The sequence below is a fragment of the Streptomyces sp. NPDC048278 genome, from assembly GCF_040652195.1.
Classification (GTDB): Bacteria; Actinomycetota; Actinomycetes; order Streptomycetales; family Streptomycetaceae; genus Streptomyces.
The window spans coordinates 56,087-171,429 of the sequence record NZ_JBEZLP010000016.1 but is presented as its reverse complement, the minus strand read 5'-3'; the positions used below and the strand labels follow the sequence as shown (position 1 = coordinate 171,429).

The 115,343-nt window shown below is 72.2% G+C and carries 89 protein-coding genes and 1 riboswitch (1 of these 90 cut by a window edge); of the genes, 31 read left to right on the top strand and 58 right to left on the bottom strand.

What is annotated here, in order from left to right:
* Nucleotides 1–199: 199 nt before the first annotated feature.
* Nucleotides 200–1,429: a transposase gene (locus tag AB0D74_RS27110; protein ID WP_362592281.1), complete on the bottom strand. Its 1,230-nt coding sequence runs from the start codon at nt 1,427–1,429 to the stop codon at nt 200–202.
* A 255-nt stretch (nt 1,430–1,684) separates the two neighbouring features.
* Here AB0D74_RS27110 and AB0D74_RS27105 point away from each other — a divergent pair, with 255 nt between their 5' ends.
* The gene (locus AB0D74_RS27105; RefSeq protein WP_362592278.1) at nt 1,685–2,512 is read left to right on the top strand and encodes a DMT family transporter; all 828 of its coding nucleotides are present in this window, start codon (nt 1,685–1,687) and stop codon (nt 2,510–2,512) included.
* Between the two features lie 196 nt (nt 2,513–2,708).
* On the opposite strand, the gene AB0D74_RS27100 is transcribed toward AB0D74_RS27105, so the two are convergent.
* On the bottom strand, nt 2,709–3,224 hold the full coding sequence (locus tag AB0D74_RS27100) for a CGNR zinc finger domain-containing protein (protein WP_362592167.1): 516 nt from the start codon (nt 3,222–3,224) through the stop codon (nt 2,709–2,711).
* Nucleotides 3,225–3,371: 147 nt separating this feature from the next.
* Between AB0D74_RS27100 and AB0D74_RS27095 the strand changes: the two genes are divergently transcribed.
* Nucleotides 3,372–4,241 carry an alpha/beta hydrolase gene (locus AB0D74_RS27095; RefSeq protein ID WP_362592164.1) on the top strand — a complete coding sequence of 290 codons (870 nt, stop codon included), beginning with the start codon at nt 3,372–3,374 and terminating at the stop codon, nt 4,239–4,241.
* 19 nt (nt 4,242–4,260) lie between these two features.
* Here the strand turns inward: AB0D74_RS27095 and AB0D74_RS27090 are convergent, their stop codons facing one another.
* Entirely contained in the window at nt 4,261–4,986 is a 726-nt protein-coding gene (locus AB0D74_RS27090) for a DUF3050 domain-containing protein (RefSeq protein ID WP_362592162.1), read from the bottom strand.
* Between the two features lie 272 nt (nt 4,987–5,258).
* On the opposite strand from AB0D74_RS27090, the gene AB0D74_RS27085 reads away from it, so the two are divergent.
* The 6 genes from AB0D74_RS27085 to AB0D74_RS27060 are packed head-to-tail and all read left to right on the top strand — an operon-like array spanning nt 5,259 to nt 13,275.
* Nucleotides 5,259–5,846 (top strand): antibiotic biosynthesis monooxygenase, encoded by a 588-nt coding sequence (locus AB0D74_RS27085; protein ID WP_362592159.1) that lies wholly within the window; start codon nt 5,259–5,261, stop codon nt 5,844–5,846.
* 30 nt (nt 5,847–5,876) lie between these two features.
* Nucleotides 5,877–8,036: an aminodeoxychorismate synthase component I gene (gene pabB / locus AB0D74_RS27080; RefSeq protein ID WP_362592156.1), complete on the top strand. Its 2,160-nt coding sequence runs from the start codon at nt 5,877–5,879 to the stop codon at nt 8,034–8,036.
* A complete protein-coding gene (locus AB0D74_RS27075) occupies nt 8,033–9,724 on the top strand; it encodes an AMP-binding protein (protein ID WP_362592153.1) in 1,692 nt (563 codons plus the stop codon). Before pabB ends, AB0D74_RS27075 begins: the two co-directional genes overlap by 4 nt.
* A 2-nt stretch (nt 9,725–9,726) precedes the next feature.
* Nucleotides 9,727–11,298, top strand: a complete 1,572-nt coding sequence (locus tag AB0D74_RS27070; RefSeq protein ID WP_362592150.1) for an AMP-binding protein — start codon at nt 9,727–9,729, stop codon at nt 11,296–11,298.
* Entirely contained in the window at nt 11,295–12,464 is a 1,170-nt protein-coding gene (locus AB0D74_RS27065; protein WP_362592148.1) for an FAD-dependent monooxygenase, read from the top strand. Before AB0D74_RS27070 ends, AB0D74_RS27065 begins: the two co-directional genes overlap by 4 nt.
* A gap of 19 nt (nt 12,465–12,483) precedes the next feature.
* The gene (locus AB0D74_RS27060) at nt 12,484–13,275 is read left to right on the top strand and encodes an aminotransferase class IV (RefSeq protein ID WP_362592145.1); all 792 of its coding nucleotides are present in this window, start codon (nt 12,484–12,486) and stop codon (nt 13,273–13,275) included.
* 105 nt (nt 13,276–13,380) lie between these two features.
* On the opposite strand, the gene AB0D74_RS27055 is transcribed toward AB0D74_RS27060, so the two are convergent.
* Both AB0D74_RS27055 and AB0D74_RS27050 read right to left on the bottom strand, forming a co-directional pair.
* Entirely contained in the window at nt 13,381–13,866 is a 486-nt protein-coding gene (locus AB0D74_RS27055) for a carboxymuconolactone decarboxylase family protein (RefSeq protein WP_362592143.1), read from the bottom strand.
* Nucleotides 13,867–13,918: 52 nt separating this feature from the next.
* On the bottom strand, nt 13,919–15,337 hold the full coding sequence (locus AB0D74_RS27050) for a PLP-dependent aminotransferase family protein (RefSeq protein ID WP_362592140.1): 1,419 nt from the start codon (nt 15,335–15,337) through the stop codon (nt 13,919–13,921).
* Between the two features lie 46 nt (nt 15,338–15,383).
* On the opposite strand from AB0D74_RS27050, the gene AB0D74_RS27045 reads away from it, so the two are divergent.
* Complete coding sequence (locus AB0D74_RS27045) at nt 15,384–15,881, top strand: carboxymuconolactone decarboxylase family protein (protein ID WP_362592137.1); 498 nt, start codon at nt 15,384–15,386, stop codon at nt 15,879–15,881.
* Nucleotides 15,882–15,990: 109 nt separating this feature from the next.
* Here the strand turns inward: AB0D74_RS27045 and AB0D74_RS27040 are convergent, their stop codons facing one another.
* From AB0D74_RS27040 to AB0D74_RS27030, 3 genes are all read right to left on the bottom strand, one after another.
* Nucleotides 15,991–16,632 carry a chaplin gene (locus AB0D74_RS27040; RefSeq protein ID WP_362592135.1) on the bottom strand — a complete coding sequence of 214 codons (642 nt, stop codon included), beginning with the start codon at nt 16,630–16,632 and terminating at the stop codon, nt 15,991–15,993.
* Nucleotides 16,633–16,801: 169 nt separating this feature from the next.
* Nucleotides 16,802–17,080, bottom strand: coding sequence for a hypothetical protein (locus tag AB0D74_RS27035; protein WP_362592132.1), 279 nt, complete (start codon nt 17,078–17,080; stop codon nt 16,802–16,804).
* A 74-nt stretch (nt 17,081–17,154) separates the two neighbouring features.
* The gene (locus AB0D74_RS27030) at nt 17,155–17,949 is read right to left on the bottom strand and encodes a hypothetical protein (protein ID WP_362592130.1); all 795 of its coding nucleotides are present in this window, start codon (nt 17,947–17,949) and stop codon (nt 17,155–17,157) included.
* A gap of 465 nt (nt 17,950–18,414) precedes the next feature.
* Between AB0D74_RS27030 and AB0D74_RS27025 the strand changes: the two genes are divergently transcribed.
* From AB0D74_RS27025 to AB0D74_RS27015, 3 genes are all read left to right on the top strand, one after another.
* A complete protein-coding gene (locus AB0D74_RS27025) occupies nt 18,415–18,891 on the top strand; it encodes a hypothetical protein (RefSeq protein WP_362592127.1) in 477 nt (158 codons plus the stop codon).
* A 206-nt stretch (nt 18,892–19,097) separates the two neighbouring features.
* On the top strand, nt 19,098–19,382 hold the full coding sequence (locus tag AB0D74_RS27020) for a hypothetical protein (protein WP_362592125.1): 285 nt from the start codon (nt 19,098–19,100) through the stop codon (nt 19,380–19,382).
* Nucleotides 19,383–19,589: 207 nt separating this feature from the next.
* A complete protein-coding gene (locus AB0D74_RS27015; RefSeq protein ID WP_362592122.1) occupies nt 19,590–19,880 on the top strand; it encodes a hypothetical protein in 291 nt (96 codons plus the stop codon).
* Nucleotides 19,881–19,948: 68 nt separating this feature from the next.
* Here AB0D74_RS27015 and AB0D74_RS27010 read toward each other — a convergent pair whose 3' ends face one another.
* The 13 genes from AB0D74_RS27010 to AB0D74_RS26950 form a co-directional block, all read right to left on the bottom strand.
* Complete coding sequence (locus AB0D74_RS27010) at nt 19,949–20,296, bottom strand: hypothetical protein (RefSeq protein WP_362592119.1); 348 nt, start codon at nt 20,294–20,296, stop codon at nt 19,949–19,951.
* Nucleotides 20,297–20,484: 188 nt separating this feature from the next.
* Entirely contained in the window at nt 20,485–20,805 is a 321-nt protein-coding gene (locus AB0D74_RS27005) for a hypothetical protein (RefSeq protein ID WP_362592116.1), read from the bottom strand.
* A 131-nt stretch (nt 20,806–20,936) separates the two neighbouring features.
* The gene (locus tag AB0D74_RS27000) at nt 20,937–21,329 is read right to left on the bottom strand and encodes a hypothetical protein (RefSeq protein WP_362592113.1); all 393 of its coding nucleotides are present in this window, start codon (nt 21,327–21,329) and stop codon (nt 20,937–20,939) included.
* 35 nt (nt 21,330–21,364) lie between these two features.
* Nucleotides 21,365–21,610, bottom strand: a complete 246-nt coding sequence (locus tag AB0D74_RS26995) for a hypothetical protein (protein ID WP_362592110.1) — start codon at nt 21,608–21,610, stop codon at nt 21,365–21,367.
* A gap of 152 nt (nt 21,611–21,762) precedes the next feature.
* Complete coding sequence (locus AB0D74_RS26990) at nt 21,763–23,175, bottom strand: condensation domain-containing protein (RefSeq protein ID WP_362592107.1); 1,413 nt, start codon at nt 23,173–23,175, stop codon at nt 21,763–21,765.
* Nucleotides 23,176–23,300: 125 nt separating this feature from the next.
* Nucleotides 23,301–24,167 (bottom strand): tyrosinase family protein, encoded by an 867-nt coding sequence (locus AB0D74_RS26985; RefSeq protein WP_362592104.1) that lies wholly within the window; start codon nt 24,165–24,167, stop codon nt 23,301–23,303.
* 105 nt (nt 24,168–24,272) lie between these two features.
* Entirely contained in the window at nt 24,273–25,223 is a 951-nt protein-coding gene (locus AB0D74_RS26980) for an ABC transporter substrate-binding protein (protein ID WP_362592102.1), read from the bottom strand.
* 2 nt (nt 25,224–25,225) lie between these two features.
* The gene (locus AB0D74_RS26975; protein WP_362592099.1) at nt 25,226–27,160 is read right to left on the bottom strand and encodes an ABC transporter permease subunit; all 1,935 of its coding nucleotides are present in this window, start codon (nt 27,158–27,160) and stop codon (nt 25,226–25,228) included.
* Nucleotides 27,160–28,410, bottom strand: a complete 1,251-nt coding sequence (locus AB0D74_RS26970; RefSeq protein WP_362592097.1) for a glycine betaine/L-proline ABC transporter ATP-binding protein — start codon at nt 28,408–28,410, stop codon at nt 27,160–27,162. Before AB0D74_RS26970 ends, AB0D74_RS26975 begins: the two co-directional genes overlap by 1 nt.
* Complete coding sequence (locus AB0D74_RS26965) at nt 28,410–29,939, bottom strand: GMC oxidoreductase (protein ID WP_362592094.1); 1,530 nt, start codon at nt 29,937–29,939, stop codon at nt 28,410–28,412. The genes AB0D74_RS26970 and AB0D74_RS26965 overlap by 1 nt, the downstream gene beginning before the upstream one ends.
* A 108-nt stretch (nt 29,940–30,047) precedes the next feature.
* The gene (locus AB0D74_RS26960) at nt 30,048–31,559 is read right to left on the bottom strand and encodes an aldehyde dehydrogenase family protein (RefSeq protein WP_362592091.1); all 1,512 of its coding nucleotides are present in this window, start codon (nt 31,557–31,559) and stop codon (nt 30,048–30,050) included.
* Between the two features lie 164 nt (nt 31,560–31,723).
* Entirely contained in the window at nt 31,724–32,452 is a 729-nt protein-coding gene (locus AB0D74_RS26955) for a DUF2637 domain-containing protein (protein ID WP_362592088.1), read from the bottom strand.
* Nucleotides 32,453–32,792: 340 nt separating this feature from the next.
* On the bottom strand, nt 32,793–33,734 hold the full coding sequence (locus AB0D74_RS26950; protein WP_362592086.1) for a LysR family transcriptional regulator: 942 nt from the start codon (nt 33,732–33,734) through the stop codon (nt 32,793–32,795).
* Between the two features lie 103 nt (nt 33,735–33,837).
* Here AB0D74_RS26950 and AB0D74_RS26945 point away from each other — a divergent pair, with 103 nt between their 5' ends.
* Nucleotides 33,838–35,241, top strand: coding sequence for an MFS transporter (locus AB0D74_RS26945; protein WP_362592083.1), 1,404 nt, complete (start codon nt 33,838–33,840; stop codon nt 35,239–35,241).
* A 38-nt stretch (nt 35,242–35,279) separates the two neighbouring features.
* On the top strand, nt 35,280–35,966 hold the full coding sequence (locus AB0D74_RS26940; RefSeq protein ID WP_362592080.1) for a siderophore-interacting protein: 687 nt from the start codon (nt 35,280–35,282) through the stop codon (nt 35,964–35,966).
* Between the two features lie 69 nt (nt 35,967–36,035).
* On the opposite strand, the gene AB0D74_RS26935 is transcribed toward AB0D74_RS26940, so the two are convergent.
* The 5 genes from AB0D74_RS26935 to AB0D74_RS26915 all read right to left on the bottom strand — a co-directional run bounded on the left by AB0D74_RS26935 (nt 36,036) and on the right by AB0D74_RS26915 (nt 40,849).
* Nucleotides 36,036–37,025 carry a malate dehydrogenase gene (locus AB0D74_RS26935; protein WP_362592077.1) on the bottom strand — a complete coding sequence of 330 codons (990 nt, stop codon included), beginning with the start codon at nt 37,023–37,025 and terminating at the stop codon, nt 36,036–36,038.
* A 399-nt stretch (nt 37,026–37,424) separates the two neighbouring features.
* A complete protein-coding gene (locus AB0D74_RS26930; protein ID WP_362592074.1) occupies nt 37,425–38,501 on the bottom strand; it encodes a DUF2690 domain-containing protein in 1,077 nt (358 codons plus the stop codon).
* Between the two features lie 343 nt (nt 38,502–38,844).
* Nucleotides 38,845–39,321 (bottom strand): helix-turn-helix transcriptional regulator, encoded by a 477-nt coding sequence (locus tag AB0D74_RS26925; RefSeq protein ID WP_362592071.1) that lies wholly within the window; start codon nt 39,319–39,321, stop codon nt 38,845–38,847.
* Nucleotides 39,322–39,576: 255 nt separating this feature from the next.
* Entirely contained in the window at nt 39,577–40,005 is a 429-nt protein-coding gene (locus AB0D74_RS26920; protein WP_362592068.1) for a DUF3017 domain-containing protein, read from the bottom strand.
* Complete coding sequence (locus tag AB0D74_RS26915; protein WP_362592065.1) at nt 39,995–40,849, bottom strand: bifunctional methylenetetrahydrofolate dehydrogenase/methenyltetrahydrofolate cyclohydrolase; 855 nt, start codon at nt 40,847–40,849, stop codon at nt 39,995–39,997. Before AB0D74_RS26915 ends, AB0D74_RS26920 begins: the two co-directional genes overlap by 11 nt.
* A 229-nt stretch (nt 40,850–41,078) precedes the next feature.
* On the opposite strand from AB0D74_RS26915, the gene AB0D74_RS26910 reads away from it, so the two are divergent.
* Entirely contained in the window at nt 41,079–41,681 is a 603-nt protein-coding gene (locus AB0D74_RS26910; protein WP_362592062.1) for an RDD family protein, read from the top strand.
* Nucleotides 41,682–41,774: 93 nt separating this feature from the next.
* On the opposite strand, the gene purH is transcribed toward AB0D74_RS26910, so the two are convergent.
* Both purH and purN read right to left on the bottom strand, forming a co-directional pair.
* Nucleotides 41,775–43,358, bottom strand: coding sequence for a bifunctional phosphoribosylaminoimidazolecarboxamide formyltransferase/IMP cyclohydrolase (purH, locus tag AB0D74_RS26905; protein WP_362592059.1), 1,584 nt, complete (start codon nt 43,356–43,358; stop codon nt 41,775–41,777).
* Nucleotides 43,355–43,984 carry a phosphoribosylglycinamide formyltransferase gene (purN, locus tag AB0D74_RS26900; protein ID WP_362592056.1) on the bottom strand — a complete coding sequence of 210 codons (630 nt, stop codon included), beginning with the start codon at nt 43,982–43,984 and terminating at the stop codon, nt 43,355–43,357. The genes purH and purN overlap by 4 nt, the downstream gene beginning before the upstream one ends.
* 393 nt (nt 43,985–44,377) lie before the next feature.
* On the opposite strand from purN, the gene AB0D74_RS26895 reads away from it, so the two are divergent.
* Nucleotides 44,378–45,121: a hypothetical protein gene (locus AB0D74_RS26895; RefSeq protein ID WP_362592053.1), complete on the top strand. Its 744-nt coding sequence runs from the start codon at nt 44,378–44,380 to the stop codon at nt 45,119–45,121.
* Between the two features lie 9 nt (nt 45,122–45,130).
* On the opposite strand, the gene AB0D74_RS26890 is transcribed toward AB0D74_RS26895, so the two are convergent.
* Nucleotides 45,131–46,873, bottom strand: a complete 1,743-nt coding sequence (locus AB0D74_RS26890; protein ID WP_362592050.1) for a DUF6350 family protein — start codon at nt 46,871–46,873, stop codon at nt 45,131–45,133.
* A gap of 57 nt (nt 46,874–46,930) precedes the next feature.
* On the opposite strand from AB0D74_RS26890, the gene AB0D74_RS26885 reads away from it, so the two are divergent.
* Entirely contained in the window at nt 46,931–47,779 is an 849-nt protein-coding gene (locus AB0D74_RS26885) for a sigma factor-like helix-turn-helix DNA-binding protein (protein WP_362592275.1), read from the top strand.
* Between the two features lie 207 nt (nt 47,780–47,986).
* Here AB0D74_RS26885 and sucD read toward each other — a convergent pair whose 3' ends face one another.
* From sucD to AB0D74_RS26850, 7 genes are all read right to left on the bottom strand, one after another.
* Nucleotides 47,987–48,871 carry a succinate--CoA ligase subunit alpha gene (gene sucD / locus AB0D74_RS26880; protein WP_362592047.1) on the bottom strand — a complete coding sequence of 295 codons (885 nt, stop codon included), beginning with the start codon at nt 48,869–48,871 and terminating at the stop codon, nt 47,987–47,989.
* A 27-nt stretch (nt 48,872–48,898) separates the two neighbouring features.
* A complete protein-coding gene (gene sucC, locus AB0D74_RS26875; RefSeq protein ID WP_362592044.1) occupies nt 48,899–50,080 on the bottom strand; it encodes an ADP-forming succinate--CoA ligase subunit beta in 1,182 nt (393 codons plus the stop codon).
* Nucleotides 50,081–50,584: 504 nt separating this feature from the next.
* Nucleotides 50,585–50,938, bottom strand: coding sequence for a hypothetical protein (locus AB0D74_RS26870; RefSeq protein ID WP_362592041.1), 354 nt, complete (start codon nt 50,936–50,938; stop codon nt 50,585–50,587).
* 230 nt (nt 50,939–51,168) lie between these two features.
* A complete protein-coding gene (locus AB0D74_RS26865) occupies nt 51,169–52,074 on the bottom strand; it encodes a hypothetical protein (protein ID WP_362592039.1) in 906 nt (301 codons plus the stop codon).
* A gap of 204 nt (nt 52,075–52,278) precedes the next feature.
* A complete protein-coding gene (locus AB0D74_RS26860) occupies nt 52,279–53,520 on the bottom strand; it encodes a VWA domain-containing protein (protein WP_362592036.1) in 1,242 nt (413 codons plus the stop codon).
* The gene (locus AB0D74_RS26855; protein ID WP_362592033.1) at nt 53,517–55,970 is read right to left on the bottom strand and encodes a DUF5682 family protein; all 2,454 of its coding nucleotides are present in this window, start codon (nt 55,968–55,970) and stop codon (nt 53,517–53,519) included. Before AB0D74_RS26855 ends, AB0D74_RS26860 begins: the two co-directional genes overlap by 4 nt.
* Nucleotides 55,967–57,085, bottom strand: coding sequence for an AAA family ATPase (locus AB0D74_RS26850; RefSeq protein WP_362592030.1), 1,119 nt, complete (start codon nt 57,083–57,085; stop codon nt 55,967–55,969). The genes AB0D74_RS26855 and AB0D74_RS26850 overlap by 4 nt, the downstream gene beginning before the upstream one ends.
* 132 nt (nt 57,086–57,217) lie before the next feature.
* Between AB0D74_RS26850 and AB0D74_RS26845 the strand changes: the two genes are divergently transcribed.
* Both AB0D74_RS26845 and AB0D74_RS26840 read left to right on the top strand, forming a co-directional pair.
* Entirely contained in the window at nt 57,218–58,573 is a 1,356-nt protein-coding gene (locus AB0D74_RS26845) for an SWIM zinc finger family protein (protein ID WP_362592027.1), read from the top strand.
* Nucleotides 58,574–58,676: 103 nt separating this feature from the next.
* Nucleotides 58,677–60,269 (top strand): DUF5691 domain-containing protein, encoded by a 1,593-nt coding sequence (locus AB0D74_RS26840; protein ID WP_362592024.1) that lies wholly within the window; start codon nt 58,677–58,679, stop codon nt 60,267–60,269.
* Between the two features lie 99 nt (nt 60,270–60,368).
* Here AB0D74_RS26840 and AB0D74_RS26835 read toward each other — a convergent pair whose 3' ends face one another.
* On the bottom strand, nt 60,369–60,785 hold the full coding sequence (locus tag AB0D74_RS26835) for a cobalamin B12-binding domain-containing protein (RefSeq protein WP_362592021.1): 417 nt from the start codon (nt 60,783–60,785) through the stop codon (nt 60,369–60,371).
* A 324-nt stretch (nt 60,786–61,109) separates the two neighbouring features.
* Here AB0D74_RS26835 and AB0D74_RS26830 point away from each other — a divergent pair, with 324 nt between their 5' ends.
* Together AB0D74_RS26830 and AB0D74_RS26825 are read left to right on the top strand one after the other, a co-directional pair.
* On the top strand, nt 61,110–61,976 hold the full coding sequence (locus AB0D74_RS26830) for an alpha/beta fold hydrolase (protein ID WP_362592018.1): 867 nt from the start codon (nt 61,110–61,112) through the stop codon (nt 61,974–61,976).
* Between the two features lie 253 nt (nt 61,977–62,229).
* Complete coding sequence (locus AB0D74_RS26825; protein ID WP_362592015.1) at nt 62,230–63,705, top strand: peptidoglycan DD-metalloendopeptidase family protein; 1,476 nt, start codon at nt 62,230–62,232, stop codon at nt 63,703–63,705.
* Between the two features lie 64 nt (nt 63,706–63,769).
* Here AB0D74_RS26825 and pcrA read toward each other — a convergent pair whose 3' ends face one another.
* Nucleotides 63,770–66,229 (bottom strand): DNA helicase PcrA, encoded by a 2,460-nt coding sequence (pcrA, locus tag AB0D74_RS26820; RefSeq protein WP_362592012.1) that lies wholly within the window; start codon nt 66,227–66,229, stop codon nt 63,770–63,772.
* 312 nt (nt 66,230–66,541) lie between these two features.
* A riboswitch (cyclic di-AMP (ydaO/yuaA leader) is annotated at nt 66,542–66,716 on the top strand.
* Between the two features lie 7 nt (nt 66,717–66,723).
* Here pcrA and AB0D74_RS26815 point away from each other — a divergent pair.
* Both AB0D74_RS26815 and AB0D74_RS26810 read left to right on the top strand, forming a co-directional pair.
* Complete coding sequence (locus tag AB0D74_RS26815; RefSeq protein ID WP_362592010.1) at nt 66,724–67,881, top strand: NlpC/P60 family protein; 1,158 nt, start codon at nt 66,724–66,726, stop codon at nt 67,879–67,881.
* 182 nt (nt 67,882–68,063) lie between these two features.
* Nucleotides 68,064–69,038 (top strand): tellurite resistance/C4-dicarboxylate transporter family protein, encoded by a 975-nt coding sequence (locus tag AB0D74_RS26810; protein ID WP_362592007.1) that lies wholly within the window; start codon nt 68,064–68,066, stop codon nt 69,036–69,038.
* Here the strand turns inward: AB0D74_RS26810 and AB0D74_RS26805 are convergent.
* Nucleotides 69,016–69,369 (bottom strand): hypothetical protein, encoded by a 354-nt coding sequence (locus AB0D74_RS26805; RefSeq protein ID WP_362592005.1) that lies wholly within the window; start codon nt 69,367–69,369, stop codon nt 69,016–69,018. The two genes, AB0D74_RS26810 and AB0D74_RS26805, sit on opposite strands and share 23 nt — an antisense overlap.
* A gap of 425 nt (nt 69,370–69,794) precedes the next feature.
* Between AB0D74_RS26805 and AB0D74_RS26800 the strand changes: the two genes are divergently transcribed.
* Nucleotides 69,795–70,853: an NlpC/P60 family protein gene (locus AB0D74_RS26800; protein ID WP_362592002.1), complete on the top strand. Its 1,059-nt coding sequence runs from the start codon at nt 69,795–69,797 to the stop codon at nt 70,851–70,853.
* A 6-nt stretch (nt 70,854–70,859) separates the two neighbouring features.
* On the opposite strand, the gene AB0D74_RS26795 is transcribed toward AB0D74_RS26800, so the two are convergent.
* Both AB0D74_RS26795 and AB0D74_RS26790 read right to left on the bottom strand, forming a co-directional pair.
* Entirely contained in the window at nt 70,860–71,585 is a 726-nt protein-coding gene (locus AB0D74_RS26795) for a response regulator transcription factor (RefSeq protein ID WP_362591999.1), read from the bottom strand.
* The gene (locus AB0D74_RS26790) at nt 71,582–72,874 is read right to left on the bottom strand and encodes a PspC domain-containing protein (protein ID WP_362591996.1); all 1,293 of its coding nucleotides are present in this window, start codon (nt 72,872–72,874) and stop codon (nt 71,582–71,584) included. Before AB0D74_RS26790 ends, AB0D74_RS26795 begins: the two co-directional genes overlap by 4 nt.
* A gap of 198 nt (nt 72,875–73,072) precedes the next feature.
* On the opposite strand from AB0D74_RS26790, the gene AB0D74_RS26785 reads away from it, so the two are divergent.
* Nucleotides 73,073–74,506: a PspC domain-containing protein gene (locus AB0D74_RS26785; protein ID WP_362591993.1), complete on the top strand. Its 1,434-nt coding sequence runs from the start codon at nt 73,073–73,075 to the stop codon at nt 74,504–74,506.
* Entirely contained in the window at nt 74,493–74,702 is a 210-nt protein-coding gene (locus tag AB0D74_RS26780) for a hypothetical protein (protein ID WP_362591990.1), read from the top strand. Before AB0D74_RS26785 ends, AB0D74_RS26780 begins: the two co-directional genes overlap by 14 nt.
* A gap of 16 nt (nt 74,703–74,718) precedes the next feature.
* Here AB0D74_RS26780 and AB0D74_RS26775 read toward each other — a convergent pair whose 3' ends face one another.
* Both AB0D74_RS26775 and AB0D74_RS26770 read right to left on the bottom strand, forming a co-directional pair.
* Nucleotides 74,719–75,258, bottom strand: a complete 540-nt coding sequence (locus AB0D74_RS26775) for a DoxX family protein (protein ID WP_362591987.1) — start codon at nt 75,256–75,258, stop codon at nt 74,719–74,721.
* 175 nt (nt 75,259–75,433) lie between these two features.
* Nucleotides 75,434–76,711 (bottom strand): hypothetical protein, encoded by a 1,278-nt coding sequence (locus AB0D74_RS26770; protein ID WP_362591984.1) that lies wholly within the window; start codon nt 76,709–76,711, stop codon nt 75,434–75,436.
* 188 nt (nt 76,712–76,899) lie between these two features.
* Here AB0D74_RS26770 and AB0D74_RS26765 point away from each other — a divergent pair, with 188 nt between their 5' ends.
* On the top strand, nt 76,900–77,787 hold the full coding sequence (locus AB0D74_RS26765; protein WP_362591981.1) for a DUF4429 domain-containing protein: 888 nt from the start codon (nt 76,900–76,902) through the stop codon (nt 77,785–77,787).
* A 117-nt stretch (nt 77,788–77,904) separates the two neighbouring features.
* Here the strand turns inward: AB0D74_RS26765 and AB0D74_RS26760 are convergent, their stop codons facing one another.
* Both AB0D74_RS26760 and guaA read right to left on the bottom strand, forming a co-directional pair.
* Entirely contained in the window at nt 77,905–78,699 is a 795-nt protein-coding gene (locus AB0D74_RS26760) for a class II aldolase/adducin family protein (RefSeq protein WP_362591978.1), read from the bottom strand.
* Nucleotides 78,700–78,893: 194 nt separating this feature from the next.
* Entirely contained in the window at nt 78,894–80,474 is a 1,581-nt protein-coding gene (gene guaA, locus AB0D74_RS26755; protein ID WP_362591975.1) for a glutamine-hydrolyzing GMP synthase, read from the bottom strand.
* 283 nt (nt 80,475–80,757) lie between these two features.
* Here guaA and AB0D74_RS26750 point away from each other — a divergent pair, with 283 nt between their 5' ends.
* Entirely contained in the window at nt 80,758–81,039 is a 282-nt protein-coding gene (locus tag AB0D74_RS26750; protein WP_362591972.1) for a chorismate mutase, read from the top strand.
* A 654-nt stretch (nt 81,040–81,693) separates the two neighbouring features.
* On the opposite strand, the gene AB0D74_RS26745 is transcribed toward AB0D74_RS26750, so the two are convergent.
* Nucleotides 81,694–82,872, bottom strand: coding sequence for a hypothetical protein (locus AB0D74_RS26745; protein ID WP_362591969.1), 1,179 nt, complete (start codon nt 82,870–82,872; stop codon nt 81,694–81,696).
* 210 nt (nt 82,873–83,082) lie between these two features.
* Between AB0D74_RS26745 and AB0D74_RS26740 the strand changes: the two genes are divergently transcribed.
* A complete protein-coding gene (locus tag AB0D74_RS26740) occupies nt 83,083–84,120 on the top strand; it encodes a cell wall protein (protein ID WP_362591966.1) in 1,038 nt (345 codons plus the stop codon).
* Nucleotides 84,121–84,214: 94 nt separating this feature from the next.
* Here the strand turns inward: AB0D74_RS26740 and AB0D74_RS26735 are convergent, their stop codons facing one another.
* The 11 genes from AB0D74_RS26735 to AB0D74_RS26685 all read right to left on the bottom strand — a co-directional run bounded on the left by AB0D74_RS26735 (nt 84,215) and on the right by AB0D74_RS26685 (nt 110,882).
* Entirely contained in the window at nt 84,215–85,990 is a 1,776-nt protein-coding gene (locus AB0D74_RS26735) for a GMC family oxidoreductase (RefSeq protein WP_362591963.1), read from the bottom strand.
* A gap of 109 nt (nt 85,991–86,099) precedes the next feature.
* Nucleotides 86,100–87,725, bottom strand: coding sequence for a succinic semialdehyde dehydrogenase (locus AB0D74_RS26730; protein WP_362591960.1), 1,626 nt, complete (start codon nt 87,723–87,725; stop codon nt 86,100–86,102).
* Nucleotides 87,726–87,851: 126 nt separating this feature from the next.
* Nucleotides 87,852–88,739 carry a serine/threonine-protein kinase gene (locus AB0D74_RS26725; RefSeq protein ID WP_362591957.1) on the bottom strand — a complete coding sequence of 296 codons (888 nt, stop codon included), beginning with the start codon at nt 88,737–88,739 and terminating at the stop codon, nt 87,852–87,854.
* A 195-nt stretch (nt 88,740–88,934) separates the two neighbouring features.
* Nucleotides 88,935–89,204, bottom strand: a complete 270-nt coding sequence (locus AB0D74_RS26720; protein ID WP_362591954.1) for a hypothetical protein — start codon at nt 89,202–89,204, stop codon at nt 88,935–88,937.
* A gap of 5 nt (nt 89,205–89,209) precedes the next feature.
* Nucleotides 89,210–96,106, bottom strand: a complete 6,897-nt coding sequence (locus tag AB0D74_RS26715) for an HYD1 signature containing ADP-ribosyltransferase family protein (protein ID WP_362591951.1) — start codon at nt 96,104–96,106, stop codon at nt 89,210–89,212.
* 82 nt (nt 96,107–96,188) lie between these two features.
* Entirely contained in the window at nt 96,189–99,863 is a 3,675-nt protein-coding gene (locus AB0D74_RS26710; protein WP_362591947.1) for a LamG-like jellyroll fold domain-containing protein, read from the bottom strand.
* Nucleotides 99,860–101,416: a VCBS repeat-containing protein gene (locus AB0D74_RS26705; RefSeq protein WP_362591944.1), complete on the bottom strand. Its 1,557-nt coding sequence runs from the start codon at nt 101,414–101,416 to the stop codon at nt 99,860–99,862. Before AB0D74_RS26705 ends, AB0D74_RS26710 begins: the two co-directional genes overlap by 4 nt.
* Nucleotides 101,417–101,972: 556 nt before the next feature.
* Nucleotides 101,973–103,601, bottom strand: a complete 1,629-nt coding sequence (locus AB0D74_RS26700) for a serine/threonine-protein kinase (RefSeq protein WP_362591942.1) — start codon at nt 103,599–103,601, stop codon at nt 101,973–101,975.
* A gap of 109 nt (nt 103,602–103,710) precedes the next feature.
* Entirely contained in the window at nt 103,711–105,510 is a 1,800-nt protein-coding gene (locus AB0D74_RS26695; protein ID WP_362591939.1) for a serine/threonine-protein kinase, read from the bottom strand.
* 222 nt (nt 105,511–105,732) lie between these two features.
* On the bottom strand, nt 105,733–108,621 hold the full coding sequence (locus AB0D74_RS26690) for a protein kinase (RefSeq protein WP_362591936.1): 2,889 nt from the start codon (nt 108,619–108,621) through the stop codon (nt 105,733–105,735).
* Between the two features lie 137 nt (nt 108,622–108,758).
* Nucleotides 108,759–110,882 (bottom strand): serine/threonine-protein kinase, encoded by a 2,124-nt coding sequence (locus AB0D74_RS26685; protein WP_362591932.1) that lies wholly within the window; start codon nt 110,880–110,882, stop codon nt 108,759–108,761.
* Nucleotides 110,883–111,051: 169 nt separating this feature from the next.
* On the opposite strand from AB0D74_RS26685, the gene AB0D74_RS26680 reads away from it, so the two are divergent.
* Entirely contained in the window at nt 111,052–112,092 is a 1,041-nt protein-coding gene (locus AB0D74_RS26680; RefSeq protein WP_362591929.1) for a serine hydrolase domain-containing protein, read from the top strand.
* 217 nt (nt 112,093–112,309) lie between these two features.
* On the opposite strand, the gene AB0D74_RS26675 is transcribed toward AB0D74_RS26680, so the two are convergent.
* Nucleotides 112,310–114,016, bottom strand: coding sequence for a glycerol-3-phosphate dehydrogenase/oxidase (locus AB0D74_RS26675; RefSeq protein ID WP_362591926.1), 1,707 nt, complete (start codon nt 114,014–114,016; stop codon nt 112,310–112,312).
* A 335-nt stretch (nt 114,017–114,351) separates the two neighbouring features.
* On the opposite strand from AB0D74_RS26675, the gene AB0D74_RS26670 reads away from it, so the two are divergent.
* Nucleotides 114,352–115,343 carry the 5' portion of a nucleotide sugar dehydrogenase gene (locus AB0D74_RS26670; protein WP_362591923.1) on the top strand. 217 nt of this gene lie beyond the right edge of the window, so 992 of the gene's 1,209 nt are visible here — the first part of the coding sequence; the start codon lies at nt 114,352–114,354; its stop codon lies off the right edge, out of view.

The following is a 115,343-nucleotide window of genomic DNA, read 5'->3' as shown; positions in this document are numbered from 1 at the left end:
AGCCTAGACGAGCGGTTTCGGCCAGGTCCGCCCTGTCACGCACGGCAGGAAACGGACCGTGCCCGGCATGGCACCGACGCTTCGGATCGAGGAATGGCACCGCACCCGGCTCGACCGCCGGTGAGCCAATCCCACTCGCGAGTTGCCTCCCTCCGACGAGGCGAACTGGACCGGCGACTACAGCGTCAACTACCGGCCGCTAGAGCGGCGGGCTTGCACACCGGGCATCACTGGCGGTGATACGGCGGTTGCGTCCAGCCCCACCACGCTGATGCGGTGGTGAGGCAGGGGCCGTGGACGGGGCCCCGCGTCGCCACAACTCCCACGCTCTGGCGCGGATGTTGCGGGAGCTGTTCCGGTCTGCATGATCAACGAATCCGCAGGACCGGCACGCGAACCAAGCCTGACTCACCCGGTTCGCCTTATCAAGGTGCCCGCACTCCGCGCACATGCGCGAGGTGTTCGCCGGATCGACATACACCACCGGCACACCCGAACGACGGGCCTTGTACACGATGAACTGCCCTAGCTGGGCGAAGGACCAGCTGGAGTGGGTGGCCCGTTGGGGCCTTGCAAGCCGTACCCGTTCACGGATGCCCGTCAGCTCCTCCAGGGCGATCCCGCGACCGGTGCGTTCCGCCTCGGCCACCACATGTTTCGCAATCTTGTGATTGACATCTCGCGCCCGCCGCGCCTCCTTGCGACGCCGTTTCTTCAAGCGGCGCTTGGCCGACGGGGTTTTCTTGCTCTGGAGCTTGACGCGCAGCATCCGCTCCCGCAGTCGGATGCGGTTGAGCTCGCGTCCGGCCATGATCTCGCCGTCGCTGGTGGTGGCAATGTTCACGATGCCCAGGTCGATACCGAGAAAGTCCACCGGGTCATCGTTCACCGAGGCTTCGGGGACCTCACATGTGGCCATCAGAAACCACATGCCGTCCCGGCACAACAGGTCCGATTCCCCCTTGCGGTACTGAACGAGTGTCGCAACATGCTCGGAACTCGCCGTGAACGCCACGCCCTTGATCCGCCCGGCCGTCGTCCAAATCGACACTCGACGCTCGGTGATCTGCCAGGACAGCATCCGGTCGTCATACGGCTGCGCGCTGTGTGCCCGGAAGGCGACCGGCTTCCCAGCAGCCTTCCGATACCGCTTCGAGCCAGGCCTGCCCAGGTTCCCAGCCCTCAGATTGGCTTTGAGCGTGGCGTACGCGTCGCAGGTCTTCTTGATGACGTGCTGGGCGGCTTGCGCGCCCAGACCCCACCGCTCCTTCATCTCGCGGTAAGTGTGCTCGCGCAGTGCGAAGTTCCGCTGCACGCCTTTCTCGAATGCCACACCGCTGGCCCAGGTGGCCGCTTCGTTGCACGCCTGCAGAGTCGCCTCAAGCGCCGACGCCTGCGCAGGCGTCGGCAGCAGCCTGACCTGAACCATCAGCTTCACAACTGCCGAACCTACACACACGTACGATCTCCCACCGTACGTCCACCCTTCGCCACCCCTTCGAGTGACACCTTCGCCGTGTGCACGCTCCATTGGCTCGCTGGACACAGCACCCGCCCGATTCATAGCCGACCCTGCGGTGGCGATACCGCGATGCCCCGCTCCACAACGGCCAGGATGCAATTCCTGCCTTCCTCTCGGTCACCGCACACCCCCCTCCCCTACAGTCCCTCTGTGCTCTTCGGAATGGTGTGTGCCCTGGCGGCCGCGATCTGCTTCGGTACGGCGACGGTCCTGCAGGCGATGGCCGCCCGGGCGGCCGGTGACGGTGCCGGCGGCGAGGCCGCGCTGCTGCTGCGCGCGGTGCGGCAGTGGCGGTACGTCGTCGGGCTCGGGCTGGACGGGCTCGGGTTCGTGTTCCAGATCCTGGCGCTGCGCTCGCTCCCGATCTACGCGGTGAGCGCGGCCCTCGCCTCCTCGCTCGCGGTGACCGCGGTGGTCGCGGCGCGGCTGCTGCGGGTGCGGTTGAGCGGGGTGGAGTGGGCCGCGGTGGGGGTGGTGTGCGCCGGGCTCGCGATGCTGGGGCTGGCGTCGGGGCCGGAGGGGGAGCGGGCCGGGACGTCGGCACTGAAGTGGACGATGCTGGGGATCGCCGTGGCGGTGCTGCTGCTCGGCCTGGCCGGCGGGCGGCTGACCGGGCGGGGGCGGGCGCTGGTCCTGGGCCTCGGGGCGGGGTTCGGGTTCGGGGTGGTCGAGGTGTCGGTCCGGCTGATCGACACCCTGCGGCCGGCCGAACTGCTCGCCAATCCCGCGACCTACGCGCTGCTGGTCGGGGGCGGTGGCGCCTTCATGCTGCTGACCTCGGCCCTGCAACGCGGCTCGGTGACCACCGCGACGGCCGGCATGGTCATCGGCGAGACGATCGGCCCGGCCGCGGTGGGCGTCGTATGGCTCGGCGACCGCACCCGCGAGGGACTCGCCTGGCTCGCGGTCCTCGGCTTCGCGGTGGCCGTGGCGGGCGCGCTGGCCCTGGCCCGGTTCGGAGAGGCACCGGCCACGACCGAGGAGACCTGACCCTCCCACCCTCCCGACCACAGACACAGGGCATCCACCGGCCCGCCCGCACGCACCAGGCCGCTCGGTCACACGCGTACGCGCGGGCACCGGTCGATCACACTCACAGGCGCCGAGCACCGCACCCACCGGACACCGGCCGGCCACACCCCGCACGTATCAGGCGACCGCCGGCCCCGCCCGCACGCGCCTGTCCTCAGTCGGTCAGTGCGTCGCGGGTGCGCTGGTAGTGGCGGCGGGCCTTCATGCGGTTGCCGCAGACGGCCATCGAGCACCAGCGGGCCTTGTTGGTTCTGCTGCGGTCGATGAGGAACAGCCGGCACTCCGGGTTGGCACACGGTCGCAGGCGGCCGGGCAGGGTCTGGTGCACGGTGCTCCAGGCCAGGACCGCGTCCGCCGCCATCCGGCGTTCCGCGGGGGCGTCCAGCTGCCACGACACTCCCTCGGGCGAGAGGCGGGGGCGGGAGGTGACGTCCTCCAGGAGCGGGGCCAGTGAGGTGGCGGGGCGGGTGCCGCGCACCACCTCCTGGAGGGCGTCGCGAGCCGCGACGAGGCCGCGGAGTTCGGCCGCGGTTCCGCTGCCGCCGTGCGCCCGCTGCCAGGACCGCGCCGCCTCGGGGTCCGCCAGCAGGTCCTGGGCGACCCCGTTGACCACCGGCGTGCTGTTGAGGAGCTCCAGCAGGAGCGCCTCCTGCTGTTCCGGGTCGGCCACCGCACACCCCTCCTAACCGAATCGACGCATCGTCAGGTTACACGAACAGGCGCGTTCACCTAACCGCTTCACTCACCTTGACAGGTTAGATGCCCCATGCTCGACTGGGATGCGTAACCACTGAAGAACGGCAGAAGGGTTAGGAAGATGGCACCCGCAGTCCACCACCGCACCGCCACCGTCGACGGCCTCGAGGTCTTCTACCGGGAGGCCGGCGACCCGGAGGCCCCCACGGTCGTCCTGCTGCACGGCTTCCCGACCAGCTCGCACATGTTCCGCAACCTCGTCCCGGCGCTCGCGGACCGGTATCGCGTGATCGCCCCCGACCACATCGGGTTCGGCCAGTCCGCGATGCCCGCGCCCGGGGACTTCCCCTACACCTTCGACGCCCTCACCGACGTCACCGCGGGCCTGCTGCGGCAGCTGGGGGTCGCCCGGTTCGCGATGTACGTCCAGGACTACGGCGCCCCCATCGGCTGGCGGCTCGCCCTCCGGGACCCGGACCGGGTCGCCGCGATCGTCACCCAGAACGGCAACGCCTACGAGGAGGGCTTCGTCAAGCCGTTCTGGGACGGCGTCTTCGCGTACGCCGGCAACCCGGGCCCGGACACGGAGGCCCCGATGCGGGGCGCGCTGACCCTGGAGAGCACCCGCTGGCAGTACCTCAACGGGGTCGCCGACCCGAGCCTGGTCAGCCCCGACAACTGGGTCCACGACCAGGCACTCCTGGACCGGCCGGGCAACGACGAGATCCAGCTCGGGCTCTTCCGCGACTACCCCACCAACGTGGACCTCTACCCGAAGGTCCACGAGTACTTCCGCGACTCGCAGGTCCCGCTGCTCGCGGTCTGGGGCAAGGGCGACGAGATCTTCGGCCCCGCGGGCGCGGAGGCCTTCCGCCAGGACCTGCCCGACGCCGAGATCCACCTGCTCGACAGCGGCCACTTCGCCCTGGAGAGCCACCTCGGCGTCATCACCGAGCACATCCGCGGCTTCCTCGGCCGCACCTTCGCCTGACGCGCCTCACCCGACGCGCTCACCCCATCGCGGCCGTGATCCCGTCCCACAGCCGGGACCTGGCCTCCAGGGCGACGAGAACGGTCTCGGTGGCCTCGCGCCACCGGGTGTCGTCCGTGCCGCACAGGTCGGCGACCATCTGGAGGGCCATGGGGGTGTGCTCCTCGCCGTCGACCTCGATGTGCCGGGCGAGGTAGTCCCGGAAGAGCGGGAAGCGGTCGGTGCCCTCCTCCCGGATGACCTGGTCGAACATGTCCGGGATCAGGTCCTCGCGGGAGAAGGCGAAGGCGGCGGCCCGGCAGTGCAGCGGGCGGTCGGCGATGATGCCGAAGGTGGTGCGCACGAACTCGGCGGCCGGCGCGGGCACCTGGGCCACGCGCAGGGCCGCCGGCACGTCGTGGCCCTCGGTGAGGAGCGCGACGAAGGTGTCGACGGGGGCGGTGTCGGCGTCCGCCTCCGTCATGGCGGCGCGGTAGAGCTCGAAGTGGCTGGTGAAGCCGCCGTTCAGGGCGTCGCTCTCCTCGACCAGCACGATGTCGTTGACGAGCCTGCGGGCGACCGCGGAGCCGCGGGGCACCCAGGGGACGTCGATACAGGTCAGCTCCTGCTGGAGCGACTTGAGCAGGGACATGAAGTCCCAGACGGCGAACACGTGGTGGGCCATGAACGTGGCCAGGTGTTCCCGGTCCGATATTCGCTGGTAAAGCGGGTGCGCGGTCACTTCTTTTCGCGCCGGTTCGATCACGGAACGCGCCTGATCGATTGCCTGTCGACCCTCTTCGGTCAAATTCCAGACGTACCTCGACATGGCGGCCTCCTTCGTTCTGGGACGGCGATCGTGCAACTTTCACGACCGACCCGGCAAGCACTTTCCGGAATCAGTGAGAGTTGCCTCATGCAGCCGGCGGCAGAACACAGCAAGCACACAGAAAGCGCTATAAAAAGTCACGATCCGGACAGCCAGAAAAACTCGTTGAAACTTTGAACGCGAGTTGTGTCCATTGCGTAAAGGACACCGTGACCAGTAATCCCGTCACCGTCACCGTGGCCTATCACGTGATGCCGGGTCGCGAGGCCGACTTCCACTCGTGGGGGTGGGCCATGCTGGGCGCGAGCGCCCGCCGGCCGGGGTTCCTCGGCGGTGGCGTCCTAGTCGACCAGGAGACGGAATGGCATGTCGTGTATCGCTTTGCCACCGAGGACTCGGCGCTGGCCTGGGAGAACTCCCCAGACCGCGGCGAGTGGGAGACCCGCGCGGACGGCATCGCCCGGCCCACCGGGCGCCGTAGCGTACGCGGGTCGAAGGAGTGGTTCGACTCGCTGGCCGGGCCGCCGCCCGTGCCACCGCCGCCCACCCCACCGGCGAAATGGAAACTGTGGTTCATCAACATGAGCGCGGTGTTTCCGCCGGTCCTGCTCTTCAACATCATCGTGATTCCGCATCTCGGCGGCCTCAATCCGCTCATCCGCACTCTGCTGCTCTGCCTCTGCGTGACAGCGCTTGTCACGTGGATTCTCATGCCGCGACTTCAGCGTTTCTTCAAGAAATGGCTGTACCCCCCGCTCCAGGCGCTGCGTGGGCGGCACAAACGACGGGCCGCATAGGCCCGGGAACGACCCGAGGGAGGTGGGCGGGTGAAGACCCTGCTCATCGACAATTACGACTCGTACACCTACAACCTGTTCCAGCTGATCGCCGAGGTCAACGGCGAGGAACCGGTGGTGATCCGCAATGACGAGCCGGCACCGCCCGCTCTCGCGGAGTTCGACAACGTGGTGGTGTCGCCGGGGCCCGGGCACCCGGGCGACGGCCGCGACTTCGGCATCAGCGCCCGGGTGATCGCCGAGGCCACGGTCCCCGTGCTCGGGGTGTGCCTGGGCCACCAGGGCATCGCGCTCGGGGAGCGGGCCCGGGTGGCACCCGCCCCGCAGCCGCGGCACGGGCACCTGACCCGGGTGCGGCACGACGGGCAGGACCTCTTCGAGGGGCTGACCCAGGGCTTCACCGCCGTCCGCTACCACTCCCTCGCGGTGCACGAGCCGCTGCCCGCCACGCTGGAGGCCACCGCCTGGGCCGAGGACGGCGTCCTGATGGGGCTGCGCCACCGCGAACGGCCGCTGTGGGGCGTGCAGTTCCATCCCGAGTCGGTACTCACCGAGTACGGCCACCGCATGCTGGTGAACTTCCGCAACCTCACCGCCCGCCGGGCCCGCAGAGCGCGCACCAAGAACACCGCGGTCCCGCCGGCCGAGGCCGCGATCCCCCGGCCGAGGACCCCGGCGAGCACGGCCGTCGTCCCCCGCCCCCGCCACGCCGACGTGCCCGCGTACCGCCTGCACACCCGGCAGATCGCCGGCGCCGTCGACACGGAGGCCGCCTTCACCCGCCTCTTCGCCGCCTCGCCGCGCGCGTTCTGGCTGGACAGCTCGCTCGTCGAGGAGGGCCGCTCGCGCTTCTCCTTCCTGGGCGACGACAGCGGCCCGCTCGCCGAGTTCGTGCGGTACGACGTCACGGCCGGCCGGTGCGAGGTCGAGCGGGCCGGACGGCCGCCGCGCAAGGTGTCCGCGAGCGTCTTCGACTACCTGAAGCGGCAGTTGGACAGCCGCCGGGTGGACGCCGACGGGCTGCCCTTCGACTTCACCGGCGGTTACGTCGGCTACTTCGGCTACGAGACCAAGGCCGACTGCGGCTCCCCGAACCGGCACCGGGCCGACACCCCGGACGCCTGCTGGCTGTTCGCGGACCGGCTGATCGCCGTGGACCACGAGGCGGACGTCACCTACGCGGTCTGCCTGGCCGAGAACTCCCCGCAGGCGGCACGGGCCGCCGCCGAGTGGCTGACGGACACGCTGGCCCAGCTCAGCTTCCTGGCCCCGGCCGGGCCCCGGCAGGCGCCGCCCGCCGCCGCGGAGCCGGACCTGGCAGCCGCCGAGCCCTGGCTGGTGCGCGACCGGGCCACCTACCTCGCCGACATCGAGGCCTGCCGACGGGAGTTGCGGGCCGGCACCAGCTACGAGATCTGCCTGACCGAAGCGGCCCGGCTGCCCGCCCCGGCCGACCCGTACGCCTTCTACCGTGAGCTGCGCCGCGTCAACCCGGCGCCGTACGCGGCCTTCCTGCGCTTCGGCGACCTGGACGTGGCCGGTTCCTCGCCGGAGCGGTTCCTGCGGATCACCCGGGACGGGGTGGCCGAGGCGAAGCCCATCAAGGGGACCGCGCCGCGCGGGGCGACCCCGTTCGAGGACGCGCGGCTGCGGGACGCGCTGGCGGCGGACGCCAAGACCCGCGCCGAGAACCTGATGATCGTCGACCTGCTCCGCAACGACCTGGGCAAGGTCTGCCGTACCGGAACGGTCCGGGTCCCCCGCCTCATGGCCACCGAGTCGTACGCGACCGTGCACCAGCTGGTCTCCACCGTGACCGGACGGCTGCGGGCCGGGACGGACGCCGTGGACTGCGTGCGCGCCTGCTTCCCGGGCGGTTCGATGACCGGCGCCCCGAAGCTGCGCACGATGGAGATCATCGACGGTCTGGAGACCGAGGCCCGGGGCGTGTACTCGGGGGCGCTCGGCTACCTCGGGTGCAGCGGCGGCGCCGACCTGAACATCGTCATCCGGACGGCCGTGATGACGGGCGGCCGGATGCAGCTGGGCGCGGGCGGGGCGATCGTCCTGGACTCCGACCCGGCCGCCGAGTACGACGAGATGCTGCTGAAGACGGCCGCGCAGATGCGGGCGCTGCGGGAGCACACGGCGTCGCCCGCGGCCGACCCCGTGGAGGAGGCCACCCGATGACCCAGGCCCCCGCCCCCGCCAACGCCTCGACCGACGCCTCCACCGACGCCTCGGTCCCCGCCGACGCCTCCTCCTCCGACGGCTCCGTCCCCGCCGACGCGTCAGCCCTCACCGGCGGCTCCGCACCCGCCTCCGCACCGGGCGACACGGCCACCGCCGCCACCAGCACCGACACCGCCGACACAAGCGCCACCGCCGACACCGGCACCGCCAACCTCGCCGCCCGTCTCGCGGAGCTCGCCGAGCGGCGTGGCTGGTGCGACCGGGCCGCCTTCCACCAGGGGCATCGCACCTGGACCCACGGCGAGGTGCACGACCTCGGGGCACGGGCCGCGACCGTGCTCGCCGGGCAGGGCGTGGGCCCCGGCGACCGGGTGGTGCTCGCGCTGCCGGACGGGATCGCCTGGGCGGTGGCCTTCCTCGCGATCGCCCGGCTCGGCGCGGTGGCCGTCCCGGTCAACCCGGAACTCCCCACGGCCGACCACGCGTTCATGGCCGCCGACACGGAGGCCGTGCTGTGCCTGACGGGCCCCGGTCTCGAGGACCGTTTCGCCAGACGGGTCCGCCTCGGCGCCGACCAGCTGCTCGCGCTGGCCCCCGCCGCCGCACCGGCCCCCGCCCACCCGGTCGGCGCGGACAGCCCGCTGTACGTCCAGTACACGTCCGGGACGACGGGCAGGCCCAAGGGCGTCGTCCACACCCACGCCCACCCGGCCGCGTACCACGACCTGATCGGGCGGCGGCTGCTCGGGATCACCGAGGACGACGTGACCCTGTCGGTGTCCGGGCTGTACTTCGCGTACGGCTTCGGGAACGCCTTCGTCTTCCCGCTCTTCTCGGGGTCCAGCGCCGTCCTCGCGGACCGGCGTCCGAACCCGGCCACCGTGGACGAACTGATCGCCCGGCACCGGGTCACCCTGCTGTACTCGGTGCCGTCCGCCTACGCGGCGCTCGTCGCCGACCGGGGCACCGGGCACCAGGGCTGCTTCGCCTCGGTACGGGCCGCGGTGTCGGCCGGCGAAGGGCTGCCGGACGGGCTCGGCGACCGGGTCACGGAGCTGCTGGGCGCCCCGGTCCTGGAACAGATCGGCTCCACCGAGGCCGGGCATGCCTTCTGCGCCAACGGCCTGTCCCACAACCACCCCGGCACCGTCGGCCGCCCCGTCCCCGGCTTCGAGGTGGAGCTGCGCGACCGCGACGGGCGGCCGGTGCCGGACGGCCACGAGGGCGAGCTGTGGGTGCGCGGGCCGACGGTGACGCCCGGCTACCTGAACCGGCCCGAGGACACCGCGCGCACCCTCGTCGACGGCTGGCTGGCCACCCACGACCGGGCGGTCCGCGAATCCGACGGCGCCTACCGGCACCTGGGCCGCAGCGACGACATGGAGATGGTCGGCGGGATCACCGTCTCCCCGCTGGAGGTGGAGGCCGTGCTGCGCACCCATCCCGGGGTGCGCGAGGTCGCGGTGGCCGCCGTACCGGACGGGACCGGCACGGGACGGCTGCGTGCCTTCGTCGTCCCCGCCGTCGTCCCGGCGCCGGACGGGCTGCCGGACGAACTGCTGACGCTGGCCCGGCAGCGGCTGGCCGCCTTCAAGGTCCCGCGCAGCGTCAGCCTGCTGCCCTCCCTGCCCCGCACGTCGTCGGGGAAGCTCCGCCGCCATCTGGTCCGCCGGGGCGCGTGGTGACCATGACTGAAAGGACCGTCTCCATGCAGGAGTCCCTGATCGGCGACCGCGGCTTCTACCTCGGCCCGCTCTTCCGCCGGGCCGCCGACCGGCACGGCGGGGTGTTCGTCACCCTGGACCGGCCCCTGGACACCCACCCGGACCTCGGCGTCCGGCTGAGCTACCCGGAACTGGCCGACGCCGTCGAGGAGTTGTCGGCACGGCTGTGGGCGGCCGGGGTGCGGCCGGCCGAACAGGTCGTCGTGCACAAGACCGACAACGTCGACATCGTGCTGCTGACCTGTGCCGCCTCCCGGATCGGCGCGGTGCCCGTGCTGCTCTCCCCCGCGCTGGCCGGCGAGACGGTCGGCAAGCTGCTCGCCCGGCTCCGGCAGCCGTGGCTGGTCACGGACGCGGCGAAGCTGGCCGGCCTGGAGGTCAAGGGCCTGGTCCGGCAGACGCTCACCGTCGACAGCGTGCCCGGTGTGGTGTCCCTGGCGGAGCACACCGGTGCCGAGGTGCCGTCCGCGGTCCGGCTGCACCCGCGCGAACCCGCCCTGATCACCCACAGCTCCGGTACCACCGGCGTCCCCAAGCTCGCCGTGCACTGCCCGCAGACCATGTGGAACCGCCTGGTCCCGCAGCAGGCGATGGGCTGGCCCACCCGCGGCGAGGTCGCGGCCCTGCACATGTCCTTCGTGCACTCCCGCTTCTACCACCTGCTCGGCGTCCTGCTGCACTACGGCAGCCCGCTGCTGCTGATCACCGACCCGGACCCGGCGAAGGTCGGCCCGATGCTGGCCCGGCACCGCCCCGGCATCGTCGAGACCCACCCCAACACCTTCGTCCTGTGGGAGGAACTCGCCGACGCGCCCGGCGCCCCGCTGTCGCGCGTGAAGTCGTACGGCTCGACGTTCGACGCCATCCACCCGCGCACGGTACGACGGCTGCTCGACGCCTCGAAGCGGCGCAGCCCGTGGCTGCTCCAGCTGTACGGGCAGAGCGAGACCGGGCCGGTCGCCTTCCAGTGGTTCACGCGTCGGAGCGTGGCCCGCGCCGACGGGCGGCGGGTCGGGATCGGGATCCCCGGCTTCACCAGCGTCCGCGTCACCGGCCCCGACGGACAGCCCGCCGCGCCCGGCACCCCCGGCCGGATCGAGGCCCGTACCCGGGGCCGCATCCTCACCTACCTCGGCGCCCGCGAGCAGTACGAGCGCCAACTGGACGGCGAGTGGTGGCAGATGGGCGACATGGGCTACCGGAACCGGCTGGGCGCGCTGTACCTGATCGACCGGGAGATCGACCGGATCGACTCCGTGCACAGCAACCTGGAGGTCGAGGACACCCTCATGGACCGCCTCGACGAGTTGCGCGAGGTGGTCATCGTGCCGGGCGCGGACCGGGAGCCGGTGCCGGTGGTGTGCGTGCGCGGGGAACGGCCGCTGGACCCGGAGCGCTGGAAGGCGGCGACCGCCGACCTGCCGGCGATGGCGGAGCCGCGGCAGTGGCGGTTCGAGGAGCTGCCGATGACGGCGACCTGGAAGGTGAAGCGGGTGGAGATCACCCGGATGCTCGCGGCGGGTGTCCGCGCGTGACCCCCGTCGTCGTGGTCGGCGCCGGCCCGGTGGGTCTGTCGGCGGCGCTCGCGCTCCGCGCGCACGGGCTGCCGGTCATGCTCCTGGAGGCGGACCCCGAGGACCGCGAACGGCCGGGCAGCCGAGCCCTGTTCGTGCACCGCGAGACCCTCGCGCTGCTCGACGGGATGCGGCCGGGGCTGGCCGAGGAGATCACCTCGTACGGACGGACCTGGCACACCCGACGGACCCTGTACCGGGGGCGGGAGGTGTACTCCCGCACCTTCCCGCCCCCGTCCGGCCGGCCGCCCTTCACCAGCCTGCGTCAGGTGGACACCGAACGGTTCCTGCGGGAGGCGTGCGCGGCGGCGGGCGTGGAGTTCGTGTGGAAGGCCCGGGTGATCGGCGCCCGCACCACCGCCTCGGGTGCCGCCCTGAGCTGCGCGGACGGCCGGGAGCTGAGCTGCGAGTACGTGATCGCGGCGGACGGCGCGCGCTCCGCCGTCCGGGCCGGGCTCGGCATCCCCATGGAGGGCACGCACGGCGAGGGCTTCCACGTGGTCGTCGACGTCGCGGACCGGCCGGACGCCGAACTGCCCCTGGAACGCGTCTTCCACTACGAGCACCCCGGTGTCGGGGGCCGCAGTGTGATGCGAGTGCCGTTCACCGGAGGCTTCCAGGTCGACCTCCAGTGCCACGCCCACGACCGGGCGGAGGAGTACGGCACCGAGGAGGCCGTCCGCCGCTGGCTGCCCGGGGTGGTCGGCGACGGCTACGCGGACCGGATCCTGTGGGTGTCGACGTACCGCTTCCTGCGCAAGGTCGCGGCCTCCTTCACCGACCCGCACCGGCGGGTGCTGCTCGCCGGGGAGGCCGCCCATCTCTTCCCGCCGTTCGGGGCGCGGGGCATGAACAGCGGGATCGCGGACGCGGCAGCCGCGGCGGAGGCCGTCGCGAACGGCACGGTGGCGGAGTTCGCGGCGGTACGGCGGGCCGCCGCGATCTTCAACAGCGAGGCGGCCGGGGCCGCCCTGGACCAGCTGCGGCCCCGGCGCCGGATGGTCCGGCTGCGGCAGCGCGCGGCGGCGGCGCTGGCGCCGGTCGTGCCGTCCTGCGGATCCTGGCTGGAGCACGCCCCGTACGGCCCGCGGGGCGGGGCGGCGGCGCTGTCGGGCCGCAGATACTGAGCGCGGCGAAGGAGGAGCCATGACACAACCTGCGGTGGCGGAAGGCGTGTTCGCGTGGTCACCGGTCGCCGGACTGCGGCCGGTCGCGGACGCGGACGAACCGCTGCTGGTCGCGGACTCCTGGCTGGTGCGGGACGGCAGGGTGCGCGCCCTCGACCGGCACCGGGACCGCTTCGTACGGTCCTGCGCCGAGTGCGAGGGGCCGCCGGAGTACCGGCTGCTGGAGTTCTGGCGGGCCATGACGGCCGCGCTGCCCCGCACCGGCACCTGGTTTCCCCGCGTCGAACTCACCCCCCACCACGTACGGCTGCGACTGCGGCCCGCCCCGCCGCTCGGCACCACGGTCGAGGTCTGGGCGGCCGGCCAGCCGGACCCGCGCACCGTGCCCCGCCGCAAGGGCCCCGACCTCGGCGCCCTGGCCCGCCTCCGCGCCCGGGCGGCCGAGGCGGGCGCCCAGGAGGCGGTGCTGGTGACCCCGTCCGGGGTGGTCCTGGAGGCGGCCACCACCACCGTCCTGTGGTGGGAGGACGACACCCTGTGCCTCCCACCGCCCCGCCTCCCGGTACTCCCCGGCGTCACCCTCGCCCTGATCCAGGAGCGCGCCGGACACACCGGCATCCGCGTCGCCCACCACGAGCGGACCCTGGCCGAGCTGACAGACCGCGAGGTGTGGCTGGTGAACGCCCTGCACGGAATCAGACCGGTGACGAGGTGGGTGGGCGGCCCGATCGAGGCCGGTACGGCAGCACGGGCACCCGGGTGGCAGAAATGGCTCGACGAAGAAGCACCGACGCCATTGGCGCCCCTTTAGGGGCGCGGGGAACTGCGCGACCAGCCCCCACGCACCCGCAGCCGAAACACACAAAAAAACCGGTCCGGCGATAATCCACCGGACCGGATATTAAGCTGCTTTTTATTAGGCTCGCTTCGGCTGATAAGCCCCCGGCACCATGCGCGTGGCGATGGCCGTGCGGTTGTAGGCGTTGATGACGACGGCCACCCAGATGAGCGCCGCGACCTGCGCCTCGTCGAAGGCCCCGGCCGCCTCGGCGTACACCGCATCCGGCACATGGCCGTCCGCGACGAACGTCACGGCCTCGGTCAACGCCAGTGCGGCCCGCTCCCGTTCACTGTAGAACGGCGTCTCCCGCCACGCGTCCAGCGCATAGATCCGCTGCTCGGTCTCGCCCTGCGCGCGAGCGTCCTTCGTGTGCATGTCGAGGCAGAACGCGCAGCCGTTCAGCTGGGAGGCGCGGATTCTGACCAGTTCGAGGATTTCCGGTTCGACCTTGGCATCCTGGGCCGCGGTGACGGCCGCGGCATGCAGGGAACCCATCGCCGAGGAGACGTCCGGGGTGATTTTCTTGAGGGCCACACGGGAAATCTGTTCGCCATTGCTCATGAGACAGACTCTAGCCTCCGTAATTCAATTACGGGGCCCGTTGTCCGGGAATTCAGGCGACGCCGGTCACAGTCGGGTCGGACAGCACCGTGCACAGGATCTCCAGCGCACCCGACCAGGCGTGGTCGGGCGGGGTGCCGTAGCCGAGGACGAGGGCGTCCGGGGCCTCGACGGCGGCCCCGGGATGGCGGTGGCGCGGGACGAGACCCTCGACGGCGAGGCCGCGTTCGGCGGCGGCCCGGACCACGCGGTGCCGGGTGCCGGGCGGCAGCCGCAGCACGACGTGCAGGCCCGCCGCGATACCGGTGACCAGGATCGCGGGGGCACGCTCGGCGAGGGCCCTGACCAGGTCGTCCCGGCGCCGCCGGTAGCGGGAGCGGGCCGCCCGGACGTGGCGGTCGTAGGCGCCGGAGGTGAGGAACTCGGCCAGCGTCAGCTGGTCCGGCGCCCCGCAGGTGTCCACGCCGCCCTTGACCGCCGTCACCTCCCGGGCCATGGCCGGCGGCAGCACCATCCAGGCCAGCCGCAGCCCGGGCGCCAGGGACTTGCTGGCGGTGCCCAGGTAGACCACCTCGTCGGGGGCGAGGCCCTGGAGGGCGCCGACGGGCCGGCGGTCGTAGCGGAACTCGCCGTCGTAGTCGTCCTCCAGGACCAGGCCGCCGGTGCGCCGGGCCCAGTCCACGACGGCCGCCCGCCGGTCGTGGTGCAGGGCCATGCCCATCGGGAACTGGTGGGAGGGGGTCAGCAGGACGGCGGCCGGGCCCGGGGCCAGCTGCGTGGTGTCCGTGCCGAGTCCGTCGAAGGGCAGCGGGACCTGGCGGAGACCGGCCGCCGTGAGCAGCTGCCAGTGCTCGTCCAGACCGTACGACTCCACGGCGACGCTGTCCGCCCCGCGGGCCCGCAGTACCCGGCCGAGCAGGCTCAGGCCGTGCGAGAACCCGGCGCAGACCACGATCCGTTCGGGGTCGGCGCGCACGCCCCGGGCACGGGCGAGGTAGGCGGCGAGCGCGGTGCGCAGTTCGGGACGGCCCCGTGGGTCGCCGTAGCCGAAGGCCTCGTTGGGGGCGGCGGTGAGGGCGCGGCGGGCGGCCTTCAGCCACTCGGTGCGCGGGAAGGCGGAGACGTCGGGGAAACCGGCGCGCAGGTCGTAGGCGGGCCGGTGGGCGGCCGGGTCCGCGGGGGTCTCCGCGTGCCGCACCGGCGTCACGCCGGCCGCGACCCGGGTGCCGGAGCCCTGCCGGGCGGTGAGCCAGCCCTCGGCGACCAGGTCGGCGTAGGCGTCGGCGACGGTGTTGCGGGCGATGGCCAGGTCGGCGGCGAGGGAGCGGGAGGAGGGCAGCCGGGTGCCGGGGACCAGCCGGCCGCTGCGCACGGCCTCGCGCAGCGCGTCGGTCAGGCCCCGGCGCAGGCCCGGGCCGGCCGCCGGTTCCAGGTGGAGGTCGATCCCGAGAGTGGCCCATGCTTTCTCCATGGAAATGGACCATACCTCTGGGCTGCCTTCTCCCTAGGCTGGCGTCATGACCACTGAGGAAACGACTCACTACGTCCCCGAACACACCCCCCGCCTCGCCTGGGCCCAGCACGCGCCCGAGGTCTACAAGGCGATGGTCCGCCTGGACGGAGCCGCCCGTAAGGGCCTGGACGCCAAGCTGTTCGAGCTGGTGAAGATCCGTGCCTCGCAGCTCAACCACTGCGCGTACTGCCTCGACATGCACACCAAGGACGCGCTGGCGGCGGGCGAGAGCGTCGAGCGGATCGTCCAGCTCAGCGCGTGGGAGGAGTCGAAGCACTTCTACACCGCGCAGGAGCTCGCCGCGATCGAGCTGACCGAGGCGATCACCGTACTGACCGACGGTTTCGTGCCGGACGAGGTCTACGAGCGGGCCGCGAAGCACTTCGACGAGGTGCAGCTGACGCAGCTGATCGCGTCGATCATCGTGATCAACTCCTGGAACCGGTTCGCCGTGACGACCCGCATGGTCCCCGGGCACTACACGCCGGGACAGCACGGGTGAGACGGCGAAGGCCCCTCGCCCGCCGGGCTCGGCGGACCAGGGGCCATCGCGTCGCGTTCGGACCGGGCCCGCTGCGGCGGGCCCTGCGGTCACCGGACGCGCTCGCGCACTAGACGTACGACGCGCTGCCCGTCCCGGGGCGGAAGCGGCGGTACAGCACCGCGCCGGCCGCCAGCGAGGCGAGGCTCACGGCGGCCGGTGCCCAGGGGCTGGCCGCTCCGGTCTGGGCGAGCGTCTCGTTCGTCCGCTGCCGCACGACGGTGGTCCGCGGGTGCGACGGGGCCGGGTGCTGCGGCTCGTGGTGCACCCGCGGCGTGGTCGGTGCGGGCGCGTCGGGATGGTCGTCCGAGCCGTAGGACGACTCGTTGCCGAAGACCGGGTTGAGGACGCCCACCAGGTTCGCGCTGTTGCCGCTGAGGTTCACGGGCACATCGAGCGGGATCTGGACGAGGTCGCCGGAGAGAACTCCCGGCGAGTCGTGGGCGGTTCCGTCGGCCGTGGCCCGGCCCGACGTCGTGGAGCCCGTCTTCCCCGGCGCCTTGTGCCCCTCGTTGGCGCACTTGTTGCCCATCGCGGGGTTCAGCAGCCCGACCACGTCCACGGTGTTCCCGCACACGTTGACCGGGATGTCCACCGGCAACTGGATGGTGTTGCCGGACGCCACTCCGGGCGAGCCGCTCGCGGTGCCCTCCGCCGCGGAGTCGGCGTGGGCCGTCCCCGCGACGGCCATCGCGCCAGAGGCGACGGCCATGGCGATCACACTGTTCCGGGTAACCCTTTTCATGGGGTACCTGCCCTTCCAGACGCGTCGCGGGCAGTCACCCGGACTCGGTGAAACGTTGGGAGATGGGGTCAGGAGAGAAAAAGAGGAGAAGCGAGGAGAAGCGAGGAGAACGGAAGGGACGGGGCGGCCTGTCAGGTCAGAGCGCCTGGTTGTTGCAGCCCATGTCCGAGCCGAGGTGGCTCTGCTGCGCACCCGGGTTCCCCTCGCCGTTCAGCAGGTTGCCCGCCAGGCCGGTGAGGGCGCTGATGTTGCCGAGCACCTCGATGTTCATGTCGTGCGAGCGGCACTCGGTGCCCTGGGTGACGTCGATGTCGTGGCCCGGCTCACCGTGGGCGAAGGCGGTGCCGCCGCCGAACGAGCCGACGCTGCCGAGCACGGCGGCGCCGACGAGGACCGCCTTGTGGAACTTGCGCATGGATTCTCCGTTGGTCGAGCGGACGGTGATCCGCTGCGGGTCGATGGGAAGGTGCGGACGGCGGCGGGAGCGCGTCAGCCGAGGCGGGGAAGACCCAGCTGGCCGACGGGCGGTGCCGCGACCTGGCCGAGGCCGACCGGCGCGAGGCCGGGCACGCCCGGCGCCCCGAGGACGGGGTTGATGAGCGGGTTCACCTGCGGGTTCACCTGGGGGTTCACCTGCGGGGTGACGCGCGTCGGGCCTTCCGGGGCGTAGCCCTGCGGGACCGCCAGCTGCGGGGCGACCTGCGGCATGACCTGGGGCATGACCTGCGGGACGACCTGCGGCGGCGCGGGCTGCGGCTGGGGCTGGGCGTACTGCGGCTGCGGGGCGTACTGCGGCTGCGGCTGCGCGTACACGGGAGCGGGCTGCGGCTGGGCGTACTGCTGGGGCGGCGGCGCCTGCTGGTACTGCGGCTGGGGGGCGGCCTGCTGCTGCGGGTACACGGGAGCCGCGGTGGCCTGCGCCGAGCCCTGCGACGAGGCCGAGGCGGCGGCGTAACCGGTCTGCTGGGGGTACTGCTGGGGCGGCGGCGCCTGCTGGTACTGCGGGGGCGGCGGGGCCTGCTGCTGGTACTGCGGCGGCGCGGCCTGCTGCTGCGGGTAGGCGGGCACGGTGGCCTGGGCCGAGCCCTGGGTCTGGCCTGCGGCGTACGGGGCCTGCGGGGCGGGCGCCGGGGGCGGGGCCTGGGGATACGGCTGGTCCGGAGCCGGCGCCGGAGCGGGACCGCCGTATCCGACGGGAGCGTCGGCATAGCTGACGCCGGCGCCGATGGCGGACAGACCGCCGGCCGCCGCCAGAACGAGCGCGGCCTTGTGAAGCTTGCGCATGAAACCCTCGGCCCTTCGATACCTGGAGATGAGAAAGTCCATTGCGTTCAGTGCGGTCGCGCGTGCAGACGGTGCGGCAATGACACTGCACTTTCAGCAGCGGTACTCCTGAGCAGCACGCGAACTTCGCATCGGAGCCGGCACCGATTCGCCTCGTCTCCTCAGGTCCTCGGCCGCCGCCCTCTCCTCACCGGAACGAGGAATGTCCGGCGATGGTCACGGGAATTCCGAGCCGCGTCACCCAATTGCCGTCACCGATACGGACGTTGCCGCTCATATGCCTTTCGGCAAACGGGTGACACGGCAGCGCGCCCGTATCCGGGTCCGCACGCCTCTCGTTCCCCACGGGGTGAGGGCGAAGGGGTATCCCAGGCGCCCGGGGCGGCGACCGAGCGATAACCGCGCTGCCGCATCAGTCATTTCATCAGGTTCCGTGCACAGATCAAATGAAGAGCCGAGGATTCCATGCGCAAGTTTCGGCAAGTCGCGCTCATCGTCGCAGCAGCCGGCGGTCTGACCGCTGTCGGTGCCGGCCCCAGCTCCGCCGCCCCCGTCTCCTACGGGACCGGACCGACCCCCATGTCGCAGCCGGACGCCCAGGCCGCCGCGGCCACCTCCGCCCAGGCGACCGCGCAGACGTACGGCGCGCCGGCGCCACAACAGGCGCCGCAGCGCGGCACGGAGGTCGCCCCGCAGCTCAACCCCCAGCTGAATCCGCAGATCAGCCCCCAGATCTCGCCCCAGGCCGCTCCGCAACAGGCGCAGGGCGGGCCGGTGGAGCAGAACAACCTGTTCCGTCCGTACCAGGAGTGCAGCCCGCAGTCCCTGCTCGACGCGAACATCCCCGTCGCCCTGCTCGCGGCCTCGCAGACCCGGGGCATCGACTGCACCCAGGCCAACAGCCAGTCGAACGCGCTCGCCAGCGCGCAGCGCCAGGGCTGACCACCGGAAGTCGCAGCCCGGCACCGGCCTTTCGGGACCCACGACCGACAGGCCCGGCCATGGGCATACGACTTTTCGGGTGTTTCTTCAACATGCCGAGGAGAACAGCGCGTCGCTCCCAAATTTGGCGAATTACGTACTAATCTCCCGTAACTGTAAAAAGTCGATCTTCCACAGATCGCAACCCCCCACTCCACGGAGATGACATGCGCAAGGTTCGCAACGTTGCCGTCCTGGTCGCCGCGCTCAGCAGCATCGGCCTCGTCAGCGGCACGGCCTACGCCGGCGGCGAAGGCCACGGGCACGGCGGCGACAAGTTCAACATCACCCAGAGCTCGCACTGCAAGTCGCACGACCTGAACCTCGACGTCCTCGGCGAGGTCGGCCTGCTCAACGGCCTGCTGGGCAGCGCCCTGAACGGTGAGGGCAACCCGGGCGCCCAGGCCACCAACCTCGGTTCGACGATGGGCTGCAACAACAGCGCGTTCTGAGGCTCCGTCCGACGCCGCGGCGCCGGACAGTGAATGGTCCCGGCGCCCGGCGCCGGGACCATTCGTGTGTGTCGGGGTGCCTCCAAGGCACCCAAATACAAAGGTATTCGGCGCGTCGCACGGATATCTCGGGTATTTCGTATCAGCCTTTATGACACAGATCGCGATTTCCCGCAGATCGCATCCACCTCGTTCATCGGAGATGACATGCACAAGCTCCGCACCGCCGCCGTTCTCGTCACCGCATTCGGAAGCTTCGGCCTCCTCGGCGCCGGCGCCGCCCATGCCGACCAGGGCTGGGGCAAGAAGGGCGACGAATTCAACATCCAGCAGAGCAGCAGCTGCAAGTCGCACGACCTGAACCTCGACATCCTCGGCGAGGTCGGCATCCTCAACGGCCTGGGCGGCAACCTGCTGAACGGTGAGGGCAACTCGGGTGCCCAGCAGTCGTCCCTGGGATCGACGATGGGCTGCAGCAACAGCGCGTTCGGCAAGTAGGACCAAACGAAAGTCCCCGGTTTCCCGGCCAACGGCCGGGAAACCGGGGACTTTCGTTTCTGCGGCCCTCAGAACTCGATGTGCGGCCTCTTGAACCCCTTGGGCAGCTCCGCCTTGTTGGAGCAGTCCACGACCTCTCCGACGCCGTGGGAGCCCTCACCCGTCAGCTGGTCATCCGGGAACAGCACGCGCGGCCGGTCGGAGGTCGAGCAGTCCTGCGCCTGCTTGACCACGTGCGTACCGTTCTTGTCGATGCGCGACTCGCTCTTGTGGACGCAGACGGTGCCGCCCTGGGCGGTCGTCCTGCAGTCGTCCGGGGACGGCCCGTCCGCGTACGCGTGCCCGGCGCCGACGCAGAGCGCGGCGAGGCTTCCGACGAGCCCCGTGACGGTGGCGATCTTCCGTGCAGTGAACATGAGTTGCCTTTCTCTGTGACTTCTTCTGTGGCTTGTTCTGCGAAGGGCGAAGCAAAGCAGCCCGGACGCGTACCTCGACGGAGTCGGGGTGCGTCCGGGCTGCCTTCGCCATGGTTGTCACTCAGCACGCCGACGGGTGGACCGAAGCGGCGCCGGTGCGGGGTACCGAGTTCGAGCGGGGTGCGTTTTTACTCGCCACCCTGGTTCTGGTCGTAACCGCCCTGCTCGGGGGCGGAGTTCCCCTGCGCCTGCGGCTGCGCCTCGGGCTGCGCCTGCGGCTGGGCCTCGGGCTGCGCCTGCGGCTGGGCCTGCAGCTGGGCCTGCGGCTGCGCCTGCGGAGCGGCGTAGTAACCACCACCGACGGCCAGGGCGTTGGCCGTCGAGCTGGCCACGGCGGTGATCTGCGGAGGCGCGTCCTCGCCACCGGCGGCGGAGCTGACCCCGGCACCGAGGAAGGAGAGCCCCGCAACCGTCGCCGCTACGAGTGCGACGCGCTGAAACTTACGCATGATTGACCCTTTCTGGTCCAGGCGATAGCGCCCGGCTCGACTACTTAATGTGAGCATATACACACACTCAGTAGTCAACCGGGGATCTACGCCCGCCATGTTGCGCATCAGCCCCGTCTGCCGTATCGGCGCTACCGGCCACCGACCGGAAGGATCCGGCCCATGACACCGAAGGCGTCGCCGGGCGTCTCCGGTTCGTCGCCCCTCTCCACGGGCGCCACCCCGACGGTTCCGGGGGAGCACGTCACCTCGGGCCCGAGCCGCTCCGTCCCCTGACCGAGGACGGCGGGCAACTGCACGGGCTGCACCGGCTTGCAGGTCTCCTGGTGCGGGATGGTCCCGCCCTCGGGAACCTCGCCCCTGATCCGCTGGGTGCAGGTGAGGTTGCCCATGAGATCGTCGGTGCACTTCCCCGGACCCGCCGCGGCGTACGCCGGCGTGAGGCCGGCACAGGCCAGGGCGAGGCCGCCGACGAGCCCCGAGACAGCCGCGATCTTCTTCCCGCTGATCTTCCCGCTGAACATGTGATGCGCTTCCTGTCGAGAGGACACCCGCCGGCTCAGCCGCCGAAAGCCTGGTTGTACTGGCCGCAGTTGGTGTCGAGGGTGTCGGCGAGGCCGAGCACGCCGATCGGGACGTCGTTCTCGGACACCGTCTGCGGGCTGCACTCCTGGTAGGGGCGGTAGTGGTTGGACACCTGCGGCCCACTGTCGTAGGCGTCGGCCACGGCGGGGGTGGCACCGACGGCGGACAGACCGCCGGCGGCTGCCACTGCTGCGATCACGACCTGCTGAAGCTTGCGCATGGAACCCTCGGTCCTTTGCTCATACAGCGAATTGATTGCCTAGCGTGATTGCGTGAACACTAGCAGTAGCGGGATAAGGCGTTCCACAACGGACATCCAACCCGAGGGTGACATAGCAACACATAATCACCTTATGGGCAGGGAGAGTTGGGTCAGGAGAGCGCCAGCTCCGCGGGCCGTCCGCGATCGGGCGCGGGGACGGAGAGGATCAGGTCCCGCAGCCTCTCGACGTACCGCCGCACGTTCTTGTAGGCGATGTCGGTGTCCGGGTAACGGCAGGCGAACCAGAGCCCTTCGTGCAGCCGGTTGACCCAGGCACACACCTGGTCGCCGTACGACACCCGGAGCAGCCCGTACGCCTTCTGGTCCGCCCAGTCCGCCGCACCGGGGATGAGGCGGGCGTCCACGTACGAGATGATCGAGTACATGTCGGGCGAGGTCGGGCGGAAGTCCGTGCCGAGCAGGCGCAGTACGCGGGCCAGCGGGATGCGCGCCAGCGAGCGGTTGGCCCGCAGTTCGGCGCGGACCGTTTCCAGCGCGCCCTCCAGGTCGCGCGCCGCGGGTACTTCGATGGGGGCGCCGCCGACGTACCAGCCCACCGATTCCGACCACGCGGACTTCAGCCGGGTGTGGAAGGGCACGACGGTGCGGTAGACCGGCTGCCCGCCGAGCTCGTGCACGATCAGGCTGGTCGCGGCGAGGATGCCCACCAGACTGCCGCCGTAGGGACGGCAGTACGCCTCGAAGGCGGCGGCGGCCTCCGCGTCGACGAGCGGCTCGCACACCAGCTTCTGGGTCGGCAGCGCGCCACCGGGTTCGAGACCGAGGTCGACGGGGAACTCCGGGAGCCGGCCGCCGCACCGGGCGATGAACTCCCGCCAGCGGGCGACGATCGCATGGGTGTCGTCGATGCCGTCCGCGTTGGCCCGCTCCTGCTCGCAGAAGTCGACGTAACTCCCCACGGAAGGACCGGGGACGGAGGTGCCCGCGACGGCCGCCGCGTACAGTGCGCTGATCTCCTCCGGGAGCCGGTGGATCGAGTAGGCGTCGACGTTGGTGTGGTCGAAGGCCATGTACACGCTGGTGGAGTCCTCGCGTACGACGGCCGTGTAGATGAGGTTCGGCCAGCCGAGCGCGTCCGCCGCGGCGTCGAACCGATCCTGCAGGTACCGGGTGAGCGCCGCCGCGTCGGTGAACTCGCCGACCTCCTCGCGGTGCAGCGACACGTCCTTCCCGGCGAGGGTGAACCGCTGCATCTCCTCCCCGGCCCAGCGGAATCCGCTGCGCAGCGTCTCGTGACGCAGCGTCCAGCCGCGCAACGCCCCTTCCAGCGCGTCGAGATCGACCTCGCCCGGCAGGTCGAAGGCGGCGCCGAGCCAGGTCGGGACGAACAGCCCGTCCTCCCGCACCGACCGGGCCGTCCTGATGTGCGACTCCTGGATGTACGCCGGTGGCCGCGGATCCGGCGGCAGCGCCGCCGCCGCCGCGATCGTCACCGGGCTGAACCTCCACTCGACGAGCCGTCCGGGCCGGATCTCACAGCGCTGGATGTCAGAAATTCGCACGGTGGCTCTCCTTCGCAGAAGACACCAGCTTCGTCAACGACGGCAAGCCGTACGCGCGCGATGATCGCTGTGTCGCCGCGATTTCAGCGGGATGTGTGACATCTCGAACGGACAAGCGCACCACGTCACTCGTACCTGTAGATCCCGCGCACGTCCTCCAGTTCGGCCGGCGTGACGTCCCACGGCGGCAGCCGCTCGTGCCGGGCCACGACCCGGCCGCGCTGCGGGTCGCCCGCGCCCGGGGGCTCGGCGGGCAGGTACGTGTGGCCGGGGTGCCGTTGCTGCCAGCGGGTCCAGAGCAGGTCGACGAAGGAGTGATGCAGCCAGAAGACCGGGTCGTTGACGGACGCGGCGCTGACCATCGCCCCGCCGACCCAGTGGTGCACGCGGTTGTGGTTCTGCCAGGAGACGCTGCCCCGGCCGCTCCCCCAGCCCTCCAGCTTGTTGCGGTAGCCGCGGGTGACGGCCGAGTTCCAGGGCCAGCTGTCGTAGACCGGGTCGGCCAGCGCGAACTCGACCTCGCGCCCGGTCGGCAGCTGGATCGGGGCGCGGGCGTGGCCGAGGTCGCGGGTGAGGTACTGCACGTCGGTCACGTTCTCGGTGATCTTCCAGTGGCCCGCCCGGTACGCGAACGGGCCCGTCATCACCTGCCGGTCCGAGCGCCGTCCGTTGCCGCCGAGCAGATCGTCGGTCCACGGCAGCGCGTCGGCTGTGCGGTCACGGGTCCAGTCCCAGTACGGGACCGTCACCGACGCGTCCACCCGCCGCAGCGCGCGCTCCAGTTCGAGCAGCAGCCTGCGGTGCCAGGGCAGGAAGGAGGGCGCCATGTGGGCGGTGCGCAACCGGTGTTCCCGGTCGGCGGAGTTGTGCGCGATGTGGATCCGTACGAACTCGTCGTACTCACCGCGGCGTTTGACCTCCAGCAGGGCGCCCACGAACCGGCGCCGTTCGGCTCGGGTCAGCTTGTCGACGTTCTTCCGGGTGTAGACCACGTGCGCCTCCCTCGGGCATCGGCCGGAGGGGTAACCGCCGGACACACCGTCGGGTCACCGCCCTACGGCCGGACCGGTGACGGGGCACCGGGCCCGGCGGGCGGCTCAGGACAGCCACCGCTTCCACACCTCGGGGTGGCCGTCCACCCACTTCTTCGCGGCCTCCTCGGGGCTCAGCTTCCGGTCGGCGATCAGCAGGGAGACCTGGTCCTGGTCCTCGGTCGTCCACCTGAACTTCTTCAGGAAGGCCGCCGCCTTGCCGCCGCCGTGCGCGAAGTCGGTGTTGAGGTACTTCTGCAACGGGGTGTGCGGATAGGCGCAGGCGACCTTGGCCGCGTCCGCGTCACACCCTTCCTGGTACGCGGGCAGCCTCACCTCGGTCATGGGCACCTTCTTGAACAGCCACTGCGGTGCGTACCAGTAGGTGAGGAAGGGCTTCTTCTCCTTGGCGAACTGCTTGATCTGGGTGATCTGGGCGGCCTCGGAACCGGCGAACACGACCTGGTAGTCCAGCTTCAGGTTGCTCACCAGCGCCTTGTCGTTGGTGACGTACGACGGTGAGCCGTCCAGGAGTTGCCCCTTGCCGCCGCTCTCGGCGGTGCGGAAGAGCGAGGCGTACTTGTTCAGGTTCTTCCAGTCGGTGATGTCCGGGTGCTGCTTGACGAGATACGTCGGCACGAACCACCCGATGTGCCCGGTGACGCCGAGCTCCCCGCCCCGGCTGATGGTCTTCTTGTCGTCGACGTACCGCTTCTCCTGGTCCGGGTGCCCCCAGTCCTCCAGGATCGCGTCCACGCGGCCCTGGCTGAGCGCGTCCCAGGCCGGCACCTCGTCGACCTGCACGGTGTCGACGCGATAGCCGAGCTTGTGCTCCAGGAGGTACTGGGCGACAGCCACGTTCGACTGCGCGCCGACCCAGGACTGCACGGACAGGGTGACGGTCTTCGCCCCCCGCGCGTCGGCGAACGGCGAGGCCTGCCTGGTCATGTCGGCGGCACCGCACCCGGTGGCGAGCACCAGCACGGAGGCGGCGGCGACGAGTGTCGTACGGCGCATGGTCATGCTCCCTTCTCCGTACGGCGTTCCGTGGGCTGGGTCACCCGGTCGAGCATCAGCCCCAGGCAGACGATGGCGGCGCCGGCCACCAGCCCGGTCGCCAGGTCGCCCTGGGCGAGACCGAAGGCGACGTCGTAGCCGAGGGCGCCACCGCCCACCAGGCCGCCGATGATGACGACGGCGAGGACGAGCACCACGCCCTGGTTGACGGCGAGCAGCAACGCGGGCCGGGCGAGCGGCAGTTGGACCTGCAACAGCTGCTGGCGGCCGGTCGCCCCGAGCGACCGGGCGGACTCCAGGGCGGCCGGGTCCACCTGGCGCAGCCCCTGCGCGGTGATCCGTACGACGGCCGGCAGCGCGTAGACGACGGCGGCGGCCACGGCGGGCGCGCGGCCGACGCCGAACAGCGCGACGACCGGGATGAGGTACACGAACTGCGGCATGGTCTGGAACACGTCCAGGACCGGGCGCAGCGCGCGCTCCACCCGGTCGCTGCGGGCGGCGGCGATCCCGGTCGCGAAACCGAGGACGAGGGTCACGGCGACGGCCGCCAGCACCTGGGACAGGGTGTCGAGCGACGGCTCCCACACCCCCAGCACGCCGATCGCGGCCATCGCGAGGACGGCGGTGAGCGCGGTGCGCCAGGTGCCGATCAGCCAGGCGAGCGCGGCGACCACGAACAGCACCGCCCACCAGGGCAGCCACTGCAGCCCGGAGCGGACGGGGTCGAGGACCCAGGTGGTGAAGTGCCCCGCCCAGTCGGCCGTACCGCCGACCACCGGCACGCCCGAGTACAGGTGCGCGGTCATCCAGTCCACGGCGCGGTTGACCGGTCCGGCGAAGTCCAGTGTCCAGGCGGTGGGCCAGTCGAGGCGGCCGAGGGGGCGGGCGGCGAGCGCGACGGCGACGGTGGCGCCGAGGCCGTACAGGAGGCCGGCGGGGGCCTTCCGGACGTCGGCGCGCTCACCCGCCGCCGCGGTGATGCGGTCGAGGACGACCGCGAGCAGCACGATCGGCACACCGGCGGCGAGGGCCGCGCCGACGTCGACGGAGGCGAGGGCCTGGTAGACGCGGTCGCCGAGGCCGCCGGCGCCGATGACGGAGGCGATGACCGCCATCGAAAGGGCCATCATGATCGTCTGGTTGAGGCCGAGGAGGAGTTCCCTGCGGGCGAGCGGGAGGCGGGCCGTCAGCAGCCGCTGCACGCGGGTGGCGCCGAGCGAGTCCACGGCCTCCAGGACCTCGGGGTCGGCGCCGCGCAGGCCGAGGGCGGTGAGCCGGGCCATGGGCGGGGCGGCGTAGACGACGGTGGCGAGGACGGCCGCGGGGACGCCGATGCCGAAGACCAGGACGACGGGGAGCAGGTAGGCGAAGGCGGGCAGCACCTGCATGGTGTCGAGGACCGGGCGCAGGGCGCGGTTCAGCCGGCCGGAGAGCCCGGCGCCGAGCCCGAGCACGAAGCCCACGGCCACGGAGGCGAGTACGGCCACGACCATCAGCGCGAGGGTCTGCATCGTCGGCACCCACATGCCGAGCACGCCGCAGGCGAGGAACGCGGCGGCGGTCCCGAGGGCGAGCCTGGTCCCCGCGACGCGCTGCGCGACGGCGGCTGCGGCCACGGTGACGCCGGGCCAGCCGACGGCGAGGAGGGTGAGGTAGACGGCGCGGACGGTGAGGACGACGGCGTTGCTGATGTACCCGAAGAAGTACAGGAAGAGGGGGTGGGTGTCCCGGTTGTCGATCACCCAGTTGCTGGCGGAGGAGAGGGGGGCGGAGAGGTCGACGGTGAGGTGGTGGGGCCAGGGGGCGGAGGGCCACTGGGAGTTGGCGACGGGGACGAGGATCGCGGCGGCCACGGCAAGGGCGAGCAGTTTACGGGCGGCCCGGCCGGTGGGGAGCGCCACCCGGCGAGGGCTCGGAACAGTGATCGTCGCCATCAGACGCCCTCCGGGTCGGTGCCGGGCGCGGGGGGTGTCACTTGCCCGCGCTCGCGGGGTACCGCCGCGCCCACCCGTGCCGCCCCAGCGGCACGACTGCCCGCGGCTGAGTCAGCGTCGGCGGCCGGGTGACTTTCCGGCGAGTGCTGCCCGTCCCCACCCAGGGGCGCGGGGAACTGCGCGGCCGGTCGACCACTGCCCGCAGACGACGTGCCGCCGGTGTCGGACTTGGCCACGACGCCGAGGAGCGTTTCCGCGTCGAGTACGCCCACGCATCGGTTGCCGTCCACGACCCGGGCCGGTGCGCCGGCCACCGCGACCGCGTCGATCGCCTCGGCGACCGTCGCGGACGGGCTGATCGCAGGTCCCGACGCGGCCTCCCCGTCCTTCGTCGGCCTCATCGCGGAGCGAACCGTCAGCACCTGCTCGCGCGGGACGTCCCGGACGAACTCGCGGACGTAGTCGTCGGCCGGGGAGCCGACGATCTCCTCCGGGGTGCCCAGCTGGACCACCCTGCCGTCGCGCATCAGGGCGATACGGTCGCCGAGTTTCAGCGCCTCGGAGAGGTCGTGGGTGATGAAGACCATCGTGCGGCCCTCCTCCCGGTGCAGGCGGACCACCTCCTCCTGCATGTCCCGCCGGATCAGCGGATCGAGCGCGCTGAACGGCTCGTCGAAGAGGAGGACCTCGGGATCGGCCGCCAACGCCCGCGCGAGGCCGACCCGTTGGCGCTGACCGCCGGACAGCTGGCCGGGGCGGCGCTGCTCCATGCCGTCGAGCCCGACCTTGGTGACGAACTCGGCGGCCCGCGCGCGCCGCTCGGCCCTGCGGACGCCCTGGATCTCCAGGCCGTACGCCACGTTGTCGAGGACGGACCGGTGCGGGAGGAGCCCGAAGTGCTGGAAGACCATCGCGGCGCGGTGCCGGCGCAGCTCCCGCAGCCGGCCCTTGTCCATCGCGCGGACGTCCTCGCCGTCGATGGCGATCCGGCCGGCCGTCGGCTCGATCAGGCGGGTCAGGCAGCGGACCAGAGTCGACTTGCCGGAGCCGGACAGGCCCATCACCACGAAGACCTCACCCTTGCGCACGTCGAAGGAGACGTCGCGGACGGCGGCCGTGCAGCCGGTGCGGGTGCGGAGTTCGGCCGGCGGCAGGCCGGTCAGCTCGGGGTCCGACGGGACGCGGTCGGCCTGGGGGCCGAAGACCTTCCACAGGCCCTCGACGGAGAAGACAGGGGTCGTACCACTCATCACGCACCGCCCTTCAGGAGGTCCACGGCCCTCTCGCCGACCATCAGCACCCCGATCATCGGGTTCACGGCCGGCATGGCAGGGAAGACGGAGGCGTCGGCGATGCGGATGCCGTCCAGGCCCCGGATCCGCAACTCGGGGTCGACGACGGCCAGTTCGTCGTCGGTCGCGCCCATCTTGCAGGTGCCCGCCGGGTGGTAGACCGTGTGCGCGACCTTGCGGGCGTACTCGCTCAGCTCGGCGTCGCCGACGATCTCCGGGCCGGGGCACACCTCGCGTTTCAGCCAGCCCGCCAGCGGCTCGGTCCTCGCGATCTCGCGGGCGATGCGGATGCCGTCGACGAGGGTGCGGCCGTCGTAGTCGTCCTCGTCGGTGAAGTAGCGGAAGTCGAGCGCGGGCTTCACGGACGGGTCGGCGCTGGTCAGGTGGAGACGGCCACGGCTGCGGGGCTTGGGGATGTTCGGGGTCATCGAGACGCCGTGCGCGGGGCGTTCGTAGCCCAGGCGCTCGGGGTTGTCGGTGAACGGGACCTGGTAGAAGTGGAACATCAGGTCCGGGCCCGGGTGTTCGGGGTCCCGGCGGACGAACAGGCCGGCGTCGGAGTCCATCGCGGAGTTCTCCGGGATCGGGCCGTTCGTCTCCCAGACGATCACCGACTCGGGGTGGTCGAGGAGGTTCTCGCCGACGCCCGGCAGGTCGTGCGCGACCGGGATGCCGAGGGCTTCGAGGTCCGCCGCCGGGCCGATGCCCGAATGCAGCAGCAGGCGCGGGGAGTCGACGGCGCCCGCGCAGAGGACGACCTCGTTCCGGGCGCGTATCAGGAGTTCCGCGCCGTTCTCGGTACGGACGTGCACGCCCTCGGCCCGGGTGCCGTCCAGCTCCAGGCGGTACGCCCAGGTCTCCAGGAACACGTGCAGGTTGGGGCGCTCGTCCAGCACCGGGTGGAGGTAGGCCACCGACGCGCTCGACCGCTTGTTGGTCTCGGGGTGGTAGGCGAGGTCGAAGAAGCCGACGCCCTCGGTGAACGGCCGCCGGTTGAAGCCCTCCACGCGCGGGACGCCCAGCGCCTCCTGGGCCGCGTCGACGAAGTCGCGGGCGATGGCGTTCCGGTCCTTCTCGTCGACCGGGACGATGTTGTTGAGGAGGCGGGCGTAGTAGGCCTCCATCGGCACCGCACCCCAGCCCTTGGCCCCCGCCGCCTCCCACTCGTCCCAGTCGGAGGGCAGCGGCTTGAAGGAGATGAGGGTGTTGTGCGAGGAACAGCCGCCCAGCACCCGGGCGCGGCTGTGCCGGATGTGGGAGTTGCCGCGCGGCTGCTCGGTGGTCGGGTAGTCGTAGTCCAGTTCGCCGCCGAGCAGGCCCATCCAGCGGCGCAGGGTGAGGACGTCGTCGCGGCCCACGTCGCTGGGGCCGCCCTCGATGACGGCGACGGTGACGTCCGGGTTCTCGGTGAGGCGGGAGGCTATGACGGAACCTGCGGTTCCGCCGCCGATGACGACATAGTCGTAGACGTGCGGGGTGTGGGACATGGGGGGTGCTCCAAAAGGCTTCTTACGCACAGCAGTCGGGGGAGGTCGGCCGGCAGTCGGGGGAAGTCGGCCGGCAGTCGGGGGAAGTCGGCCGGCGGTCGGGACAGCTCAGCCGGCGAACCAGCGCACCGGCTTCGGCGCGAGGTTCTGGTAGACGTGCTTGGTCTCGCGGTACTCGGCGAGTCCCGCGGGTCCCAGCTCGCGGCCGGTGCCGCTCCTTCCGAAGCCGCCCCACTCCGCCTGTGGCAGGTAGGGGTGGTAGTCGTTGATCCACACCGTGCCGTGCCGCAGCCGCCCCGCGACCCGGCGGGCCTTCCCGGCGTCCGTGCTCCAGACGGCGCCCGCGAGTCCGTACTCGGTGTCGTTGGCGAGGGCGACCGCCTCGTCCTCGGTGCGGAAGGTCTCGACGGTGAGGACCGGGCCGAAGACCTCCTCGCGGACGACCCGCATCTCGCGGTGGCACTGGTCGAGGACGGTCGGCTCGTAGAAGTAGCCGGCGGCCGGGCGGTCGGCGGACGGTTCGGGGCGCCTGCCGCCCGCGCGGAGCACGGCGCCCTCCGCGAGCGCCGACGCCACGTACCCCTCGACCTTGGCGCGCTGCTGCTCGGAGACGAGCGGGCCGCACTCGACGCCGTCCGCGGTGCCCCGGCCGAGCCGGATCCGGGCGGCCCGGCGGGCGAGTTCGGCGACGAACCGCTCCCGGACGGACTCCTCGACGATCAGCCGGGCGCCGGCCGAGCAGACCTGGCCGCTGTGGATGAACGCGGCGTTGAGGGCCTGGTCGACGGCGGTGTCGAAGCCTTCCGGCGTGGCGCAGGCGTCGGCGAAGACGACGTTGGGGTTCTTGCCGCCCAGTTCGAGGGCGACCTTCTTGACGGTGGGCGCGGCGGCCCGGGCGACCTCGGTGCCGCTGGCCAGGCCGCCGGTGAAGGAGACCAGGTCGACGTCGGGGTGCTCGGCGAGGCGGGCGCCGACGGTGTGGCCGGGGCCGGTGACCAGGTTGGCGACTCCGGCGGGCAGCCCGGCCTCGGCGAGCAGTCCGATCAGCGCGACCGTCGTCAGCGGGGTGAGCTCGCTCGGCTTGACCACGAACGTGTTGCCGGCCGCGAGCGCCGGGGCGATCTTCCAACTCGCCTGGAGGAGGGGGTAGTTCCAGGGGGTGATCAACGCGCACACGCCGACGGGTTCGGCTACGACGACGCTGTGGATGTCGGCCGAGCCGGCGTCCACCACCCGGCCCGCGCCCTCCGCGGCGACCAGGTCGGCGAAGTAGCGGAAGGCGTCGGCGACGCAGTCGATGTCGACGCGGCCCTCCGCCGCGGTCTTGCCCGCGTCCCGGCTCTCCAGGAGTCCGAGCTGTTCGCGGTCGCGTACGAGGAGGTCGGCGACCCGGCGGAGCAGGGCGGCGCGCTCGGCGACGGGGGTCCGGGGCCAGTCGCCGGTGTCGAAGGCACGCCGCGCGGCGGCCACCGCCGCCTCCGCGTCCTTCTCGTCGCCCTCGGCGACCACGGCGAAGGGCAGGCCGTCCGCGGGGTCGATGATCTCGCGCGTCGCGCCGGAGACCGCTGCCAGCCAGTCGCCTCCGGCATGGATGGTCGCTCGTGCCGTGCTGTCCGCCATGATCGGTATTGCCTTCCGTTCCTGTTCGGTGCCCGTGCGTGACATCCGGGTCACACTCGGGGACCGCCAGCACCTGCCCTCGGCCTCGGATTGCATGCGCAATCGTCGGCCGGAAGTGTGCGGCGTCACTGAACAGTCGGACATAACGGCATAAACCGCAGAGGTCAGGGCGTGCTGCCCGCCGACGTGGCGGGCGTGGCGGGCGTGGCGTGCCGGGGCCTGCTCTTGGTCGAGATCTGGCCGACGAGCTCCCAGAAGCAGACCAGGGCGGTGATGGGCGGAATCCCGAAGATGACTAACGACAACAGCGCATGGGAGGAGTGGCTGACGCACAGGGCCACGGCCACGACCGAGGCGGCCAGCACGACGCACCAGGACCGCCGCGCGCTCCGGCGCTGCGCGGTGGCCCGCAGGACGGACAGCGCCGCCACGAACCACGGGCCGTAGACCGTCAGCGGCCAGTACCGCGCCAGCCCCCCGGGGAGCACCGACGAGGCGATGCCGCGCAGCTGCGCGTAGGAGTAGCAGAGGGACCAGGCCAGCATGCACACCGCGCAGAGCGAGACCATCGCGATCAGGAGCGTGATGTGCGTGACGCTCCGGCCGCCGTCGAGCAGGTGGGATTCGTGGCGGACCCGGTGGCGGACGCGGCGGCGGCTGCCCCGGCGCTGGGCCGGCACGTCCAGCAGCGTGGGGGCCGCGGCCACACCGGTCGGCGCGGACAGTATCTGCGCCAGCTCCTCGACCGGGTCCCAGTCGCTCGGCGCGACGTCCGGCTCCGGGGCACCCCAGGCATGGTCGTAGAGACCTGCATGGTCGTAGAGACCGGGATGGTCGTAGAAGCCGGTGTGATCGTAGAGACCCGGCCCCGAGTCGTGCTGAATCCCGTCCATCGCTTACCTCCGCACCTTGCCTCAGAACGCTCCGTACAGATCCGCCATGGTCCGCCGGTATTCATTTTCCATCGTGTTGATTCTCTTCAGGAAATCATCGAGCAAGTCCGAGCATGAAGTGATATCCATACCACCGGGCCAGCGGAGCAGGGTTGTCGGATGATCTTCGGCTGCGCACCAGTCCAATCGCGTCACGGTCACCTAACGACCGCCACACCGGGTGGGATTTGGAGCGTTCGGGGGAATTCCGTCACCCGGAAGAGAAGTTATATAATTCCCACCGGCCCGGCGCCGATGAAATTGCGAATACGCCGGATACCACACTCCGTGAATACTGAATTTAAATGAACGGCGAGGTCACCGCGGACCTCGCGGCCACCAGCTCCCGTACGCAGCCCCGCAGCCAGGCGTGCGCCGGGTCGGCGTCGTGGCGCGGATGCCAGGCCAGGCCCAGCGGGATCGGCGGCAGCGGCAGCGGGACCTCGAAGGTGGCGAGGCCCAGGGTGGTGGCCAACGGGACCCCCCAGGTGCTGATCAGGCCGACCAGATCGGAGTCGCGGAGCACGAAGAGGGAGGCCGGGAAGGTGCCGACGGTCCCCACCACATGGCGTTCCAGGCCGAGTTCGGCCAGCGCGGCGTCGACGGGGCCGTGCAGCTTGCCGCGCCGCGAGACGTTCAGGTGACCGGCGGCGGTCGCGAACCGCTCGGGGGTCACCTCGCCGGTCAGCAGCGGGTGCCCGGACCGTACGACGCCGACCATGCGGTCCTCCTGGAGGTGCTCCACCCGCACCTCGGGCGCGGTGGTGTCGATCGCCCCGACCTCCAGGTCGGCCATGCCCTGCCGCAGGTACGGCAGGTCCACGTGGGCCTCGGCGAGGAAGCGGATGCGGATACCGGGGGCCTCCGCGGCGGCCCTGGCGAAGAGGACGGCGGCATGGGTGCCGGCGATCGCGTCCGGGCCGATGATCGTGAAGGTCCGGGAGACGGTCCGCAGATCGGTGTCCCGGCCCGGCGCGAACAGCGCCTGCGCGCGCTCCACCACCGCGCTCACCTCGGCGCGCACGGCAAGGGCGTGCGGAGTCGGCACCATCCGCCGCCCGGCGCGCACCAGGACGGGGTCGCCGAGCGCCCGGCGGATCCGGCCGAGGGTGCGGCTCATGGCCGGTTCGGACAGGTGCAGCCGGCGCGCGGCCCGCTGCACGCTCTCCTCCTCAAGGAGCACGTCCAGCGCGACCAGCAGGTTCAGGTCGAGGCCCCCGGGAGATCCCACGGATTGCGTCATACGCAGTCGTCCCTTGCAAAGGTTGCACTGGAAAGCAGGTCGGCGCCGAGCCTACGGTGACAGGGCAGCCCCCACCACACCCACCAGCTCCCCGGGAGGAGCCGTGCCCTCGCACGCCCTGAAACGCCCTGTCCTGCTCGTCCTGTGCGCCTGCGTGCTGGTCGCGCAGAGCATGGTCGCCGCCATCAACCTGCTCATCCCCGAACTGGCCGCGTCGTCCCTGCACCCCTCGCACAGCGAGATCCTGTGGACGGTCGACGCCTACGTCATCGCCTTCGCCGCCCTGCTCATCCCGGCCGGCGCGCTCGGCGACCGGTACGGCCGCAAGGGCGCCCTGCTCGCGGGCCTCGCCCTGTTCGCGGCCGGCGCGGCCACCAGCGCGCTCGCGCCGGACCCGGCCGTGCTGACAGCGGGGCGCGGCCTGTCCGGCGCGGGGGCCGCGCTGATCACCCCGGCCACCATGTCGATCCTGGTCCACCTCGCCGCCCCCGAGCGGCGCGCCCGCGCCCTCGCCTCCTGGACCCTGGCGCTGGGTCTGGGCGGCGCGGCCGGCAACCTGGGCGGCGGACTGGTCGGCCAGTTCCTGTCCTGGCGGGCCCTGTTCGCCGCCATGGTCCCGCTGGCCGCGCTGCTCGCCCTGGCCGTCGCCCTGGTCACCCCGCGCACCGAACGCTCCGCGCACAGCAACCTCGACCCGCTCGGCACCCTGCTCCTCACGGCGGGCCTGGTGGCGGTGCTGTTCGGCATCATCGAGGGCACGACCTACGGCTGGACGTCGGCGCCCATCCTCGGCTCCTTCGCGGCGGGCGCCGTACTGACCACCGTCTTCACGCGCCACGCGCTGCGCTCGCCACGCCCCCTCTTCGACCCCCGCGTCTTCGCCTCCGCCCGGCTGCGCTCGGCGTCGCTCGGCACGGCGGCCGGCTTCTTCGGCCTCTTCTCCCTCTTCTTCGTCAACTCTCAGTACCTGCAAGGCGTCAAGGGCTACGACGCGGCCGTGACCGGCGTCGCGATCATGCCGCTGACGATCGGCATGGCCCTGGTCCCGAGGCTCGCCGCCCGCTGGGCGGGCCACCCGCGCGCGGTCGTCGGCGCCGGGCTCGGCCTGATCGGCCTCGGCCTGCTCGGCGCGTCCACCGTCGACGCGGCCACGCCGTACTGGACGTACGCCTGCTGGCTGCTGGTCATCTCGGCCGGCACCGGTCTGTCGATGCCCGCCCTCACCCTCGGCGTGGTCAGCTCGCTCCCGCCGCACCAGGCGGGGCTCGGCTCCGGGCTCGGCACCACGGCCCGGGAGACCGGCGCCGCCCTCGGGGTCGCGGTCACCGGCACGGTCCTGTCCGCGCACGGCGACCTCACCTCCGGGATGGGCCCGGCCCTGCGTACCGTCGCCCTGCTGGTGCTCGCCGCGACGGCGCTCGTGGTGGCCGGATACGGCCGTCGCACCCCGACACGCACTATCGCGTCAGACCCGGAACGCGTACTATCGCGTTCTACCGGCGCCTGAGCAACTCCCCGCACACCCCGGCCCGTTGAGGAGCCCCGATGCCCGCCCTCCTGAGCCCCGTCCTCGACCTGCTGACCCTGCGCGGCACCGTCACCGAGGCCGAGCAGATCACCGCCCGGATGCGCCGGCTGCGCATCGACGGCGACCAGCTCGCCGGCCTCGACGTCCGGCCCGGCCAGCAGGTCCGGGTCCTGGTCGGCGGCCTGACCCTGCGGACGTACTCGGTCTGGCACTACGACCCGTCCGGCGTCGTCGAGCTGTGCGTCCTCGACCACGCCGAGGGCGGCCCCGGCGCCCGGTGGGGCCGGACCGTCGGGAAGGGGGAGCAGGTGCGGCTGCGCGGGCCCGAGGGCACCTTCACGCTGCGCCCCGACGCCGACCACCACGTCTTCGTCGGCGACGAGACGGCCGCGGTCGCCTTCGGCGCGATGCTCGCGGCACTGCCCGAGGAGGCCCGGATCTCCGGCTGCGTCGAGACGGAGACGCCCGCCGACCGGCTGCCCCTCACCCACGCGGAGCGCCTCGACTGGGTGCTCAGGACCGAGACCTCGCTGCCGGAGGCGGTACGCCGGCTCGCTCCCCAACCCGGCGGGGTGGCCTACGTCGCCGGGGAGGCGCGGGCCGTGCAGGCGGTGCGCAAGGTGCTGGTCCAGGAGGCGGGCTGGGACCGGCGCACGGTCCTCACCAAGCCGTTCTGGACGCCGGGCAAGCGCGGGATGGAGTAGCGCCACAGGACGCGGACGGGCCCCGCTCCGGAGGGAATCCGGAGCGGGGCCCGTCGGGGTGCGGGAGGCTCAGATGAGGCCGAGGGCGCGGACCGCGTCGCGCTCCTCCGCCAGCTCCTGCACCGAGGCGTCGATGCGGGCGCGGGAGAACTCGCTGATCTCCAGGCCCTGGACGATCTCGTACGCGCCGTCCTTGGTGGTGACCGGGAAGGAGGAGATGAGGCCCTCCGGGACGCCGTAGGAGCCGTCCGACGGGATGCCCATGGAGGTCCAGTCGCCGTCGGCGGTGCCGTTGACCCAGGTATGGACGTGGTCGATCGCGGCGTTGGCGGCGGAGGCCGCGGAGGACGCGCCACGGGCCTCGATGATGGCCGCGCCGCGCTTGGCGACGGTCGGGATGAACTCCTCGGCCAGCCACTTCTCGTCGCTGACGACCTCGGCCGCGTTCTTGCCGGCGACGGTCGCGTGGAAGATGTCGGGGTACTGGGTGGCGGAGTGGTTGCCCCAGATGGTCAGGCGCTTGATGTCGGCGACCGTCGAGCCCGTCTTCTTCGCGAGCTGGGTCAGCGCGCGGTTGTGGTCGAGGCGGGTCATCGCGGTGAAGCGCTCGGCCGGTACGTCCGGGGCGGCGGCCTGGGCGATCAGCGCGTTGGTGTTGGCCGGGTTGCCGACGACCAGGACCTTGATGTCGTCCGCGGCGTTGTCGTTGATGGCCTTGCCCTGCGGCTTGAAGATGCCGCCGTTGGCCTCCAGCAGGTCACCGCGCTCCATGCCCTTGGTGCGGGGGCGGGCGCCGACCAGGAGGGCCACGTTGGCACCGTCGAAGGCGACGTTCGGGTCGTCGGAGATGTCGATGCCCTGGAGCAGCGGGAAGGCGCAGTCGTCGAGCTCCATGGCGGTGCCCTCGGCGGCCTTGAGCGCGGGGGTGATCTCCAGGAGGCGGAGCCGGACCGGCACGTCCGCGCCGAGCAGCTGGCCGGAGGCGATGCGGAAGAGCAGGGCGTAACCGATCTGGCCGGCCGCGCCGGTGACGGTGACGTTCACGGGAGTGCGGGTCATGGCGTTCTCCGTATGACAGCTGGCGGTGGGCGTCCTTGCCCTGGGTGCCCTGGGGTGCGGACGTACAAATGATCGATCTCTTGGCATCAAGAGATCCACCGGTCAGGCTATCGCGCATCAAGGATGCCGGAGGGCGAGGGGTCCGTGTGGCTCAGCCCACAAAAGAGGCGGCCGCCTGTCCGGGAGAGGTGAGACAGGACGGCCGCCACTCGGGGGTACCGGTTTCCGGACTCCCGTGGGGGGATACCTGTCGCGTGCCCAGGATGGAAGCGGGCATTCCTGTGTGCCGCCGATTTCTTCGCGGGCCGGCGTTGCCGCGAGGTCCGGGGGCTGCCGCCCCCGGGCCCCTGCTGTCGGCCTTCGGCCTCGTCCTCGAACGCCGGACGGGCTGTTCCAGGTCTACGTCGTGCACCCCTGCTGCCCCGACGCCAGCGTGGCGCAGGCCTTCGCCGCCGCCGCGTCCCGCACCGCCACCATCGGCGTGTACGCGATCGTGTCGCCGGTGGCCGTGATGTCGCCGCGTTCCGTGCTGGTGCCGGCCGTGACCCGGACCGAGTCGCCCCGGGCGGCGCCCGTGATGCGGCCCCAGGCGGCGCCGCAGGTCCGGCTGTAGCGGACCTCCAGGGTGGTCGCGCCGACCGTGACGGTCTTCGCGGTGGTCACGAGGTCGCCGCTGCACCCCATGGCCTCCGCGTCCTTGCCGGTGCAGCCTGCGCCCGCGCACTTCACCCCGGCCGGGAGCTCGCCGCCGGTGGCGGTGGACGGCGTGGCCGAGGCGCCGTTGCCCTGGTTCTTCGCGCCGCCGCCGTCGCCTCCGGTGAGGAAGAGGACCCCGGCGACGACCACGGCCACCCCGACGACCCCGGCGAGGAACATCGTCAGCCGCCGCCTGCCCCCGCCGGGCCCCGCCGGGGGCGGGGACCCGGCCGGGCCGCGGGCGCCGGAGCCCTCCCGGCGGTCGGCGTCGGGTGCCGTCGGCTGGGGCGGGATGGTGGGCGAGACGCCCGCCGGTCCGGCGATCCCCGGCATCGCCACCGCGCCGCCCGCCCGGCGCGGGGCCTTGCCGTCCGCCCCTCCTGCGCCTCCGGCGCCGCCTGCGCCTTTTGCACCGCCCGAGGACGTGGCGGGCGGGGCCCCGAACTCCCCCAGCGCGGCCCGCGCCTGGGAGATCCGGATCGCCTCCATGGTCATGTCGTGGCGCATCTCCGAACGGCTCCAGGCCCGTTCGGCCAGCTCCCACATGGTCGTGAGGTGGACGGGATCGGTCTCGGTGACCTCGGCGAGCGCGACGACCGCGCCCTTCGGTGCCAGCAGCCGGCCGCCGAGATAGCGCTCCCAGGACGTCCTGGCGTAGCCGGTGCGGTCGGACAGTGCCGCGACGCTCAGGCCGCTGCGGTCCACGAGCCGCCGCAGCTGGGTCGCGAACTCCTTGACCTGCGGATCGAGTTCGTCCGGCAGGGCCTTCCAACGAGGCATTGCTTCCCCCCTCTTCCCCCGGTCCTCTTCCCCCGGTTCGGTGCCGTGTCTTCCCCGCGTTTCCCCTCGCGCGGTGCCCCCGCGCCGGTCCCCGTTCTGGCTACCCAGCGGGATGCGGCGGTCCCGGAGAACAGTCCCCGGGCAGGGGGCGCACTGGAGCATCGGCCCGTACGGCATGCACCGTCGCACGCCGCCCGTCGTACGGTCCAACGGGCCCTCGGCTCGTCCCGATCGGACACGTTAGCCCGGTTGTGGGTCGCCTCCGTTACCTGTCCGCGAACTTGTCAACACATCGACACACCGGTCATCCGGCCGTGACCTCGCAGGTCACAGGGGTCACAGCTCACCCGAGAGCCACGGCGCCGACGACCGCCACGAGGAGCAGGGCGAGCAGCAGCAGGACCGCGTACAGCAGCAGCCGGTGGTGCGGGCGGGGCGCGGGGTCCGGTTCCGGCCGGTCCCACCACGGGAGGGTCGGATCGTCCTCGTACCCCTCCGGCTCCCCCGCGCCCGGCGGCCGGTCCGGGTCCGGGACGGTCGCCGGACGCGGCCAGGCCTCGACGGCGAGCTCCCAGCGCACGGCGTGCCGTTCGGCGTCGGCACCGGCCAGGCCGGCGACCCGGCAGAGCGCGGCGACGGCCTGCCGGGGCGGCGGCTGCACGCCGTTGAGATAGCGCTGCCAGGAGGACTTGCTGTACGCGGTGCGGGCGCCCAGCGCGACCAGGCTGAGGCCGGTGTCGTCCTTGAGGAGCCGCAGCTGTTCCACGAAGTGCCGCACCTCCGCCGGGAGTTCCTCCGGCAGCGGCTGCCAGCCGCCCATCACGCACCTCCACGGCCTGCCTCGTTGCCAGTTCGTTGCCAGTTCAGAGCGGGTGACGACGGCGGGCGGCCCGCCGGTTCCCGCAGGCAGGGGCCGTGCGGGCGGCTCGTAGCGGAACTGTCACCTCTCTGCCACAGCCGTAGGACAGGCGTTGAACAGCCGCCGCGCGGTGGAAGGCTGATTCCCGACAGCGGTCCGTCCTGCTCGGGGGAGGGGACGGGCCGCCTCGGCGCACCCGCACCCGACGACGGACCTCTAGCTCTTCATCGTGAAGTGCAGCGTGTCCTTCAGATAGGGGATCACCAGCCACGGCTTCGGCTGCGCCATCAACGCCAGCAGCACGATCGCCAGCCCCAGCACCCCGTACGTCGCGATGTCCGTGAACCGCGACCGCACCGCCAGCATCCCGACGCTCGGCAGTATCCACCGCATCACCCCACCGGCCAGCAGCCCCGCCCCGATCAGCAGTGCGCCGACGCGGAACTGGTCCAGCGAGGTCAGCAGCAGCCCCACCGCGACGGTCGCGAGGACCACCAGCATGGGCCACTGCCGGGCCGGCGCCGGCAGATCCCCCGACGCGGCCCTGCCGCCCCCTTCGGGGCGCGCCGTGTCCCGGGTGAACAGCGGGAAGCGCCGGGTCGCCCGGCGCCCCGCACCCTGCTCGTGACCGCGGTCAGCCGACACTGCGCTCCGCCGCCTCGACCACGTTGACGAGCAGCTGCGCACGGGTCATCGGCCCGACCCCGCCGGGGTTCGGGGAGATCCACCCGGCGACCTCGGCGACCCCGGGGTGCACATCCCCGACGATCTTGCCGTCGGCGTTGCGGGAGACACCGACGTCGAGGACGGCGGCGCCCGGCTTGACGTCCTCGGGGCGGACCAGGTGCGGGGAGCCGGCGGCGGCGATGATGATGTCGGCGCGCTTGAGGTGCGAGGCGAGGTCGCGGGTGCCGGTGTGGCACTGCGTGACCGTCGCGTTCTCGCTGCGCCGGGTGAGCAGCAGCGGCATCGGGCGGCCGATGGTCACGCCGCGGCCGACGACCACGACCTCGGCGCCCTTGATCTCGACGCCGTACCGGCGCAGCAGGGTGAGCACGCCGTTGGGGGTGCAGGGCAGCGGCGCGGGCTCGCCGAGGACCAGCCGGCCGAGGTTCATCGGGTGCAGGCCGTCCGCGTCCTTGTGCGGGTCCATCAGCTCCAGGATGCGGTTCTCGTCGATGCCCCTGGGCAGCGGGAGCTGGACGATGTAGCCGGTGCAGGTGGGGTCGTCGTTGAGCTCGCGGACGACCGCCTCGATCTCCTCCTGGCTCGCGGTGGCGGGGAGTTCGCGCTGGATGGAGGCGATGCCCACCTGCGCGCAGTCGCGGTGCTTGCCGGCGACGTACTTCTGGCTGCCGGGGTCGTCCCCGACGAGGATCGTGCCGAGGCCGGGCGTGACGCCCTTCTCCTTCAGCGCCGCCACGCGGGCGGTCAGATCGGACTTGATCGCGGCTGCGGTGGCCTTGCCATCGAGAATCTGGGCGGTCATGGGTCCATCCTCGCGGATGCCGGTCTCCCGGTTCCAGTCGGGTGTGCGGTCATGATCAATGATGTTGCACTTGCACAACACATCGCGAATCAGGGTGGACAACGACACGTCCGTACTAAACGATGAGCGGCGCAGTATCGCGGTCCGGTGGGGGGCAAAACCGCTCAGATCATGACGTACCTCCGTCTTGTCCGCGTCGTCCCCGCAGGTAAAACGGAGGAAACCCGTCATGAGTTTCGGCGCGCCCAACAACCCCTACGGCCAGCAGCCGCAGAACCCGCAGCAGGGTCAGCCCGGCTACGGCTACCCGCAGCAGGGTCAGCCCGGCTACCCGCAGGCCCCGCAGGGTGTGCCGCAGCAGGGCTACGGCTACCCGCAGCAGCCGGGTTACCCGCAGCAGGGCGGTTACGGCTACCCGCAGCAGGGTTACGGCGCGACGCCGCCGTACGCGAACTGGGGCTGGCGTTTCCTGAGCAGGCTCATCGACTCGCTGCTGTACGGCATCCCGTACATCCTCGTGATCGTGGGCGCCGGCAACAAGACCCCCGCGCTGACGATCATCGGCTTCCTCGGCCTGATCGGCCTGTTCGTCTACCAGATCATCCTGGAGGGGCGTACCGGTCAGAGCCTGGGCAAGAAGGCGGTCGGCACCCGCACCCTCAAGGAGGAGACGGGCCAGCCGATCGGTGCGGGCATGGCGTTCGTGCGCCAGCTGGCCCACATCCTGGACGGCCTGCCCTGCTACCTCGGCTACCTGTGGCCGGCGTGGGACTCCAAGCGCCAGACGTTCGCCGACAAGGTCTGCGGCACGATCGTGATCCGCAGCAACTGAGCGTTCGCAGCGACCCCAAGGGCCGTGTCCCCGCACAGGGGGACACGGCCCTGGTCTTTGGCCCTCGCGTGTTTGCGCCTGCGCGCCCGCGACTCAGTGGAAGAAGTGCCGGGTCCCGGTGAAGTACATCGTCACGCCCGCCTTCTTCGCGGCCTCGACGACGAGTTCGTCACGGACCGAACCGCCGGGCTGGACCACGGCCTTCACACCGGCCGCGGTGAGGATCTCCAGGCCGTCGGGGAACGGGAAGAACGCGTCGGAGGCGGCGTAGGAGCCGCGCGCCCGCTCCTCCCCCGCCCGCTCGACGGCGAGCTTCGCCGAGTCGACGCGGTTGACCTGGCCCATGCCGACGCCGACCGAGGCGCCGTCCTTGGCGAGCAGGATCGCGTTGGACTTCACGGCCCGGCAGGCCTTCCAGGCGAACGCGAGGTCCGCCAGCTCCGCCGCGTCCAGCGCCTCGCCGGTCGCGAGGGTCCAGTTCGCCGGGTCGTCGCCGTCGGCCTGGAGCCGGTCGGTGACCTGGAGCAGCACACCGCCGTCGACCGCCTTGACCTCGACGGGGTTGGCGGGGGCGCCCGGCGCCTTCAGCACCCGGATGTTCTTCTTCCTGGCGAGGACCTCGAGCGCCCCTTCCTCGTAGTCGGGCGCGACGATGACCTCGGTGAAGATCTCCGCGACCTGCTCGGCCAGCTCCTTGCTCACCGGCCGGTTGACGGCGATGACCCCGCCGAACGCGGACAGCGGGTCGCAGGCGTGCGCCTTGCGGTGCGCCTCGGCGACGTCCGTGCCGACCGCGATGCCGCACGGGTTGGCGTGCTTGATGATCGCGACGCAGGGCTCGTCGTGGTCGTACGCGGCACGGCGCGCGGCGTCCGTGTCCGTGTAGTTGTTGTACGACATCTCCTTGCCGTGCAGCTGCTCGGCCTGCGCGAGACCGCTGCCGCTGCCGTCCACGTAGAGCGCGGCGGGCTGGTGCGGGTTCTCGCCGTAGCGCAGGGTGCTCTCGCGCTCCCAGGTGGCACCGAGGAAGTCGGGGAACCGCGACTCGTCGACCGGGGCGTACTCGGAGGCGAACCAGGACGCCACCGCCACGTCGTACGACGCGGTGTGCTGGAAGGCCTCGGCGGCGAGCCGCTTGCGGGTGGCGAGGTCGAAGCCGCCCTCGGTGACGGCCTTGAGGACGTCGGCGTAGCGGGCGGGGCTGGTGACGACGGCGACCGAGGGGTGGTTCTTGGCGGCGGCCCGGACCATCGAGGGCCCGCCGATGTCGATCTGCTCGACGCACTCGTCGGGGGTGGCACCGGAGGCGACGGTCTCGCGGAACGGGTACAGGTTGACGACGACCAGGTCGAACGGCTCGACGCCGAGCTCGTCGAGCTGGCGCCGGTGGTCCTCGAGACGCAGGTCGGCGAGGATGCCGGCGTGCACCTTGGGGTGCAGGGTCTTGACCCGGCCGTCCAGGCACTCGGGGAAGCCGGTGAGCTCCTCGACCTTGGTGACGGGGACGCCGGCGGCGGCGATGCGGGAGGCGGTGGAGCCGGTGGAGACGAGTGCGACACCGGCCTCGTGCAGTCCGCGGGCGAGCTCTTCGAGCCCGGTCTTGTCGTAGACGCTGACGAGCGCGCGACGGATGGCCCGCTTGCCGCTCTCGGCCGTGACAGTGCTCTCGGCGGTCACTGGATAACTACCTTTCGTCCCTCAATGCGATAGCCGTTGCGGGCGATCCGCCCCACGACCTCGACGAGCAGCCTTCGCTCGACGTCCTTGATGCGCTCGTGCAGAACGCTCTCGTCGTCCTCGTCCCGGACCTCCACCACGCCCTGAGCGATGATCGGCCCGGTGTCGACACCGTCGTCGACGAAGTGGACGGTGCAGCCGGTGACCCTGGCGCCGTACGCGAGCGCGTCCCGTACGCCGTGGGCCCCCGGGAAACTGGGCAGCAGCGCGGGGTGCGTGTTGACGGTCCGCCCCCCGAACCGCGCCAGGAACTCCTTCCCGACGATCTTCATGAACCCGGCGGACACGACGAGGTCGGGTGCGTGGGCGGCCACGGCGTCGGCCAGCGCCCGGTCCCACTCCTCCCGGGTCCCGAAGTCCTTCACCCGGGTCACGAACGTCGGGATCCCGGCCCGCTCGGCACGCGCGAGCCCCTCGATGCCGGCGCGGTCGGCACCGACGGCGACGACCTCGGCGCCGTAGGCCTCGACGCCGGTCTCGGCGATCGCGTCGAGGAGCGCCTGGAGGTTGGTGCCGGATCCGGAGACCAGCACGACGAGGCGCTTGGCCACGGGCTTGGCGGCCACGGTGGGGCCCTTTCTCGGGGAAGCGTCGGTACGGCGGCCGGCCCCGCACCCGCTTTGTACATTCGTACGAGTGCTTCGCGCCCCGGGATACGGGGAAGTCTACGAAGCGGCCGACCGTCAGCAACGATACCGGCACACCGGGCGGCCCCCACGGGACGGGGGCGTGGCCGGAAGGTAGCGTCTGGGAGGTACCGAGGCGGGAACGCGTCCGGGACACGACGCGTTCACGGGGTAGGCGGTCGTTTCGGCTGCTGTGCCGATCGCCCGCAGCCCCCCGTCCGCCGTGTCCAGCAGTATCCAGACGATCCAGCCATGGCCAGCCGTATCCAGCCGATCCAGCCCATCCATCAGCTCTGTTCTGTTCATCTTGATCTAGGGGAAGACGCTCACTTGATGCCGGACCGCAGCCTGGGACTTCGTATGCTCCCCCCGCAGTCGGTACAGGGAGGGACGCGTTCCGCCGTGCTGCTGCGGGAGCGGCCGGTCTCGCCGCCGGACGCGCCCTCGGACCGGCCGAAGAACGACTCGCAGGACGACAACCCCTTCGCCCCGCCGCCGGAGGGCACGCCGGACAGCCCGTGGCGACCGCGCCGCCCGGCCGGTGACGACGACCGGGAAGCGCCGTGGGGCAGTCAGTGGAGCGACCGCCAGCCCGGCCGGCAGTCCGGCGGCTTCGGCGAGCGTCCCGACGGCGGCCCGGGCGCCGGCGGGCAGAACGGCCCCGGCGGTCCCGGCGGACCGGGCATGCGCTGGGACCCGACCGACCCGGCCCAGCGGCGGGCGCGGTACGCCCTGCTGTGCGGCATGTGGGCCTTCCTCTTCGCGCTCTTCAGCTGGCCGTACGTGGCGCTGCTGCTCGGTGCCCTCGCCGTGTACTGGGGCATCAGCGCGCTCCGCGCCAAGCCCCGCAACCCGGCCGAGGCCGCCACCGGCCGCCCCCAGACGACGGCGGCGATCAGCGGCCTGGTCACGGCGTCCCTGGCGCTGGCCCTGGTGGCGGCCAACTTCACGGCCCAGATGGTCTACCGCGACTACTACACCTGCGTCTCGGACGCCCTCACCAACGAGGCCCAGCAGTCCTGCGACCATCTGCTGCCGAAGGAGCTGCGCGGGGTGCTGGGCAGCGGTAACAGCTGACGAGTGGGTTCAGGGGCCCTCGGGGGCCTCGGTGTCCTCGGTGTCCTCGGCGGCCGGCTCGGACAGCTTCCGCAGCGCCGTCCAGCGGGCCTTGCGCGCCGCCTCGTCCTCCCAGGGGCCGGGCAGCGGGTCGGTGGGCAGCGCCTCGTACTGCTCGGAGGCGTCGCCGCCGTCGATCTGATCGGGCAGCAGCCCGGCGACGAAGACCCGGGGCGGGGTGGGGGCCGCGCCCACGCCCGAGGCCGGAGTCGGGGTGGGGGCCGGGACGGGATCCGAGGCCGACGGTGTCCGGCCGCCTTTGGCCTGCTCCTTCTGCCCCTTCTCCGTGTACTTCTCGCCCGTGGGCGTCTTGCCCGTGGGCGTCTTCTGCTTCTGCTCGGCCTGCTCGTCCCGCGGCTTCCGACCGGCGAACCCCAGCCACGCGGCGAGTGAGGCGGCGCCACCCTTCCGCCACGCCCGCAGCATCAGGGCGCCGGGCAGGCCCACCGCGAGGAGCCAGCCGCCGGTCGCCGCGCCCGTCTGCCACCAGACCGGGCCGAAGGAGGCGAGCGCGGCGACGCCCAGCGGGCCGCCGGCCAACTCGGCCTGCGCCGCGAGCAGCAGCGCCCCCAGCAGTGCCGCGAGGACCACCACCCCTGCCGTGCGCTCGGCCGACCAGCGCCGCCGGGCCGCCCGCGCCGCCACGAACCACGCCGTCGTCACCCCGGCCGCCACCGGCACCACGCCCGCCACCCAGTTCAGCGGGGTTCCGGGACCGTGCTGCGGTACGGCCGCCAGCAGCGGGAAGGGCGGCAGCAGCGGTGCCGGATCCGAGGCCAGCGGGTTCACGAGGTGCCCGGCGCCGAGCGCGAAGCCGGGGCCCACGGCGTACGACGCGGACCACACCGCCGCGTTCGGGATCAGCGAGACGCACAGGAGCAGGACCGCGCACCGGCCCGTCCAGCCCTCCGTCAGCTGGAGGAACGACGACCGTGTGGCGTCGCCGTGCCCCACCAGCGACACCGCGAGCAGCAGCGTCCCGCCCCCGAGGAACACGGCCGTCCCGGCCAGGGAGGCGCGCAGGGCCGTACCCCACCGCACCCGTGTGTCGCGCCCGAGCAGCCGCCGCCGTACCGCGGCCGGCAGTACCTGCACCAGGTTCAGCAGCGGTTCACGCGGACGGCCGTACGCCGTCCACACCCCGGCGCCCGCCGTGCACGCCGCGAGCAGGGGCGGGCCCACCGCCACCCACGCCCACTGGGGGCACAGGTCACCGCCGGACGCGTACAGGGCGGCACAGCCGCCGACGCCGAGGTAGCCGGCGACGACCCCGGTCCAGGCCGTACGGGCGCGGACCGGGGGCGGCGCGTCGGGGTCGTCGCCGTCCGGCGCGTCCACCGCGTACCGGGCCGCCCGGTACAGCAGCAGCGCGGGCAGGACGAGCAGCAGCAACGGCGTCACCCCGACCGGCGCCGGAGCCCCGGACAGCGTGTCGGTGCGGACCAGTTCGACGCCGTGGGCGAGCAGCCACAGCCCGGCCGCGACGTGCAGCGCGCCGCCGGGACCGCTGTCGGGGTAGGGCGAGCTGACCCACAGCGCGATCGCCAGGACGGCGAAGGAACCGAGTCCGAGCCCGGCCGCGAGGGCACCGGCCGCCAGGCTCGCGCCGAGTCCCGGGGAACGGTCGCGTACCCGGCTGAGCAGCGGCGGCGACGACGAGCGGCGGGACGGCAGGGACGGTCGGCGGGCGGTCATCCGAATCACGACCGCCATGCTCCCAACGACACGCGCTTTTCCGGCGTAACCGATGAACGGCCGAAGTGTCGCTCAATATATGTTTATGTGCTTTTTCGAAGGGAGGTGCGCCCGATGACGAACCCCGCACCGACGCCCGCTCAGGCCTTCGACGCGCTCTACGCGTTCTGCGCCCCGGCCCTGGTACGGCAGGCCTATCTGCTGACCGGCCGCCGGGAGCTGGCGCAGGAGGCCGTCGAGCGGGCCTTCCAACTGGCCTGGCAGAACTGGCCGCAGGTGGCCCGTGACCGGGACCCGGCCGGCTGGGTGCGGGCGGCGGCGCACGAGTGTGCGCTCTCCCCCTGGCACCGGTTCCGGCTGCGGTACCGCCACCCCGAGCCACCGCCGGCCGACGCGGCCGACCGCGCGCTCCTGGAGGCACTGCTGAAGCTGCCGCCGTCGTACCGGCGCACGCTGTTGCTGTACGACGGCGTCGGCCTCGACCTGCCGGAGACCGCGGCGGAGACGGAGGCGAGCACGCCGGCCGCGGCCGGCCGGCTGACCCGGGCGCGGCGACTGATCGCCCGTCAGGTGCCGGAACTCGCCGATCCCGCCGCGCTGCACCGACGGCTGGCCGAACTGGCCTCGACGGAACGGTTGCGGGCGGCCCAGCCGCCGACCGTACGGACGTTCGCCGAACAGCGGACGCGTTTCTGGACCCGGTCCGCGCTCGCCTTCACGGCGACGATCATCGCGGCGACCACCCTCACGCTGCGGACGGCGCCGACGCACTACGAGGCGCCGATCGGCCCGGCACAGGCGATCAGCGGGGTGCCGGCGGAGGTGGGGATGGGGCCGTTGTCGGCGGGGGAGCGAGCGCTCCGGCTGAAGCTGCAGAGGCTTGCTTACAACGGCCCGGAGAGAGTGGTGCCGGTGGCTCGGTAGTCCGTCGGCTGCGGGCCGGTGGGGGCTTGTCGCGCAGTTCCCCGCGCCCCTTACGGGGCACCCCAGCTGCGGGCAGGCGTGCCGCAGGGCGGCACGGGTGGGCGCGGCGGCACCCGGCAAGCGCCGGTGAGCGAAACGCCGGTAGGCCCGCCCCCACCCCGGGGACGGGCCTACCGGCGTTCAGTCAGCCGGCGTCGAGAACGACGCTCAGCCGGCGAGGATCTCGCGGGCCAGCTTCGCCGTCTCGGTCGGGGTCTTGCCGACCTTGACGCCCGCGGCCTCCAGGGCCTCCTTCTTCGCCTGGGCGGTGCCCGACGAACCGGAGACGATGGCGCCGGCGTGGCCCATGGTCTTGCCCTCGGGCGCGGTGAAGCCCGCGACGTAACCGACGACCGGCTTGGTCACGTTCTTCGCGATGAAGTCCGCGGCCCGCTCCTCGGCGTCGCCACCGATCTCACCGATCATCACGATCAGGTCGGTCTCGGGGTCGGCCTCGAACGCGGCGAGCGCGTCGATGTGCGTGGTGCCGATGATCGGGTCGCCACCGATGCCGACGGCGGTCGAGAAGCCGATGTCACGCAGCTCGTACATCATCTGGTACGTCAGCGTGCCGGACTTCGAGACCAGGCCGATGCGGCCCGGCTTGGTGATGTCGCCCGGGATGATGCCGACGTTGGACTGGCCGACGGAGATGATGCCGGGGCAGTTCGGGCCGATGATCCGGGTCTTGTTGCCCTTCTTGCCGGCGTACGCCCAGAACGACGCCGAGTCGTGCACGGCGATGCCCTCGGTGATCACGACGGCCAGCGGGATCTCGGCGTCGATGGCCTCGACGACCGCGTCCTTGGTGAACTTCTCCGGCACGAAGATGACGGAGACGTTGGCGCCGGTCTTCTCGATGGCCTCGGCGACCGTACCGAATACCGGTACCTCGGTGCCGTCGAAGTCCACGGTCTGCCCCGCCTTGCGCGGGTTGACGCCGCCCACGACGTTGGTGCCGTCGCCCAGCATGAGCTTGGTGTGCTTCATGCCGGTGGCGCCCGTCATGCCCTGGACGATGACCTTGCTGTCCTTGTTGAGCCAGATAGCCATGGTGTGTTGTGTCCTCGTCCTGAGTGCTTACTTGGCGGCGTTTGCCAGCTCGGCGGCCTTGTCGGCGGCGCCGTCCATGGTGTCGACGCGCTGCACCAGCGGGTGGTTCGCGTCGGTGAGGATCTTGCGGCCCAGCTCGGCGTTGTTGCCGTCGAGGCGGACGACGAGCGGCTTGGAGACGTCCTCGCCGCGGTCCTCCAGAAGCTTCAGGGCCTGCACGATGCCGTTGGCGACCTCGTCGCAGGCGGTGATGCCACCGAAGACGTTGACGAAGACCGACTTGACGTCGGGGTCGCCCAGGATGATCTCCAGGCCGTTCGCCATGACCTGGGCGGAGGCGCCACCGCCGATGTCCAGGAAGTTGGCGGGCTTGACGCCACCGTGGTTCTCACCGGCGTACGCGACGACGTCCAGGGTGCTCATGACGAGACCCGCGCCGTTGCCGATGATGCCGACCTCGCCGTCGAGCTTGACGTAGTTGAGGTTCTTCTCCTTGGCGGCGGCTTCCAGCGGGTTGGCCGCGGCCTTGTCGTGGAGCTCCGCCCAGTCCGCGTGGCGGAACTCGGCGTTGTCGTCCAGCGACACCTTGCCGTCGAGGGCGATGACGTCACCGGAGGCGACCTTCGCCAGCGGGTTCACCTCGACGAGGAGGGCGTCCTCCTTGATGAAGGTGTCCCACAGCGTGACCAGCACGTCGGCGACCTTGTCGGCGACCTCGGCCGGGAACTTCGCGGCGGCGACGATCTCCTTGGCCTTGGCCAGGTCCACACCGTCGATCGCGTTGATCGGGGTCTGGGCGACGGCCTCGGGGCGGGTGGCCGCGACCTCCTCGATCTCCATGCCGCCCTCGACGGAGGCGATGGAGAGGAAGGTGCGGTTGGCACGGTCGAGGAGGAAGGAGACGTAGTACTCCTCGAGGATCTCCGGGGCGGTCTCGGCGATCATCACCTTGTGGACCGTGTGGCCCTTGATGTCCATGCCGAGGATGTCCGTCGCACGGGCGACGGCCTCGTCCGCGGAGGTGGCCAGCTTGACGCCACCGGCCTTGCCGCGACCACCGACCTTCACCTGCGCCTTGACGACGGACTTGCCGCCCAGCCGCTCGGTGATCTCGCGCGCCGCCTCAGGCGTGTCGATGACTTCACCGGCCAGCACCGGTACATCGTGCTTGGCGAAGAGGTCCCTCGCCTGGTACTCGAACAGGTCCACGCGCTTCCGTCCCTATCAGTGATCTCGCGGTTCGTTGGATGCGTGGGCGTGCCGCGAAGGGCAACGTGACGTCCGCAATGTGTCACAAGGGGTGCGCACACGGTGTCCGAGCGCGCGGCATGTCCGTCTCGCAGATTATCGCCGCTCGCTGGGGGTCTCTAAATCGGGAGTCACACCTGAGCGGTGATACCTGTCACATGATGCCGGGTATCCGGGGTTCTCGTGGCACGGCGTGCCGTCTTGCGTGCGAAGTGCGAGGCCTCACCGGGCTGGGGTTGGCCCGGTGAGGCCTCAGATCCCGAGGACTTCTCGTGTCCTCGGGCCGGGCGGCCATGCCCCGCCCCAGGGGGGAGGGCCGCCCCGAAACCGTGGGATTCCGGCCGGACGGACCGACGGCGTTCGGCCGCCCGTACCGGACCGCCCACGGAGTCGCGGAGAGCCGGTCGCGCGGGCCTGCGCCCGGCGGCCGACCTCCGAGGTCATGGGGTCATGGGGTCATCAGGCTCATGGGGTCATGGGGCGCACGGGGGTGACCGGGGTGACGGGCGGGTGGCCGGGGAAGTGGCCGGGGAAGTGGCCGGGGAAGTGGCCAGGAGCCGTCTCTGTGTCCGCGAGCATGGCCTCCGCGCGGTTCTGGAGGGCCTGGGCGTGGGCTCGGGCCGTGGCCTGCGCCTTGGCCGTGGCCGTCGCGGCGCGGGCCGCACGGGCGCCCTGGATGGCCTGGGCGCCGCGGATCCGGTCCGCCCGGCCCGGCCCGGCGGGCGGCTGCACGGCGCCGGCCGCCGCGGGCCGGCCGAACGCCCACGCCCAGCTCCCGCCGGCGGCGGTGACCATGGAACGGCCTATGTACTCGTTCATACGTGTGTCAGTCCTTCGGGCTCCGGCGCGTTCAGCACGCGCAGACGGAGCCGGGAGAGCTTCCGGTGCGGCCGGAAGCGCGGCTGGGGACATCGCCGCCCGGAGCGCCCGGCAGGGGAACCGAGGCGTGTTCACGGAGTCCAGAAGGGGATCCGCGGGGTCCGGACGGACGGGCAGACCTGTTCCGCCCCCGCGCGGCAGGTCCGTGGCGGGGAAGGTGGTCGCCGGTCCTAGCCGGGGAAGAGGGGGATGTCCCGGTACCTGTCCCGGGTCCCGGCCGCGTCGAACCGCGCGGCGGCAGCGGGCGCGAGCCTGAGCGGCGCCCGGTCGGCGAAGGTCACGGCGTACGCGTCGCCGTGCCGGGAGGCGGTGCCGTCCACCGCCGCCTTGCCCAGTGCGCCGTCCGGGTCACCGGCGGGCGCGGGGCGGGCCGGAGCGTCGACGGCGCGGCCGGCCCGGGCGGCCCGGTGGCCGTCGGCGTGCGTCGCCCCGCCGGAGGCGAAGGCCGGTGCGGCAATCCGCGGCCCGTACGACATGGCGGGGTCCGCCGTGTCCGTTTCCGTACGGGGCTTCTCGTGCCCGGTGTCGTGCGTGACCGGTGTCCGCGGCTGCGCCTGCGTGGGGCCGGGCGCCGGCGTCACCGGTGCCGGGGCCGACTCGGCCGGCGGGGTGGAGACGACGGGGAGCTCGGGCACCTGCACCACCGGCAGGGCGGGCAGCTCGGTCACCTGCCGCACCGTCTCGGTGACCGTCTCGGTGAGCGTTTCGGTCAGGGCCGAGACGACGGGAGAGGCCACGGTCCCGGCCACCGTGTCGCTGACCGTGCCGGTCACCGTGCCGGTCACGGACCGGACGACTCCGCCCACGCCGTCCACCACCGGCGGGGCCTCGGCGACGGGCTTTCGCGCCGTCCCCGGCTCCCGGTGCGGCGCGAGCCGGTGGGGCACCGCCGACGTCACGGCCGACGTCAACGACGGCTTCGACGCCATCCCCTCGGCCGCCTGCGCCTGCTGCCCGCAGAGGAAGCCGAGCGCGAGCACTCCGCCGACCAGCAGCGCCAGTTGCAGCGCGCGCCGTCCCTGCGTCGTACGCAACACGCGTACGACGGCACCGGACAGAACTGCTGGCGAGGTCAAGGCGGGAAGGATCCTCCGGTGCGGCGGAACGGAGCAGAAGGGGTCCAACGGCGTGAAGGCCGGTGAAAGACCAGTGGAGACTTCGATCCTTGCACGGGACTCCCGAGGGTGCGCAAGCCCCCTGTTACCGATGGGTACTCATGTCCCTTTTGACGGCCGCGCCGGACATCGCCGAGTCGACAAGTCACCCTCCGGGTGCGGTCGTCACACGGGGTCCGGCACCGGGATCGGCCGCTTCTCGATCGCCGCCGCCATCACCTCGGGGAAGAGGTCCGGCGTGCACGCGAACGCCGGTGCCCCGAGCGCCGCGAGCGCGGCGGCGTGCTCCCGGTCGTACGCCGGCGCGCCCTCGTCCGACAGTGCGAGCAGCGCCACGAACTGCACCCCCGACGCCTTCATCGCCGCGACCCGCTTCAGCATCTCGTTGCGTATCCCGCCCTCGTAGAGGTCGCTGATGAGGACGACGACGGTCTCCGCGGGCCGGGTGATCTGCGACTGGCAGTACGCCAGGGCCCGGTTGATGTCCGTCCCGCCGCCGAGCTGGGTGCCGAACAGGACGTCCACCGGGTCGTCCAGCTGGTCCGTGAGGTCGACCACCGCGGTGTCGAAGACGACGAGCCGGGTGTCGATCGACCGCATGGACGCCAGCACCGCCCCGAACACCGAGGCGTACACCACCGACGCGGCCATCGACCCGGACTGGTCGATGCAGAGCACCACCTGCTTCTTCACCGACTGCGACGCCCGGCCGTACCCGACCAGCCGCTCCGGCACGATCGTGCGGTACTCCGGCAGGTAGTTCTTGAGGTTGGCCGAGATCGTGCGGTTCCAGTCGATGTCGTGGTGGCGCGGCCGACTGATCCGGGCGCTGCGGTCGAGGGCGCCGGTGAGGGTGGCCCGGGTGCGGGTGGCCAGCCGCTTCTCCAGGTCCTCGACGACCTTGCGCACGACCGCCCGGGCCGTCTCCTTCGTCGTCTCCGGCATCGCCTTATTGAGCGAGAGCAGGGTGCCGACCAGGTGCACGTCCGCCTCCACCGCCTCCAGCATCTCCGGTTCGAGCAGCAGCGAGGCCAGCCCGAGCCGGTCGATGGCGTCGCGCTGCATGACCTGGACGACGGAGGACGGGAAGTACGTCCGGATGTCCCCGAGCCAGCGCGCCACCGACGGCGCCGACGCCCCCAGCCCCGCCGAGCGCTCCCGCCCCGACTGCGGTCTGTCCCCCTTCCCGTACAGCGCGGCCAGCGTCCCGTCCATCGCCGCGTCCCGTCCCGACAGCGCGCACCCGGTCCCGTCGGCGGCCTCACCCCCGAGCACCAGCCGCCACCGCCGCAACCGCTCCCGCCCGGAATCTCCGGAGTCGGCGCCGGAGTCGGCGCCGGAGTCGGCGCCGACGCTGGTGCCGCTGCTGCCGGTGTCCGCACCCGCGTCCGTCACGTCCGTGGTCATCTCCCCGCCCCCACAAGGTCGTTGTCCGATTCCGCCGTGTCCTCCCCGTCGCCGAGGCCCAGCAGCAGGCGCAGCACCGGCAGTACGGCGTCGGCGCGCCCGGTGTCCGGCTCGGCGCCGAATCCCGGTGTGCCGTCGGCCTGCCCCGCTCCGCCCCGGCGCCGCTCCCCCGGGCCGCGGCGCACCAGTTCGCCGATCGTCCGGCGCACTCCCGGCTCGTACGCCGAGAACGTCCGGCGCAGCAGCGGCAGCACGTCCGTGAACGCCTCCGCCGGCACCCCGGTCAGCCAGGCGTCGACCAGGCCGAGCAGTCGCTCGTCGTGGACCAGCAGCATCCCGCCCCCGCCGCTGCCGCCGACGAACCCCTCGATCCAGGCGGCGGCGTCCGCGGGCGGGGTTCCCGGCGAGAGCACCAGCCCCATCAGCCGCGCCGCCTCCTCGGGCCCCAGCTCCCCCTCGTCCAGCAGGATCCGCACGGCCCGCCCGCGCAGCACCCCGGGCACGGTGTCCCGCCCGGCGAGCGTGCGCAGCACGGCCCGCCAGCGCAGGCGGAGGTCCGGGTGGCCGGATCCGGTCTGCGCCGCCGACTCCCCGAGCAGTCCCACCGCCGTGTGCACCGCGTCCACATGGCCGCGCATCTCGTCGGCCGCGTCCGCGTCGAGGGCGGCGCAGGCCGGCGGGAGCCCGACGAAGACCCGCTCGGCGAGACCCGCGGCGACCTCGGCGAGCGCCGTGGTGCCGGTGCCCCGGACGTCGCCGTAGCGCAGGGAGCGGACCAGGGCCGGCAGGGCCTGGGCGAGATGACCGACGTCCGTGTCCAGCGCGGCCCGGTCGGCGAGCGCCCGCATCACCACCGGCAGGGCGTCCGGCAGATCGGCGAGCAGGCAGCGCTCGGCGAGCGCGGTGACGTCGGCGAGGGCGCCCGCCTGCCCCGCGTCGGCCTCGGCCCTGGCCGTCGCCGCGCCCTCGACGGTCGTCCCCCACACGCCTGCCTCGGCCACCCGCACCGACAGCTCCGGCTCCCAGCGCAGCCGCCACGTCTCCCGGAACGTGCCCGTGCTCCCCCGCGACTGCGCGGGCTCGCCCCACTCGACGCCGAGCAGCCGCAGCCGGTGCAGCAGCCGGCTGCGCCCGGCGTCGGTCTCCTTGCGCAGGTCGAGCTCCAGCTCCCGCTCCAGCGCCTCCGGCTTGAGCCGGAGCCGGCGCTGCTCCCGGGTCAGGTCCCGCTGCAACGGCACCGCGGGCGCCGCCTCCGGCACCTCCCCCAGGACGTCCCCGACCACCAGCCGGTCGTGCACCAGCGCGAGCGGGACGTCCGAGCCTTCGCAGAGCACCGCCCGCACCGCGTCGGTCGTCTCGCCGAGGCCGGGCAGCGGGCGGCCCCGCATCGCCGCGAGCGTCTCGGCCAGCCGTACCGCCTCGATGACATGGGCCGAGGAGACGATCCGGTCCTCCTCGCGGAGCAGTCCGGCCACCTTGGTGAGCCACCGCTCCAGCGGCCGGTCCCGGGCGCGGAACAGATGCCCGTACCAGCCCGGGGAGTCGATGCCCGCGCCGTAGCCGCTCGCCCGGGCGAGCCGGCGGTTGGTCCACGGCACCCAGGTCATGTCCGCCTTGACCTTGGGGAGCCCCTTCAGCAGTTCCCGGTCGGCGGCGACGGTGGTCCTCGCGCGCAGCGCCGGCACGTGCCACGCCCCGCACACCACCGCGACCTGCTCCCCGAACTCCCGCTGCGCGGCGCGCAGCCGGAGCCGCATGTGGGCCTCCCGCACGGGGTCCCGGTCGCGGCCTCCGCCGCCGTACGTCTCGCGGAGCGCCTCCATCGCCTCCGCCACCGCGGTGAACGGCGCGAACACGTCCCGCTCCCCGCCCCCGCCCCCGCCCCCGCCCCGGTGTTCGACGACGTCCTCCCACCAGCGTTCGGGATCGTCGTGACCGGCGGCCTCGGCGAGCGCGGCGAGGGGGTCGACCCGGACCTGCCGCTGCCCGCCGTCGGCGCCGTCCGGTCCCTCAGGTCCGTCCAGTCCCTCAGGTCCCTCCCGTCCGTCAGGTCCGTCGTCCGGTTCGTCCGGTTCGTCCGGGTCCTCCTGCCGCTCCCAGGCCAGCGTGTGCGTGGCCGGCAGGTCGATGAAGCGGGCCGGGACCCCGTGCTCCAGGGCCCAGCGGAGCGCCACCCACTCGGGGCTGAAGTCGGCCAGCGGCCAGAACGCGGAGCGGCCGGGCTCGTCCACCGCGTGCGCGAGGAGCGCGACCGGTGGCCGCATCTCCGGGTCGGCGGCCAGCGGGATCAGCGCGTCGGCCTCGGGCGGTCCCTCGATCAGCACGGCCCGCGGCCGGGCGGCGTCCAGCGCGGCCCGCACCGCCCGCGCGGAGCCGGGCCCGTGGTGGCGTACCCCCAGCAGCAGCGGCCCGGGGCCGGGCGACCGCCGCCACGCCGTGTCGTCGCTCACGCGCTCACCTCGCGGCAGGCGCGGTAGAAGTCCTTCCAGCCGTCCCGCTCGCGGACGACCGTCTCCAGGTACTCCTGCCAGACGACCCGGTCGGCGGCCGGGTCGCGGACGACGGCCCCGAGGATGCCGGCCGCGACGTCACCGGCCCGCAGCACGCCGTCGCCGAAGTGGGCCGCCAGGGCGAGGCCGCCCGTGACGACGGAGATCGCCTCGGCCGTGGAGAGCGTGCCGCTCGGCGACTTGATCCTGGTGCGGCCGTCGGCGGTGACGCCGTCACGCAGCTCGCGGAAGACGGTGACGACCCGGCGGATCTCCTCGATGCCGTCGGGCACGGCCGGCAGTTCCAGGGAGCGGCCGAGCTGGTCGACGCGGCGGGCGACGATGTCGACCTCGGCGTCCGGGCTCTCCGGCAGCGGCAGCACCACGGTGTTGAAACGGCGGCGCAGGGCGCTGGAGAGCTCGTTGACGCCCCGGTCGCGGTCGTTGGCGGTGGCGATCAGGTTGAAGCCGCGGACCGCCTGCACCTCCTGGCCCAGCTCGGGAACGGGCAGAGTCTTCTCGGACAGGATCGTGATCAGCGTGTCCTGGACGTCGGCGGGGATCCGGGTGAGCTCCTCGACCCGGGCCGTCATGCCCTCCGCCATGGCCCGCATGACGGGGCTGGGCACGAGGGCGTCCCGGCTGGGGCCGTGGGCGAGCAGCTGCGCGTAGTTCCAGCCGTAGCGGATCGCCTCCTCCGGGGTACCGGCCGTGCCCTGCACGAGCAGGGTCGAGTCGCCGCTGACGGCGGCGGCCAGGTGCTCGGAGACCCAGGTCTTGGCGGTGCCGGGCACGCCGAGCAGGAGCAGGGCGCGGTCGGTGGCGAGGGTGGTGACGGCGACCTCGACGATGCGGCGCGGGCCGACGTACTTGGGTGTGATCACCGTGCCGTCCGGCAGCGTGCCGCCCAGCAGGTAGGTGGCCACCGCCCACGGCGACAGCCGCCAGCGGGCCGGGCGCGGGCGGTCGTCCTGTGCGGCCAGTGCCGCGAGTTCGGCGGCGAAGGCGTGCTCGGCGTGCGGTCGCAGTGCGCTCTCGACGGTCGTCGGGTCGGTCGGTTCCACGGACACAGTCATGGCTGAGGCCCCCTCCAGCTCGGCCGGTTCGGATCTGGTGTCCACCGTGCACCACGCCACTGACAATCGCTCTGACCTGCACAAACACGCTCGCCGGGGCGATTGTCAGTGGTGGGATCTACCTTCGATGGCATGACTCAGCAGGGGGTGCGCTGGAGTGCGGACCAGGTGCTGGCCTTGGCGCCTGACGCCGCGTCACGCAAGGCGGGAAGCAGGCTCGGAGCGGCGGGGCCGTGGTCCGGAGCCGGGAGTGGCGAGGAGGGGACGGTATGGGGACTGTGCAAGGGCAGCGGCAGCAAGCCGTACCAGACGATCGTGGACGTCGCCGACCCGGCGGGGCCCGCGTACAAGTGCAGTTGCCCGAGCCGGAAGTTCCCCTGCAAGCACGCCCTGGGACTGCTCCTGCTCTGGGCGGGCGGGGACGACGCGGTGCCTGCGGCGCAGGAGCCGCCGGACTGGGCCGAGCAGTGGATCGCGGGCCGGCGCAAGCGCGCGGACGACAAACGGCCGACGGGCGGCGGGAGTTCCCCGGCCGCCGCTGATCCCGAGGCGGCCCGGCGCCGGGCGGAGCAGCGGGCCGAGCGGGTCACGGCGGGCGCCACGGAGTTGGAGCAGCGGCTGTCCGACCTGCTGCGCGGCGGCCTGGCCGCGGCCGAGCAGGCGGGGTACGGCCTGTGGGAGGAGACGGCGGCTCGCATGGTCGACGCCCAGGCTCCCGGACTGGCCGCGCGGGTGCGGGAGTTGGGGGCGATACCGGGCTCCGGTCCGGGCTGGCCGGTGCGGCTCCTCGAGGAGTGCGCGCTGCTGCACCTCCTCGACCAGGGCTGGCTGCGCCGCGACCGGCTCCCGGCGGGCCTCGCGGCCACGGTCCGCTCCCGCGTCGGCCTGCCCGCCCAGGCGGACGGCCCGCCGGTGCGCGACCGCTGGCTGGTTCTCGCCCAGTACGACACGGCGGACCCGAAGCTGACGACCCGCCGGATCTGGCTGCACGGCGCCGCATCGGGCCGTACGGCACTGCTCCTCTCCTACGGCGCGGCCGGCCGCGCCCCCGAGCTGGCGCTGCCGGTCGGGCTCGCCCTGGACGCGGAGCTGTCCGCCTATCCGGGCGCGGGGCAGCACCGGGCGGCGCTGGGCGAGCGGTTCGCCGCACCCGCGCCCCTGCCGGCCCGGCCGCCGGGCATACCGACGGCGCAGGCGGCGGCCCGGTACGGGGAGGCACTGCGCGACGACCCGTGGCTGGACTCGGTGCCGGTGACGCTCGGCCGGGTCGTGCCGGTGCCCGACGGCGACTCCTGGCAACTGGCGGACGCCGAGGGCGAGTCGGCACTGCCGCTGACACCCGGCGCCCGTTCCGGGCCGGGCCTGTGGCGGCTGGTCGCGCTCTCGGGCGGCGCCCCGGTCACGGTCTTCGGCGAGTGCGGCCACCACGGCTTCACCCCGCTGACGGCCTGGCCGGAGCAAGCCGGCGAGGCGGTACCGCTGTGCTGACCCGGCCGACACCCGAACCGACTCGCAGAACTCCTGGATCTCGTGGAACCGGATCGCGTGGAACTGGATCTCGTGGAACTGGATCTCGTGGAAGGGGAACCCCGTGACCGCTTGGGAGGATCTGGTCACCACGGCCCTGCTGGGCACGGACCGGCGGCCGGCCGCGACCGGCGGGCCGGGGCGTGAGGCTCCGGTGGCCCTGCTGGACGAGGCAGCCGTGGCGACCGTACGACGGCGGGCCGGGCTGCGTCCGGCACCGGCCGCGTGCCGCCCCGAACCGGCCGCCGGTGACCCGCGCCCCGCGCTGCCGGCCGCCGCGGCACGCAGACTGGCGATGCTGCTGTCCGACCGCCCCGGCACCGCGGCCGGTGGCCGCCGGGGTACCTCGCCCGACCTGATGGAGCTGCTGCCGCAGTGGCTCGCGGCGGCCAACGCACGCGGGTTCGCCGCGCCCCCGCAGGCGCTGCCCCCGCTGCTGGACGCGGCCCGCGGCCGTACCGACCTGCGGCCCGCCGCGCTGGCCTTCGCCGGACCGCGCGCCCTGTGGCTGGCCCGGCTCAACCAGGACTGGCGGTTCGCCCTGCGCGCGGCCCCGGGCGGCGGGGCGACCCTGCCCGGCCCCGGGGACACCGACGCGATACGGCAGCTCTGGCAGGAGGGGCTGTTCGCCGAGCGGGTGGCCCTGCTGGCCGCGCTGCGGGCCCGTTCGCCGGAGGCGGCGCGCGACTTGCTGGCCGGGACCTGGGCGACGGAGCGGGCCGAGGACCGGCTCATGTTCCTCGACTCGCTGCGCACGGGACTGGCCGCCGGGGACGAGCCGTTCCTGGAACAGGCGCTGTCGGACCGCAGCCGTAACGTGCGGACGACGGCGGCCGAGCTGCTGTCCGCGCTGCCCGGCTCGGCGCTCGCCGGGCGGATGGCGGTGCGGGCGGGTGCGGGCGTGGCCGTCGACCACACCGGGAACGGGCCCGTGATCGCGGTCGAGGCCCCGCCGGAGTGCGACCCGGGGATGGAGCGCGACGGCGTCGTGGCCAAGCCGCCGACCGGACGCGGCGAACGGTCGTGGTGGCTGGGGCAGTTGGTGGAGGCGGCCCCGCTCTCCTGCTGGCCGGCCCGGCTCGGCGGCCGTACGCCCCGGGAGATCGTGGCGCTGACGGTGGCGGACGGCTGGCAGGGCGAGCTGCACGCGGCCTGGTGCCGGGCCGCCGTGCGGCAGCGGGACGCGGAGTGGGCGAGAGCGCTGCTCGGGGTGCCGGCGGCACCGGAGGCGGGCGGTCCGGGCGCGGTGTCCCTGGCCGAGCGGGCCAAGCTGCTGGGCACGCTGGAGGACGGGGAGCGGGCCGGCTGGGTGGCCGGTTTCATCGCGGCACACGGCCTGTCGGAGGCGTTCCAGCTGCTCGGCGTGTGCGCCGTACCGTGGTCCGCGCCGCTCGGCCGGGCCGTGGTGGACGCCCTCGACATCGCCCGGGACGCGGGGAGTTACCCGTGGAGCTTCAGCGGGGTGATGGGCCTGGCCGAGCGCTGCCTGAACCCCGCGGAAGCCGACCGCCTCGACGCACTCCTCGCCACCCCGGACGAACGCGAGGACGCCTCACCGGGAGCCGGCGGCTACTGGGCGGAAGCGTTCCAGCGCCTGGTGACCACGCTGAGACTGCGGGCGGCGATGCTCACAGAGCTGAACAACAGCGCCCCGTAGGGGCGCGGGGAACTGCGCGACCAGCCACGACGGCGCCGCACGCACACCACGAACGCCCGCCCCGCACCACCGGAACCGTCGGCCCCCCGCACTCGCGGCCTACGCCTGGGTCGGCTGCCGCACGTTCTCCCGCACCCACTCCACGATCGAGGACATCGTCGCCCCCGGCGTGAAGATCGCGGCGACGCCCTTCTCCTTGAGAGGGGCGATGTCGTCCTCGGGGATGATGCCGCCGCCGAAGACGAGGATGTCCTCGGCGTCACGCTCCTTGAGGAGGTCGATGACCGCGGCGAAGAGGGTGTTGTGGGCGCCGGAGAGGATGGAGAGGCCGATGGCGTCGGCGTCCTCCTGGACGGCGGTGTCGACGATCTGCTCCGGCGTCTGGTGGAGCCCGGTGTAGATGACCTCCATGCCCGCGTCGCGCAACGCCCGCGCGATGACCTTGGCCCCGCGGTCGTGGCCGTCGAGCCCCGGTTTGGCCACGACCACGCGGATCGGACCGGCTGCCACACCCATCACTGCCTCCATGACCACGAAACGAACACGCCACCATCCATTGGTACCGAGAAGTACCGCACATTCGGCGCGTTCCGCCACCCGTCCCGAGTGAACGAACGTTATCTCCAGCATCCCGCAACCGGCAGTTTCGCGGAGGTTACAGAGGGGGAAATCACACACAGCGGGACACGTCAGGGAGCCGCAGCGTGGTCCGCGGGGACGGTACGGCACGTGACGCGGCACGTCGTCGCGGCCCGCCGCCCCCGCCGCCTCCGACCGGTCTCCCCATGAGGGCACACGGGGGACGGAGCTGTCCTCGGCGTGCCGACAGGAGGTCGGCCGATGAAGGTCACCGAGGTACTGCTGGAGCCGTTCCTCCCGCTCTGCCGCCGCTTCCTGCCGAGCAGGCTCACCGGCCTGTCGCCGGCCCTCCTGAAGTCGACCGCCCTGGAGGCCGCGATCCTGGCCGCGCATCTGCTGCTCTACCCGACCGGCCTCACCCCGGAGCGCCGCCCCGCCGTGCCCTCCGTACCGTCGCCGGAGCCCGTCGGCACGGCCCGGCTGCCGGTCCGGGCGGCCCCGCCGGTCGTGCTGCTGCACGGTTTCATCGACAACCGCTCGGTCTTCGTCCTGCTGCGCCGCGCCCTCGCCCAGCACGGCGGCCAGCGCGTCGAGTCGCTCAACTACTCGCCGCTGACCTGCGACATCCGCACCGCCGCGGAGTTGCTCGGCCGGCACATCGAGGAGATCTGCGAGCGCACCGGCAGCGGCCGGGTCGACATCGTGGGGCATAGCCTCGGCGGGCTGATCGCGCGCTACTACGTCCAGCGCCTCGGCGGTGACCTGCGCGTCCGCACCCTGGTGACGCTCGGCACCCCGCACTCCGGAACCCGGGTGGCGCCGCTGGCGGACGCGCACCCGATCGTGCGGCAGATGCGCCCCGGCTCGGAGGTCATCGAGGAGCTGACCCGGCCCGCGCCCGGCTGCCGTACCCGGTTCGTGAGCTTCTGGAGCGATCTCGACTCGCTGATGGAGCCGGTGGAGACGGCCCGCGTCGACCACCCGGACCTCATGGCGACGAACGTGCGGGTGACCGGGATCGGCCACCTCGCCCTGCCCGTCCACCCGGCGATCGCGACCGGTATACGACAGGCCCTCGACGAAACACACACGGAGGAGCGGACCGCGGGCGGTCTGACGGTGGCCTGAGGGCGGTCCGAGGACGCCCTGGGGGCGCCCCGGGGACGGTTCGAAGACGCTTCGAGGAGCGCCGAAGACCCCACCCGCCTCGAACAATCCTCGAACACAAAGCCAAACCCGCGCCCGTCGTCCCCCGAAACACGGCCGAATGCCCGTTTCCCGAAACAGCGAAACCTGTTGAAGATTGTCGCGCCCGCATACCGCCGGGTACAGTCGCCGCACTGCTCTGGCAGCCCCTGTTGTCGAGGCGAAAGAGAAGTTGGTGAACGACCGTCACCCGTCGGGGACCATGACCACCCCGGCCCCGGCTTCGGACGCCGATCCGGCGCACTACGCGCCGTACGGCACCCAGGAAGCCCAGTACGGCGACTTCACCACGTACGGCGACCACACCGCCACCGGCACCGCCTTCCACGGCGACCCGCTCTTCGGCAGCCTCCCGGGCGAGAGCCAGGGCCAGGGCCAGGCCACCGGCGCGTACGACACCACGCAGTGGCAGACCTCCGGCGGCCAGACGCTGAACTACGACCCGTACGCGGCCCAGCACCACGCCGCCTACGACTCCGGCGCCTACGACAGCACCGCCTGGACCGTCCCCGCGCAGGGGACGGCCGCCGAGACCAGCGGTCACTGGGACGCGAACGCCTGGCTCCAGCCCGACCAGTCGGGCATGGCCGGCGCCACCCAGCAGTGGGAGTGGGGCACCCAGGCCTTCGACACCGGCGTGTACGACGCCACGCAGTGGAACTCCGACGGCACCCCGGCGCAGCTCCCCGACCACGAGCCCGCGCCCGAGCCCGGATACGAGCCCGAACACGAACACGCGCAACAGCACGAGCCGTACGGGGACTTCGAGGAGCAGGCGGAGCACGGGCAGTACACGGAGCCGGCCTCGACCGGTGAACTGCCCGCAGTAACGCCACTGCTGGACGACCAGGAAGAGGTCACCCCGGTCACCCCGGCCCCGTCGGCGGCGACGCGCGCCGGCTCCCGCGCGGGGGCGCGTTCCCGTCGCCGTACGCCTCCCAAGCGGTCCGCGCTGCTGACCGTCGCGGTGCCCTCCGTGTGTGTGATGGGGGTCGCCGGGATCGCCGCCGCCTCCGTCAACGGCCTGACCGACGACGGCAAGGACACCACCGCCTCGGCCTCCGACGCGCAGTCGGTGAAACCGTCCGCCGCCAACAGCAAGCTGGACGCCCAGCTGAGGACGCTCTCGGCGGGCGCCGACGACTTCGCCGACCGGGCCAGCCGGACGCAGGAGCGCATCGACCTCAAGACCCAGCAGGAGACCGAGAAGAAGAAGGCGGCGGCGGAGGCGGCCCGCAAGGAGCGGCTGCGACCGAAGTACGCGCTGCCGGTCACGCAGCGGGGGCTCAGCGCCTACTTCGGCCAGGCCGGCGTCAACTGGATGTCCGTCCACACCGGCATCGACTTCCCCGTCTCCTACGGCACGACGGTGATGGCCGCGACCGACGGCGTCGTCTCCACCAAGTGGAACAGCGCCTACGGCAACATGATGATCGTGACGGCGAAGGACGGCACGGAGACGTGGTACTGCCACCTCTCGTCGTACCGCGTCGCCGCCGGTACGACGGTGAAGGCCGGCGACCCGATCGCGTACTCCGGGAACTCCGGCAACTCGACCGGCCCGCACCTGCACTTCGAGGTCCGGCCGGCCGGCGGCGCCGCCATAGACCCGCTGCCGTGGCTGCGCAGCCACGGGCTCGACCCGACCTGACCGGCACCGGGGGCGCGGGCCCCCGGGACCCAGGCCCGGGGCCCGGGTCCGTCAGGTCTCTCCCCTACAGCTTCTCCACGGGCGCGTACCGCAGCAGCAGCCGCTTCGGCTTGGCCTCGCCGAAGTCGATCGTCGCCTCCGCGTTGCCGCCCGTGCCCTTCACCGCGACGACCGTGCCGAGGCCGAACTGGTCGTGGGTGACCCGGTCGCCGACCGCCAGCGAGACCACCGGCTGCTCCGAGGTCCGCCGGGTGGCGAAGCCGGACGCGCCCGACGCCGAGGAGCGCGAGCGGGTCGAGGAGAGCGAGGCAGCCACGCCCGCCGCGGGCCCGGAGGAGACCGGCGCCATCGCCCCGGTCCGCTTCCACTCCAGATACGCGCCCGGGATCTCCTCCAGGAAGCGCGAGGCCGGGTTGTACGACGGCTGGCCCCAGGCGCTGCGCATCGCCGACCGCGTGAGGTACAGCCGCTCCCGCGCGCGCGTGATGCCGACGTAGGCGAGCCGCCGTTCCTCCTCCAGCTCCTTGGTCTGGCCGAGGGCGCGCATGTGCGGGAAGACGCCGTCCTCCATGCCGGTCAGGAACACCACCGGGAATTCGAGGCCCTTGGCGGTGTGCAGGGTCATCAGGGTGATGACGCCGTCGCCGTTCTCGTCGTCGTCGGGGATCTGGTCGGAGTCGGCGACCAGGGCGACCCGCTCCAGGAAGTCGGCGAGCCCGGCCTGCTCCTCGCCCTCGCCGGACTCCTGCTCGAACTCCAGTGCCACGGAGGCGAGTTCCTGGAGGTTCTCGATGCGGGTCTCGTCCTGCGGGTCCGTGGAGTTCTGCAACTCGGCCAGGTATCCGGTGCGTTCGTAGATCGCCTCCAGGACCGTGGCGGGCCCGGCACCGGACTCCACGACCGTACGGAGGTCCTCCATCAGCGTGTTGAACCGCTTGACCGCGTTCGTCGACCGCGCGGCCATGCCGTACGCCTCGTCGACGCGCCGGAGCGCCTGCGGGAAGCTGATCTTCTCGCGCTGGGCGAGGGCGTCGATCATCGCCTCCGCGCGGTCGCCGATTCCGCGCTTGGGGACGTTGAGGATGCGGCGGAGCGGGACGGAGTCCTCCGGGTTGGCGAGCACCCGCAGGTAGGCGAGGACGTCCCGGACCTCCTTGCGCTCGTAGAAGCGGACGCCGCCGACGACCTTGTAGGGCAGGCCGACCCGGATGAAGATCTCCTCGAAGACACGGGACTGCGCGTTGGTGCGGTAGAAGACGGCGACATCGCCCGCCTTCGCCTCGCCCGCGTCCGTCAGACGGTCTATCTCCTCGGCGACGAACTGTGCCTCGTCGTGCTCGGTGTCGGCGACGTAGCCGGTGATCTGCGCGCCCGCGCCCGCGTTGGTCCACAGGTTCTTCGGGCGGCGGGACTCGTTGCGCTCGATGACCGCGTTGGCGGCGGAGAGGATCGTCTGCGTGGAGCGGTAGTTCTGCTCCAGGAGGATCGTCGTCGCGTTCGGGTAGTCCTCCTCGAACTGGAGGATGTTGCGGATCGTCGCGCCCCGGAAGGCGTAGATCGACTGGTCGGCGTCACCGACGACGCAGAGCTCGGCGGGGGGCAGGTCGGGCTCGCCGGTGCCGACCAGCTCGCGCACGAGGGCGTACTGCGCGTGGTTGGTGTCCTGGTACTCGTCGACCAGGACGTGCCGGAAGCGGCGGCGGTAGTGCTCGGCGACGTCCGGGAAGGCGCGCAGCAGATTGACCGTCGTCATGATCAGGTCGTCGAAGTCGAGGGCGTTCGCCTCGCGCAGCCGGGACTGGTAGAGGGCGTAGGCCTGGGCGAGGGTCTTCTCGAAGCCGTCGCTCGCGCGGGCGGCGAAGTCCTCCTCGTCGACCAGCTCGTTCTTGAGGTTGCTGACCTGGGCGCTGAAGGACTTCGGCGGGAACCGCTTGGGGTCGAGGTCCAGGTCCCGGCAGACCAGGGCCATCAGGCGCTTGGAGTCGGCCGCGTCGTAGATCGAGAAGGAGGAGGTGAAGCCGAGCTTCTTGCTCTCCCTGCGCAGGATCCGCACGCAGGCGCTGTGGAAGGTCATCACCCACATCGCGTTCGCGCGCGGGCCGACGAGGTGCTCGACGCGCTCCTTCATCTCGCCCGCGGCCTTGTTGGTGAAGGTGATCGCGAGGATCTGGCCCGGGTGCACCTGGCGCGCGCCGAGCAGGTGGGCGATGCGGTGGGTGAGCACGCGCGTCTTGCCGGAACCGGCGCCGGCCACGATGAGCAGCGGGGAGCCGGCGTGCACGACGGCCGCCCGCTGGTTGTCGTTCAGCCCCTCCAGGAGTGCGGCCGGGTCCAGGGCCGGGCGGGCGGCGCCGTCGCGGTAGTAGGCGTCCCGGTCCGGGGGCATGTCGAACTTCCCGCCGAACAGATCGTCCGGAATCGACTCCGGAGCGTGCTCGTCCTCGGGCGGCGGCGGAGGTTCCTCGTCATGGCCGCGGGGGGCCTGGAGGTTCGCCAGGAAGCTGTCGTCAAAGAGGCTGCTCATCGCTCTCCGAGTCTAGGGCGCCCCACCGACAACCGGCCGCCGCCCCGAAAACTCGTCCCGGTCACCGAACAGATCCACTCCGTCACGGCCGGTCGACGCGCGTCACGCAGCAGGGAACACCCGTCTCGAACCCTTCGACACCATCGGGCAAGCCGCCCATAACATCCCGAATCGCGCCGCCCGGACCCCACACAACGCCAAGGTCACGAAAATGTATCGGGCATATCGCACATCAAACTTCACAGAGACCACACGAGTTGGCTAGCGTGCCGGGCAGGCCGCACGACCCCCACCGGCGAACGTCGCCGGGCCGCACGGCCTCCGCCGAGTCCGGAGTGCCGCCGCGCACCCGGAGCCGGGGACCCACACCGACCTTGGGGTGAATCGGTCCCGACTCCCCACCGGAGAACGGACCGTAGGGCAACCCTTCCGAACCACCCGCCCGAACCCGACAGCTAACTCGGTAGGCGGAACGCTGGAAGGAGTCGCCCCCGTTGGCGTCGCACCGCAAGTCCCGGCCGTCAGGAACGCGCGCGGCAGGCATACGCACCCCCGCCCTGGCCACCGCAGCCCTCACCTCCATGGCCCTGTTCTCCCAGACGGCCGAGGCCGCCCCCTCCGACGACGGCAAGCCGAGCCTGGAGGAGGTCGAGAAGAAGGTCGACTCCCTCTACCGGCAGGCGGAGTCGGCGACCGAGAAGTACAACGCGGCCAAGGAGCGGACCGGCAGGCAGCGCAAGCAGGTCGACGCCCTGCTCGACGACGTCGCCCGGCGCACCGACCGGCTCAACAAGGCGCGTGAGGAACTGGGTTCGTTCGCGGCGGCCCAGTACCGGACCGGGGCGAGCGTCCCCGACACGGCGACCTTCCTGCTCGCGGACAGTCCCCAGGACTACTTCGACCAGGACCAGCTGATGAGCCGCCTGACCTCGCGCCAGAAGGGCGCGGTCGACGACTACGTCACCGAGCAGTCCGCGACCATGAAGAAGCGGCAGGAGGCCTCCCAGAGCCTCGACACGCTCACCGAGACGCAGGACGACCTCAAGACCGCCAAGACCACCGTGCAGACGAAGCTGGCCTCCGCGCGGGAGCTGCTGTCGCAGCTGACGGCCGCGGAGAAGGCCCGGCTGGCGGCGATCGAGAAGCGGCAGCAGGAGGCGGCGGACCGCAAGGCGGCGGAACTGGCGAAGCAGCAGGCCGCGGCGGCCGACCAGGCGGCGTCGTCCTCGGCGTCGAGCGGCTCCTCTTCCGACTCGGGCTCCGGCTCCGGTTCCGGCTCGGACTCCGCCTACGCCACGAAGGCCGCCAAGGCGATCGCCTTCGCCCGCGCGCAGATCGGCAAGCCGTACGTCTGGGGCGCCACCGGCCCCGGCTCCTACGACTGCTCCGGGCTCTCCCAGGCCGCCTGGAAGGCCGCGGGCGTCTCCCTGCCGCGCACCACCTACGACCAGGTGAACGCCGGCACCACCGTCCCCCTCGCCGACGCCCGGCCCGGCGACCTGGTCTTCTTCTACGACGACGTCAGCCATGTCGGCATCTACATCGGCAACGGCATGATGATCCACGCCCCCAAGCCCGGCGCCTACGTCCGCGAGGAGTCGATCTACTACGGCGGCGAGTCGATCATCCACAGCGTGGTGCGGCCGGCCTGACCCTCACGGGGCGCCCGCCGTCCCCCGGGCGCCCCACCCGCTCCCCCGCACTCCCCCGCCCGTCCCCCGCACGCCTCGGCGCACCGGCGCGCGGTTTTCGGGCCGCACGCGCGCGTGCATCGTTCGTGACACGCGCGCGTGCCCCGTTCGTCCTGCGGCAGGCTCTCCCTAGCATCAGGGGCATGTCCGGCATGTCACCCCTCCGCGCCTGGTGGGCGCAGCGTCCGCCGGCGGCCGGGGCCGCCGTGATGGCCACCGGCATCCTGTCGGTGGGGCTGCACCTGGCGGGCGCTGAGACCGTGTCCAGGGTGGCGCTGGTGCTCGCCTGCGTGATGTGGGCGGCGCTGGCGGCGGACTTCGTCGTACGGCTGGCACGGGATCGCCGGCGGTGGGCGCGGGAGGCGCGGACGCCGGGCGCGCTCACCGCCGTGGCGGCGACGACGGTGCTGGGGACGCGGTTCTCGGCGCTCGGGTGGCAGGCCCTCGCCGAGGCCCTGCTGGCACTGTCGGTGGTGCTGTGGCCGCCGTTGCTGGTCCTCGTCGTGCGGCACTGGAGGCCGCGGATGCCGGGAGCGGTGTTCCTGGCCTGTGTGGCCACGCAGGGGCCTGCCGTGCTCGGCGCGACGCTGGCGGCGGCCCTGACGACGGCGTGGCTCGCGCACCTCTCGCTGGTCCTGTTCTGGCTGGGCCTTGCGATGTACGGGCTCGCCGTGCCCCGGTTCGAGTGGCGGCAGATCGCCCAGGGGCCCGGTGACCAGTGGGTGGCGGGCGGCGCGCTCGCGATCTCCGCGCTGGCCGGGGCGCGGCTGCTGGCGGCCGACAGCGCGCGGCTGTACCTGTGGAACGACGACGACCGGGGCGTCCTGCGCGTGGTGACGGTGGGGCTGCTGGTCCTGGACCTGGCCTGGTACGTCGTGCTGCTGGCCGCGGAGGCGGCGTGGCCCCGGCCGCGTTACGACGTGCGCCGCTGGGCGACGGTGTTCCCGATGGGGATGACGGCGACGGCGACGCTGTCGGTCGCCGCCGCCGTCGGCGGTGCGTGGCTGAAGTGGCCGGGGCGGGTGCTGGTGTGGGTCACGGTGGCGGCCTGGCTGGCGGTGGCGGCCGGCGCAGTGGCGGGCGCCCGTGCCGCCCTCAGGTCCACAGGACGGCGATGAAGATGTTCACCACCGTGAGCAGGCCCACCAGGCCGAAGGCGCCCTTCTCGACCTTCTCGTCGTCCCGTTTCACGTAGACGAGCCCGAGGATCACGATCAGCAGGGCGAGCTTCACGCCGATCTTGATCGTGTTGACGTGGTGGTCGTCGGCCTCGTTGAGGCCGACCAGGATCACACCGGTCGCGAGCATGGTGAACGCGCCGTGCAGCATCCCGGGGACGAACCGGGCCGTGCCCTGGCCCATCGCCTTCATCTGGGTGAGGAAGCCGCCGAGGAGCGCGGCGATGCCGATGATGTGCAGGCCGACGAAGAGATGGATGAGTACGTCCATGGCCCCGGAGCCTAATCAGGGCGGTCCGGGGCACCTGCCACCGGCCCCTCCCTCGGCACCGTCCGCCCCGCATATATGCACCCCATAGCAGCCCGCGTCTCCCACCAGCCCCGGAACCGCCGCTTCGGTCATCCCGCCCCGGGAAGCCGACGACTCCGTACCGGAATTCCGTACACATACCGTCGGGTAACGATCCGGTCGTGCCAATTCCGCGCATCGCGTTACCAAGCCGACACACCCGGGCCTAGCGTCCTCCCCCAGGTGACCGACTCCCCACCGCCGCCCGGGCCAGGGGCGGCAGTCGGACACCACCGCCGAGAAGGTCCGGCGGCGGCCCGCTCCCCCTGTGCGGGCCGCCGCCGGACGCGCGATGCGCACTCCCCGCGGACGAGACGGCGGTCGTAGGAAAGGACGGGACAGTCCAGGTGGCAGTGCACCGCAAGCCCCGACAGCGCTCGCTCAGCGGCAACACGGCCCGCACGGCCGCCACCCTCGCCCTGGCGGGCGCGGCCACCGCGACGGCCTTCGAAGGGACCGGAAACGCCGAGCCGCAACTGACACCGGCGCAGGTGAAGGCCAAGGTGGACCAGCTGTACCAGGAGGCCGAGGAGGCCACCCAGAAGTACGACGGAGCGAAGGAGAAGGCCGACACGGCCCAGCGGCGGCTGAAGTCGCTGCAGGACGAGACCGCCCGCGCCCAGGCGAAGTTCAACTCCGCGCGGGACGCCCTCGGCTCCATAGCAGCCGCGCAGTACCGCGACGGCGGCATCGACCCGGCCTGGCAGCTGGCGCTGTCCAGCGATCCCGACCGGTACCTCGACGACGCGGCCTTCGCCGAGCGGGCCGGCGACCGGCAGGCCGGTGCGGTGGCGCGGGTACGGCAACAGCTGCGGGAGATCGAGCAGCTGCGGGGCGCGGCACACGTCGAGCTGACGTCGCTGCGGTCCCGGCAGGCCGAACTGAAGCGGGAGAAGGCCGCCGTCAACGGCAAGCTGGACGAGGCGCGGCAGCTGCTGGACCGGCTGTCACCGCAGCAGCGGTCCGCGGTCACAGCGGACGACGGCACCGGACGCGCCTCCCGCTCCGCGCCGGACGCCCGCGCCCCGCTGGCCGCCGGCAGCGTCGCCGCCACCGACTCCCGCGCCGCGGCTGCCGTCGCCTACGCCTACTCGAAGCTCGGCAGCCCCTACGTCTGGGGCGCGACCGGCCCCGACGCCTTCGACTGCTCGGGCCTCGCCCAGGCCGCCTACCGCTCCGCCGGCGTCTCCATCCCCCGCACCACCTACGCCCAGATCGACGCCGGCCGCCGCGTCTCCCGCTCCGAGCTCCAGCCGGGCGACCTGGTGTTCTTCTACTCGGGCATCAGCCACGTCGGCATCTACATCGGCAACGGCCAGATGATCCACGCGCCGAACCCGTCGGCGCCGGTACGGATCGCGCCGATCGACGAGATGCCGTTCGCGGGGGCGACGCGGGTCGTCTGAGCGGTGTCAGACCAGGCGGCGGGCCGTCGCCCAGCGGGTCAGCTCGTGCCGGTTGGACAGCTGCAGCTTCCGCAGTACCGCCGACACATGGGACTCGACCGTCTTCACGGAGATGAACAGCTGCTTGGCGATCTCCTTGTAGGCGTAGCCGCGGGCGATGAGGCGCAGGACCTCGCGCTCGCGCTGGGTGAGGCGGTCGAGGTCCTCGTCGACCGGCGGGGCGTCGGTGGAGGCGAAGGCGTCCAGAACGAACCCGGCGAGCCGCGGCGAGAAGACGGCGTCCCCCTCCTGGACCCGGAAGATCGAGTCGACCAGGTCGGTACCGGTGATCGTCTTGGTGACGTAGCCGCGGGCGCCGCCCCGGATCACGCCGATCACGTCCTCGGCCGCGTCCGACACGGACAGCGCGAGGAAACGCACCGGCCGCTCGGCGTCCGCCGTCAACGGGGCGCACCGGCGCAGCACCTCGACCCCGCCGCCGCCCGGCAGGTGCACGTCCAGGAGGACCACCTCGGGCCGGGTCGCGGTGATCACCGAGACCGCCTGGTCGACGTCGGCGGCCTCGCCGACCACCTCGACGCCGGTCTGCTCGGTCCGGCCGATCTCGGCCTGGACGCCCGTCCGGAACATCCGGTGGTCGTCGACGAGGACCACCCGCACCCGACGCCCGGCCTCGTCCGCGCCTTCCGCCGGGCCGTTCCCCGGACCGTTCGCCTCGGTCGCGTCGCTCATGACGTCTTCTCCGCCCTCTCCATCTCCAGCTCGACCTCCGTGCCGCCGCCCGGCACGGAGCGCAGCCGTGCGGTGCCGCCATGGCGCTCCATGCGGCCGATGACCGATTCTCTGACACCCATGCGGTCGGCGGGTATCGAGTCGAGGTCGAAACCGGGACCGCGGTCACGGACGGACACGAAGACCGTCCTGCCCTCGACCTCGGCGTAGACCTGGACGGCGCCGCCCTCGCCACCGTACTTGGCCGCGTTGACCATCGCCTCGCGCGCGGCCTGCATCTGCGCGCCCGTCCGTTCGTCGAGCGGGCAGTCCCCGACCACGACAACCTCGATGGGGACGCCGTGCTTGTCCTCCACCTCCGCCGCGTTGCGCCGGACCGCGTCGGCGAGGGTGGCGGGTTCGTCGGCCTCGTCCTTGCCGGTGCCCTCGGGCTTGTAGAGCCAGGTGCGCAGGTCGCGCTCCTGGGCGCGGGCCAGGCGGCGCACCTCGCCCGCGTTCTCCGCGTTGCGCTGGATCAGGGTGAGGGTGTGCAGCACGGAGTCGTGGACATGGGCGGCGACCTCGGCGCGCTCCTGGGCGCGGATACGCATCAGCCGCTCCTCGGAGAGGTCCTGGGTCATCCGCACGAGATACGGGCCGGCGAGCAGCGTGATGCCGACGAGCACGGCGAGCGAGGCCTGGAGCACCGCCCCGATGTGCGCGGCGGAGCCCTGCATGACGAAGACGCCCGAGACGCCCGCGGTGACGAGCAGGACGCCGACGCCCGCGCGCAGCAGGCTGAGCGTGCGGCGCCGGCTGCCGACCTCGACCCAGCGGGCCCGGCGTGCGTTGTCCGCCTGCCGCCAGACCAGGGCGACACCGGCGGCGACCAGGACGGCGGGAAGGAGGTAGGCCTTGGCGCCGCTGGTCAGGTTGACGCTGCCCACGAACACCATGGACACGACGACCATGAGGAGCAGGGCGACGATCTGGCCCTTGTCGGGCTTGCGGGCGACGAGTCTGCGTCGGCCGTCCGCCGAGGTCTCGGTGGTGACCAGGGAGGGCGGCTTCTGCCCGCCGACCCCGCCGACGCCGAGGGGCACGAAGAACCAGAACGCGGCGTACAGCAGCGCGCCGAGGCCGTTGGCCATGAACAGGCCGACGAAGACGAGCCGCACCCACACGACGGGCAGCCCGAGGTGCCCGGCGAGGCCCCGCGCCACTCCGCCGAGCCAGCGGCCGTCGCTGCTGCGGTAGAGCTTGCGCGGCGGCCGGGGGGCGTCGAGGGGCGCTGCTGCGGCTTCCGGCATGCCATCGATGTTCACACGCCCGGAGTTGCGGAGCATCAGGGTCGACCCCCGAGACTCCCCTGATCTTCGGATTTCCCGTGGGCACTGCCGGTGTCGCGTCGTTCGAACGCTTCCCGGTCCGGCCTCGGGGCAGATTTCAGGGTTCGGCCAGGGTCATCCCGACTGCCGCCGCGGCGGCTCGGCCGTCACCATTGACTCATGACTGATCACGAGCACGCCGCGACGGGTCCGGGACCCGGCCCCGGCCCGCGGCCCGCAGCGGGCGCCGGGCCGTCGGATGCCGCGCCCGCCGCGGCGGATTCGGCCGCGACGGGTGCCGGGGGCACCGCTGCCGGCGCGGAAGCCGTCGACGCGGCCTCCCCCCGGTTCCGGCGCGACCGCCGGCACAAGATGATCGCGGGCGTGTGCGCGGGGCTCGGCCGCCACACGGACCTGGACCCGGTGATCTTCCGCATCACCCTGGCCGTGCTGGCCGCGACCGGCGGCATCGGTCTCCTCTTCTACGGCTTCGCCTGGCTCTTCGTGCCGTACGAGGACGACGAGGAGAACGAGGTCCGCAAGCTGCTGACCGGCCGGGTCGACGGGCAGGCCCTGACGGCCGTGCTGTTCGCGCTGGTCGGCTGCGGAGTGCTGCTGACGATGATCAGGAACGGCCAGGTGCTGGCGTTCGCCGTCGTCCTCTCCCTGCTGCTGGCCGGCGCCGGGTACTGGTCGCGGCGGCGCGGCGCCCCCGACCCGGACCCGCTGTCCGCCCAGGCCGTTGCCGACGCCCCGCCGGAGGCCCAGGCACCGCCGATCCCGATCTCCTACCCCTCGTGGTGGCGGGACCCGATCGTCAAGGACGGCACGCACGTCGGGGGCACCGGCTACCTGTGGGGCCCGGCCGAGGTCCGCGGCCGGGAGGCCCCGGGACTCGACTTCCGGCTGAGCACCCCGTGGGTCCACGGCCAGGACGTCCGCACCCGGCAGACCCCGCCCCCGAGACCACGCGGACCGCGCGGACCGCGCTGGATCGGCGGCTGGATCTTCCTGTCGGCTCTCGTGGCAGGCGCCCTGGGCACGGGGCTGACGTGGGACACACACCCGCTGGGCACCAGCCTCCAGACCGGCCTGGCCTGCGCGCTGATCGTGTTCGGGCTGGGCACGGCACTCAGCTCGTTCCTGGGACGCACGGGGGCCGGCTCGCTCTTCCTCGCCCTGCTCACAGCGGCCCTGCTGGCGGGCGCGACGGCACTCCCGTCCGACATCAGCACCCACTGGACCCGGGCGAAATGGACCCCGGCCACGGCGGCGGAGGTGTCGCCGGCGTACGACCTCGGGACGGGCGTGGCCACGCTGGATCTGACGCACATACGCGTCGCCCCGGGGCGGACGGTGTCGACCTCAGCCGAAGTGGGCGCGGGCCAGTTGAAGATCGTCGTGCCGGCGGACGTGACCGTGCGGATGACCATCGACGTGGGGGTGGGCGACATCCAGTTGCCCGGTGACGACAAGAAGGACGTGGACGTGGAACCGGGCAGGCACAAAGACGTGACGCTGGCGCCGGTGAGCGGCGCGAAGGACGCGGGGACGCTCGGCCTGGATCTCCAGGTCGGCGCGGGACAGGTGGAGGTGACCCGTGCTGCGGCATGAGTTCCAGCCCGGACGGCTGGTCGTCGGTGTCTTCCTGACGGCCGCGGGGATCGCCTACGCCGGTGACGCGGGCGGCTGGTGGGACACCGAGTGGTTCGCGGTCATCCCCGTGACGGTGGCCGGCCTCGTCCTCGCGGGGCTGACCGCGGCGCTGACCCGGGCGATACGCAGGCGCCGCGGCACACCGGAGAACTAGAGAGCCGGAACGCCGGTCAGAGGCCCAGTGAAGCCCGTGCCGAGCGGTGTTGTCGTCGGGCGCGGAGGATCGCGTCCAGGGAGAGGTAGGGGGCGCCGGCCAGGACCAGGGGCAGCCAGGCCATCAGGTAGGCGAGGTCGTTGCCGTAGTAGTACGGGGAGTTGGCCCAGCTGATGGTCAGCCAGAGGCTGAGGGAGATCAGCGCGCCGCCGAGCGCGGCCAGCCGGGCCAGCAGGCCGAAGAGGGTGCCGAGGCCGACGGCGAGCTCGCCGATGGCGATCGCGGTGCCGAAGCCGACGGGGTTCTTCAGGGCCAGGTCGATCAGGGCCGGGATCGCGGCGGAGTCGCGGACGGCGCGCATGGTGTCGCCGATGGATCCGGAGCCGCCGGATTTGAGGAAGGCGCTGTCGGTCAGTTTGTCCAGGCCGGCGTAGATGAAGGTGACGCCCAGGAAGATCCGCAGGGGAAGGAGGGCGTACCGGGTGGCGGTGTCCCGCAGACTGCGGTCGCCGTCGAGATACGGGGTGTGCGTGTCCGAACGAATGCCGTGAGTCATCGCCAGTAGCCGCCTCTCGCCGCAGTACCCGGGCCCCTCAACAGACCATACGTACGACAACCGCGGTCGGCTCAACCCTCTGCCGGACGTTTTTCCGAATTTCGGCCGGACCTAGACACCCGGAGGGTGGAGAAAGGCGGACAGGAAGGGACACGTCCGGGCCGGGCAGGCCCGCTCACTCGGTCACCTCGACCGTGCACCGGTTGGTCGCCACTCCGGCCGCGGTCACCACCTGGACCTCGACGGAGCCGGGCTCCACGTCGGCGGGGACGGGGACGGTGAGGACGTGGTCCGTGGGGTTGCTGAAGCCGCCGGTGACCGGGACCAGGGGGACGTGGACGTTGACGGCGCCGATGCGGACCACCATGCGGGAGAGGCGGTCGGCGGTCTGGGCGCCGGGCGGGACGAAGCCGGTGCCGCGGATCTCGATGTCGTCGCCCGTGCGGATCGGGGCGTCCAGGTCACCGGCCTCGCGGGCGCGGACCACGGACAGGATCACCGGCCGGCCGCCCTCGGCGTACTTGCCGGCCAGGTAGGTCGCGGCGGAGATCAGGACCACCGTCGCGAGGCCCCACGGCAGGTCGGGGAGCTGGTCGGGGCGGCGGGCGAGCCGTACGGCGGCGAAGAGCAGGGCGACGGCGCTGATGACGACGTACTGGATGTCGGCGAAGGTGCCGCGGCCGGAGTCGTCGGTGAGCAGGTCGGCGGCGCGGGGGCGGTGGGCGCGCACCTTCTGCAGGCGCTGGCCGGCGATGCGCAGGCCGACCACCCGGCGCACCAGCACGGCGATGCCGCAGACCACGGCGAGGACGGTCACCACGCCGGCGCCGCGGGCGAGGTCGAGACCGGCGATGAGGGCGTCGCGGTCGGCGGGAGAGGAGGCGGCGGCCAGGCGGCCGGCCAGGACGAGGACGGCGTAGGCGACGAAGAGGACCCAGGAGGCGGCGACGGTGCGGGAGGTGGACATGCGGTTGTCCTCGCCGATGACGGGGGCGAGCACCCCGCCGCGCGAGCGGTGGAACCAGGAGGCCGCGGTGAGGGTGAGGGCCACGAGGAGGGCGGCGAGCAGTCCGGCGGTGCGGGCGCTGGTCCAGCCGGTGCCGATGGCGGTGAGGGCCTGGGTGAGAAGCATGATCACGACGGCGGCCCAGACGGTGCACGCGGTGCGCAGCCACAGGCGGGCGAGCCAGGCCTCGCCCTCGGCGCGACCGCGTTCGGCGACCACCCCTGCGGACTGGGCGAGTTCCTCGGAGACCCACTGGCGGGAGGCGGAGGCCGAGTGGGCCACCGCCGCGGGCAGCCCCTGCCCGGCCGCGAACTCCTCCCGCTTCAGGAGGAATTCGGCGACCGCCCGCCGGTGTCCCTCCCGTGCCCCGTGCGGGCAGTCACCGCACGCGCAGCCGCCCCCGTGGGCACCCGAACCGGCGCCCTGTCTCGCCTCCTGCACCGCCACGCCCGACGCCTGCCTTCCCCACGCCCGGGGCACGACGCGCAGGGCCCTCCCCGGGGCCGGACGGCGTCGCGCAACTCCCTTGTGTCGAGGACGAATTGTGCCCTACGCCACGCCGTTCGCGTTCAGCGGGCCGGTCACCACGAGTGAAGATACGGCGGACGTGTTGACCCGGCTGCGAGAATTTCCCCATGGCCGAGATCATCCAGCGGGACGGGACCTGGGCCTTCGACGGCAGTACGGTCCGGATCACGCCGGGACGCCACCGGTCCGTTCCGCTGTTCCGGCAGACCTACGGGGAGATCGCGGTACCCCTGGAGGCGGTGGCGGGGGTGGTGTACGAGCCGGAGCGCAGGCGGGGGCGGCTGAGGATGCGGCTGCGCGAGGGGGCGGACCCCTTGTTGCAGGCGACGGGCGGGCGGCTGCCGGAGGCGGCGGATCCGTACCGGCTGGCGGTGGACGGGGACCGGTCGGGGGTGGCCGAGTACGTCGTGGCGGAGATCCGGCAGTCGCTGCTGCTGGACCAGGTCCCGACGGAGCCGGCGGGGACGTACCTGCTGCCGGGGCCGCCGGTTCCGGTGTCGGTGCGGTCCTCGGACGGCACGGTGTCGTTCGACGGTACGCAGGTGCGCATCGACTGGGCCGACACCGCGGACCGGGTCAAGCGGGCCACCGGGCCCCGGATCATCGGCGTCGGCGATCTGGTCCAGGTGGAGTGGCTGCCCAACTCCGGGTTCGAGGACGGCTTCCTGCGGTTCGTGACCCGGGAGACGGTGTTCTCGAAACTGCCGGCCGAGCGCGACCCGTACGCCCTCGACCTGTGGGGCAGTGTCCGCCGCGACCTGCTGACGGCGCTCGTCGCGGCGGCGGTCACGGCCCGGCTGCCGCACCCGTCGACCCGGCCCGGCACGGAGCACACCGACCGGGACCGGCCCCCGGCGACCGTGCCGCACCAGTCCGCCGACCACCACGACGTCCTCCTGCGCAGGCTGCGCGAACTGGGCGAACTGCACCGCGACGGCGTCCTCACCGACGAGGAGTTCACCCGGACAAAGGCAGCCGTACTGCGAAGCTTCTGACCCAGGGGGCAGCAGCGCCCCCGAAGGGGCGCGGGGAACTGCGCGACCAGCCACGACGGCGCCGCAGACGCCAGACGACGGATCGCGGCGCTTCCAGCGGAGCGCCTTGCGGAGCGTCTAGCTCAGCAGATCCGGTTCGCTCCGGCTGATGTCCCGCCACAGGGGCTGGTAGTTGATCCAGGCCACCAGGTCGCCGCCGAGCTGCTCCCGGGTGGCGACCGCGAGCTTGTGGTCGATGAGCAGCGGCCGGCCGGCCGCTTTCGCGGTCAGCTGGACCTGCGCGGACTTCTCCATGGACAGGAACCACCAGGCCGCCGCGTCCACCGAGTCGCCGACGGTCAGCAGCCCGTGGTTGCGCAGCACCAGCGCCTTGCGGGAGCCGAGGGCGGCGGCGATCCGGCGGCCCTCCTCGGCGTCGACGGCCACGCCGGTGTACGCGTCGTAGAGGGCGTGGTCCTCGTAGAAGGCACAGCTCTCCTGGCTGATCGGGTCGAGCAGGTCGCCGAGGGCGGACAGGGCGCGGCCGTGCACGGAGTGGCAGTGGGCGACGGCGACGACGTCGGGGCGGGCCGCGTGCACCTGGGCGTGGACGGTGAAGGCGGCCTGGTTGACGTGGTAGCGGCCCTCGATGACCTGCCCGTCCTGGTTGGCGAGGACGAGGTCGCCGACGGTGACGTGCTTGAACGGCATGCCGAACGGGTTGACCCAGAAGCAGTTCGAGTACTCGGGGTCGCGGGCGGTGATGTGCCCGGAGACACCGTCCTCCAGTCCGGCCCGGCCGAAGATCCGCAGCGCTCCGGTGAGCCGCTCCTTGCGATGCCGGCGTTCGTCGTCGAGCGAGTCGTACATCGGCGGCATCGCGAACTGAAGCTGGTCGGTGGGCAGCGGAAGGGGCGGGGTCGGCCCGTGCATAGGTCCTCCAGCACTGGGTTTGTGTTACGGCCGGAAGTTACCGCCGGTCAGTGCAGGAAAACAGAGCTGTTCTGTAAAGATGACGCGCGCGAGCAGATCGCAACAGAAGTTGTCGGAAATCGACGGCCGGATGACTCGTACGGCACACGCCGAAGAGGTGGCGCCGCCGGAGCCGCGCCACCTCTTCTTCGGGCCTACTCCCACTCGATGGTGCCCGGCGGCTTGGAGGTGACGTCGAGGACGACCCGGTTGACGTCACGGACCTCGTTGGTGATCCGGGTGGAGATCTTCGCGAGGACCTCGTACGGCAGGCGGGACCAGTCGGCCGTCATGGCGTCCTCGGAGGAGACCGGGCGCAGCACGATCGGGTGGCCGTAGGTGCGGCCGTCGCCCTGGACGCCGACACTGCGGACGTCCGCGAGCAGGACCACCGGGCACTGCCAGATGTCACGGTCGAGACCGGCCGCGGTCAGCTCCTCGCGGGCGATCGCGTCGGCGTCGCGGAGCAGGTCGAGACGCTCCTTCGTCACCTCGCCGACGATCCGGATGCCGAGGCCGGGACCCGGGAACGGCTGGCGCTGGACGATCTCCTCCGGCAGGCCGAGCTCCTGGCCGACCATCCGGACCTCGTCCTTGAAGAGCTTGCGGAGCGGCTCGATGAGCTGGAACTCCAGGTCCTCGGGGAGGCCGCCGACGTTGTGGTGGGACTTGATGTTCGCGGTGCCGGTGCCGCCGCCGGACTCGACGACGTCCGGGTAGAGGGTGCCCTGGACCAGGAACTCCACGGCCGGTCCTGCGTCGGCGATGATCTCGGCCTGGGCCTGCTCGAAGACCCGGATGAACTCGCGGCCGATGATCTTCCGCTTCTGCTCGGGGTCCGAGACACCGGCGAGCGCGTCGAGGAAGCGGGCCTCCGCGTCGACGACGACCAGCTTGACGCCGGTCGCGGCCACGAAGTCCTTCTCGACCTGCTCGGTCTCGCCCTTGCGCATCAGACCGTGGTCGACGTAGACGCAGGTCAGCTGGTCACCGATGGCCCGTGCGACGAGGGCCGCGGCCACCGCGGAGTCGACGCCGCCGGACAGGCCGCAGATGGCGCGCCTGTCGCCGACCTGCTCGCGGATCGCGGCGACCTGCTCGTCGATGACGTTGCCGGTGGTCCAGGTGGGCTTGAGGCCCGCGCCCCGGTACAGGAAGTGCTCCAGGACCTGCTGGCCGTGCGTGGAGTGCATGACCTCGGGGTGGTACTGGACGCCGTAGAGCTTCTTCTCGTCGTTCTCGAAGGCGGCGACCGGGACGACGTCCGTGGACGCGCTGACGGTGAAGCCCTCGGGGGCGGCGGAGCAGGCGTCGCCGTGCGACATCCACACGTGCTGCTCGGCGGGGGTGCCCTCGAAGAGGGTGGAGGACGCCTTGGAGACGTGCAGGTCGGTACGGCCGTACTCGCGGGCGCCGGTGTTGTCGACGGTGCCGCCGAGGACCTGGGCCATCAGCTGGAAGCCGTAGCACATGCCGAAGACGGGGACGCCGGCCTCGAAGAGCGCGCGGTCCAGGCGGGGGGCGCCCTCCTCGTACACGGACGAGGGGCCGCCGGAGAGGATGATCGCCGCCGGGTTCTTCGCGAGCATCTCGGCGACCGGCATGGTGCTGGGCACGATCTCGCTGTAGACCCGGGCCTCGCGGACGCGGCGGGCGATGAGCTGGGCGTACTGCGCGCCGAAGTCGACGACCAGGACGGTGTCGGGAGCGGCGGCAGCGGGAGTCGCTGATGACACGGGGTGCCTTCCGGCGGTCGGGCGGGGGTCTGTGGTTACCGATTCTAACGGGGCGGGCGCGGGACACCTCGCCGTAGTGCTGTGGCATACTCGCCCCCATGCTCACGCAGACGACCTTCCTCTTTACCTATGGCGACCGGCCCACCGGCTGCCATGGTCGTGCTGCTTGAGCAACTGACAAGCGACTTCCCCAGGCGCCCCGGGCCGACAAGGTCCGGGGCGCCTGGTGTTTCTCCGGATCCTGCCGCTCCGGGGCACCTCCCTTCAGATGAGGAGCCCCGACATGACCGCCCTCGATGTGACCGGTGCCCGTACCGCCGAGGCCGCCGACGTGATCACCGGTGCGCGGGAGCGCATCGACGCGCTCGACGACCGGATCATCGGTCTGATCCAGGAACGGATGGCCGTCTCCGCCGTCGTCCAGGACGCCCGGATCGCCTCCGGCGGCCGTCGGGTGAACCTCTCCCGGGAGATGGAGATCCTCGGCCACTACAGCTCGGCGCTCGGCAGGCCCGGCACCGCCCTCGCCATGACGCTCCTGGAACTGTGCCGGGGTCGCATCTGAGTCGGGCGGATCTGAGTTCGGGACCCTTCTCACCCGTACGGCGCGTGACCGGCCCGGGAGCCGCTTCGTTGGTGGGGTGTCCGTCCCAGCCAGGGGCGGGCCCGGAAGAACCACGCGTGGCTTCGCTGGGGCGATGAGGCGTACGGAACGTGCCGTGCGCCGTGGGACCTCGCTCCAGTCAAGTGACCGGACGGCAGGGGACAGCAGCCCGGTCACCCAAGAGACGGCCGGCTCCGGGGACGCCCGGGGCCGACCGGCGGAAAATTGCAAAAATGCACAAGGGCTGGGTCAAACGGTTGCGGAGGCCGCGTCCATCCAGCACGATGCGTAGAAGGCTCCCACGGCCTTCGGAGCTCCCAAGTCCCAGTTCAGGCAACGGAATTGCCGTGTGCCGGCCGTCCGCCAAAGGTCGAGACCTGCCGTACGCCCCGAGTGCGCCGGGGCGCCGACCCAGGGCATGGACGGCGGCACAGGGCGCAGAGACCAGCGGCGCAACCCCCCGGCGCCGCTCCCAGGCACCGACGCTGCCCTGACGTCGGTGCTGACGAAAGAAGGGCCCCGCGGCTCCGTTCCGCGGGGCCCTTCGCCTTGCCCCACAAACCCGGGACGACGAAGCCCGGGGCGGCGCAGCCCGAGGCGCCCAGGTCCGGCTGACTAGGTCCGGCTGACCGTGCCGCAGGCCTCCTCCTTGCCGATGTCGCGGCTGCGGTCGTACGGGTCGACGGACGGGCCGGTCGGGGCGGTGGTCCCGGTCGCGGCCCGGGAAGCGAACTCCGGGTGCAGATAGCCGTCGTCGATGCCGCAGACCGAGTTACCGGCGTCCTCGTCGTAGCGGAGCAGCGTCAGGCGGCCGGCCGTGACCTGGTACCGCGTGGGGTCGGGGAGTTCGGCCTCGATGACGCGGCGCACGATCGTCCGGGCGACCTCGGTGGAACCGTCGGTGGCGGCACCGGCGCGGACGACCGGATAGACGAAGGTGTAGTCGGCGTGCACGGCCACGCCCTGGTACTTGCCCTTCGCGAAGGTGATCCGGCCGCGCACCTTGACGACCTTCCCGGCCTGCTTGACGTCCTTCGGGTCGAAGCGGCTGAAGAGGAAGAGCGGGTTGTGGGTCCTGCTGGGGCTGCGCAGCGAGGTCTTGAGGTTGTCGAGCACGCCGGGCTGCTTGGGGTCGAGCACCGAGAGGGCCGCGGCGGGGTTGCCGCCGGCTATGACGTCGGGGTTCAGGCTGCCGTCCACCAGCAGCTTCCTGGTCTGCTGGAGGGCGAGTTCGACGCGGTCCTTCGGGATCGCTCCGAGCGCGGTGGCCTTCGGCAGCACGATGCCGGCCGCGCCGTCGGCCCAGCGCAGCGCCGGGGATCCGGCGAACGGATGGGCGAGCGTCGGGGTGCCGGGGGCGACCGCGGAGGGCGGGGCGGTCGGGGCGGTGGTCTCGTCGGGCAGCGGCGCGGTGGCGGTGTCCGCGCCCGAGGACGAGCCCGAGGACGAGCCGGAGGACGAGCCGAAGGGGTCGCCGGGGATCACGGACGGCCGCATCGCCACGACGGCCACGGCGATCGCCAGCGGGATGCCGACGACCGCCCAGATCCTGCGGCGCCGGGCGGCCCGCCCGTTCATCTCCTGCCAGGCGGGCCCGGTCCGCCATCCCTCGGGCTCCCCCGTGCGCCCCTTGAGCCGCTCGGTCACCTCACGGGCCCGGGCGGAGGGCTCCTTCGGGGCGGACTTGCGGATGTCCCGTTCGGTGTCCTGGAGGAACTGCTCCCACACCTCGTCGGATATGGAGGAGGACGACGGCTCGTCCCCCGACGATTCTTCGGACCGTCTGTCAGACATGGCACTCTCTCGCTCGGCCGTTCGACGGGGGCGAGAATAACCTTGGAATCGGCTGTGTTCATGCCACCCGACATCCCGACGGAACGAGTGACTCAGATCACATGAGGGTTCCGTGAATGCGGAGGCAACCATTCACAGGACTCGCCTGTCACATCTGCGGAACCAGCGGTGACATCCCTCCACCGCAGCTGACGCACGGGGGTCCTCCTCATGAAGCTTCGCCGGGTCATGGCCGCGGCAGCGGTCGCGGCCGTCGTCGCGCCGTTCGCCCTGCTGTCCGCACCGGTCGTCGCGTTCGCGGAGGACTCGCCGTCGACGCCCGCGTCCGAGAGCGCGCCGGGCGGGCCCGGCGACACGGAATCCGCCGCAGCCTCGGACTCCGCCTCCCCCAACGACAGCGACAGCGACAGCGACAGCACGAGTGCCTCGGCCTCCGGGTCCGCCTCGGCCGCCGCCTCCCCCAGCGGCAGCGCGAGCGCGTCGGCGTCGGCGTCCGCCGGGCCCTCCGGATCGGCCGAGCCCAGCGCGAACCCGTCCGACCCGGACGTGCCCTACTGCGAGGACCTCGACCAGAACTTCGGCGACGCCAAGGTGTCCGCCGACATCAAGGGCCTGCCCGGAAAGATCGTCGCGGGCGACGGCTTCCACGGCTTCGAGCTGGTCGTGACGAACGACGCCGAGGCCGACGTGGAGGGCGTCGCCTTCTACGCCGAGATCGAGAACTACGCGCTCGACGAGTCGAAGTACCTCAGCCCGTACGTCGACCTGGAGTTCAAGAACCCCGGCACCGGCTCCTGGGACCGGATCGGCGACGACGACTGGGCCGGCGACTACTTCCTCTACGTCCCGAAGCTGAAGTCGGGCGCGAGCACGTCGGTCGACCTGCGCGTCTCCGTCGACGCCAAGGCACCGGCCGGTGACGCCTACTCCTTCGGCTCCGGTGCCTACCTCGACAAGGTCCAGGGCCTGGACTGCGTCGCCGAGGGCTGGGCCCAGTACGACTTCACGGTCCTCGAGGCGGGCTCGTCCAACCCCGCCCCCGGTACGGCCACGCCGGGCGACGACGGCGGCAGGGACTCCGTGAAGAAGCCGCAGGGCGACGTCTCCGACCTGCCGACCGGCAACCTCGCCGACACCGGCACCAGTTCGGCGCTCCCCGTCATCGGCCTGGTCGGCGGGGTCGCCGTCGTCGTCGGCACCGGTGCGGTGGTCCTGGTACGGCGGCGGAGGACCGGCACGGACTCATAGGCAAGGTCGCGCGGACCGCCGTACGGCGGTCCGCGCACCGATCGAAGAGGGACCTGGGCTCGGAGGGGGGCACAGGTCCCTCTTCGGTGTCCGGCTACTTCTTCGGCGGTACGGCCGGCATCCCGAGGAACGGCAGCCGCAGCGCGCCGAACGCCTCCGCCGGGACCGCCGGGCGGTGCGGCTCGACCGCCGGCAGGCGCCGGTACGGCTCGCCCTGCCGGGGCCGCGGGTCCGCCTCGCCCTTGTTGGGCCAGTACGACATCGCGCGCTCGGCCTGCGCGGTGATGGTGAGGGACGGGTTCACGCCGAGGTTCGCGGAGACGGCCGCACCGTCCACGACCGAGATGCCCGGGTGGCCGTACAGCCGGTGGTACGGGTCGATGACCCCGGTCTCGCGGGAGTCGCCGATCGGGCAGCCACCGAGGAAGTGGGCGGTGAGCGGGGTGCCCATCAGCTCGCCGACGTTGCTGCCGGCGAAGCCGTTGATCTCCTCGGCCAGCACCGTGGCCGCCTCGGAAGCGGCCTTGATCTGCTTGGGGTTGGGGGCGCCGTGGCCCTGCCGGGCGGTGAGCAGGCCCTTGCCGACGCCGTCCTGTTTCAGGTACGTCGTCAGGGAGTTGTCCAGCGACTGCATCACCAGGCCGATGATGGTCCGCTCCGACCAACGCCGGTTGGAGAGCGAGCGCAGCACGAGCAGGGGGTGGCGGGCCGCGTTCGCCAGCCAGCCGAGGACGCGGGAGGAGCCCTCCGCGTACGGCACCTGGAGGATCGACAGGCCGCCCATCGCGTTGGAGCCCTTGCCGTAGCGGACCGGCTCGATGTGCGTGTTCTCGTCCGGGTGGATGGACGAGGTGATCGCGACGCCCCTGGTGAAGTCGGCCTTCGGGGTGCCGTGTGCCCTGCGGTAGCGGCGGTCGTCGGTCTGGGCGCCGACCAGGGCCTCGGAGTTGGTGCGGGTGAGGTCGCCGAGGCGGTCGGAGAGGTAGGGCAGCTGACCGCCGGCCTTCATGCGGTGCAGGAGGGTCTGGGTGCCGTAGGTGCCGGCCGCGACGACGACCCGGCGGGCCTTGAAGACGCGGCCCGCCGCCTTCCGGTCGTCGGTGGGGAGGGTGGCGATCGCGTAGCCGCCCCGGGAGTCGTCGGTGACGGAGACGACGGTGGTCAGGGGGTGCACCTCCGCGCCCGCCTTCTCGGCGAGGTGGAGGTAGTTCTCGTTGAGGGTGTTCTTCGCGCCGTGCCGGCAGCCGGTCATGCACTCGCCGCACTCGGTGCAGGCGTTGCGGGCGGGGCCCGCGCCGCCGAAGTAGGGGTCCGCCACCGGGTCCCCGGGCGACGCCTTCGACTCGCCGTCGGCGTCCTTGCCGTCGCCGAAGAAGACGCCGACCGGGGCGAGGTGGAAGCTGTCGCCGACGCCCATCTTCTCCGCCGCCGCCTTCAGGTGGACGTCGGACGGGGTCATCGTCGGGTTGAGCCGTACGCCGAGCATGCGCTGGGCCTGGTCGTAGTACGGCTTCAACTCCTCCTGCCAGTCGGTGATGTCACGCCACTGGGGGTCGTCGAAGAAGGGCTTCGGCGGGACGTAGAGGGTGTTGGCGTAGTTCAGCGAGCCACCGCCGACGCCGGCGCCTGCCAGGACCATGACGTTGCCGAGGAGGTGGATGCGCTGGATGCCGTAGCAGCCGAGCTGCGGGGCCCAGAGGTAGTTCCTGATGTCCCAGGAGTTCTTGGGGAGGGTCTCGCGGGTGAAGCGGCGGCCGGCTTCCAGGACGCCGACGGTGTAGCCCTTCTCCGTGAGGCGCAGGGCGGTGACGGAGCCGCCGAAGCCTGAGCCGACGACTATGACGTCGTAGTCGTAGGTGTCCTGGGGCACGGGTGCTCCTCGTTGAGTTTCGCGTGCGGGCCGTCAGTGGTTGATCGCGCAGTTCCTCCCCCAGCCTTCGGCCGGGGGGGGACCCCCAGCGCCCCTGGAGGCAGGTCGGTCAGCGCAGCCTCAGTGCCTTCATCACCTTCAGGCTGGTGCTCATGAACTGGGCGTACTTCTCGTCGTCCATGCCCAGTGAGGGGGCCATCGGCAGGAGGCGCTGCTGGGCCACGGTCTGGGCCTCGGTGTACTTGAGGATGCCCTCCGAGCCGTGGCGGCGGCCGAGGCCCGAGTCCTTCATGCCGCCCATCGGGGACTGGACGCTGCCGTAGGCGGGGGCGTAGCCCTCGTTGACGTTGACGGTGCCGGTGCGCAGGCGGGCCGCGACGTCGCGACCGCGGGCCCCGTTCTTCGTCCAGACCGACGAGTTGAGGCCGTAGGGCGTGCCGTTGGCGTGCTCGACGGCCTCGTCCTCGGTCTTGAAGCGGTAGATGGAGACGACCGGGCCGAAGGTCTCCTCGGTGCAGACGGACATCGCGTCCTCGACGCCGTCGAGGATGGTCGGCTCGTAGAAGTAGGGGCCGATGTCGGGGCGGGCGGTGCCGCCGGCGACGACGGTCGCGCCCTTCTCGACGGCCTCGTCGACATGGCGGGTGACCGTCTCCAGCTGCCGTTCGCCGACCAGGGAGCCCATGTCGGCGCCGTAGGCGAGGGAGCGGCCGAGGCGCATGGCCTTGGTGCGGGCGGCGAAGCGCTCCACGAACGCGTCGGCGATCGACTCGTGGACGTAGAGCCGCTCGATGGAGATGCAGAGCTGCCCGGCGGAGGAGAAGCAGGCGCGGACCGCGCCGGCGGCTGCCTTCTCGATGTCGGCGTCGTCGAGGACGAGCATGGCGTTCTTGCCGCCGAGTTCGAGGGAGACGCCGACCAGGCGGGCGGCGGCGCCCTGGGCGACCTCGCGTCCGGTGCGGGTGGAGCCGGTGAAGGAGACGTAGTCGGCGTGCCGGACGACCTCGGGGCCGACGACCGGGCCCTCGCCGAGCACGACCTGGAAGACGTCGGCCGGCAGCCCCGCCTCGATGAGGAGGTCGCGGGCCCACAGGGCGGTCAGGCAGGTCTCGGTGTCCGGCTTCATGACGACCGCGTTGCCCGCGGCGAAGGCGGGGAGCGCGTCGCCGACGGAGAGTTCGAGGGGGTAGTTCCAGGGGGCGATCTGGCCGACCACGCCCCGCGGGTGGCGGAGCTCGGTCACCTTGGTGAGGGTGGGCATGGCGCCCGCGTGCCGCTTGGGGCGGAGGTAGGCGGGGGCCTTGCGGCCGTAGTGCCGGGCGGCGACGGCGACGGCCTGCACCTCCTCGTGGGCGTGCAGGCGGGCCTTGCCGGTCTCCAGCTGGATGAGGTCGAGGACCTCGGCCTGGCGGGCCAGGACCAGGTCGTGGAAGCGGAGCAGGACCGCGGCGCGCTGCCGTACCGGCACCTTCGCCCACACGGCCTGCGCGGCGCGGGCCGCGTCGAAGGCCTTGGCCACGTCCTCGGGGGTGGACTCGGGCAGGTCGGCCAGCTTCTCGCCGGTGAAGGGCGTGTGGTTGGCCGTACGGCCGGAGCCGACGACACCCTTGGTGAGCTGGGCGACCAGCTCGGGCGTGACCACGTCGGCGGCGGTTCGGGCCCCTGCGGGGGCGGGGGCGAGCGGGTTCGTGCCGGTGGGGGCCGGTGCGTGGGCCGGGGCCTGCGAGTCCGTCATGAGCCGCAGGGTATTCGGGAGCGGGGCCTTTGGGTACCCGTGGGTAACCCGGTTTCACCGACCGCACACACACCGCCAGTGATCACTGGCAGAGAACGTGCTGATCAGCGCCTCGGGCGGGGACGATCAGCCGCGTTCCGGTTTTTTGGCGAGGAGCAGGCCGAGGGCGGCGAGCGGGGTGAGGCGGCGGGGTTCGGGGGCCGGGGAAGGCGGCGCGGGGGCCAGGGCCGGGGCCGGGGGCGGGGGTGGCGCGGGGGCGGGTTCGGTCACCCACCGCGGAAGGGGCGCTCCGGCGGCTTCGGCGAGCGCCTCGGCGGCCTGCTGGGCCGTCGGCCGGGATTCCGGTTCCGGGGCGAGGAGCCCGTCGAGAAGCGGGCCCAGGGCGTCCTGCGTGTCGCCGCCGGTGGCGGCGCGGAGCAGCGCGCCCAGGGACCACAGGTCGGAGGCGGGACCCGCCCCGCGCCCCGCACCGCACTCCGGGGCGTCGAAGGGGCCGGAGCCCTGTCCCCCGCCGATGCCGAAGTCGGTGACGACGACGCGGTCGCCGTCGGCCGCGAGGAGGACGTTGGACGGCTTCAGGTCACGGTGGACGATGCCGACGCAGTGCGCGGCGTGCAGGGCGCCGAGAACGGCGAGCCCGATCCGGGCGGCCTCGGCGGTCGGCAGGGGTCCCCGGGCGGCGAGGGCGTCGTGCAGGGTCTGCCCCTCCACCAACTCCATGACGACCCAGGGGAGTTCGTCGTCGATGAGCACGTCGTGGATGGCGACGGCGGCCGGGTGGTCGACGCGGGCGGCGGCCCGGGCCTCGTGCAGCAGACGGTGGGCGGCGCGCTGCCGTTCCTCGCCCTCCGGCTCACCGGCCAGGCCGGGCTCCTTGACGGCGACGTCCTTCCCGTCCTGCTCGTCCCGGGCCCGCCACACGGTCCCGGCCGGCCCGGACCCGATGCGCTCGGCAAGCCGGTAACGCCCACCGATCAGACGTCCCTCGACCGGCTGTTCGCCGTCTTCACTCATGGCACATGAGTACCTTGCCCACCATGCCGTTGTCGAAGCGGCGCGGTCAGCGGCCGTGGCGGCCTGCCCCCATCCCGTGGAGCCGAGCCGACCGACGCCGGAAGTGGCGCCACCCGAAACCAGCGGAGGCCCACCAGCCCTCGGCTGATGGGCCTCCCGGCCAGGCCCCGTCAGAACCGCGACGGGACAACGGAATCACTTTCGGTCTCTGTACCCTTCGACCTGATCAGCGATTTCCTCCAGAGCTTCCGCCCCGATGGCGTGTTCCAGGGAGTCACCCACGAATTCACGGGCGCGAGCCAACCGCACGGGAAGGCCGTATCCCACCACATACTCAAGGAGTATGCGGGGATCTCCTCCCGCCCCGATACGCGACAGCACCCGGTCGAGGGAGACTACGTACTCCTCCAGATCACGAAACAGTTCGGTGAACCCTGCCAGTTCCACAGGGATGCTCCGATTCATGTCTGTCACCTTTTCACCCGAATGTTTTCGACCGGAAGATCACCGTCTGCCACCCATTCGGTGATACCCATCGTCGAATTGTATCTGGAGCTGACCCGGCCGGCCGGAACATCGAATTCCAGGACGTGATTTCCCCGGCCGCGACCGATCCCCAGCGTGGACTCGGCATCACGGGGACTCATCGGCTTCCCCTTTGCCGGAACGAGAAAGACCTTGTTCTGGTCACTCGCCCTGATGACCTTGCTCTGGACGATTCCCGCCTTACCCCGCGAATTCGTGTAATGCCGCATCCGAATCATCTCTTCGGGGGCGTCGTCGCCGGCCGAAGGACAGTTGTGGACGAGGACCGGAGTCGACTCCGCCAGCACGTAGTACGTGTGCAGTGCGCTGACGGTGAGGTTGTGGACCGTCGCAGTCAGGGCCGTCCAGCGCTTCACCGCGGTGATCTGGACGCGGCTTCCCGCACTGGTGGCCAGCCACTCACCGGAGTGGAGATCGGTGGCGTCGATCCACTCGCCCAGTTCCGGTACCCAGAAGGGGTGGTTCTCGGTGGCCGTGACCGAGGCGGTCCTGCCGTCCTTCTTGCCGTGGATGTCGACGGTGACCTTGACGAGGTGCTTGACGCCGACACCCTTGATCTCGGCGGTGACCTTCTCCGATCTGGTCTTCCCGGTCTCCGGATCCGTGGCCAGTACCTCGTCGCCGATCTTCACGTCCTCGATGGCCTTGGACGTACCGTCCGCCATCAGCACTCTGGTGCCGGGCGTGAAGCTGTTGGCCTTCTTCCCCACACAGGACTCGGCGGCCTCCGCCAGCCGGTCTGCTTCCTTTCTGCTCTTGCGCCAGTCCTTGAAGGACTTCAGGAGGTCCTTGCCGAGGCCGTAGATGCGTTTGCCGAGGGATGCGGCCTTGTCCCAGCGGAAGAGGTACTTCTTGGCGAGCTTGGCCAGGGGGCCGCCGCCGAGGAAGGAGCCGACGACGTTGAGGGCCGTGTTGCCGCAGGCGCCCAGGTTGCCGGTGGTGAAGCAGTCGAGGGCGTCGGTGATGCCCAGCTCGTCCATCGCGATCTTGCCGAGTTCCTTGGCGACCGCGATCGCGCGCTGCTTGGCGGAGTCCTCCTTCGCTCTGGCGTCGTCCGCCTTCGCCTGGGCCGGCGTATAGGTCGTACCGCCTCCGGTGCCGCTGCCCGAGCCGCCGTTGTCGCGGGTGCCGACCGCGCCGCGGTGGGTGGAGGGGCCGGGGCCGCACTCGTTCCAGCCGCCGACGCAGTCGGCGAGGCGCAGGCCCGAGGCGTCGTTGTAGGAGATCGGGCTGTTGTTGGCGTACGCGTACCCGTTGATCTGCTGCGGGTCGGTGTAGTCGACCACCGGGTCCGCGGAGATGAAGCGGCCGGTGTCGGAGTCGTACTCGCGGGCGCCGAGTGTGGTCAGGCCCGTGGATTTCTGGACGGTGCCGCCGACGAAGCCCTTGTCGTTGACCCAGCCGGACGAGGACGACGTGGAGTCGTCGCGGGCGTTGCCGAACGCGTCCATGCGGCGGCGGGTCGTCGAACCCGTCTTCGCGTCGACCGACAGCTGCGCGGTGCCCTGGTTGTCCGAGGCGAGGAAGTGGACGCCGTCCGCCTCCCGCATCGCGACCGTGGTGCCGGCGAAGCTGTAGTAACGGGTCGCCGTGACCTTGGCCGTGGACTTGTCGTAGTGGAGTTCGGTGCCGGGGAGGTAGAACGTCTTCTCGGTGGGGGTGTCCCGGAGGATCCGGGCGCCCGACGCGTCGTACTTGTACGTCGTCACCGAGGCGTCGGCGTTCGTGACCGTCGTCAGCTCGCCCTGCTTGTCCCAGGCCAGCGACTGGGTGTCGCCGTCCAGGACGCGGGTCTTCGTGTTGCCCGTGGCGTCGTAGGTGTAGGTGTTCTGGGAGGTGACGGCGGGCGTGGTGCTGGTCGCGTCCGTCTTCTCGGTCACCGAGGAGACCGTGTGGGCGCCGGAGGCGGAGCCGTTCGGGCCGGAGCCCGTCTCGCCGTACTTGTACGTGCGCGACGAGGTCGCGGCGCCGTTCAGGCCGTGGCGCACCTCGGTGGTGCGGTTGCCGATGGTGTCGTAGCCGTAGTCGGTCCAGTACGGGGTGACTCCCCCGACCGTCGTCGGCGACGCTCCCGACGTGCAGGACGCGTCCGCCGGGCCCGTGCCCTTCGCGTCGTTCGACGCGACCGACGACGTCCACGCCGACGAGACGCGGCCCAGGCCGTCGTACGAGAAGCACTGGACGTCGCTCGTGCCGCCCGTCGGGGTGTCGGCGATGGAGAGGATGTCACCGGCGGCGTCGTAGGTGTAGTTCGCGTCGTAGGCCACGCTCGACGCGCCCTGGACGTCCACCCGCGAGTTGGTCAGGCGGTCGGTGCCCGCCTCGTAGGCGTTGGTGATCCACGTCTTCTTCGCCGTGGACTCACCCGTGTACAGCTCCAGCTGCTCCAGGTTCGACGTCGGCGAGTACGACGCGTCCGTGACGTAACTCAGGCCGCCCAGCGAGGTGTTGAGACCGGTCGGGCGCTGGAGGTCGTCGTAGACGTATCCGACCGCCTCGGCGGACAGGCCGCCGGTCGCGGGCAGGCCCTGGCTCTGGAGCGTGCCGTCGTCGTTGTACTGGGCCGTGAACTCGTACGTCCCGCCCAGCTGCGGCTCGGCCGTCTTGGAGAGGTAGTACTTGGTGGAGACGGGCGCGTAGTCGTTGTCGGGGTCCAGGGTCGGGTAGGTCACCGACGAGTAGACCGCGCCGTCCTTGTAGGTGTAGACGCCGTACAGCTCGCCCTTGTAGACCGTGTCGTACTTGGAGACGGAGAGTTTGGTGCCGGTGGTGGCCTCGCCCTGCCAGGTGGAGACGGCGCGGCCCAGTTCGTCGTAGACCGTCGACGTCTTGTCGCCGTTCACCGTGACGGAGGTCTGGCGGTCCAGGGCGTCGTAGGTGTACGAGGACGAGCCGGTGTCGGGGTCGACGGCCGTCTTCTTACGACCCAGCTGGTCGTACGCATAGGTCCACTTGTTGTTCTTGTCGTCGGTGACGGCCGTCAGCCGGCCCGCGTCGTCGTGGCCGTACGACGTGGTGACCGCGGCGCCGTCCGTCGGGTACTGGATCTGGGTCGTGGTGTTGTCCCGGCCGTCCGTCACCACCGTCGTCTTCACGCCGCCCTTGGGCGGGGTGGTCGTGACGCGGTCGCCGCCGTAGGCGTACGTGGTGCGGTACTGCTCCGTGCCCTGGACCTGGAAGACCGAGGCCGTGGTGCGGCCCGCGCCGTCGTACTGGGTGACGGTCTGCGCGTCGAGGTCGGCGTTGACCGGGTCGAAGAGCGTCGAGGACGGGGAACCGGTGGTGAAGTAGGTGTCGTTGACCTTCACCACCCGGCCGGAGCCGTCGTAGAGCGTGTCGGCGACCATCCGGCCGCCCTCGCCCTCCGTCTGGTCCTGGCGGGGCCTGAGCCAGCCGTCGTAGAGCGACCACTCGCTGCCGTACGACGTACCGTCGTTCTCGATCTTCTGGGTGTGCACGGCGGCCGGGCCGTCGGCGCCGCGGATCAGGTACTCGTACTTGATGGACGGGGTGAAGTTGCCCGCCTTGGGGCGGTCCTGGAGCCAGACCGAGACCAGGCGGCCGAGGCCGTCGTAGGCGAGGTCGGTGCGCAGGCCGTTCAGGTCGGTCTTGGCGGTCGGCCGGCCCCAGGCCGGGGCGTACTCCGTGGACGTCGTCCAGCCGTCGATGTTGGTGACCGTCGCCTTGGTCGCCAGGCCGTAGGTGTCCGTGTAGGCGGTGGAGGACGTGTACTGCGTCGACGACGACGCCGTCTCCGCGTCCTTCACCACCAGCGGGCGGCCGTAGGCGTCGTACGTCGTCACGGCGGTCGTCTGGTACGTGGCCGTGGTGCCGTCGTGGGCCGACAGACGCTTGGTCGTGGTGGGGTCGCCCTTGGTGGGGGCGGCGCCCAGCGTCGTCGAACCGTCGTAGTAGGTCAGGTCGTCGGAGATGACGTCCTTGGAGCGGTCGGGAGTGGACGCGCAGTCGACGCCGACCTTCTCGACCCGCGAGACCGTCGTGTAGATGTGCGCGCTCGCGCTGTCCGCGTACTCGGTGCGGGTGCACTGGTTGTCGGCGACGCCGACCTCGCCGTCGTCGTCGACCGTCTTCTCACGGCCGGTCGCGTCGTCGTAGGTCGTGGTCGACCTGGTGTGCCGCCAGCCGCCCACCGCGAGCGCGGTGTAGGTGTCGGTGGAACCCGTCGCCACGTAACGGGCCTTGTACGTCGCCCAGTCCCGGGTCTCCGTCGCGGTCACCGCGGTCCACGGCACGGTCACCGACTTCTCGGTGACGTCGTCGCCGTTGTAGGTGAGCGTCTCCAGCTCCTGGCCGGCCTTCCAGTCGGAGTCGTCGTAGGAGACGCCGTCGGAATCGGTGACGGTCGCGGAGCGGGTGGTGCCGTTCTTGTCGACGTCGCCGTCGAGACCGCGGAAGAAGACGTGCTCGGTACGGGTGTTGGCGGCGGAGTTGGTGCCGTCGGAGGTGACGACCCGGACCCGGCCGTAGCCGCGCCAGTCGCTCCAGGTGCGGTCCTCGGACTTGGTGATGCCGTCGGCCGGGGTCTTCCGCCAGCCCGCGTCACCGAGGTAGGTGTACGAGGTGACCTGGTCTGCGTTGCCGCCGGTGAGGTCGGTCTGGACGACGGAGGCGACCACGTACTTGTGGAACCAGTCCGTGATCGGCTCGGTGGCGCCCGGCGGGCTCCACTTCACCGGGAAGCAGCGCTTGACGGAGGAGTCCTCCGCGGGGACGTTGCCCGTCGTGCACTGGTTGGCGGCGTAGTTGACGCCGAGCACGCCGCCCGACTCGTTCTGCACCCCGGAGAGGCGGAACCGGTAGAAGGGCTGGATGTTGTCGCCGGTCTCGTCGACGCGGTTGGGCAGCTGGGTGCCGTACAGCTGGACGGACGGGACCGAGGCGTCGGTGCCGACCTTGCCGGTGTGGTCGATCCTGCTGAGCCACAGCGACCTGGAGCCGTCGCCGTTGTCGGTGAAGTCGTGGGCGAGGCTCCACGCGTCGACCGGGGTGTACGTCGCGTCACCCGTACGGATCTGGGTGGTGATCTTCGTGAGCTTCTTGCGGGTCCAGAAGGTCGGCGAGTTCTGGCCGGGGCACTTGGTGTCGGCCTTGCAGTTCTGGTCCCAGGGGAGGTCCGGCCAGTCGGCGGCCGTGGTGTCCTTGAGGGCGTCGGCGGAGCAGTCGGTCAGCGAGCCGACGCAGCGCTCCGCGGTGCTGAAGACGACCTGGGCGGCGGGCTTCGTGGAGTACACCGAGCCGTCGCGCTGGCCGTAGTCGATGCGCTTGAGGTAGCCGCCGCGGACGTAGGCCTTGCCGTTCTCGGTGGTCTTCAGGCCCTGCGTGTAGTAGTTCGTCTCCGTGCCGTAGAAGTACGACATGGCGTTGCCGTGCGGGTCGACGACGTAGTCGAGGTTCCAGCGCCAGGCCTGGGTGCAGTAGGCGTCGGCGAACGTGGAGTTGTAGCAGGGCTCGTCGGCGTCGTCGCCGTAGACCGGGACGGTCCAGGTGGAGTTGGTCTCCTCGTTGCCGCCGGCGTAGCCGGTGAGGCGGTTGAGGCCGAAGTAGTACTGGGTGCCGTCGCCGGTGGTGATCTTCCAGTACTCGCCGTTGTTGTCGCCGTTGGTGGCGCCGGTCAGGTGCTCGACCTTGGAGTTGTCGTCGGAGCCGATCCGCCACTCGCCGGTCTTGTCGTCCTTGACCAGCCGGCCCGAACTGCCGCCCGTCAGCGACAGCGTGGCGTTGTCGAACGCCCAGCACTCGTCGCCGTTGGCGTCGTCGTGGCCGTCGTCGGCGCAGGCCTTGTAGCTGCGCTCGATGTAACCGGGGTCGTAGGAGAAGCCCTGGCCGATCCACGAGCCCTGGTTGTTGGTGGTCGCCGTCTGGCCGTCGATGGACTGCGAGTTGTAGCTCAGGCCGACGGTCGGCTGCATGCCGCCGGGGACCGGCGGGACGTCCATCGGGTAGGACCAGGTGAACGCGCCCGAACTGGCGTCGACGCCCCACTGCGAGGACTGCGCGAGGCCGGTCGCCTTGTAGTCGCCGCCGTCGCCGCCGCTGCTCGCGGTGGCCGCGACGACCGTGGCGGAGGACGCGGCCGAGGAGCTGGCCGAGTCCGCTTCGAGGAGCTGGGTGCCCGGGCCGGAGGAGTCCGCGGCGGCCTGCACGGTCGCGGTCAGCGTCTGCTTCGCCGCGTCGTTCGCCGTCTTCAGGTAGGTCGGCGTCGAGCAGGCCTTCTTCTGCGGGGTCGTCAGCACGCACGCGGGGTACGTGGCCAGCCGCAGCCGGGAGCCGTAGGAGCCGCCGAAGGCGTCGGCGAAGTCCGCGTAGTCCAGGGAGACCCGGGCCGGACCCGCCGCCGTGGCGCCGTCGGTGCGGGCGACGGTGAACAGCACGCCGTCCACGCCGGCCGCCTCGGTGGCCTTGCGGCCGAGGACCCGGACGCGCACGGAGTCGGCGCCCTTGGCTCCGCCGGCCGCCTTGGCGGTCAGCGGCAGGCCCTCGGCCCTGACCGCCTTCGCGCCGAGGTCGACCTCGGCGCTGCCCGCCGCGGGCCAGTGGGCCCTGGCCGTCTTGCGGACCGCGGCCTTCCCGGCCTGGTCGGTCTTCCTGAGGGTCTTGGCGGTGGCGTTCCTGCCGCGCACCGGCTTGTCGAGGTCGGTCTGCGTCTCGGGCCGGGTGACACCGCTGCCGGAGGCGGTGGCCGTGGGGGCGTACTGCGGGAGCAGTCCTATGGACAGCGCCAGTCCGAGGACTACCGCGGCCCTTCTGCGACCGCTCCGCCAGGCCGGTCGTGGCGACCGGAACCAGGCAGGCGAGGACATCGACTCTCCTAATCGGTAGAGATGGACATGCGGAGACGGGCGGGCGGCTCGCAGTCGAGCCGCCCGCCCGTACGCGGGACGGTCAGGCCGAGGTCTCGTCGATGCTGGAGCCGCCCGGCAGGCCGGCGACCAGCGCCACCAGCGAGGCGTCGAGCGGACCCTGGTACATCCGCACCTCGTCCACGGCACCGGAGAAGTACTCGCCCGCCGAGGACCCGGTCAGCGCCCGGCCGACCTGGAGGCTGGTCGTGCTGAAGTCCCAGGTGTTGTCCCAGGAGGCGTCGACGACGGCGACCCCGTTGACGTAGAGGAGCACGTCGCCGAAGACCGCGTTGTAGACGAGGGCGAGGTGGTCGCCGTCGCCCGCGGAGCTCGGGGCGTCGCCCTTGTCCAGTTCGGTGACGGTGACCGGCGAGGTGGAGTCCGCGTCGGTCACGGCCAGCTGCCAGCGGGCGTCGGCCGCCGAGTACCTGACCCTGATCGCGGTGCCGTTGGCGCCGGAGAGCGACAGCACCGTCTCGTCGGTCGTGGGGCTCGCCGAGGCCAGCCGGGCCCTGCCGGTCAGGGTGAAGCTGTCCTGGGCGGTGAGCGGTCCGGCCCCCGCGCGGGTGGCGTAGCCGCTGACGCCGTCCAGCGCCAGGTGCCCGTCGCCCCACAGCGGCGCGGCCGGCGGCACGCAGTCCGGGTCGGCCTCGGGGTCGCAGGACTCGTCCGGTACGTAGACGGACGCGCCGCCGCCGAGGGTCAGCCCGGTGCCGCCGCCGGTCTCCGGGGAGACCCCGTTCACGGCCTCGTCCAGCTGCCAGTAGGCCAGCTGGTGCGGCTGGATGCCGCCGAGTTCCTGGCCCTCGGTGGGCGGGATGACCCGGTCGTGCAGCTTGACGTCCGCGACACTGCCCTTGAGGTTGTTGATGTAGCCGTCCAGGTCGAGCCGGCGGCCGATCTGCACGGCCCCGCCGGCGCTCCACACGGTGTGCCGGGCCTGCACGTCGTCGGCGACGAGGACGCCGTTGACGTAGAGCATCAGCTTGCCGAGCTCGGCGTCGTACACGCCGATCAGGTGCGTCCAGCTGCCGACGACGGCCGTCGCGCCGGAGACCTTCCAGGTGCCCAGCGACTCCATGTCGCTGACCGGGATGCGGAAGGTCCAGGAGGCGCTGTCCTTGTCGTAGCCGAGCTCGAAGCCGGGCTGGGCGGTGCCGTCCTGGCTGACGACGGTCATGTTCTGGGTGGGCAGCGCCGGCAGCGTCACCCAGGCGCTCACCGAGAAGGACTTGCCGGTGTCGACGGAGGCGGTGCCCGAGTCGAGGTAGGCGTTCTCGGTGCCGTCGAAGGAGGCGGCGGTGTCGGTGGAGCCGAGCGGGCCCGCGGCGCCGAAGGCCGCTCCGGAGCCGGCGGTCGCGGCGGGCGTGCCACTGGCGCCGGCCGCCTTCGTGGCGCCCTTGGCGTCACCGAGGGTCCAGGCGGCGACGGGCGCGCGGCCGTCGCTGACGAGGAAGACGTGCACGGTCGGCGTCTTCTGCGCGTTGCCGGCGCCGTCGACCGCGGTCACGTGCAGGGTGTACGTGCCCTCGCTCGGCGGCATCCAGCGGATCGTCGCCGGTCCGCCGGTGGAGTCGGCGGCCACCGTCTTCTTCGCGCTGTCGGCCTGCGGGCCGGTGACGTAGTAGGTGTACTTGGTGACGTCGGTGGACGGCGAGTCCATGGTGAAGTCGCCGTAGTCGCCGACACCGGTGTGCCAGGCCTCGTCGTCGGGGTACCGGGCCGAGGTGATCGCGGCCGACTTGGGCTTGCTGGTGTCGTAGATGAACTCGCAGCGGGTCTGGTCGCCGTCGGTGGACCAGGCGCCGTACGACTGCTGGTCGTAGCCGCGGACCGACCAGGCGACGGTGGTGTTCGCCGGGATGCTGAAGCCGGCCTCACCGTCGCCCGAGACGTCGCTGCCGACGGTGTAGAAGAACGTGGCCACGCCGGTCTGGTCGCTCCAGCTGGAGTCCACCGTGGTCTTCTTGGCCGTCGTCGCGTAGTGGGTGACCGTGTCGCCGCTGGAGTTGGTCCACCAGACCTTGAACTGGGCCTGGAGCGTCTCGGAGTTGGAGCCGTTGTCGCCGTGGTCGTAGTCCCGGATCACGGCGGAGACGCGCGGGGCCTCGGTCACGTAGTGCTCGGTGGCGGCGCCGTACTCGCAGGTGCCGCCCGGCTTCATCTGCAGGTCGTCCTGGTCGGGCTCCGCCGGCGGCCGGTTGTAGGTCACTTCGAGGTGCGCGTTGCCGCAGAAGCGCTTCCAGTTCGAGGTGTCCGACTCACTGGCCGCCTTGAGCCGGAACGTGGTGGTGTCCCAGCTCTTGTCGGCCGCGGTCTGGACGGTGCTCTTCACGTCGAAGCGGACGTTCTGGTTGGTCGCGGTGCACGAACCGGCGTTGGCCGTGGACGAGTCGGTGCCGAGCGTGGCCTTGGAGGCCGGCTGGTTGTCCCAGTCGGTCTTCGAGCTGATCGCGCTCGCGCCCGTGCTGTTGACCCGGGCGAGCTGCACGTCACGTGCGGCGGAGCTGTAGGTGAAGACCTGGGTCACCGCGAACTCGGCGCTGACGATGTCCTTGCCCGCGAAGGTGCCCGTGGGGATCGCGAAGAACTGCCGCTTCACGTCCGTCGAACTGCTGCACCGGACCGACACGTCGGAGGGGCACAGGCCCACGCCCTCGTCGTCGTCGAACTTCCAGAACGAGGTGCCCGAGTAGTGCGAGGAGACCATCGTCCAGCCCGTGCGGGTGGCGGTCTTGACGACCGGATCGATGTAGACCGGGTAGACGGTGCCGGGGCCGGTGAGCAGGTCCGTGTCGGGGGTGAGCGTCATCGCGCCCGCGGAGACATCGACGCCGACGTCGGCGACCCGGGCGCCGTCGGGGGGCGTCTGGGTGTTCTCGTCGGCGGCGTCGGCGGCGGGCGTGTCGTCCTTCGCCGCGTGGCTGGAGTCCCACATCAAGGGCTGCGGCGCCTCGAAGACCGCGCCGCCCGAGCCGGGGTCGGTGGCGGTCAGGCCGCCGTCCCCGGTCTCCGTCAGCTTCAGCGAGGAGGTGTCGAGCGGCAGGCTCAGCTTCGCCAGCTCCGGGTCGGCCGCGGCCTTCGCGTCCTTGACGACCAGCACGTGCGAGAAGCCCTCGGCGCTCGCGGTGACCTTGAGGTCGACGCCGTCCAGCACGTTCGGATAGGTCGCGGTCGAGCCGTCGACCTTCGGCTCGGGCAGCCTGTCGGGCCAGTCGAGGGAGACGGAGCGGCCGTCCTTCTCGATCTCGGCGAAGGTCGTGTCACCGCCGCCGGAGAAGGACATGGCGGTCAGCGCCGCCTTCGGGGCGAGCGTGCCGTTCTTCCGCCTGACCAGCGTGGTGTCGATGTCCGTCCACTTCCCGTCGACGCGGGTACGGACGGGCTGGACGTACTCGCTGACGGTGAAGGTGCCGTCCGGGTTGGCGACGGTGGTGCTGCGTTCGTCGCGCAGGCTCTGGATCTCGACGGGCCTGCCGGACTTCTTCGCCTTGGTCCGGGCGGCGTTCGGGGAGAGCGAGGAACCGCTGTCGGCGGAGGTGCTCGCGGTCTTGCTCCCGCCGGCCCGCGTCTGCTCGGCGGCCGGTGCGGGGACGGCGCTCAGCGCGGTCGTCAGCAGAGCGGCCACGGCGGCTGCCGCGACCAGGGGACGGCGGCCGGATCTCCTGCGGATCTTCATGGTGCGGTGCTCTCTGTTGCTCTGCGGGCCGTTCACCCGATCACCCCGAAGGTCGAGCCGGCGTCGGGCAGACCGCCCGCTCCGGGCACGTGGACGGTGGTCCCGGTGCTGGTGGTGCCGTCGATGTCGGACCACGGCATGACGTACGCGACGCCCTTCGAGGTGGCCGCTTCCTTGCTGTAGGGCACGCCCACATAGAGGTTGACGCTGCCGCCCACGAGCGCGACGCCCGTGTAGTCCCGGCCGGTCGCGGTGCCGGGCAGCCCCGCACCGCGGAAGAGCTCCTTGTCGTTGGCGCCGAGGGCGGTGTCGAGCGGCCGGAAGATGTGCACGGCGCCCGCGTCCTTGACCGTCGAGGTGTCCTTGCCGGGCTCGCCGACGGCCAGCCGGACGACGGACGTGGTGGTCACGACGCTGGTGTCGGTGTTGGCGATCACCACGCGCTGGCCCATGAAGTCACCGGCGACCGCGTCGCCCTCGACGTCCGCGACGCTGTTGTCGAACGCCGCGACCTGCGTGTACGCGCCGGACGGCTGGATGCGGATCACCGCCACCCCGCCCGCGTCCTGCGTGGTCCCGATGTCCTCACCGGGCACGCCGACGGCCAGCAGCACGTCGGAGTTGTACGTCTGGTCGCTGGGCCGGTACCCGGTCATGGAGACCGAGAAGCCGAAGCGGTCGCCCGCCTCCGACGCGCCGCCGATCCCGTCGCTGTCCTGCGAAAGACCCACGAGTGGCGTGGGCATGCCACTGGAGAGGGTGTGGCTGAAGACCGCGACCCCGCCGGCGAACTCCTCGTCCCCGATGGCCTCGCCCGGGGTGCCGACCGCGAAGTAGCGGTTGGTCCCGGTGAGCGAGTAGCCGAAGCGGTCGTTCACCTCGGGATCGCCCGGCACGCCGGTGGAGTTCTGGTTCACGGAGACCTTGGTGCTGCCCTGCACGTACTCGATGCAGCCGGCGTCGGCGTACGTCGTGCCGCCGAAGGTGACTCCCTCGCCGGGGACGCCGATGACCAGGTACGGCGATCCGCTCGCGGTCGTGCCCGCCTTGAGGGCGTAGCCGAACCAGTCGTACGCCTCCGTCGTGGTGGCGGTGTCGAACCCGTTCTGGCTGTAGCCCTGGATCGCCGAGCCCGTCCCGATGCCGGTGGGCGTGCCGTGGATGATGTAGATCGCCCCGGCGTCGACGAGGTTCGTGCCGTCCCTGACGACGTCCTCGTAGGGCGCGCCGACCACCAGGTCGCTGCAGCCGTCGCCGTCGGCGTCGTAGGCGGCGTAGGAGGTACCGAAGCCGTCGCCGGCCTCGGGTGTCGCGTCCATGCCGCTGGTCGCCTGCGAGATCTCCGAGACGCCCTTGCCGCCGCCCAGCACCACCCGTACGAGACCGGCACGCCTGGCCCCGTTCACCGTGGCGCCCGGGTCGGCGATCACCGTGTCCTGGACGCCGTCGCCGTTGAAGTCGCTCGCCGTCCCCGCCGTGCATGTGGCGGCTGCCGCCTGCGGCGAGGTCAGCGTCACGCCCCCCGTCGCTGCCAGGAGAAGACCGGCCAGCGCGGCCAGTTTCCCTGCCAGATGTGTACGCGTACGCACACTCCACCCCTCGTTTTTTCGTCGGGCAAGCCCAGGTAAGACCACCCTGTGAATGACGTAAGAGCTGACTAAATACGAGCCAAATAAAGAACGTCAAGCCCGATCGAAAAACAAGCTGCACACAGCAACCACGCAGAGCATGACCATCTTTGCCTTACACCCTGCAACGGGCGAGAAGGGGCCGCCGGGTGCCTAACGCCAGCAAATGGGGCACCTTCCCCATCGCAGAACAGGGCAACCACCCGGTACTTCACCGAACATTCACATGACTGATCCGGGATGGTCGTGATACGTTCATGACCAGAAGGCGTTTCGTGTCCGCAAACGGGTGTGGCTTCTTTTATCGAAATACCCCGTCAAGGCTCACCGGACCAATTGAGCTCACCGGTCTCCCGGCAGTCCGGTGGAATAAACGCCTTCGGTAAGGCGGGTAAGAGCCGGTAAAGCCCGGTGAATTCAGGGAATCAGGGTCGGCGTCGCCGTTTCTCTTTTCCGTCCGCGACACCGGGCCGGGTACCGACGACCGCGCACTGTTTCCTGCCGGGACCGCGGCGGGTCAGCCCGCCGTGAACGTGTCGACGGCGACGTCGAAGTACTCCCGGGCCTCCCGCACCTTCCCTACCGGCGCCGACACCCACACGTCGTACAGCATGCCGCCCTCCTCCCAGCAGAGGTCGTAGGTGTGCCGCGGTCCCTCCGTCGCGCTGAAGCCCTTCCAGGTGAACTCCCAGAACGCGGCGGGGTGTCCGGAGTGGGTGGTGTCGGTGACGCGGCCGTCGTGGTAGCCGGGGTTCGTGCTCGGCCCCTCCGCCGCCGCGCGCCGCATCGCCCCTCCCGGTCCGCCGGTCTGCGTCTCGGAGACCTTGATGCCGAGCCGGAAGGTCTGCCCCCGCGACAGGTAGAAGACACGCTCGCCCTGCGGGTCGCGGGTGAAGCCCTCCGGCACCGCGAGGGAGAAGCCGGCCGGGTCCTGCGCGAGGCGGTAGCCGGAGGGTGCGGTGCCGGAGTGGGCGGTGGGGGGCGGCGAGGCGGCCGGGGAGGAGGACGAAGAGGCGGCCGTGGCCGACGCGGGCGGGGTCGCCGACGGGGTCGCCGGGTGCGACGTGGAGACGGCCGTCGTGCCCCCGGGGCCCGGGGCGGTGCCGCCGCCGTCCCCGTGGAACAGCAGCGTGGCCGCCGACACGCCCGCCCCGGCCATCGCGGCGACCAGCAGCGCGGCGACCAGCACCCCGCGGGTGGACGGCCGGGGCGGCACGGCCGGTTCCGGAGCCGGCGGCCACGGAACGTCCCGCTGGGTCGGCGTGTACGACACGCCGCCCGCACCCCGCGCCGCACCGTCGGTGCCCGTCACGGCCCCCGTCTCCAGGAACCCGCGCAGCATCAGCTCGGCCTCCGCCGCGCCCAGCCGGCGCTCGGGATCCCGCTCCAGCAGCCCCCGTACGACCGGCAGCAGCGGCTCCGCCTGGGCCGGTGGCCGGATCTCGTCGGAGACCACGGCGTGCAGGATCCCGCCGAGCGAGTCGCGCCGGAACGGCGACTCGCCGCTGAGCGCCGCGCACAGCAGCGCGCCCAGCGACCACAGGTCGGACGCCGGTCCGGACCGGCCGCCGGACATCCGCTCGGGCGCGGTGTACTCGGGCGAGCCGACGAAGGAACCCGTCTCGGTGAGCGTGGTGGCGCCCGCGACCTGGGCGATGCCGAAGTCGGTGAGCACGACACGCCCGGTGGCGGCCTCCACGAGCACGTTCGCCGGCTTGATGTCCCGGTGCAGCACCCCGGCCCCGTGCGCCGCGCGCACCGCGCTCAGCAGCGCGATCCCGATCCGCGCGGCCTCCCCGACGTCCACCGGCCCGCTCCGCGAGATCCGGTCGGCGAGCGAACCGCCCTCGATCAACTCCATGACGATGTAGGGCCGTCCGCCGTCCTCGACCACGTCGTGCACGACGATGATGTGCGGATGGTGCAGCTGGGCGACGGCCTGCGCCTCACGCAGGGTGCGTTCGCGGCGCAGCCGGGCGTCGTCGTCCGGAAGGGAGTCGTCGACGGTGAGCTCCTTGACGGCGACCTCCCGCCCCAGTAACTGGTCGGCCGCGCGCCATACGACACCCATTCCGCCCCGCCCGAGCCGCGCTTGCAGGCGATAACGCCCCGCGATCAGACGGACGGCGTCCCCGTCGGTCCCCATGGCCCCATGATGCCCCACCGGACCCGAACCTTCCGGACGGTGACAAGCCAAGACGCCCGACCGCGGCGCCGCGCTCCGGGACCCGCCGGGGCCGGGGCCCGCGGCCGGGTCAGCCGGACGAGCCCGGCTCCTGCCAGCTCTGCAGCACCCACTTGAACTGCTGGGCGGCCGTCGACCAGTCCTTCGCCGGCGACGACATGTAGATCGCGTACTCGACGCCCGCGCGTGAGTAGTACGTCTCCTCGATCGCCCGCCGGGGCCCGGCCACGTTCGCCCCGTCCTTCGCCAGCGCCGTCCAGGTGTACTCCCACAGCGCCCCGTCCCGGTCCCGGTACAGGTTCTGCTCCATGGTCACACGCTTGTAGTCGACCAGCTTCTGCAACTGCTGTTCCAGGTCCTGCTGGTGCGCGAGCGCGTTGGAGAAGTCCGGCGAGCTGTCGATGGCGATGCGCACGAAGTGCTTGCCACCGTCGGGCGTGTAGTCGACCTGCTTGAGGTCGCCGTCGATGCCGAAGACCTTGCGCTTCCAGCTCTTGGGCAGGGAGAGGCCGAAGCCGAGCGGGTCGTGCACGGTCTGCCAGTCGGTGGGAACGGCGCCGTCCGGGGCCGTGCTGGCACCCGCCGAGGAGGACGGCCCCGAGGTGGCCGGCGAGGCCACGCTGCCGCTGTCGTCCTGCTGCCCGGAGCCCCACTTCTGCAGCGCCACGGCCGCCCCGCCGCCGAGCAGCGCGGCCAGGGCGACGACGAGCGCGAGCGTCCGCAGCCGGCGCCGCCCGGGCCGGACGGGGACCGCACCGGACGGCGCACCGATGGCCGTCGGCGGGATCGCGGAACCGTCCGAGGGACGCCGCCCCTCCTGAGGACTGCCGACGGAACCGCTGTACGAACTCCCGTAGGGGTCGGTGCCGTAGGAGTTGCCGGTGGAGGAGCCGCCGCCGTGCGCGGTGCCGCCGTACACGCCCTCGTACGGCGTGCCCTCCTGGAAACCCTGGTAGGTGCCGCCGGAGTCCGGCCGCGGTCCCCCGCCCCTGCCGCTGCCACCACCACCGCTGATCTGCGACTGCGTCGGCACGTACGCCTGTGCCGCGCTCGGCCGCCGGCCCTCCGCCGCCTCGGCGAGCATCTGCTCGGTCTCTTCGGGGCTCGGCCGCTCGGCCGGTTCCTTGCGCAGCAGGGCCGTGATGACCGGCTCCAGCGGGCCCGCGGCGCGCGGCTCGGCGGCCTCGTCCTCGACGACCGCCTGCATGGTGGTCAGCGGCGAGGTGCGGCGGAACGGCGAACGTCCCTCCACCGCCGTGTACAGCGTCGCGCCCAGCGCCCACAGGTCCGAGGACGGCCCCGGATCGTGCCCGCGCACGCGCTCCGGCGCGAGGTAGTCGACGGATCCGACCACTTCCCCGGTACGGGTGATCGTCGTGTCGCCCTCGATCTGCGCGATGCCGAAGTCGGTGAGAAGGACCCGGCCGTCCCGGCCGATCAGGACGTTGCCCGGCTTGACGTCCCGGTGCAGCACGCCGGCGCTGTGCGCGGCGCGCAGCGCGCGCAGCACCCACAGCCCGATCCGCGCGGCCTCCCGCGCCTCGATGCGCCCCTGCTCCTTGACCGCGTCGGCCAGCGAGTGGCCCTCGACCAGCTCCATGACGATCCACGGGCGGCCGTCGTGTTCGAGTACGTCGTGGACGGTCACGACGGCGGAGTGGTTGATGCGCGCCGCGGCCCGGGCCTCCGCCCGGGTGCGGGCCAGCAGGATGGCCTGGTCGCCCTCGGAGACGTAGAGCGCGGCCGTCAACTCCTTGATGGCGACAGCCCGGTGCAGCACTTCGTCATGGGCGCGCCACACCCGGCCCATGCCGCCGCTGCCGATGATGTCGGCCAGCCGGTAGCGGCCCGCGATGAGCAGGCCCTGCATCTGATTCACGTTGCCCCGCAATGCTCTTGTCAGGGTCAGACTAAGGACCGCCCCTCGGTCAGGGAACAAGTGGGGTCCCACGGAGACAGCACTGTGACGGTTCTCGCCTTCGTCACCGGATGTGAACGAAATCCCCGCACCGGAACGGGAACCAACCACCCCGGCGGCGCGTTGACTTCAACCCGGTCCGCCTCCTTGTACGGCTGCGGCCACGTCCCCGTCTCAGCCCGTGTACTTGTACGTCGACGAAGCCTGCTCGTACAGCGTGGTGACCTCGTCCCGGTCGGCCTCGGGGCCGCGCACCTGCACGATGTGGTACCTGCCGTCGATCAGGAAGACCATGTTGCGCACGAACAGGTCGCCCTCCTGGCTGTCCGTCCAGGTGAACTGCCCCTCGGCCGACACCTGCTGACCCACCGTGATGGTCCGCAGCCCCCCGGCGGTGGCCCAGCTGGAGTCCCGGTACGGCTGAAGCTCCGGCTCCTTGTCCCGCTGGTAGGCCATCGGGGCGCTGCCGTAGGTGGCCGCGCTGTCCCGCCCGGCCACGACGATCAGCTCGAACTTCCCGTGCGAGTAGATCACCTGGCCGCTGCTGTTCTTCGGGGAGCGGCTCCAGCCCTGGGCGACGGCGATCCGGAAGCCGTTCGGGTCGTCGCGCAGGGTGAACCCGTCGGCGACGGTGGAACCGCCGGTCGAACCGGCGGTGGTCTGCGTCTCGGTGGACGGGGTCGACGTGGGAGTCGGCGTCGGGGTCGGGGTCGGGGTCTGGCGGTGGCTCGGTGCGGGACTCGCCTGGCCGGCCGTGCCGGTCCGGTCGCCGGTCGACGCTCCGCCCTCGTCCGCGGTGTCCTTCTTCGGCAGGAACAGCATGGCGTACGCGACCGCGGCGGCCAGCAGGAGCAGGACCAGCAGGAGCAGCGTACGGCCCAGCCGGCGCGGGGACCCGGCCTCCTCCCGGGCCCGCTTGTGCCGGCCGTGGGTCGCCGGGAGCCCGGCCTTGCGCCTGCGCACCAGCTCACCGCGGCGCCGGACGATCGGCAGCCGCCTGGGGTCGGCGGGCGGCGCGGCGACGACATGCGTGCCGGCGTCCGGCTCGGGCGCGGACCGCACCAGCGAGCGCAGCCAGCCGCGCAGCTCCTCGAAGTCCAGCCGCTCGGTGGGGTCCTGACGCAGCAACGACTCCACGACCGGCCTGAGCGACCCGCACTCCTCCGCGAACGCGGGCGGCTCCGAGCACACCAGCTGCACCAGCTCGGCCGTCGACTCCTCCGGATACGGCGCGTGCCCCTGCACCGACCGGAACAGCAGCGCACCGAGCGCCCACAGGTCGGTGGCCGGGCCGATGGGCGCCGCCAGCTGCCAGTTCTCGTGCACCGGAACGGCCTGCTCCGGCGCCCAGCGCTCGGTCACAGGACCCACGACGGTCATCCGCACCTGCCGCGCCCGTTCGGCGGCCAGCGCGGTGCCGGGCCCCCGGCGTCCGGGTACGGCGGCGCCGGACTCGCCCCAGCGGGCGGCGGCGAGGCCGACACCCTGCGCGGGCACGACGGCGTGCGGCTGTCCCTGGCTCTGGCCCTGTCCTTGTCCCTGGCTTTGTCCCTGTCCCTGTCCCTGGACACCGGGGAGTTGGGAGGTACCGGTCCCGGGCATGCCCGTCCCGGGGGCGACGGGCGGGAGCGCGCTGCGTTCCTGGCCCGGGACCACCGCCGGGGGCGTGCCGGGGCGGGGTGCGGCGCCGTGCCAGGGCGACGGCGCGCCGCGCACCCCGTACGGGTCCGCTATCCGGCCGGGCGGCACGCCACCGGCGGCCCGCTGCTCCCCACCCGGCACCTGCGCCTGCCCGTTCGCATACGGCGGCTGCGCCCCGCCGTTCGCGTACGGCTGCTGGGCGCCGCCGTTGGCGTAGGGCTGCTGGGCAGCTCCGTTGGCGTGTCCCGGGCCGTACGGCGGCTGCGGCGCGGGCGGCGCGCTGTCGCCCTCGGCCGGCGGGCGGGCGCCGGGCAGCGCGGCGCGCCCGTTCTGCTGGGCTTCCTGGACCCGGGCGGCGGCCCTGGCTCCCGCCCGGTAGGCGGCGATCGCCCCGGCCCGGGCGGCCCGGATGTCCGAACCGGTCTCCAGCGCCCGGCGCTCCACGGCACCCGTGCCGGCGCCTCCGGAACCGGGCCCGCCCGAACCCTCGTCCGGACCGGCCCCCGGCAACCCGCCGGCGGCCCGTGCCTGGATCGCGGCGCGCCGAGCGGCCTCGGGGTCGGTCTCCGACGCTCCGGGCGCCTGCTGTGCGCCGCCCGTACCACCGGACGCACCACCGATGCTCCCGATGCCTCCGACAGCGACGACCCCCGAGCCGACGGAACCGCCCGAAACGCCCGGCACACCCGAACTGGGCGGAATACCCGGACCGCGCGGGCCGCCGGGTGTGGCGGAACCTTCCGCCTCCCCGCCCGTCCGCCGGCCGCCGGTCTCCGCGCCGCCCGCACCGTCCTCGCCGTCCTGCGCCGGCACCGGGTCGTACCCGCACAGCGCCTCCTCCGCCGCCCCGACCGCGAGGCCGGTCAGCATCACCCGGCCGTCGTCGCAGACGAGGACCGTGCGGGCGGTGATGTTGCGGTGCACCCAGCCGTGGGCGTGCAGCACGCGCAGCGCCATCAGCACGTCGGAGGCGACCTCCGCCGCCCGGTACGGGCTCAGCGGCTGCTCGGCGAGCAGCGCGGCCAGCGACCGCGCGGCGACCGACTCGCTGACGATCCAGAGCGAACCGCCCTCGGCGAACACGTCGAAGACCTGGTCGAGCCGGGGATGGTCGGGTATCCGGGCGGCGGCCTGCGCGGCCTCGACGGCGCGCCGCACCACCGGGTCGCTGGGCCGGCGTGTCGCGGTGCGCGCCGACGCCGGCCGCCGCGCGCCACGGTCACGCGCAGTGAAACCCGCGGGCAGCCCTTCGGCGTCCAGCACCTCCGCCTCGACGACCTCGGGCAACGGCACCTGGCGGACGAACACTTCCTGCCCGCTGTAGGTGTCGAAGGCCCGGGTCTCGGTGTGTTCGTACTCGTCGGAGGGGGGCAGCGGCAGGCGGTAGCGGTCGGCGAGCACCCGACCCGCGTAGTCGTCCACGTTGCCTCCCCCGGCCGTCCGGATGGTCAAATCCGCTCGTTTCGCGGCCCGTTCTGTATGCATACCTGGATGCGTACGGTCCGCAACCACTCACGATACGTGCCGGAGGCAAGTCTCATTGTGGCGATGCGAATTTGTCACTTGGGCTCGAAGGACCCCGTCAGCGTCTTCCAGGTGTCCTTGCGCAGCTCACTGCTCCAGTCGTCGGCCTTCGCCGTGTACATCAGCGCGTACCCCTGCTGGGAGCTGACGACGAACCCCCGGTCGACGGTCCGGTACTCGGTGCCGCCGTCCACGTAGGTGAACTCCCAGTCGGCCGTGTTCCAGCCGCGGTAGTCCACCTCGGCTATGCGGATCTTCTGGTACTGGGAGCGCACCATGTAGCGCTCCTGGTTCTTCCAGTCCGCCACCGGGTCGTCCTTGGGCGTGCTCGTCCAGGCGATCAGCAGCTTCTGCCCGTCGGGCCCGGTGAACCGGTCCCCGGCGGAACTGCTGGTCTGGAACTTCCAGCCCTTGGGCAGCCCGATCGAGTACCCCTGGTCGCCCTTGTACGTCCGTACCACCGGCGCGCTGCCGCTGCCGCTGTCACTGCCACTGGAGTTCGACGCCGAGGACGCGTCGTCACCGGACGCGTCCGAGTCGTCGCTCCCGGAGGCGTCGGCCGCCGAGGAGTCCCCGTCCGTCTGCGTGCCGCCGCTCGTGTCCCGCTTGGTGGAGTCCCCGGAACCGGACGTCGAACCGGAACCCGAACCGGAGCCGGACCCGCTGCTCGTGCTCGCCCCCGCGCTGGCCACCGCCTTGGAACCGCCGCTCTTGCCGCTCCCCTTGCTGTCCCCGTCGCCGCCGTTCAGCACGACGGCGAGCACGGTACCGAGCACCGCGAGCACCACCACGACGGCGATGACCACCAGGGTGCGCTTCGGCACCACGTCGGTGAGCGGTGCCTTGGGCACGGGCCGGGGCGCCAGGTCCAGATCCGGCGGCGGCATCACGGGCCACCCCGAACTCGCCTTGCCGGCCGCGGGCTTGGCTCCACCCGGGGCGGAGGCGGCACCGGACCCGCCACCGGCGGCCGGACGCGCACCCCCGACCGGCCCCGAGGGCGAACCGGTCACGACCGGGCCGGCGGGTGCGGCAGGGGCGACGGGCGCGGCAGGGACGGCGGGTGCCGCGGCCTTGCCCGCCTCGGCGCCAGCGCCCGCACCGGCGCCCTTCGTCCGGGTCGCAGCCGCGGCGCCCGCCGCCCCCGCGGCCTTCCGCACCGACCGCAGCGCCCCGCGCAGCTTCTCCCCGGCCTCCTCGCCCCGCTTGGCCCCGGCGCCCTTCTCCTCCTGCGGCGCCTCGGGCTGCGGAGGCAGCGGTACCACCCGGGTGGCGTCCACGGGGACCGCCTCCGGTGCGTTGATGACCGCGTTGAGCATCGCCCGGGCGCCCGCGTCGTCCAGCCGCTTGGCCGGATCCTTGGTGAGCAGCCCGTAGATGACGTCCTTCAGCGGTCCCGCGTTCTTGGGCTCCTCCAGCTGCTCGGTCATCACCGCCGTCAGGGTGGCGATCGCCGACCCCTTGTCGTACGGCGGTGCGCCCTCGACCGCCGCGTACAGCAGCCCGCCGAGCGACCACAGGTCGGCCGCCGGGCCGGGCTTGTGACCGCGGGCCCGCTCCGGGGAGATGTAGGAGGGGGCGCCGACGAGCATGCCGGTGGAGGTGATGGACGGGTCGCCCTCGACCTGGGCGATGCCGAAGTCGGTGAGCACGACCCGGCCGTCGCCCTCGGAGATCAGCACGTTGGACGGCTTCACGTCCCGGTGCAGGATGCCCTCGCGGTGCGCCGACCGCAGCACGTCCAGGACCGCCAGCCCGACCTCGGCCGCCCGCTTCGGCTCCAGCAGGCCGTCCTCCCGGATGACCTCGGCCAGCGACTTGCCCTCGACCAACTCCATCACGATCCAGGGCCGGTCGTCCTCCTCGACCACGTCGAAGACCGTCACCGCGCTGTTGTTGCGGATCCGGGCGATCGCCTTGGCCTCGCGCAGGGTGCGCGTGATCAGGCGCCGCTTCTCCTCCTCGTCGATGTTCGACGGGAACCGCAGCTCCTTGACGGCCACCGTCCGGCCGAGGGTCTCGTCCTCGGCCCGCCACACCGTGCCCATGCCACCGCGGCCGAGCACTCCCCCCAGCCGGTACCGCCCGGCGAGAAGACGCTCACTGTTGTCCTGACGAGTCTCCTGACGAGAAGTCCCCGCCCGCTCCGCCTCCGACATGCGTCCCCTCATGCAACCCGCCCTGACAGAGCCTTCATTGTCCCTCACCCGACAAGTGCCCGACGCCCAGGGGCCCCCTGACCGCACATCGCGGCCGGCCAACCGGAACCCCCCGTGACGAGGGCGTCACACGGGCGGGATGATGGGCCCCGAGAAGGGAGGAACCCGGATGCCGTCGCTTCGGACACTGGTGGCCATACCGGTCTCTCTTGCCCTGCTGTTCGCCCCGCTGATGGCTGGTTCCGCCTCCTCCACAGAGGCCACCGACCCCCTCCTGTCACAGTTCGTCACCAAAGGCGGAGCACCCGCCGCCGCACTCCTGGACCACGACGGCGACGACGTCCGCTATGCCGCCGCAGGCCGGGACATCGCCCGCGCCGACCACTTCCGCGCCGGCAGCATCACGAAGACCTTCATCGCCACCGTCGTCCTGCAACTGGCCGCGGAACACCGGCTCTCCCTGTCCGACAGCGTGGACCGGTATCTGCCGGGACTGCTGCGCGGACACAGCGACGGGCGGCGGATCACCCTGCGGGCCCTGCTCAGCCACACCAGCGGGCTCGCCGACTTCACCAGGGTCACCCGGGGGGCCGTCCCCCTGACCCCGCTTCAGGCCGTCCGCGTCTCGCTCGCCCTCCCGTCCACCCGGCTGGGGCACTACGCGTACTCCAGCACCGACTACGTCGTGCTCGGCATGGTCATCCGTCAGGTCACCGGTCACTCGTACGCCACCGAGGTCCGGCGCCGCATCATCACCCCCCTCCGTCTCACGGGCACGTCCTTCCCCGGCGCCCGCACCGCACTGCCCTCCCCGCACGGCCGCGCCTACGCGAGCGACGGCTCCGACGTCACCGAACTCGACCCGCGCGTGGCCGGCGCGGCGGGTGAGCTGGTGACCACGCTCGACGACCTGGACCGCTTCTACGCGGCGCTGCTGGACGGCGAGCTGCTGCCCCCGCGCCGACTGCGCGAGATGCTCGACACCCGTGCCGCACACGGCGCGTACGGCCTGGGGATCTTTCCTGTGAAGCTGCCGTGCGGGACCACGGTGTGGGGGCACAACGGCCGGATCGCGGGCAGCTACGTGCGGAGCGCTGCCTCGATCGGCGGCCGACATGTCCTCACGTTCCGCGTGAACACGACGGCGATCGCAGACCCGGACCTCGAACCCGCACTGCTCGCGGCCGAGTTCTGCCCTCGCACTGGGTAGAACGGCCGGGGTCCGGAGGGAGATCCCGACCCCGGGTCGCTCGATCGGGTGATGTCAGACGGTCGAGCGGCATGGGACGGTCCGGCATCCGGCACCTCGCCGGATCCTCCACGCCGGATCCTCCACGCCACACCCCTCGCCTCACCCCTCGCCTCACCCCTCGCCTCACCCCTCGTCTCACCCCTCGTCTCACCCCTCGCCACGCCCCTGCGGGGAATCACCGCGGCACGATGTCCGGCGCTCCCAGCCTTGCCGCGTCCGCCGTCTGGTCGTCCGGCTGGAGTTGGGACTCGCGTTCCGCCTCGACACGCTTCTCGTAGTGCTCGACCTCGCGCTCGATCTGGTCCTTGTCCCAGCCGAGGACGGGTGCCATCAGCTCGGCGGCCTCGCGGGCGCTGCGGGTGCCGCGGTCGAAGGTCTCGATGGAGATGCGGGTGCGGCGGGTCAGGACGTCGTCGAGGTGGCGGGCGCCCTCGTGGGAGGCGGCGTAGACCACCTCGGCGCGCAGGTAGTCGTCGGCGGCGGACAGCGGTTCGGCCAGGCCGGGGTCGGCGGCGATGAGGTCGAGGATCTCCTCTGCCATCGAGCCGTACCGGTTGAGCAGGTGCTCGACGCGGACCACGTGCAGGCCGGTGCGCGCGGCGATCCTGGCCCGGGCGTTCCACATCGCCAGGTAGCCCTCCGCGCCGAGCAGCGGGATGTCCTCGGTGACGCACTCCGCGACCCGCATGTCGAGCCCGTGCACCGCCTCGTCGACGGCGTCCTTGGCCATCACCCTGTACGTCGTGTACTTGCCGCCCGCGACGACCACGAGCCCCGGCACCGGATGCGCGACCGTGTGCTCGCGCGACAGCTTGCTGGTGGCGTCGGACTCGCCGGCCAGCAGCGGACGCAGACCGGCGTAGACGCCCTGCACGTCGTCGCGGGACAACGGCACCGCGAGCACCGAGTTGACGTGGTTGAGGAGGTAGTCGATGTCGGCGCTGGAGGCGGCCGGGTGGGCCTTGTCCAGATCCCAGTCGGTGTCGGTCGTACCGATGATCCAGTGCCGGCCCCAGGGGATGACGAACAGGACCGACTTCTCGGTGCGCAGGATCAGGCCGGTCGTGGAGTGGATGCGGTCCTTCGGGACGACCAGGTGGATGCCCTTGGACGCGCGGACGTGGAACTGGCCTCGCTCGCCGACCATCGCCTGTGTGTCGTCGGTCCACACCCCGGTCGCGTTGACGACCTGCTGGGCGCGGATCTCGTACTCCCCGCCGCTCTCCACGTCCTGCACCCGGGCGCCGACCACCCGCTCGCCCTCGCGCAGGAAACCGGTCACCCGTGCGCGGTTGGCCGCCTTCGCGCCGTACGACACCGCCGTGCGCACCAGGGTCGCCACGTAGCGGGCGTCGTCCATCTGCGCGTCGTAGTACTGGATGGCGCCGACCAGGGCGTCCTTGCGCAGCGCGGGCGCGACGCGCAGGGCGTGACGGCGGCTCAGGTGGCGGTGGGCCGGCAGACCCCTGCCGTGGCCGCGGGCCATCGACATCGCGTCGTAGAGCGCGACGCCCGAGCCGGCGTACAGGCGCTCCCAGCCCTGGTGCTGGAGCGGGTAGAGGAAGGGCACCGGCTTGACCAGGTGCGGGGCGAGCCGCTCCAGGAGGAGACCGCGCTCCTTGAGTGCCTCGCGGACCAGGGCGAAGTCGAGCATCTCCAGGTAGCGCAGACCGCCGTGGATCAGCTTGCTGGACCTGCTGGAGGTACCCGAGGCCCAGTCGCGGGCCTCGACGATGCCGGTGTTCAGGCCCCGGGTGACCGCGTCCAGCGCGGTGCCCGCGCCGACCACTCCACCGCCCACCACCAGCACGTCCAGTTCGCGCTCGGCCATCGCCGCCAGGGACTCCGCGCGCTGCTCCGGCCCCAGTGTCGCTGTCCTCACCGCTGCCTCCCGCTCTGCCGCCATGCGGCCATCGCTCGCCATCGGTCCATCGCTCGACACCGGCCGTCGCCGACCGCGGGCCGCCGGTCATCGGTCGCGTCGGCCGCACCCCCGGCGGGCGTGGCCCCTGCCCAAAGTCTGACCGTCTTGCCCGGCTTCAGCCACCACTCACCCCCAGCCTGTGGACAACGGTCACCGAACCCACGGAAGACACATGAACACAATCCCGCATAACGGTCATATTTACTCCTAGTCTGACCGTGCGCCTCGCTCATCCTGTCCACAGGGCTTGCGCACCTGTCCCGCTTCGGTTACTGGGAAGGACGGCCCACGCCATGCCCGCAGACCTCGCCGTCATCGGACTCGGTCCCTACGGCCTGCCCCTCGCCCAGGCCGCCGTGGCCGCAGGCGTCTCCACGATCGGCTACGCCACCGGCCCCGAGGCGGGTTCGCTGAGCCCCGCCGAGCTGCGCCGGATGCTCGCGAAGGGCTTCCGGGTGGTCGAGGACCCGGCACAGCTGGGACGGGTGCGTACCGCCGTGATCTGCGCGCCGACCCCGCGCGGCGCCGACGGCGGGCTGGACCTCGGCCAGGTGGAGGCCGCCGCGCGCACGCTGGCCGAGCGGCTGCGTCCGCACACGACGGTGATCCTGGAGTCCCCGGTCCACCCGGGCACGACGGAGGACTTCCTGCGGCCTCTGCTGGAGAAGGGCTCGGGCCTGCGCGCGGGCCGCGACTTCCACCTCGCCTACTCGCCCAGTCGGGTGAATCCCGGCAACCGGGACTTCACACCGGCCAACACCCCGAAGGTCATCGGCGGCCTCACGCCCGCGTGCACGGAGTCGGCCGCCACGTTCTACGGCCGGCTCACGGACAAGGTGGTACGCGCGCGTGGCCCGCGCGAGGCCGAGACCGTGCAGCTCCTGGAGACCAACTTCCGGCACGTCAACATCGCCCTCGTCAACGAGATGGCCGTCCTCTGCCACGACCTGGGCGTCGACCTGTGGGACGTCATCCGCTGCGCGGAGACCAAGCCGTTCGGCTTCCAGGCCTTCCGCCCCGGACCCGGTGTCGGCGGCCACGGCGTCGCCCAGGACCTGTCCGGCCGCGCGAGCCGCGGTCTGCGCATGGTGGAACTGGCCCAGCAGGTCAACAGCCGGATGCCGGGGTACGTCGTGCAGCGCGCCGCCGCCCTCCTCAACGAGCACGGGAAGTCGGCGCGCGGCGCGCGCGTGCTGCTGCTCGGGGTCACCTACAAGGCCGACCTCGCCGACCAGCAGAACAGCCCCGCCCAGGAGATCGCGATGCGCTTCATGGAGCTGGGCGC

Coding starts and splice junctions, on each gene's coding strand:
- AB0D74_RS26835 (WP_362592021.1), bottom strand. CDS start 60,785: ATGGGTGTGGCAGCCGGTCCGATCCGCGTGGTCGTGGCCAAACCGGGG.
- AB0D74_RS27050 (WP_362592140.1), bottom strand. CDS start 15,337: ATGGAGAAAGCATGGGCCACTCTCGGGATCGACCTCCACCTGGAACCG.
- AB0D74_RS26745 (WP_362591969.1), bottom strand. CDS start 82,872: ATGTCTGACAGACGGTCCGAAGAATCGTCGGGGGACGAGCCGTCGTCC.
- AB0D74_RS27105 (WP_362592278.1), top strand. CDS start 1,685: ATGGTGTGTGCCCTGGCGGCCGCGATCTGCTTCGGTACGGCGACGGTC.
- AB0D74_RS27035 (WP_362592132.1), bottom strand. CDS start 17,080: ATGCGCAAGTTCCACAAGGCGGTCCTCGTCGGCGCCGCCGTGCTCGGC.
- AB0D74_RS26805 (WP_362592005.1), bottom strand. CDS start 69,369: ATGGACGTACTCATCCATCTCTTCGTCGGCCTGCACATCATCGGCATC.
- AB0D74_RS26765 (WP_362591981.1), top strand. CDS start 76,900: ATGGCCGAGATCATCCAGCGGGACGGGACCTGGGCCTTCGACGGCAGT.
- AB0D74_RS27095 (WP_362592164.1), top strand. CDS start 3,372: ATGGCACCCGCAGTCCACCACCGCACCGCCACCGTCGACGGCCTCGAG.
- AB0D74_RS26715 (WP_362591951.1), bottom strand. CDS start 96,106: ATGTCCTCGCCTGCCTGGTTCCGGTCGCCACGACCGGCCTGGCGGAGC.
- AB0D74_RS26775 (WP_362591987.1), bottom strand. CDS start 75,258: ATGACTCACGGCATTCGTTCGGACACGCACACCCCGTATCTCGACGGC.
- AB0D74_RS27030 (WP_362592130.1), bottom strand. CDS start 17,949: ATGCGCAAGCTTCACAAGGCCGCGCTCGTTCTGGCGGCGGCCGGCGGT.
- AB0D74_RS26695 (WP_362591939.1), bottom strand. CDS start 105,510: ATGCAGGGCCTGCTCATCGCGGGCCGCTACCGGCTGGCCGACATCATC.
- AB0D74_RS26970 (WP_362592097.1), bottom strand. CDS start 28,410: ATGAGTGGTACGACCCCTGTCTTCTCCGTCGAGGGCCTGTGGAAGGTC.
- AB0D74_RS27010 (WP_362592119.1), bottom strand. CDS start 20,296: ATGTTCACTGCACGGAAGATCGCCACCGTCACGGGGCTCGTCGGAAGC.
- AB0D74_RS26720 (WP_362591954.1), bottom strand. CDS start 89,204: ATGAATCGGAGCATCCCTGTGGAACTGGCAGGGTTCACCGAACTGTTT.
- AB0D74_RS26685 (WP_362591932.1), bottom strand. CDS start 110,882: ATGTCGGAGGCGGAGCGGGCGGGGACTTCTCGTCAGGAGACTCGTCAG.
- AB0D74_RS27075 (WP_362592153.1), top strand. CDS start 8,033: ATGACCCAGGCCCCCGCCCCCGCCAACGCCTCGACCGACGCCTCCACC.
- AB0D74_RS26795 (WP_362591999.1), bottom strand. CDS start 71,585: ATGAGCGACGCGACCGAGGCGAACGGTCCGGGGAACGGCCCGGCGGAA.
- AB0D74_RS26700 (WP_362591942.1), bottom strand. CDS start 103,601: ATGGGGACCGACGGGGACGCCGTCCGTCTGATCGCGGGGCGTTATCGC.
- AB0D74_RS27060 (WP_362592145.1), top strand. CDS start 12,484: ATGACACAACCTGCGGTGGCGGAAGGCGTGTTCGCGTGGTCACCGGTC.
- AB0D74_RS27025 (WP_362592127.1), top strand. CDS start 18,415: ATGCGCAAGTTTCGGCAAGTCGCGCTCATCGTCGCAGCAGCCGGCGGT.
- AB0D74_RS26930 (WP_362592074.1), bottom strand. CDS start 38,501: ATGCCTCGTTGGAAGGCCCTGCCGGACGAACTCGATCCGCAGGTCAAG.
- AB0D74_RS26890 (WP_362592050.1), bottom strand. CDS start 46,873: ATGGCGGTCGTGATTCGGATGACCGCCCGCCGACCGTCCCTGCCGTCC.
- AB0D74_RS27110 (WP_362592281.1), bottom strand. CDS start 1,429: ATGGTTCAGGTCAGGCTGCTGCCGACGCCTGCGCAGGCGTCGGCGCTT.
- AB0D74_RS26730 (WP_362591960.1), bottom strand. CDS start 87,725: ATGACGGACTCGCAGGCCCCGGCCCACGCACCGGCCCCCACCGGCACG.
- AB0D74_RS26940 (WP_362592080.1), top strand. CDS start 35,280: ATGCCCGCCCTCCTGAGCCCCGTCCTCGACCTGCTGACCCTGCGCGGC.
- AB0D74_RS26950 (WP_362592086.1), bottom strand. CDS start 33,734: ATGACGCAATCCGTGGGATCTCCCGGGGGCCTCGACCTGAACCTGCTG.
- AB0D74_RS26910 (WP_362592062.1), top strand. CDS start 41,079: ATGAGTTTCGGCGCGCCCAACAACCCCTACGGCCAGCAGCCGCAGAAC.
- AB0D74_RS26980 (WP_362592102.1), bottom strand. CDS start 25,223: ATGCGCCGTACGACACTCGTCGCCGCCGCCTCCGTGCTGGTGCTCGCC.
- AB0D74_RS26965 (WP_362592094.1), bottom strand. CDS start 29,939: ATGTCCCACACCCCGCACGTCTACGACTATGTCGTCATCGGCGGCGGA.
- pcrA (WP_362592012.1), bottom strand. CDS start 66,229: ATGAGCAGCCTCTTTGACGACAGCTTCCTGGCGAACCTCCAGGCCCCC.
- AB0D74_RS27045 (WP_362592137.1), top strand. CDS start 15,384: ATGACCACTGAGGAAACGACTCACTACGTCCCCGAACACACCCCCCGC.
- AB0D74_RS27015 (WP_362592122.1), top strand. CDS start 19,590: ATGCACAAGCTCCGCACCGCCGCCGTTCTCGTCACCGCATTCGGAAGC.
- AB0D74_RS26960 (WP_362592091.1), bottom strand. CDS start 31,559: ATGGCGGACAGCACGGCACGAGCGACCATCCATGCCGGAGGCGACTGG.
- AB0D74_RS26870 (WP_362592041.1), bottom strand. CDS start 50,938: ATGAACGAGTACATAGGCCGTTCCATGGTCACCGCCGCCGGCGGGAGC.
- AB0D74_RS26860 (WP_362592036.1), bottom strand. CDS start 53,520: ATGACCACGGACGTGACGGACGCGGGTGCGGACACCGGCAGCAGCGGC.
- sucD (WP_362592047.1), bottom strand. CDS start 48,871: ATGGCTATCTGGCTCAACAAGGACAGCAAGGTCATCGTCCAGGGCATG.
- AB0D74_RS26790 (WP_362591996.1), bottom strand. CDS start 72,874: ATGCCGGAAGCCGCAGCAGCGCCCCTCGACGCCCCCCGGCCGCCGCGC.
- AB0D74_RS26850 (WP_362592030.1), bottom strand. CDS start 57,085: ATGACTGTGTCCGTGGAACCGACCGACCCGACGACCGTCGAGAGCGCA.
- AB0D74_RS26845 (WP_362592027.1), top strand. CDS start 57,218: ATGACTCAGCAGGGGGTGCGCTGGAGTGCGGACCAGGTGCTGGCCTTG.
- AB0D74_RS27000 (WP_362592113.1), bottom strand. CDS start 21,329: ATGTTCAGCGGGAAGATCAGCGGGAAGAAGATCGCGGCTGTCTCGGGG.
- AB0D74_RS27005 (WP_362592116.1), bottom strand. CDS start 20,805: ATGCGTAAGTTTCAGCGCGTCGCACTCGTAGCGGCGACGGTTGCGGGG.
- AB0D74_RS27020 (WP_362592125.1), top strand. CDS start 19,098: ATGCGCAAGGTTCGCAACGTTGCCGTCCTGGTCGCCGCGCTCAGCAGC.
- AB0D74_RS26925 (WP_362592071.1), bottom strand. CDS start 39,321: ATGGGCGGCTGGCAGCCGCTGCCGGAGGAACTCCCGGCGGAGGTGCGG.
- AB0D74_RS26915 (WP_362592065.1), bottom strand. CDS start 40,849: ATGACCGCCCAGATTCTCGATGGCAAGGCCACCGCAGCCGCGATCAAG.
- AB0D74_RS26750 (WP_362591972.1), top strand. CDS start 80,758: ATGACCGCCCTCGATGTGACCGGTGCCCGTACCGCCGAGGCCGCCGAC.
- AB0D74_RS26995 (WP_362592110.1), bottom strand. CDS start 21,610: ATGCGCAAGCTTCAGCAGGTCGTGATCGCAGCAGTGGCAGCCGCCGGC.
- AB0D74_RS26830 (WP_362592018.1), top strand. CDS start 61,110: ATGAAGGTCACCGAGGTACTGCTGGAGCCGTTCCTCCCGCTCTGCCGC.
- AB0D74_RS26895 (WP_362592053.1), top strand. CDS start 44,378: ATGCCGGACCGCAGCCTGGGACTTCGTATGCTCCCCCCGCAGTCGGTA.
- AB0D74_RS26740 (WP_362591966.1), top strand. CDS start 83,083: ATGAAGCTTCGCCGGGTCATGGCCGCGGCAGCGGTCGCGGCCGTCGTC.
- AB0D74_RS27070 (WP_362592150.1), top strand. CDS start 9,727: ATGACTGAAAGGACCGTCTCCATGCAGGAGTCCCTGATCGGCGACCGC.
- AB0D74_RS26975 (WP_362592099.1), bottom strand. CDS start 27,160: ATGGCGACGATCACTGTTCCGAGCCCTCGCCGGGTGGCGCTCCCCACC.
- AB0D74_RS27055 (WP_362592143.1), bottom strand. CDS start 13,866: ATGAGCAATGGCGAACAGATTTCCCGTGTGGCCCTCAAGAAAATCACC.
- AB0D74_RS27040 (WP_362592135.1), bottom strand. CDS start 16,632: ATGGCCGTCGCCTCTGGCGCGATGGCCGTCGCGGGGACGGCCCACGCC.
- AB0D74_RS26785 (WP_362591993.1), top strand. CDS start 73,073: ATGACTGATCACGAGCACGCCGCGACGGGTCCGGGACCCGGCCCCGGC.
- AB0D74_RS26760 (WP_362591978.1), bottom strand. CDS start 78,699: ATGCACGGGCCGACCCCGCCCCTTCCGCTGCCCACCGACCAGCTTCAG.
- AB0D74_RS26935 (WP_362592077.1), bottom strand. CDS start 37,025: ATGACCCGCACTCCCGTGAACGTCACCGTCACCGGCGCGGCCGGCCAG.
- AB0D74_RS26680 (WP_362591929.1), top strand. CDS start 111,052: ATGCCGTCGCTTCGGACACTGGTGGCCATACCGGTCTCTCTTGCCCTG.
- AB0D74_RS26725 (WP_362591957.1), bottom strand. CDS start 88,739: ATGAGTGAAGACGGCGAACAGCCGGTCGAGGGACGTCTGATCGGTGGG.
- AB0D74_RS26955 (WP_362592088.1), bottom strand. CDS start 32,452: ATGGACGGGATTCAGCACGACTCGGGGCCGGGTCTCTACGATCACACC.
- AB0D74_RS26810 (WP_362592007.1), top strand. CDS start 68,064: ATGTCCGGCATGTCACCCCTCCGCGCCTGGTGGGCGCAGCGTCCGCCG.